Genomic DNA, 115,343 nt, shown 5'->3' with positions numbered 1-115,343 from the left:
CGGTGTAGAAATCGGCCAGTGCCGGTTTCGCCTCATACAGGTGTCCGACATTGTGCTCGGCCGGGTATTCGGCACCACGCTGATTGAGCAATGCCAGCATCTTCGCCTTGATGGCCGCGGCATTCGCCCCTTTGCGCACGATATAGTCCTGATGGAATACGTGGCAGAAGAAGTGACCGTAATAGAGTTTGGAGACGATCTGTTCATCGATGTCTTTCGGCAACGTCTCGATCCAGTCGGTATCGTTTCGTCGCAGAGCGATATCCAGCGCAATGATATCCTCCACTTCCTCGCCATGGGTTGCCTGATAACGTACCGCCGCACCAGCGGCTGCAAAACGATGCAGCATGGCTTTCTTGCCCTCTCTGGCATCGCACTCGAACCAGCCGTCAGCCCCCAGAACCTCATTGAGCAATGCTTCAGTGTCATCCGCGATCGAGGCACCGACCTTCAGGATCAGGTGATGCTCGAAACGATCACGGTAATCGAGCATGCGCTTCGGCAAGGCTTCCGGTAACAGACGACTGAAGAACTGCAGAACCCTGTCACTGAAATGGTCCGGTACAAAGGACAAGCGTTTGGCGCGCGCATCCACCTGGCCTTTCAGCGAGAAGAAGTGTGGCAGGAAATCCGTGCCCAGCCAGTGGATCATCAACAAGGTGTCCTTGCCATAGGTACGGGCGATATCAAAACAATCCCGATGAAGGTATTCACCACTGATGGGCAATTCAGGCAATTCGGCCAGGGCACGTCGGCGCAAGGTCGTCAGCTCCGTCGGATCGTTGGTGCCCAGGTAATACACTCGGTCACCGGTATTGGCCGGGAACGTATCCAGGCGCACGGCAAACACGGCCAGCTTTCCGGCACAACCGGCGCATTCGTGCAGATGCGACGGATCGGCATTGAAGCGCGCCGGTGTTGCAGCATCAACCTCACGAACGCGTGACTGATAGACACTGGTTGATGCCTTGCCGGCATCGGGGTTCACGTCCTTGTCGTCGAACTGCCCTTTTTCCAGCCGTTCCAGCATTTCTTCGGGCGTATTTCCCAGCTCGATACCCAGATGGTTTACCAGCGTCAGTGTGCCATCGGCCTGCCGCTGGGCGAACAGTGACAACTCGGTATACACCGGCCCACGCTGCACCAGTGACCCGCCCGAATTGTTGCACACACCGCCGACGATCGAGGCACCCAGACAGGATGAACCGATGACCGAATGCGGTTCTCGCTTCAAGGGCTTGAGCAGCTTTTCCAGCTTGTACAAGGTGCCTCCGGGATGACTGACGACCTGCTTGCCCTGATCCAGCAGATGGATCTTGTCGAGCCTGAGCGTGTTGATGATGACCACATCCCGATCGTAACTGCCATTGGGCGTCGAGCCTTCTGTCAGCCCCGTATTGGCAGCCTGCATGATCACGATCTTGTTCGCCTCGACTGCCGCTTTCAGCACTTGCCACAATTCCAGCAAGGTGCCTGGCAATACCACGGCCAGTGCCTCTCCTTCACCAGACCGAAAGCCCTTGCGAAAACGCTCCGACTTGCGGGCGTCCGTATGCACGTGTCGCCGGCCGGCAATGGCGTGGAATCGGCTGATCAGATCGTTGTTATTCATGGTTGAGCGGCAATTCGGTTATCCGGTTTTGATCAGTGACATGAGCGCATCACTCACGCCCAGACTGTAAAAGGCAAGCATTCCAAGAATACCGGCAAACAGGAAGTAATAGAGAGTGGGAATGATGGTCATGCGCAAGGTCGCACCTTCACGGCCCAGCATTCCCACGGTTGCCGATGCTGCGACCACATTGTGTATGGCGATCATGTTGCCGGCCGCCGCACCAACGGCCTGCAAAGCCACCATCATTGCAGTGGACAGCCCCAGATTGGCAGCTACATTGAACTGGAAATCGGACAGCATCAGATTGGATACGGTATTGGAACCGGCAATGAAAGCGCCAAGGCCACCAATGGCAGGGGCAAACAGCGGATAGACCTCGCCCACACTGTTGGCCACGAACTGTGCCATGACCACTGGCATTGACAGAATGTCTGCTGCATTGACACCTGAATTGATGAGTATGCGAACCATGGGAATGGTGAATATCAGAACAAAGCCTGCGCCCAGAAGAGTGCGCGTGGATTCAGCAACCGCCTTGCCAAGGTCTGCCGCTTTCATCCGGTGCAGAAACGCGGTGATGATCACGACCATCAGCAGGATTCCCCCGGGCAGATAAAGCGGCTGAATGCTGCCCGAAACACCTTGTTCGCCAAGAATGTCGGCCCAACCAACACTGATCGATGTCAGTGAATCATTGAATGAACCGATCGCTCGAGAGGCAACCAGTATCACGGCCAGCAGCACATAGGGAACCCAGCCCATCAGCGTGGATATGCTTCGCCGCGAAGGATCGTCATCGAGTCGAATTTCCATCGTGCCGTTCCAATCGGCAGGCCACAGGTTTGACGGAGCAAAATCCCATTGGTCAGACGGAATCAGGAAGCCCCTGCGTGCTGCGGGAACGACAATGGCAAGGCCCACCATGGCACCGATCATCGATGGGAATTCAGGCCCCAGAAACACACCGGCCAGCGTATACGGCACAACAAAGCAAAGCCCGGCGAACAAGGCAAAGGGCGCAATCGACAGGCCTTCAGTCCAGGAACGACGTTCGCCGAAGAAGCGCACCATGATGATGACCAGCAACAGTGGCATGAACAGACCGACGATGCCATGGATGATGGCAACTTCGGAGACCACGGTATTGAAATAGTCTGCCCACCCCAGGCTCGAGCCACCGAGTTGCTCGGAAATGGCCGTCTTGTTCAAACCACCGGTGACACCGACAACCAGTGGCGTACCAACCGCCCCGAAGGACACCGGCGTGGACTGGATCATCATGCCGACCACGACTGCCCCCAACGCCGGAAAGCCCAACGCCACCATGAGTGGTGCAGCGACCGCTGCCGGTGTTCCGAACCCTGAAGCACCTTCGATGAAGCAGCCGAACAGCCAGGCGACGATGATGGCCTGCACCCGCCTGTCCGGACTGACGCCGGAAAAGCCATTGCGGATTGCCTTGATACCACCCGAATACTTGAGCGTATTGAGCAGCAGTATGGCGCCGAAAATGATCCACAGAATTGCCACGGTAAGAATCAGGCCTTGCAGGGTCGAAGCCAGCACACGATTGAAGCTCATCTGCCAGGCGAACAGTGCGATCAGCGCGGTGACCAGATAAACGATGGGCATCGCCGATCGGGCAGGCAAGCGCATCCCTATCAGTAGAATGCCAGCGAGAATGATCGGAGCGAAGGCCAGTAGTGCCAGTAGAGTCAGGTTCATTGCTTGTCGATGGATCGTGGACGGGTGGTTCCCGGGCAAGTCGGCTATTGTCTCTGCTTTGACCGGTTTTTCACAAGTCACAGCAGTTGACCTTGATCAAGGAAAGTGTACCGTCAATGCAACTCCCGTTACCAGGTCGGCAGCCCTCCGCAAGACCATGACTCATGAGCAAGAGGCATCAACGGACAAACGCCTGCCATTCAATCAGCTTGCTGATTCGTGCCAGACCACGAACCGGTAGCGCCATGCCGGAGAAGCAACGGGCTTTGTTGGCAAGAACATGGTCATCGATATACCCATGAAGCCAATGTCCCAATGGATCCGCACCACCTGAGTACAGTCAATTTCCATTGGTGCCCCGCGGCACGTATCAATCCCGATGGCTCCCTTGAAATGGGTACCGTCACAGCAACAGTTTCATTTCGTTTCGCCAATGGCGAGCCGGTTCCCCTTTCTCTACATTCTCGAGCCGAACAATACGTGCTGACGGTACTGCTCGGAACAGCTGAGCATGGGACTCTGGCGAGCATTGCCGGGAAAGGCATCTCTGACCTTTTTCAGGAATTCATCGTGGGTCATCTTGCCAATGCCCTGCTGTTGCAAGACACCCAGGGCATTCCGCGTGAAGTCTCCCTGGTCATTGCTCTCCCAGGCAAGTTGACTGGAAAGGCAGGCGGCGAAGGATATCTCCTGCTGCTCTTCCGCCGAGCGCTGACTTATCGTACGCGACCCGGACTGCGCGGACTGAGTACGTAGATGTACCGCAACCATCTCCGCATCGGCTTGTAGAAAACGAGGTCGTGCATCGGCAAGGGCATGCGACATCGGACTGTTGAACATGGCGCGTGAATTTGTCCCGGAGTGACAACAGTCCATGATGAGCGTCACATTCGCACCAGCCGGAATGCCATTGCATATGTCTCCGATATCATCATCAAGGATGAACCCGCTTCGGTGATGATCGACCGGCACCAATGCTTCATCAAGACCTGGCGTATCACCAGAAGCCTCGTCACCATTCAGATCCGGCAACTGCGTACCATGCCCGGAATACTGAATGGCGATCACATCTCCTGCCACACAACTGGATACCAGCCGCCTGATTGCCTCGAGAATGCCTTCACGCGTCGCTGCCGCATCGGTCAATACCGGTTCAGTCAGAAACCCATTATCCTGAAACCAGTCATGCCAACGCCCGGCATCGTTGACACAGCCGCGTAACGGGCTGACCGGATAGGTGTTGATGCCGATACATAGTGCGCGGCGAGAGCCGGCTCTCTGTGGCTCTGTCGGGACTTCCTTGTCCGGAGACGATTCGATCAATGGCGAGCCCTGCAATGACTCTTCATCACCCCCTCCCGATCCTGTCGTGGAGTTCGTCTCGCTCGATTCATCCAGCTCTGGAGACCCCTTGAAACCGGAGAGGTCTTCGGCCGGTTGATCCTCTTCCATGAGCGGAGACCCCTGTGGAAGTTCTGACAGCTTGTCCTGTTCGTTCTCCGCGACCATCGGGCTTGGCGTATTCCTGTTCATTCGACTATCTCCAGAGCCAGGTTGTAAATCCACAACGGTAAAACACATGCTTTCTGTCGCACCGTCCCTGGCACGGCGAGAGCCGAAGTCCGTTCGTGAGCGGGGGTCTAGATACGCGTGATCATCCAATGCTGACCACTATAGTTTCCGGTATTACCCATGAATGGTGCGTTGTTGGCATTGCTGTAAGTGTCCAGCGAACGGCCGATTCCCAGAAAGCTGTTGGTCAATCGGTGATAACCACCGCCAGTGGGAAGAAATTTCCACATCTGGCCACTGTAGTTACCGGTCTGTCCCATGAATGGCACATTGTTGCCATTGCTGTATGTGTCCAGTGACCGCTCCTCGCCAAGAAAGTAATTGGTCAAACGATAGTATCCAGGCCTCCCCTGCAGCGGCGTGATCTTCCAATACTGGCCACTGTATCTGCCCGAAGTTCCCATGAATGGCGAGTTGTTGGCGTTGCTGTAGGTATCCAGTGCACGCCCTGTATCAAGGAACCGGTTGGTAAATCGATACCATCCGGATTCGAATGGTCCGGGATCCGGAAACGGATAAGCCTGGTTGATGAACGATCTGTCCTTGTCGGACATGCTCTTGTTCGACCCGACCTCGTAGTTCCCGTATGTCAACTCGTTCGGTATGCTGTAGCACATGATCGAGTTTCGGTCGAATTGAGTGAACTGGGTTGAGTCCACACTGTGTTTGCGGAAAATATTGAGGTCTACTTTGGCGCGATCCCAGGGAGGATTCTGGGTTCTTGCGTAGTATCGATACACGGCCGGCTTGTTCCATGGAATATCCACTGACGGATTCTGGTGTTCATGAATGCAGCCCAGCGCATGCCCGAACTCGTGAACGGTCGTACGATAGAAATCCTCATCTGAAGTCTGTTCATCAAACCAGCCGAAATTCATGGTTTCTTTGTTCTGAGCTACCAAAAGAGCGTCTGTGCCAACGTTGGAGTAGGATCCTCCCTTGTTGAAGGAAATGCGAATTTCCGCATTCTGACTGTCGTTGAAATCAAGCTTGATGTTTGCATAGTATGTCCATTCTCTGGCAAACCTCTTGACCTTCTCCTGTACGAAGCGGCTCCCATTGAGAAAGCGAATATTCAGCGTGCGTCCGACCTGCCACTTCTTGCCGTGAGTCAAGGCAAGGCGTGCCTGCTCGTCTCTCGACAGAGCCTTGTCTCCGTTATCCAGTGACGAAACCATCGGTGATGGGGCGGGCGTTTCCTCGTCAGCATCATTCGACAAACCACTGGCAGAAACCGGCCTCGCATTATCGGGGTTCTCTGCAATTGCAAGACGCCTGGCCTCTTCAAGTTGATCATCACTCACCAGCAACTCAGTGCAAAATCTTATGTCACCGCTCATATCAATTCCTCTGTAATGGATCAATGATCTCGCCGGAATATTGACTCACCCTTTTGGTATGGAAGATTGTCGAAAGTCTTTCTCAAGATCGACTGTTTACCGAACTACAACTCCAAGCTTATCAAAGATATATCACACTACAAGCATGATACCTTCCTGTCCAAATGGACAGGCCCTGAAATATACAACTCGTCACCCTTCACGGTTGCTGCATTCCAGCATGATTGATCAATGAATTTCGAGAGCGCCCAGGCAGATCAACATGCTACTGCCTCGCAGAGCACGCCTGTCATGAAAAACGCAGCGAAGATACTGAAAATCCCATGAATCCCTGTACTCGCGCTCAACACATAAACAGTACCAGAGCCGTCATCCTCGACCGTCAACATACTGGCTTCATGCCTGTGTTGGCTACCAGCGATCACGTTTCGCTATAATCGGCCCATGAACACTCAGATAACCGACATGAATATCAACGGCTTTGCTCTGGCAGGAGTGCCCGCCGCCGAGGCCGGTCAGGTCGACCGCTTGCTCAGCGCACTGGCGGTGCAACTGTCCGAACGCGGCATCAGACTGGCTGGCGCTGTGCAGAGTGACGTCGAACGACACGACCGTAGCCGATGCGACATGACCCTGCGCATTCTGGGCTCGAACAATCAATACTCCATCTCCGCCGACCTCGGACCACTATCGAAAGGCTGCCGACTGGATACCGGCGCACTGGAGATGGCGGCCTGGGAGGTCGAGAATCTGCTGCGTACGTCCAGCGACGAGGCATTAGCTCAATTATTGATCGTCAACAAATTCAGCAAGAGCGAGGCTCAGGGTAAGGGCTTCGCGAGTGTCATTGCTCTGGCCATGGAACGTGGCGTGCCGGTTTTATGCGGGATAGGTCAATTGAGCTCAGCGGACTTCCGGGACTTTACTGACGAGCAAGCGGAACTGCTGGAAGCCAGCGAGCAGGCCATTGAACAATGGGTGAACTCTCGAGTACTGGCATCATGATCATGCTCGCCTGGCTCAGCATGGCTTCACCCGAGCAGCGAAAATTGAGTGCGATCCAGACAATACGCTGAGCGTATCCAGCACGGCCTGGCTTCGACCATGCACCAATCGACAACTACAACTGCCAGCACCCGAAAATGAACAACGCCTGAGCGATCTGCTGATTCAGTATTGCGCCGCGAGACTCACGGTTGCTCCTGAACCGTTGTCAGAATCCTGAACGGTTCAGCGTATCCCTTTACCATCTCTTCGGCCACCTGAACCGTTGCTTGCTTCAATTGGCTGGCAAAATCCTCGGAAAGCAGGATGGGCTGGTTGATTTTCCTGCACAGACTCTCCATGCGCGCCGTGGTGTTGACCGCCTGCCCCATGACCGTAAAGTCGATTCTGGTGCTGGATCCGATATTGCCGTAATACACCTCGCCGAAATGAATGCCGATGCCGAAATCCAGCCCCAATGCAGGTTCCGAATGGCGTGCGACTCTGACAGCCTGTTGTGCAGCCAGTAGTGCCTTTTCGCAGACGTCCGCAGCCTGACAGGAATCTCCTTCGAGCGGGAATATCGCCAGAATGCTGTCGCCGATGAATTTCAGCAACTCGCCACCATTGTGCTCGACAGCGTCCGCCAGAATCTCGAAATAGCGATTTACCAACGCCAGGGCTTCATCACCGGGAAGGCGAATGTTGATGCCCGTCCAGTCACGAACGTCGCTGATCATGATTGCCGCGTTGATCTTCTCGATATTGCCTCGAGTAATCTGTCCGCTCAATACGCGCTGTCCGGTTCTTCGGCCAAGGTAGGCGTTCGCTACCGCACAGGAGACCTTCTTTTCGCTGAACACTTCCGCAATGGGCGCCAATACCGCGGCAATCTTTTCCATTTGCAGAAGATCCGTATCACTGAACCCACCCGGTCTATCGGTAGAACAGGCCATGATGGCCATGGCGCCTTCGGTGAATTCCAGTGGCAGCCCGAAGTAATCGGTTCCGCCTCTGGCCTTGATCTCGTGAAGCACCGTATGTTCGGCTTCGCTCAACGGTCCCTCCAGTCGACGCCGAAAACTCGACCGGCTTCGGGCAATGGCCTCGAAGGGGCTGCCGATGTATTCAGAACGCAATTCAACACCATGGCCGGTCTCGACCGGCGGGATGAATTTCTCGTCCCTTTCCCAGATGCAGGTGGAGGCGGCGACCAGTGGGTGCAGCGTACGCATGGAAACACGAAAGCGCCAGAGCGGCGCACCAGCCGCCAGCAACTGATGCCCCAGCTGATGGGTGAGCTTATCAATGCTGCCCAGCAGCCTGCCCTTTTTCAGCAACCATTCGATCGTGGTGCTACTGTCCCATGCAACCGAGACCTGTGGGCCATTCTCAACCATGCTGCTGATGCCGATTCGACCCCGATCTGGATAAATGACGGCGCCAGCCCGGCACGACTTCGATATTCGCCCGTGCTGACGCCTCCAGACTCACGACACGCGTTCGATCGCCAGTGCAATGCCTTGTCCGCCACCGATACACATGGTGATGAGCGCGTAGCGGCCTCCGCTTCGTTCCAGCTCATACATGGCCTTGATGGTGATTATGGCGCCGGTGGCACCGACCGGGTGGCCCAATGCAATGGCTCCACCATTGGGATTGACCTTGGCCGTATCCAACCCGAGAACCTTGTTGACTGCACAGGCTTGTGCTGCGAATGCTTCGTTGGACTCGATCAGATCGAATTGATCGTGCGTCATGCCCAACTTGTCGAGCAGATTCTGTACAGCCGGTACCGGACCGATTCCCATGATGTCCGGACGAACACCGGCATGTGCATAACCGAGCAGGCGTGCTCGAGGCTTGAGCCCGTGCTTTTCCACTGCCGAGCCAGTCGCCAGTACCATCGCGGCCGCACCATCATTGATACCCGATGCATTACCTGCAGTGACAGTACCTTCTTTCTGAAACGCGGCCCGCAGCCCGGCCAGGCTTTCTGCCGTCGTGCCAGGCTTGGGATGTTCATCGGTCTCGAAGGAAACCGTTTCACGTCGTGACTTGATCTCGACCGGCACGATCTGCTCCTTGAACACACCGGCCTCGATCGCTGCCAGTGCCCGGCGTTGACTTTCCGCGGCAAAACTGTCCTGAGCTTCACGGCTGATGTCGTTTTCAGCCGCCACGTTCTCTGCAGTCACCCCCATATGACCGGCGCCGAACGGGTCGGACAGGGCTCCCAGCATCATGTCGATCATGGCCGCATTGCCCATCTTCTGACCGAAGCGCGCCGCCTGCAGCATGTAAGGAGAACGAGACATGACTTCGCTACCGCCGGCAATGGCAAGCTCGGCATCACCCAGCATGAGATGCTGGGCTGCGGATACCACGGCCTGTGCTCCGGAGCCACACAGACGGTTGACCGTCAGTGCCGGTGCTTCCTGATGGATACCGGCGTCGATCGCCGCTACTCGAGACAGATACATGTCACGCGGCTCGGTATTGATCACATGACCGAAGACAACATGGCCGATGTGGCCGGGATCGACCTTGCTGCGACTCATTGCTTCCCTTGTGACAAGACTGGCAAGTGCGGTCGGAGCCTGACCGGCAAGCGAGCCACCGAACGTGCCGATTGCCGTACGTGCGCCATCGATGATGAAGACTTCATTATTCATGCGTTGATACCTTGTCGTTTGCGGAAACACAGGAGTCACCTGTACGGAATTCTCGCCTGTTTGCGTACCGGGTGCAACTCAGAACGCCGGACAACGCCAGCGTCCTTCAGCCGATGCACAAGCGTTTCCGTGCAAAGTCAGCTTCGGTGGCGTACCGTTACAACAGTTGCCGTGCAGCCAGATTCCGCATCAGATGGCTGATTCCGAACGTCCACTCGGTGCATTCGGTCGACAGCTTGACCGTATTGGCCAATGCGCCCAGAGCCGGGGTCGCAATGGTCACGACATCTCCTGTCTTGTGAGTGAATCCCTCGCCCGGTACGTCGCGATCCTGAGTCGGTGCAAACAGGGTTCCCAGAAAGAGAAGAAAGCCATCGGGATACTGATGGTGACGGCCAATGGTCTGCATAACGAGATCCGCCGGATCACGACTGATCTGATTCATTGAAGAGGCTCCATCCATGACAAAGCCGTCGACGCCTTCGACACGCAGGTCAAGCTCCGCGGAACGGACATCATCGAGCGTATAGTCGGCATCGAACAGTCGAATCAGAGGGCCAATGGCACAGGATGCATTGTTATCCTTGGCCTTGCCCAGCAACAGCGCAGAACGGCCTTCGACATCCCGCAGATTGACATCATTTCCAAGGGTGGCCCCTACGATCCTGCCTTGGGAAGATACCGCCAGAACAATCTCCGGTTCGGGATTGTTCCAGCTCGAGACCGGATGCAGACCGACATCAGCTCCCGTACCCACCGATGACAGAACCTGAGCCTTGGAAAAGACCTCGGCATCCGGACCGATACCCACTTCCAGGTACTGGCTCCACATGCCTTCGGCTATCAGAGCATTCTTTATCTGCTCGGCTTCCTCCGACCCGGCACGGATGTTACTCAGACTATCGCCAATGACAGCCTGCACCCGCAAGCGGATTCCTTCAGCCTTCTTCGGATCACCTGCGGCCTGTTCCTCGATCACCCGTTCGACCATCGAATTGGCAAAGGTGACACCACAGGCCTTGACCGCTTGCAGATCACAGGGGGCAAGAAGATGCGTCTGCCCCTGATCGCCTACCGTGGCGGACAGGATCTGCTCAACCGAACCCAGCACCGGTCCGTCTGCCTGAAGCACATACCCGACCGGGTCATCCATTTCACAGATGTCCCGCGTCGTCGGTGCGGTTCGATTCGTGATGTCAATGAACTGCCCGTTCCGGACGGTAACCACCGACGGGCCTTGAGCAGCGCTGTTCCAGACTCGGCCCACCAGGCAGCCATCAGGGATCAGGGAATTCATGAGGTACTCCGACAAGGTTGAAAAGCGTCAATGATAGACTGTTTCAGAGCGATCACGGCGCCTTGCCTTGCTGCTGCACCAGCTCGGCAATGCATTGACGCCAGAAGCGACTACGCGCAGCGTTGTGCTGTCTTGCATGCCATAGCACTCCCAGATTGGCAACTGGTGGTTCCCAGGGCAATGTCGTTGTCCGGAAATCACGAAAGACAGCACGATTGAAGACTTCCGGCAAGGTGACGATGATGTTGGTGTGACGTACCAGGTTTGCCAGTGTCTCGAAGTCGGGCACGCTGAGCACCACCCGCCGGCGTCTACCCAGGCTCTCCAGTTTCTCGTCAATGGCGGAGTACCTGTCAGGCCCCAGAGAGACCAGTGCATGCTCGCAATCGCAAAAGCTGTCCAGGTCATGCGGTGGTCTTTCCATGGCCGGATCGTGAAAGATCACGTACGGGCTTTTCAGCAGAACCCGCTGCATGATGCCATCAGCACGACTGAGATCGGTCGGGAAAAAGGCAAAATCGCTACGTCCGTGCTGCAGATCATCGATGACCTGATAGCCCGAACCGGTTTTCATCAGCTGCAGCGAAAGTAGCGGCGCCTGTTCACGCATCTGTCGGTACAGAGGCTCGATGAACAGATCCCGCTCGAGGGCGTTGCCGGCGATGCGCAGGATGCCGTTGTCCTCCGAGGGCTCATAGACATCGGGCTCTACCAGGGTGTTCAGGGCATTCAGCAGATCTCTTGCCTGTGGCATCAGACGCTCGGCTCTGGCCGTGGCAACCACTCCCGAGCCTGACCGAGTGAACAGCGGGTCATCGAACTTTCGGCGCAGCTGCTCCAGCCAGTAACTCACGGTCGACTGGTTCATGTCCAGACGTTGTGCCGCCCGCGTCAGGGAGCCCGACTCATGAATGGCCAGCAGCAATCGAAGCTGCCGCCCATCAATGTCCAGATAATCAGTTTTTTCCATGGCTCTTATCGAATCAGCCAGCTTTACCAATAGTCAGTGTATCGCCATCATCACCATTCTCATAGCCCATTCGAACCGAGTCCCCTCCCATGAATCACAAGACCCTCACGACCGCTGCCGCAATCATTACCACGACGCTCTCCCCCACAGCATTTGCCAGTGATGACAACAAGGCACTGGTCGCAGATACGCTCCAGGCGATGTTCACCGATTTCGATACCGATGCAACCCGCAAGCTGCTGGCCGAGGATTACATCCAGCACAACCCCGCAGTGCCTACCGGAGCTGCCCCCATCATCGAGCTGCTGCCACTGCTCAAGGATAGTGGTATCACGTCAACCACATTTCGGATGATTGCCGAAGGGGATCTTGTCGTGGCCCATGGCCTGTATCAGGATGCACAGCTCTTCGGTGCCGAATCCCTGGTGGCCTTCGACGTCTTTCGGGTCGAGGGCGGTCAGGTGGTCGAACACTGGGATAACCTGCAGCCACTCGTGACTGACACGGTATCAGGCAATTCCATGCTGGATGGCGCAAGGGATATCATCGATCTGGACAAGACTGCCGCCAACAAGCTGCTCGTGACGAAATTCGTCAATGATGTATTGCACGGCGATGCTCCGGAGAAGATCACGGACTACCTGTCCACAGAAACCTATATCCAGCACAACCCGCACATCGGCAATGGTCTGGACGGACTGGGGGCGGCCTTCGACGCCATGAAAGAGGCCGACATCACCATGAGCTATTCATCCACACCCTTGATCGTTGCCGAAGGCAACTTCGTCTTCACGGCATCTGCCGGCGAGCAAGGCGGCACCCCGACTGCATTTTTCGATCTCTTTCGTGTGGCAGACGGGAAGATCGTTGAACACTGGGATGTGGTCTCGGAGATTCCAGACGAGATGGCCCACGACAACGGCAAGCTCTGACAAGTCGGGAAGTACCGATCTGTCTTGTGTGCGCCATTGTCGTGTGTTCAGACAATGGCTGCCACAGAGGCTCGCGATCACACCGAATGGTCGACTCTGCTGGTGGTTCCGTTGCAACCGTTCCAATGGAACCATTATCCTGTGCATCCTGTTATTGATGGCAATACCGCAGACATCGCTGTCCCTGCCGAAGGCCATGTTCTGACTATCGATGGATGACTGATGAGTCGATTTTTTTCCAGCAAGAACCGGCCACCGCACCTGGGTCCTTACCCGGTTGAACTTCTGGCACGATCCGGCGATTGCGCTGTGCACGTCGACGTGCCTGCGATGCAACCGCTCAGCTTCGAACGAGCCGAACAGCCCCATTCCATTGTCAACGCCATGCGAGAGCATCAGGCCATGCTCGATGCCATCCGCAGCGGTCTGGTGAACAATGCCATGGCCGAGACCCCCAGCGATCCGCAGGAACGAAGCAATCACCTGAAATCCTTCGGCTATTTCGCTGATGCTGCGGTGGTAGGCATCTGCCAGTTGCCGCAATCAGCCCGGTTGGACAGTCCTGTCGCCAATGCCGATGTCGAGCGTCTCGCCCATGATCTGCAAACCACGCAGACCAAGACCCTGGCTTCCGGCATCGACATGATCATGGCTGATCTCAAGGAATCGATGGAGGCGGAGCTACCCGGCATCGACAACCACACACACGCTCTGGTACTGCTCTACGAAAACCCGAGAGAGATCCTTCCCGGTGAACCGGGTACTGGATGGATACACGACGCACACGCGCATCGGGCGGGATTGCTCGCGGCGGAAACTGCCGTGGTTCTTGCCAACTACTTGCGTCTTCTGGGTCACGATGCACGTGCTCATACCGTTACCAGTAGTGATGTGGACCTGAACAGACTGGCAGTGAGCGCAGGACTGGCAACTGTCGAGAACGATGTTCTGACCCATCCGTACATCGGCACACGGTTCGGCCTGTCGGCCGTGACCACCACCTTCAGCATGGCGGCTGATCAACCGCTGCTGCCACTGTCCGAGCAACCAGCATCGGCATTTGGCCTGGCCTGGAAACTGGGCACTCGCTCGAACAAGCGTGCTGCCAATGCCGTTCCCTATGCCGGGCGACGCTTCATCGATGGCGCCCACCCCTTCGAAAGACTCAAACGCGTTGACGAACCGACGACTTACATTGACGAACCTCGAGTGGCACGTGTTCCCAAACGCACCGACATGTTCGCCCGAGCCCAGTTCGGCGATATGGGGAAGAAGTTGCAGGACGCTGCCAAGGGGGGACACTACGTGCGCAAGGCCGCTCCATCAATGGCCCAGCGGCGTGCCCTGGGAGCCTTCGTACTGTTGCAGGACGGCACGCCTTCACCGGACAAGGTTCGCATGGACCCGGCCGAGGCCGCCGAACTGGTCAAGGCAAGCAGCTATTTTCTGGGTATCGATGCCGTCGGCATTTCCCGTTGCCCGGACTGGGCCTGGTACAGCCATGATGCCCGTGGTGAGGTTCTAGACCCTCCGCACGACCAGGCCATCAGCATGGTCATCGACCAGGGCTATGAGACCATGGAAGGCTCTTCCGGCGACGACTGGATCGCCGTTGCGCAATCCATGCGCGCCTATCTGCGTTTTTCCCTGCTTGGCGGTGTGATGGCAAGACAGATCCGCAATCTTGGCTATAGCGCCAAGGCTCATACCGTCATGGATGGTGAAGTACTGCAACCCCCGTTGCTGTTGTTGTCGGGTCTTGGCGAAGTCAGCCGCATCGGCGAAGTCATTCTCAACCCCTACCTGGGGCCTCGACTGAAATCAGGAACGGTAACGACCGATCTGCCGATGCAGCACGACAAGCCGATTGACTTCGGTCTGCAGACGTTCTGCGAAAGCTGCAACAAATGTGCGCGTGAATGTCCCTCGGGAGCCATCACCGCCGGACCCAAGCGCATGTTCAATGGTTACGAGATCTGGAAATCTGACAGCCAGAAATGCACCACCTACCGCATCACAACACCCGGTGGCGCCATGTGCGGTCGCTGCATGAAAACCTGCCCATGGAATCTGGAGGGAATCTTCAAGGAGACACCGTTTCGCTGGGCGGCCATGAACATGCCCTCGACTGCCCCTGTGCTGAGCAAGCTGGATGATGTCGTCGGCAATGGCAGCCTCAACCCGGTGAAGAAGTGGTGGTGGGATCTCGAGATACAGGAAGATGGTGGTTATCGTCCCACCAGTACACCGGTCAACCAACGAGATCTGCAAAAAGACCTGGAGGTGAAATTCGAGGATCAGACACTCGCCGTGTATCCTGCACCGCTCGCTCCCCATCCCTATCCCTACCCGTTTCCGATGGATCGTGAAGCAGGCATCAAGGCCTATCAGTCGATGATCTCGGCTCGGCAGTACAAGTCCCGGCTGGATGAAGGCGATGACGCCATGATCCATCGCTACATGGCCGAAGGAGACAGTCCGGTCATTCAGGTGGAAATCACGCTTGCCGAGAAGATGGCCGATGGCATATCGAAATACGAGTTCAAATCGGTGAACGGCGACGAGTTGCCCCAGTGGCAAGCCGGCGCTCACCTGGATCTGGTCGTTGCTCCGGAATATCTGCGCCAGTATTCCATGTCAGGCAATCCGGCCGATCGCAAGAGCTACCAGATCGGTGTCCTGCGAGAGGAAAGTGGTCGCGGAGGTTCGGCGCTACTTCATCGCATATTCACCCCGGGTCGAAAACTGTTCGTATCGCAGCCGATCAATCATTTTCCCTTGTCTCCCGATGCCAGCATGTCATTTCTCATGGGAGGCGGCATCGGTATCACCCCCATGATCGCCATGGCGCATGAGCTGCATGCGCAGGGTCGTGAATTCATCCTGCACTACTCCGGACGCTCACGTTCCAGCATGGCTTATCTCGATGACCTGTCTCGCTTTGCCTGGAACGACAAGGTATGCCTGCATATCAGTGATGAAGGCAGTCGCCTGGACCTTGACCAGGCCCTGAGCGGCTATACGAATGGCTGGCACATCTACACCTGTGGTGCCGGTCGATACATGGACAGTGTCATGCTGGCTGCCGAAAAAGCCGGCTTCCCGGAAGAGGCACGCCATCTGGAGTATTTCTCCGTGCCCGAGCAACCCGAGTATGTAAATCATGAATTCACACTGAAGTTGTCGCGCAGTGGTCAACAGTTCACCGTACCCGCAGACAAGAGTGCTGCCGATGTACTGAATGACAACGGTTTCGCGATCGACGTCAAATGCAGCGACGGAATCTGTGGCGTCTGCAAATGCAAGCTGAGTTCTGGCGAGGTGGAACATCGAGATTTCGTCCTGTCCGCAAAGCAGCGACAATCCTCGATGATTCTGTGCCAATCCCGCGCCATGAAGAAGAACGGATTGGTGGAAATCGATCTATAGTGGCGCAGTGATGGTCAGTTGCGGTCAGTTGCGGTCAATTACGGTCGGATGCAACCGGGCGGTCAAGCGAACAAGCGATCAAGCGATCACTATGCCATGCGCTCCATGGGTAGCCACCGATTCAGTACCTCACGCGAGTCGATGGAGAACCGGAAAAAATTTCCTCCACCTCCTGCCCCCTGATCCAGATCCCTGCTGATCGGTACACTCAGCAGATGACACAGCAGCAGGGTTCCAACGCCCCCGTGGCCTACAAACAATACATCCCCCGAAGCGGGTTGATCCAGACAGTATTCGACTTCCGAGACGATTCTGCCTTGTGCCTGCCGGGCCGTTTCCCACCCTCTGACACTGACAGCCGGCTCGGCAAAGAACTGATCGGCAACAGCCTCGAACTCCTGCGGCGGCAGGAAACCTGTTGAAGAGCGATCATTTTCGTGCATGAGCTGCCTGATCTCGAGCTCACAGCCGAGTCTGTTCGCCAGTGGTTCGGCAGTTTCAATGGCCTTGGTCTCTGCGCTGGAGACCACGCGATTCGTCCCCCTCAGTACGCCTGATTCCACCAGTGCAGCCACCCTTGATTTTCCCGTGTCATTCAACGACCAGGACATGACATCGCTGTCGGGATCGATAATGACCTGCGGATGTGATAGATAACGCGCAATGGCAGCCAGCTTGATTCTCCCGATTCTTGCTCAGTCGATTTTCGATAGCGGCATACAGTCTCAGTCGCGCCACTCTTCTCGCCGTGCCAGCGCATTGCGCCTCAGAAGTGCAGCGTCCGTGTCGACTGCAATGAATACAGCTCCGGCATCGGCCACTTCTCGCAGGAAACTCTGATCCAGGGTCAGGATACCTGCAGGCAAGCCTGCCTTGCCGATACGACGAGTGCCATCGAGAACCGCAGCCTTGACCTCTGGATGCGAGGGCTCGCCAGCGTGGCCCATCGAAGCGGCCAGATCTGCAGGTCCGATGAAGATACCATCCACTCCATCAACCGCTGCGATCTGCTCGATGTTTGCCATCGCCTCTTTCGTCTCTACCTGCACCAGCAGACAGATTTGCTCATGGGCCCGTTTGGCATAATCCTGGATGGCGCCGTAGCGACTGCCTCGGGTCATGCCGGCGACCCCACGAATACCTGCCGGTGGATATCGCACGGCAGCAACGGCCTGTTCAGCTTCCTCTGCGTTCTGCACATAGGGGATCAACAGGCTCTGAGCGCCACAATCGAGCAGCTTCTTGATCTCTACTGGATTGTTCCAGCCGGGCCGGACAATGGTGGTGACATCGTAGGGCGCGGCGGCCTGCATCAATGGCATGGTTTCCACTGCCCCCATGGCCGAATGTTCAGTATCCAGCAACAGCCAGTCATAGCCACAACCAGCCAGCATTTCCACCGCTCCCGAATCCGGGAACGAACACCATAACCCAATCTGTCGACGCCCTTCCTTCAATGCGGCCTTGAAGTGGTTGAGTGGCAAATCCATGCTTGTCTTTTTCTCAGTATTGCAGGCGGGCAAGCTTGCGAAGCTCATCCGGCTTGGTGGTAGGCAGGCCGAAAAATTCAAGATAGGCCGGTATTTGTTCGTATAGCATATCAGTCCCGATCTGTGTACGACAGCCCTGTTCTCGGGCCGCTGCGAGAAAGGCTGTTTCCTCCTGCTTCATGACGACTTCGCCAACAAAGGTATCCGGCAACAGACGACTGACATCGATGGGCATGGGATCGCCTGAGGACATCCCCAGCGGGGTCGCATTGATGACGATGTCCCAACCGACCGGATCATTGGATCCGCAGCTTGTCACGATGCACGGATAGTGTCTCTGCAGTTTTTCAGCCAATTGCAATGCGGCATCGGTATCGGTGTCGAACAGTCCAAGACGGCTCACACCCTCTTCAGCCAATGATGCCGCGATGGAGGACCCAACACCGCCCGCGCCCACCACCAGTGCTGACACACCACGCATCATGTAGCCCTGTCTGGACACACCACGGGTAAATCCCTGGCCATCGAACATGTCACCAATCAACTTGCCATGCTCATTGCGCCTTACCGCATTGCAGGCACCGCAAATCTGTACAGCAGTACTGGCTTCGTCCAGCAACGCGACTGTCGTCTTCTTGAACGGCATGGTGACCAATGCCCCGACAAAATTGCGCTGCCGCGCCAGCAATGGCAGAAACGTCACGTAATCCTCGGGTTCGCAGCCCATGGGCAAGACGACCACATCAATGCCATGGGCGTCGAAATACGGGTTGTAGATCATCGGCGCACGAAAGCTCTCGGTGGGCACACCCAAGTGAGCGATGAACCGAGTGTGACCGGTAATGAGCTGCGTCATTGAAGGATTCTTCCGCTGGTGACAGACTTCAGTTCAGTCCAGTGACTATAACCCCATCGCCTGCCGATGATCCTGTGGCCCTGTGATTCATGCAAAGGCACTCCTGGCACCACTGCTCTGCTGTACCTTGAATATCGATGAGCTATCCGGTGGCGGAGGCAAAGGCATCCGGATCGGCACATCGGCCAGCCTCGGTTGCAAGGGTTGTTCACCACAGATCGTGCGCTCGTTGAGTGCCTGCCAGAACCCGGTCTGACTCATACCGGTGAACGCACTGACACTGCCTGCAATCGGCCATGCATCAGCAGCACCACATTCGTACAGCAACAACAGGCGAGCCTTGTTCGACAGATTGGGCGCAGAGCCGTGCAGGGTACGCACATGATGAACACTCATGCTACCGGCCTTGCCGGTCAAGGCCACCGCCTTGCTGACATCGAACGCCGGGTCATCCGGATCGATGGCACCGCTGAACACGCCATTGTTCATGTGGCTGAGCACAGGCCCACGATGGCTGCCGGGTATGACCAGCAAGGGACCATTGTCCATTTCCACATCACCGAGCATGATGCCCACAGCCAGCAGATCATCATTGGTATGCGGGTAGAACGCCCAGTCCTGATGCCATTCAACGGCAGCGCCTCCGCCGGGTGCCTTGGTATTCAGCTTGCTGGTATGCAGCCGAATGTCCGGTCCGACCAGGGGTTTCAGCATCGAGGTGATCCGCTCGCTCCGCAGCACATCCCAGAATGCCGGATGTTGCTGGTGCGGCAACTTGATACGTGTCAGCCTGGGCTCTGCAGCACTGTGGCCCTGATCAAGATCGTAGATATCGTTGCTCTGGCTCACTTCTCGTGACGCTTCGATCATCGTCTGCGTGACGGACTGCAACAGATGAAGCTGTTCGTCACTCAAGGCATCTTCGATCATCAGATAGCCGTTTTCCTGATAGAAGTCGATTTGTTCCTTGCTCAACATACTGAATCTCCCCATGACAAGAATTCTGTTAGCGGTAACATCCTTACGGATTGCTGCGAGGGCAAACTCATCAACCGTCGCGGTCATGTCCGTAGGCTCACACTGTAGAAATCCGCCGAATTCTCGGCAGATCATGCAATCGAGTCGCAGATATTATGGTTGCACAAATCTGTTACCGGTATCATATAGACAAAGTCTATCTGACGCAAACCGAACAAACCATGGGCAAGAGCAAGTCGAAGACGTTGCCTGCGATCGCGAACACCGGTCTTCGCATGCAGGACATCGCGGATGCTGCAGGTGTGTCCAAGATGACGGTGTCGCGAGCCCTGCGCAATGACGAATACGTGTCTGCCAGAACCCGCGCCAGAATCCAGGCCGTTATCGACAGAATGGGTTATGTGCCGGATCAGAACGCCGCCGGATTTGCCACTGGCCGTTCAGGCTTTGTGGCAACGCTGATTCCCTCCATCGAACATTCCATTTTCGCCAGCACCCTGCGGGGAATCACCGACATACTTGGCGAACAGGGACTGCTACCACTTCTGGGTGATACGGATTACCGACTTGACCGTGAGGAGTTGTTGATCGAGACCCTGCTGAAACGCAGACCCGAAGGCATGATCGTTACCGGTGGGAAACACACGGAGCGAGCCCGCAAGCTGTTGCAACACGCGGGTATTCCGGTGGTCGAAATGTGGGACGTACCGGAGCAACCCATCGCAGACTCAGTCGGTTTTTCGAATCATGAGGCCGGGCGTACAATGGCCCGACACCTGAAGGATCGGGGCTACCGGAATCTGGCTTTCATCGGCGCTGCCGCCGGTGACGATACACGCGGCGCGGCACGGCGTCAGGGATTTCTCGATGCCGTCATCGAACTCGGACTGAATCCTGCCAGAGTCGTGACCTTCGACAAGCCACCGATCACGACAGAGCAAGGTGGTCAGGCCATGACGCAACTGTTGAATCAATCACCTGAAGTCGATGCGGTGTTCTGTGTATCAGACCCGTCCGCCGTGGGGGCCATCATGCAGTGCCATCGCCTGGGTTTGCGTGTACCGGACGACATCGCCATTGCAGGCTTCGGCGATTTCGAGATCGCTCGCGCCAGCTTTCCGAGCATCACGACGATCAGCTGTGACTGGCGAGCCCTCGGTGAAGCTGCAGCCCGCCAGATCATCGAGCGATTGAAGGCCGGGGACAAGACGCTTTCGGTGTCAACCACCTTGATGACTTTTTCTCTTGTTCACCGTGAAAGCACATGATCACCAGCCTGCAACCTGCCAACCGCTCAGGAAAACACGCGTTTGACTGCGGGAATTCGCGACAGCAGCAGATAATCCAGAGCCATGACCGTCAACAGGGTCACCCCGGCCATGGGGAAGAACAGGGAAATGGCCAGACCGCACAAGGTAGCACCACGCCATTGCGGCATGTCTGCTGGCAAGGGTGGTGCGACCAATCGCCCCGCCGCTGACGGTCGACGCTTCCACCACATGACAACTCCACTGACGCACAGAAAGATAACGGCCAGACAGAAAACCGTGTTGAGAGCGATGTTCCACGAACCCAGGGTACCCATGTGAAAACCGACACCGGCAGCCATGGCTTGTCCATAGATGGAGTAGTCCTGGAAGGTGATATCAGCCAGCACCTTGCCACTGTACTGATCGACATGAACGGTACGGTCGGTGGTGGCATCCGTGCTGTCCGAACTCATCGAGTCACGTGAGATGGTCCAGACCGCGGTGTCATCTTGCGGGATGTTCAGCTGGAAGCGCTGCTCGAAGCCGAGTGTTCGCGCAAAACTCGCCAGGCTGTCGATATCAATCGGCTGCTCCGCCACCTGCTCGCCCGCCCCCGCATCGGAACCCGATGCCGGCATGGGTGTCTGTTCCAGCGCCCACGGTACCTGCTTGATTCCACCATGATTCATGCTGGCATGCAGCGAATCGGATTGGGGCGCACCGTACTTCTCGGCAGGAAATGTGTTCCAGGCCTGCACCAGTTTTTCGCCCCAGATACCCGTCCAGGAAAGCCCTGTCAGCAGGAAGACAAACAACAGTATGGATACCCATGCACCAACGCTGACATGCAGCGATTTCCACAAGACGCGACCTCTGGCCCGCACGTTCGGGATCAGCGCCGCAAGCAGCCCCGACTTCCTTGGCCACCACAGGTACAAGCCGGTTGCAATGAGCACGACCGTCAGAGAGGCCGCGATTTCGATCAGCCGGTCTCCGGTGGTCCCCAGCAGCAGACTGCCGTGAATATTGTCGAACAGACTGTACCAACCGTTCTCGCGCGATGACTCGCCCAGCACTTCCGCCGTATAGGGATTGACCGCGATGACCAGAGTGTCATCCGCTGTTTTCACACCGAAAATGGCTGCCTGTTCCGAAGACAGGGGCGCAATGTACTGGACCAGATTACCGTCCGGCACGGCTTCCATGGCGGCCGCAGCCTGACGGGAAACGGCCATGGCCTGACCTTCGGCCACTACCGTGATGCGCTCTCCGTCACGGCCCGCCAGGGTATTGGTCCACAGCATGGCCATACCTGTAATAGCCAGTATCAGCAGAAAGGGAATGACGTAGAGGCCGGCATAGAAATGCCATCGCCAGGCAGCAAGGTACAGCTTGCTGTGGTGGGTGTCGGTACGACCGGTGTTGTCGGCCTCGGTTCGAGTAAAGGATGGGTTGATCGTGTTCATGGGTTTCTGTTGGCAGGCGTATAGGACATGAGCACGCGCCACCGTGCGCGCTATCGTGACGGCACATGGAACCCATGCACAGCACGACCGCGACGCGCGGCAAGGCGGTCGGCTCATTGGCTGAATCGAATGAGGGGAATGGCACCGAACGACCGGATCAGGGGTCGTGGCGCTGCGATTTCAGCCCAGGGGTGGCCCGCGGCTCGAGACAACCTGCCGGTACCACTGAGGCACGGCAATGACGACATGAACAGGCCCGCGTACTTCGCGATCGAACTGCGGGTAGTCTGTCAGTTCCCAGGCACGTTGCAGGACAAGGACATCGTGATCAAGAAGAACACAATGGGGTAGAACCCATTCTTCTCCGGCATCGTTGACAATCTCGCCGTCAGCATCCACGGTGACGCGCAGTAACTGCGTGCCACTGCAGACAACCACCGAGCGATAACCATCGCCCAGCAGCAAGGTAGCCGTCAGAGCAATCTTGGGCGTCAGCAGTGACAAGACGAGCAACAACAACCCGGCCAGCCTGATGGCTGCACGGACTGGGCGTTGCTGAAGTTGACGGCTGATCATGCGCCCGAGTATATCTCAATACCCTGCTCGGAAGCAGAGCCAGCTGTTCACCGGCTCAATCAGTGGGCCCGTACAAGCGAAGCGCATTCTCATGGAAAATCGCCCTTCGTTGCGCATCACTCAGGGATTGCAGCAGAATCTGCAGGTCTTCCTGCCAGGTGGCCGGACTTGTAATGGCTGTCATGACGGGCCAGTTGCTGGCATAGAGCAGTCGCGCCGTACCAAAATGTTCCAGCAAGGCATCCACATGGGCTGCCATGATGATTCGATCTTGCGGGTTGCCACCGCGAACCGGTAGCCCGGACACCTTGACCCGGGTATTCGCGCACTGAGCCAGTTGTTGCATGGCGTCGGACCAGAAGTCGAAGTCACCATCGATCTCCGGCAGACCGAAGTGCGCGATGACAACATCCGTGTCCGGGGCCTGCTCACACAGATCGCTGACCGCCCAGAGCAGCTCCGGTGGCGCCAACACCTCCAGAACCAGCCCGAGACGCCCTGACTCGATGGCCAATGCCCTTACGCCATCCGAGCACAGGTAATCCTGCGGATCATCGTCCAGCATGGGCGTCAGCCTGATACCTCGAAAGTCCGGATTGTCACGGTAGCTCCTCAGCGCCGCTACAGGATCGGAGCCGCGAGCATCAACCCAGCCTATGACTGACAGAATGGACTCGTGACGCCTGGCCAGCGACAGACAGAATTCGGTGTGAGCCTGCGTCGCCGGTCCGTGCACCAGGACCGCTGATGTCGCGCCCGTATCCTGCAGCATCTGCTCCATGTCGGCAGGCAGGAATTCACATCCGGTCAGTTGTGGAAACTGCTGCAGTGCAATCAGGGTTTCCCCGCGTGACAGATCCCAGATATGGACATGGGCGTCTATCATGCTACTGGCTCCTTCAATGGATTCTCGACACCGATGTCGTCCAGAGCATCCCAGAGCGCATACGGTATGAGCGATTGCAGATCCTGCTGGTTCGACATCAGCTGCGCAGGTTCTGCCAGGCCCAGTATCAACCGATGCACGGCGGGATGACGGGCACAGTAATGCAAGGCAGCCTGTTTCAGCGAAACACCATGCTGCTGGCAAACGTCGGCAATCTGCCGTACACGCTCGCGAACGGTCGCGGGGGCCACCGCGTAATCATAGCGTGCCAGCGGATCATCCGGTCCGGTAGCGAGAATTCCGGAATTGAAAGGTGCTGCCAGCTCCACCTCTGTGCCCAATGCCATGCACCGGGGCAGCAGACGGCGAGCCGCACTGTGCTGTAACAGGCTGTAGCAATTGGCAACCATCAGTGTATCGAGAGGCACACGTTCCAGTAGCCGTTCGTGGGTGGTCGATACATTGCTGCCACAGCCTATGCGCCCGACGACACCCTGCTCTTTCATCTGCTTGAGCGCACGCCAGGCGCCCGATACTGCTTCGTCCACATGATCATCGCAATCATGTATGAAGACGATATCGAGTCGGTCAGTCCCCAGACGTTCAAGACTCTTCTCGATCGACCTGCATGTGGCATCAAACGAATAGTCGTAGCTGTCTCCATGGTTGTCCTTGGGATTGCTTACCCTGGCTGCGTAGGGTCGAAAGCGACCAACCTTGGTCGACAGCACATAGCTGTCCCTCTCCACTCCTTGCAGCAATCGCCCGAGACGCTCCTCCGACAGACCACCCCCGTACAGGGGGGCTGTATCGAACCTGTTGATGCCGAGCGACCGAGCGCAACGGAATATCTCCTGCGCTGACTCGTCCGACACCGGTGCTGTATTGCTCGTGCCGAGCAGGCCGAATCCCAGCCCAAGACTTGCCGCCGACTTCATCGTACCCTGCCTCCGCTGTCACAGCTGAAGAAGAATGCCTGCTCTGTATCGAACGCCATTTCCACCGAATCACCGGCCTGAATGACCGCACGGCCATCTGCCTTGCCGATGACAGGGACCGAGTCGAGCTTGAAATGCACCAGTTTCTCGGTACCCAGCTGTTCAACCAGTTCCACGACCACTCTGGAGCGAACGCCGGGCACGGTCGATCCGTCACACAGTCGAATATCATCCGGGCGCATACCGAAGCGCAGACTATCGCCTTCTGCCACGCCCGACGGTGTCCGGCAGGCAAGCGTTCGCTCACCGAGGCGAACGGCGTCACGCTCGACAACAGCATCCGCGATGTTCATCGGAGGGCTACCCATGAAACCTGCCACGAATTCATTCGCCGGATCGTGGAAGATTTCATCAGGGGTACCCTGTTGCTCGATGATGCCACCACGCATGACAACGATCTGATCGGCCAGGGTCATGGCTTCCACCTGATCATGGGTGACATACACGATGGTGTTCTTCAATCGCTGATGCAGAAGCTTTATCTCCGCCCGCATCTGTCCCCGCAACTTGGCATCCAGGTTCGACAATGGCTCGTCGAACAGGAAGACTTCCGGGTTTCTCACGATGGCCCTGCCCATGGCCACACGCTGACGTTGACCGCCGGACAGGGCACCAGGCTTGCGCTCCAGCAACTCATGCAGTTCCAGGATATCGGCCACATCCCGCACCCGCTGATCGATTTCATCGGCTGGTACGCGTGCCAGCTTCAATGAGAAAGCCATGTTCTGATAGACCGTCTTGGCCGGATACAGCGCATAATTCTGGAACACCATCGCAATGCCTCGATCCTTTGGCCGCAGATCGTTGACGACACGATCGCCAATGACAATCTCTCCCGAGCTGACGGATTCCAGCCCGGCTATCATGCGCAGCGTGGTGGACTTGCCACAGCCGGAAGGACCCACAAGGACCGTGAACTGCCCCGGCTGCATTTCGATATCGATGCCGTGCAATACCTGAATCGCGCCATAGCGCTTGACCAGATTACGAATAGCTATGTTTGACATACTGTTTGATGCTCAGGCTACTGGATTGTTCACGCTCGGTTACGTGATTCATTGATCAGATACAACATGGTGAAGATGGCGGAAATCCCCAATATCGTGACCGCAGCCGTGGAGGCACGGCTGAACTGGAAATCGACGAAGGCCAGACGATAGGTCAACGTTGACAATACTTCCGTGGAGCGTCCGGGTCCGCCACCGGTGGTCAGCCAGACCAGTGGAAACAGCTGAAAGGTCCAGATCAGGTCGAGCAATGCGACACCATAGATGACCGGTTTGAGCTGCGGCACGGTCACATGCCAGAACTTGTGGAAAAAATTTGCACCATCGATATCTGCAGCTTCGTACAATTCGCTGGGAATGGACTGCAGGCCACTGAGGAAACTCACCATGATGAAGGGGTAACCTCGCCAGGTGGAAATGATCAGCAGAGACCACATGGCCAGATCGGGATCACCCAGCCAGTCCAGGGGTTCATTGACCAGACCGATTGACTGCAAGGCGTAGTTGACAACGCCAAACGGGTTGAGCAGCAATTGCCAGTTCAAGGCGACGACAACGGCTGTGAAGATCCACGGCAGAATCAGCAGGGAACGAAAGATGGTACGAGCCCTTGGGTGGATATCGGCATTGACCAGCATGGCGAGAATGGTGCCGACAAGCAGATGCCCCAGAACCGATCCGATGGTGAAGACCGCCGTGTTGAACAAGGCACTCCAGTAGCCGCTGTCACCCAGCATGTCCGAATAGTTCTGCAGCCCGACGAACGTCGGGTCCGGTTCGATGATGACATTGTCATACAGGCTGTACTCGATGACCTTGTACAAGGGCACGGACAGCAGGGTTCCCAGGATGAACAGCCCCGGCAACAGAAACCAGTAGGGCGTTGCCTGACGTAACAATTTCAGTATCACGCTATGTATTCACTCGGTGTACGGTTACGGAATGCACGACCTGCTGGAGAGAGCACGGAGCTGCCTCTCTCCAGACAGTCGCCGACGATTACTTCAGCAATTCGAGCCATCGAGCCTGAACTCGACTTGCCGTTTCCTGAGGTGTCTGATTTCCAGCCAGCATCGACTGCATTTCTTCGGTCATGACAGACCAGCTGGCAACGGTCTTGGGTGCCTGCCTCAACTCTTCCACGGACTCGTCGTCCTCGAGAATGGAGCGTTGCGCCGTGAAGATCGGGTCTTCGCCCGTGTCCTCACCCAGTGCATCGAGGTTCCCCGGCAGAGCGCTGGCAGCGGCCGCCATGCGTCCATTGACATCGGTTGACATCAGAAACGAGATGAACTTCCACGCTTCCTCCTTGTGCCTTGAATCCGCTGCCAAACCCAATTCCCAACCATGTACCCGGTAAGCCTCGGTGCTCAGCACGGGAACACGAACCAGCTCGTAATCGAGTTTCGGATTGCGAGCCACAATGGCGCGAGCGTGCACTGCCGGTGATATCAGGAAGCCGGTGCGCCCGGCAATGAATTCTTCCAGGTCCACGCCACCGGTTCGAGAAGCCGCTCCGGGTGCCAGGGCTCCGCTGTCATTGAGCTCTTGCAGGAAAGTCAGTGTCTTGACGACTTCCGGGTTGTCGAAATCGGGGCTGGTACCATCAACGATTCTGCCGCCAGCTGTGTACAGCAAGGGCAGAAAGGTCAGGATGGGGCCATTGGCGGGCGGCTGTGATGAAAACGGCATGCCCAGGCCTGACAACCCCTCTTCCAGCGCGGATATCGCCGTGGCCATGCTCATCAGCTCCTCCCAGTTTCCCGGTGCCTTGTCGAACCCGGCCCGTTGCAGCAGCCCACGGTTGACATGCATGACAAATGGAAACGCATTGAGTGGCACCATCCAGGTACTACCATCGATCTTCCCGATCGGTGCCTGTACCAGTCGCTCGACCTCGAAGTCATTGTCGTCACGCGCCAGATAGTCATCCAGAGGTTCGAGAATGTTCATGTCCAGAAACTCCGACGTCCAGGGCATGTTCAGACCCAGCACATCCGACCCCACGCCGATGGCCCTGTTGGTGACGATACTCTCTCGAACCTTACCGAACGGCTGCGTCACCAGTTTTACCTTGATATCCGGATTTTCCGCCTCGAATTCTTCCACGATGGCGTCATAGAAATCCGCATTCTGCTCAGCGGCAAACCATTGCAGCCATTCGATCTGCGTTGCTGCATGTGCCTGACTGCCCAGTGCCAGCAGCACAGAGGCGACAATGCCTTTCATCTTCGGTTTCATCTAGTGTTCTCCTCGAGTGGTATTACCTGGTGTGGAATTCAACCCTTCACGCCGCCAGCCGACAGGCCTGATACGACGTAGCGTTGAACGAACATGAACAACAGCAAGACTGGCACGGAGCCGATGACCGAGAAGGCCATCATCTCGTCCCATTTCAGACCGAACTCACCAACCAGCATCGAAATGCCGACGGGCACCGTTCGTATTTCCGTGCTGCGCGTCAATGCAAGGGCAAACAGAAACTCGTTCCACGACAGCAGAAAGGTGTATACGGCTGTGGAAATGAGCCCTGGCGTGGCCATGGGAAGCAGTACGCTGAACAGGACTCTGAATGGCGAACATCCATCGATGATCGCCGCCTCATCGAAGTCCTTCGGAATCGTGTTCAGATACGCATTCATCATGATGATCGCGTACGGCAGGCCGAAGGTCAGATAGGTGACTATCAACCCCAGATGCGTGTCATACAGTCGTAGCCAGACAATCACACCGAAGAACGGGATCAACAGTGTGATGGTAGGAACCATCTGGGTTGCAATGACGAACAGTTTGGCAGCCTGATCACCGAAAAAGCGGTATCGCGAAAATGCAAAGGCGGCCAGGGTACCGATGATCAACGACAGGAATGTCACCGCCAGACCTATCAGGTAACTATTGACGATGAAGGTGCGGAATGTCTCGTTCTGCAGCACCTTGATATAACCGTCAATCCGGAAGTTTTCCGGAATCAGCTGCGGCGGCAGGGAAAAGGTGTCTGTTGTCGGTTTGAACGAGACAGACAGCATCCACAACACGGGAAAGGTGACAACGATTACCGCCAGCGTCAGAGCCAGATACAGACTCAGTCGAATGAGTCGCACTCGGGTGGCTTCCCGCAACCAGGGTTTTGACCTGGTCATGGCACGTCGAGTCTGCTCGCTCATGAATAGACCTTCAAGGTGCAGTTCTCGATGAAATCCCAATCCAGATCGATGCCCAGACCCGGCGCCTGCGGCAGGTAGGCCACGCCATCCCTGACATCGATAGGCTCCTTCAGACCGATCGCAAACAGATCTTCCGGCACCAGCACCTCGAACATCTCGGTATTCTTCATGGCAGCAGCACAATGCAGATTGACCAGCTCCAACGGGTGGTAGATTGCCGTATGTATTTCGCAGTTCATGGCAAAGGCTTCTGCCAGATGGGCCGTCTTCATCAGCCCGGTCACCCCGCCAGACCAGGAAGCATCCGCCCGGACGATATCCACAGCCCGGGTGGCTATCATTTCGGCGACCCCTCCAGGATGGTTCTCCGCTGTCTCTCCACCAACGATCGGAATATCCAGCGTGCGTGCCAGTTCTCTGATGGAGCCGATGTTCTCGTCGTAATGCGCCTCTTCCAGCCAGTAGTAATCCAGTTCCTCGAGCATGCGTCCGAATGCCAGATTGTCATGAAAGCTCAGAGAACCGACGGGGTCACTCATCAATCGAAAATCAGGACCTACCGCTTCCCGGCAGGCTCGATGTGCCGCAAAATTGATTTCACGGTCGGCTGGTGGGTGCAGTTTGTAACCAGCCCAGTTTCGATTTTTCAGCGCCAGTGCTTCAGCGGCATAATCCTCGGCGCTGTTCAGAGTCAATGAGCTGCCATAGATCGGCAAACTGTCCCGATAGGCTCCCAGGTATCGGTACAAGGGCAGGCCCGCGGCGGTTGAGGCCAGCAACCAGGTGGCAATGTCGAACGGTGCCAGTGAGTACCCGGGCGCAAAGTTCCAGGCGCGGTTGAGTTTGCGGAACTCATGCCAGTTGCGCTCCCGATAGTCGGGGTCCTTGCCAAGAAAGAATGGCTTGATCATCTCCTCGGCAACTGCGCCCATGGCTATGGAGCTGCGTCCGGCAAAACCGAACGTATCGACACTGATGCCTTCATCGGTCTCGACGTGCAAAGCCAGAAACTCGAAGGACAACGGCTGACCGTCCTTCAGTTTGTACTCGGTTTCCGGTGCATGACGACAGGCACGTATGGATATATCGGTAATCTTCACAGCTTGACTCCTCTTCAGTAACCAGCCACATAGGCTGAATGTTCGGATGTATAGAAATCCAGCGTACTGGCGCCGACCGAGCCGATACCCAGACCTGAATCTCGTATACCGACAAAGGGCATGTTGTCGTCAGGCACGGTGCCATGGTTGATGTGAATCATGCCGGACTGCGCTTCTGACAACGCGCGGTTGACAAACTGCACCCGATCGGAAAACACGGCACTGGTGAGCCCGAACCGGGAATTGTTGAGCAAGGCAAGCGCCTCATCATCGCTATCACAGGGTTGTAGTGTCAGCACAGGCCCGAATATCTCTTCCTGTACTGCCACGTTCGATGGGTCTTCGCACAACAGCAATGTCGGTGCGAAAAAACGACCCGTCGGAGCCTCGTCGGGCGACAGACGATGGCCGCCCAGCAGGCATGCAGCGCCGCCTTCGATCGCTTCATTGACCAGACGTTCTATCTTGTCCAGCTGTTCCGGGGTGGTAATGGGTCCGAGCGTGGTACCGGCCTGACGGCCAGGGCCGGCAACCAGCTTGTCCAGCCGATGACGAAATCCGCCAACCACCTCATCCAGTCGGTGTCGCCTGAATATCACGCGACTGATGGAGGTACATCGCTGCCCCGAACACTGGAAGGCGGCGCCGACGATCGCGTCCATTGCCGCCCCCGGATCCGCCACCTCATCCAGAATGGCGGCATTCTTGCCGCCCAGTTCAAGCGACACCGGTTTCAGCCCAGCCGCTGCCGCCACGGCCACCTTGCGTCCGGTATCCACTGAACCGGTGAACGACACCGCTCTGATTCGATCCTCTGCCACCAGCCGCGCTGCTACCGCGCCCTTGCCGTTTACCAGTGACAAGGCCCCTTCAGGGATGATCCCCTCAGCGAGTGTCACGAGAGCGATTGCTGCCGCCGGACTGTACTCACTGGGCTTCAGGACGACCGTATTGCCGGTGACAAGCGCAGGTACCAGTTTCCGCAGCGGTGTCAGAATCGGGAAATTCCATGGCGCAATCGCCAACACGATACCGTGTGGTCGACGCATGATGATATTCCGGAAGCCGCGACTTCGCCCTGGCAAGGTGCATCCGGCATGACTTGAGGCAAAGCCGAGCATCTGTCGGGCCTCGCGCAGAGCCTTGCCGATCTCGGCACACGACTCGCTGAGTGGTTTGCCCTGTTCGGCAGTCATGCACAGCGCTATATCATCCGTACTCGCCTCGATTCGTTCCAACCACCGGCCAATGGCATTGACACGTTGCGTACCGGTCAATGCAGACCACTCCTGAAATGCCGATTGTGCTCGATCCAGCACCTCATCTGTCTGTGCCTCGCTGGCAATACAATAGCTGGCAACGACTTCCTCGGGACAAGCCGGATCATGGCTCTGGAACACCTCTGCGTTGTCAGGGCGCTCGGTAACGGGCAAGGTTGCAGACAATGGCTGTTGGCCCAGGTTGAGAAGCATGGGGAGTTTCATGGCTATTACCCGTTATCCGTTTCCAGTTGACTGACGATGGCGGAGGCACCAGCGCGCAGGAACGCCTGATCGGATCCGCCGGGTGCCAGTTGCATGCCCCGTGCATGCAATGCGGCAGAATCGCTTCCGGCATACGGCAGACACCCCAGTGCCTTGCCCTTGCGCCTTGCGGTGCTTTCGATATCCGACATCGCTCTTGTGAATTCGGGGTCTTCGAATCGACGAAAGACACCCAGAGAGGCGGACAGGTCATTGGGCCCCACGAAGAAGCCATCGACGCGATCCATCGACATCAGCCGCTCGAGGTTCTCCAGCGACTCTGGCGACTCGATCTGGAACACCACTGTGGTGGCCTCGTTTGCATGGGCGAAGTACTCGAGTGGCAGATACCCCTGGTCGGCGGCGGGGATAGCTCCAACCGCGACCCCACGATTCCCCTCCGGAGCAAACAGAGCCGCAGACAGAATGGCCGAAGCCTGTGCAGGTGTGTCGACGACTGGCGCCATGATGATATTGGCTCCGGCATCCAGCACACGCTTGATCGCTCCCTCGGAGTGATCAGGCAAACGCACCATCACCGCCGTGTCATAGACCAGCAATGCCTGAACCTGCGCAGCCAGCCCCGCCACTCCTCCCTGGCCATGCTCCAGGTCGATCAGTACATAGTCCAATCCGGCACGAGCCATCAGCGCAGTCGCCTGAGCCAGGCCCAGGGTGGACCAGGCACCCGACAGGTTCTGTCCGGATTTCAGTTTCTGCCGAAACAAACGTCCCTTTTCCAGGCAGCGCGGTAGAGAAGCACTCATGCTCGTTGACTCTTTAGGTTATGTATATGAACCCAGTCTCCACGCTTGATGGGATGACTGGCCATGCCGATGACGTACCCGTCCCGGACTATCTGCTCACCGACACCCAGATCGGCAAGTGCAATCTTGTGAAACTTCCTGATGTTCTGCCTGGCTTGCAAGCTGTCATTTGCAGGCACTACCGCAACTGCTTGGGAATCTGGCGAACTCGAAGACTCTCTACTTGTATTATCGTGACTGTCCGCGGAACGAACGAACACCGTATCGCCTGCAACTACGGTGTCGAGAACGTTGGCGACATGGTCGCCATCGACCAACCGTATGGCTTGTCTACTCATCTCGGTACGATGGTTGTCAATCCTGTGGAGCTGGTTCACAGCGACTCTCCGAATCGAGAGATACTCTCGCCACCTTCCCCAACGACTTCTCCCCAGGTCAATGTTCCTGATGCAATGTCCAGCAGACTCTGCAGCGACATGTCGACAGAGGCCTTCATGGTGGATGTACCGGCGATCAGAGAAGAGCAGTCCAGATCGATCTGCTGCGGCAACTGACTGACCGTATCTTCGTTGGCGGACAGCTTCAGTGTCGGTGCCAAGGCGCTCACATAGCTGTTGCCGATGCCCGTGGAAAACAACAGCAACTGCGCCCCGGCCGCCACGAAACCGGTCAGGGATTCAGGCGTATAGGCTGGTGCGTCCATCAGGTACAGCCCCCTGCCTGCAGGCGCTTCACTGTACTGCAGGACTCCCTGCACCGGGGAGGTGCCACTCTTGGCAACCGAACCACTCGCCTTCTCTTCGATGGTTGACAAGCCGGCTTCGATATTGGCGCGATTGGGATTGATATCGATCAGCGAGATACCCGCCTCGCGCGCCATGGCTTCACGTCTCAGTACGGCTGCACTGACCGCCTCGCTTGTCTGTTGGTCAACACCGCGGCGTGCCAGCTCCACCTCGGTACCCAGCCACTCGAGTGTCTCTCCCACGATCACGGAAGCCCCCTGCTCCACGAGACGATCGCTGATACGACCGATCAACGGGTTGGCAGCAATACCGGATGTCGGATCGGACAATCCGCATTCCATGCCGACGACCAGCTCCGACAGGGGTTGTGGGGTACGACGCTGCCGTGAGATGCCTTGCAGCAGCGCAGCGCCTCGTCGAAAGGCCTCATCGGTCATGCGCAGCGCATCATGTGCCACATCCTGATAGCTGACTGCCTCGACTTCCTTGCCGCACGAACGCAGAGCCGTCACCAAGGACTCGGTACGCAAGCGATCCGCACTCAAGAGCAGTACTGCTCCGACATTCGGATTACTGGCCAGTCCGATCAGAGTCTGTAACTGCCGCTGCGCATCGAAGCCGATCAAGCCCATTCCGTAGGAGGTGGACGCCAGTACTGCACCGGGCAACATGCCTTGCAGCCGACGTGCTGTCGGTTCGGTCAAACCGGTGGCATTGAGAATGAGCAAATGATTGCGCACACCAGGCCGACCAGTCTTCCGGGAATAGCCCATGAATCGGGATTCTGTTGCTTCTGACATGGAATCTTTCCTGACATCTCATCTGAGCGCTCAGTTGAGTATGTCAATCGATCCCGTTTGTGTCAACATGTATCGACACGTTGTCAACGACGATTGCAGCCAGGAGTGATGAACATGCCGGCAGTGGAGAACACGCCACGCGACACTAAAGTGCAGGATGAGCAGAACGATGCCGAGGACCATGTTGCTGATGCTGGCGAGATCGAATCTGTGGCGGACACCGGTGAATCATTGGTGACCTTGCGGGAGACGGCCTACAAGCAATTCATGAATGCCTTGCTACGGCGCGAGTTCCGTCCGGGGCGTTTGATCAGTCAGCGCGAGATTGCACGCGTCACGGGGAACTCACTGGCATCGGTACGCGAAGCACTCAAACGCCTGGAGGGTGAACGCATCGTCGAGCTGCTGCCGAAGAGAGGCATACTGATACGCGAAGTGCGACAGAAGGACATCGCCGAGGCCTACGATGCGCGAATACTCATCGAGAATCACGCCATTGGCAGTTACGCAAAGAGCTGCTCGACCGAGGAAATCGATCGATTCCTGCGAGAAACCGAGGCCGTGGTCAGTGCCAAGCCAACGTCCAGTGAAGATCAACTGGCACAGCTGGACCTGCGCATCCGGCTGGATCGGGAACTTCATCGAGCCATCGTCGCCGCACTCGACAACACGCCCCTGGCGGACGCTCATGCCAAGATAGAAACAACGATGCTGCTGGCGAGACTGAATCTGCCGCCATTGTTCCATAGCCGCGGCCCGGCATTCAAGGAACATCTGGTGTTGCTGCAGGCACTGCGTGAAGGTCAGGTCAAGGAGGCTCGAACAGCACTGCGCCAACATCTGCTGCAAGCCCGTGAACGTGCCATGCAATCAACCGAATGGTAGAAAAATGATCGGCCCCCACAACAGCAAGGAGCGTGGCTCCGCGTCCAGGGCTCATTGGATCGGCCCACTTCCCGGCCGGGCCAGGCGGCAGATGAGCAGACCGACAATCCGTCGGCCTGCTTCAGTGCAGCTTACACGAGCTCGCAGATCTCACAGATCGCATGCATGTACATTCGCACGCAATCCAGAAACTGGGTCTTTCTGACCCGTTCATCGGGCATGGTGTTGAATTCGCCACCGGGTCCGCAAACGATCCCCTGCATGCCCGCCGCGGCCAGATGTGCTGCATCGGTTCCGAAGAATGCCGGCGGCATGATGGCTCCGGTGGGCTGTGGTGTCGAGTGAACATGTGCATAGGCCCGGTTCATGACCTGTACGATACGGGCATCGCGTGACACTTCGAAAGGCGGCATCTGCGGCTTGTCCTTGCGCAGATCGTGAGAGGCAACGCTGCTGACAAGACCGGGGAACTCCAGCTCCAGTGCATCCAGCATCTGGCGTATATCGGCCAGCACACTGTCCACGCTCTGGCTTGGCGCATAACGGCAGGTACCCAGCAACTTTGCACGATCAGCCACCTGAGGTGGACGCCATTCATGAAATTCGTCTCCCAGCCCTGCCCGAATGACACCGACATGCCCGCGATTGACCAATCGATGCTGAGGATCGGTGACACCCGAAAAGGTCATGCCATTGATACGTGGCACCAGGGCAGCTGCTGCCGCCGCTGCATCGCAGGCTTCGTGCCGTTTGGAGACATGCCGTGTGGAACCCTGCAGCTGAATCTCATAGGAGAAGGCCCCTGCATGCAGCGTCAGCGCCTGTAGATCTGTCGGTTCACTGTTGATGAAGTAGTCCGCGCGAACACCCTGCTCGATCATGCGGACCGTACCGATCCCACCCTGCAGTTCTCCAACAACGAACGAGAGTATGACATCCCCCTTGAATCGGGCTCCAGCCTTGAGTAGCGTTTCCACAGCGCACAGATAGGCAGCATCGCCGGCCTTCATGTTGGACACACCAATGCCATAGATGAACTCGTCATCAACGACTCCGCCCCAGGGATCCACAGTCCAGCCCGAGGTTGCTGGATTGGTGTCCAGATGACCATTGAACAGCAGGCTACTGCCCCCGCCCTGCCCCTTGAGTGTTGCTATGGTGTTGACGCGAGAGCCTTCCACCGGCTGTAGTTCACTCTGCAGTCCCAGTGAGCTGGCGATGTCATGTACATGTACTGCCAGCGCTCGCTCCTCGTCGGTTTCCGTATAGCTCTTGTGCTGTACCAGATCGACCAATCTGTCCAGACAGGCCTGCTCATCGATCTGAGCAACCAACTCCTGAGGTGTCATTTTCATGTTTTACTTGGATTTTCCATGTCACGCCAGACCGGCGTATGGGAAGACAATTGCTGCATACTGATATGGCACTGAATTTCATGGCCGCCGGGACCTGACTGCCTCGGAGGACGCTCGGTTGCACATTGTTCGCCCAATCGATGAGGACAGCGACTTTCGAAGACACAGCCGCTGATCCGCTCCGTACGCTTCGGCAGAGTACCGTGCAAACGGATACGACGGGTCGCTGTCAACGGGTCGATCGACGGAGAAGAGGACAACAGGGCTTCGGTGTAAGGATGGTAGGGAGGCTTGTCCAGCTCATCGATATCCATCAGCTCGATCAGCTCACCGAGGTACATCACGGCCACACGATGCGCCAGGTGGCGCAGGATGGCCAGATCGTGCGTGATGAAGATCAAGGCAGTGCCACTGTCGAGCTGGATATCTCTGAGCAACTGTGTGATGGAGGCCTGCACACTGGCATCGAGCCCGGAGGTGACTTCATCACAGATGATGACTTCGGGTTCCGCGGCCAGAGCGCGGGCAATGGCCACGCGCTGCTTTTCGCCACCCGAGAGTTGATGCGGGTATCTGTCGGCATAGTGCTCCGGCAGTTGTACTCGCCGCAACAGATTGCCCACTTCCTGCTTTCGTTCCCGGGAGTTCAGTGACTTCCGATACAGTACCAGGGGGCGCTCCAGTATCGTACCGATGGCATGCCGAGGATTCAACGAGCTGTCCGGGTTCTGGAAAACGATCTGCACACGCGCACGATAGTCCTGATCCATGGCGTGCACCGGAACGCCCGAACGCAGCAATTCGCCTTCGAACGACACCAGCCCCGCCAGCGTCTTCGCCAGCGTCGACTTGCCACAGCCGCTTTCTCCGACCAGAGCGAGTGTCTCGCCACGTGACAATGCAAGGCTGACATCATTGACCGCATGAACGGCGGATCTGCGTCCACGCAAGGCTGCCAGCAGACTGGTCTTGCCATACGTCACCGAAAAGCCATTCATGGCCAGCACCGGGGTGTCGTCACCGGTCACGGAAGCCGCGTCAGCGTCAGACCTGGCATGAAAGCGATCCTGCCGATCCATGACGTCCGCCGACTTGACGCAGGCAACGGCATGCTCGACGTTCAGAGGCAGCCGTACCACTTGACGATCACACAGTGATGGCTCATGCCAGGCACAACTACCGGCGTAGATGCAGGGCGGTGCCGGCCCGATCCTGGGAGCGCTCTTGTTGCCCGCCGTGGCCAGCTGTCTGCCCGTACGTGTGTCCGACGGTCTTGGCAGGCTCGCCAGCAAGGAACGCGTATAGGGATGCCGAGGCTCTCTGAACAGTTCGTCCGTTGCAGCATGCTCGACGATACGTCCGCCATAGATCACGGCTACCGAGTTCGCAATCGACGAGACCACGCCCAGATCATGGCTGATGAACAGTGCAGACACTCCGGTGCGATGCTGCAAGGCGATGAACAGATCCAGCAAGGTCGCAGCGGTTGTGGCATCCAGCGCAGAAGTCGGCTCATCAAACAGTATCAGTTCGGGGTCGCAGGCAAAGGCCATGGCCAGTACGACGCGCTGTTTTTCGCCTCCGGACACTTCGTGAGCATAGCGCTTCATCATGGCTATTGGATCCGGCAATCCGACCATGTCCAGAAAATCCCGCGCCAGCGACTGTATACCTTCCGCATTCCTGCGTCCATGTTCCTGCAGAGTCTCGATGATGTGGTCGCCGATGGTCATCGTCGGATTCAAGGCTGTACTGGCGTTCTGCAGCACGATGGCAATACGGTTACCACGGATCTCCTGCATGGAGGCCTCACTACGCCCCACCAGCGATGTTCCCGATAACAGGATCTTGCCGCTTTCGCTGGCGACCTTGCCGGTCAGATCTCGCATGATGGCATTGGCCAGAGACGACTTGGCTGATCCACTTTCGCCCACCAGTCCGAGCACTTCGCCGCGCCTGATCTGCAGATTGATGTCATCCAGAATGCGCACCTCCCCAGCCTTGCTGGCATAGGAAAGCGAATAATCCTCGATCTTCAGTATGGTGTCCGAATCGCTCATGAGCTGGCCTGTGGGTTCAGTGCGTCACGCAGTCCGTCGCCGAGCAGATTGAATGAGATGGCAACCAGTGCTATTGCAACTCCCGGCACCAGAATGGGCCATGGACTGCGAAACATGTGGTCACGCCCTTCGGCAATCATCAACCCCCATTCCGGCGAAGGTGGTTGCGCCCCGAGGCCCAGAAACGACAGAGTTGCCAGAGTCATCACGGCAAATGCGACACGAATGGTTGCTTCCACGATGACAGGTGATATGACATTGGGTAACAGCTCGGCCAGGATGATCCAGACCGTCCCCTCACCTCGCGCCCTGGCGGCGGACACGTAATCGAACTCCCGTGCTTGCAACGTCACGGATCGCGCGATTCGTGCCATGCCGGGTGTAAAGGCGATACCGATGGCTACCACGGCATTGAAGGAGGACGAGCCGAGTACGGAAAGAATCAGCAGGGCGAACAGCAGACTGGGGATCGCCATCAGGGCATCGTTCAATCGCATGATGATCTCGTCGGTACGACCGCCGAGAAATCCGGATACGATGCCGATGGCGGCACCGGCCACGGTACCGATGACCGTTGCCAGCAAGGCCAACAGAATCGTGGAACGCGAGCCTGCCAACACTCGACTCAGGAGATCACGTCCATACCAGTCGGTACCCAGAGGGAACTCGGCAGAAGGCGCTGCAAAGCGGTCAGTGAAATGGAACTGTTCGGGATCGCGAGGTGCCAGTTCGGGTCCGAACAGGGTCAGTACCAACAGCAATAGACAGAGCAGCAGACCGACAGCACCCTGCGGTGTGCGGATCAGTGCAGAGAAGGTGCGACGAAAACCGTTCATTCGAATTGTATCCGCTTGTCGAGTACCGCATAAGCCAGATCGGCCAGCAGATTGGCCACGGCATAGGTGACCGCCATCAGCAATGCGCCAGCCTGCAGCATGGGAAGATCTCTGTTCTGGATGGCCAGAATCAGTTGCCGCCCGACACCGGGAAACGAGAAAACCTCTTCGACCACGATCACGCCACCGATCAGATAACCGATATCCAGAGCGATGACCGTGATGGCGGGCAGGAGCGAATTGGGTAATGCGTGCCGGTACAGCACGCGCTTGCGACTCAGACCACGAAGCCTTGCCGCTCGCACGAAATCACTCTCCAGGGTGTCCACCATCTCGGAGCGCACCATGCGACTGACGTGGGCGGTCAGAACGATGGTCAGTGTCAGCACCGGCAAGGCAATGTGATGCAGCGCTCGCAGAGGGTCCTCACTGAAGGGGACATAACCGGATGCCGGGAACAGTGCAATGGCAGGACTGGCAAGCCAGGCCAGCAGCAACGTTGCCAGCACGAACTCGGGCAGCGATACGCCGAGGTAGCTCAACAACGACACCCCGAGGTCGGCCGGCTTCCCGCGTCGGGCGGCCGCCAGCACGCCCAGCGGGATTGACACGAGAGAGACCAGAACCAACGCGAAGACTGCAAGGATGGCCGAATTGCCAAAGGCCGACAGAATGGTCTGGCCCACGGGCTGTCCGGTTCTCAGAGAGATACCGAAGTCCCCCTGCACGACACCCGAGAACCAGTGCCAGTATTGCACCCAGGCAGGCTGATCCAGACCCAGCCTGGCATTGAGCGCTGCCAGAGCATCCTCGGTTGCGTATTCCCCCAGAATCATCGTCGCGGCATTTGCCGGTAACAACTGGGTGATGCCGAACACGATTACCGAGACTATCAGTGCTGTCACCACCAGTGATGACAAGCGCTTGAGGAGGAATCCGAGAGACATGATTCAGCAGCTATCAGCGCGTTGGCGCGTTGTCGGCCAGCGATACCTTGTGCAGCGCATAGTTGGCGCCGCGCGGATGCTGTTCATAGCCCTCCACATACTCGGCCTTGGCCGCCAGCAGATCGAAGAAGCACGGTACGATGGCCGGAACGTCCTCTCGCATCAGACGCTGCGCTTCGGCATACAACTCGGCGCGTCGCGCCGTATCGGTCGTACGGTCGGCCTCGCTGATCAGAGCATCGAAGGACTCGTTGTTCCATCTGGTTTCGTTCCAGGAGGCACCCGAGGTGAACAGCAGATTGAAGATGGTGCCTTCAGTGGGTTGCATGTTGTAGAAACCCACATAAAACTGGCCCTTTTTCCAGACCTGATCCAGATAAGTCGGATGATCCATGGTCTTGATGGAAATATCAAAACCGCTGGCACGCGCCATCTCGCGTACTACCACGGCCAGTGAGGAGCGATACCCGGGTTTGACCGATGCCACCAGTTCCAGCTGCAAGCCGTCCGGATACCCGGCGTCGGCCAGCAGGGCGCGGGCACGCTCCGGGTCGAAACTCTTCAGCGGCGCTTCATCGTGATAGCGATACGCACTGTTGACTGGCGAATCGTTACCCGGCTTGCCGAAACCCTCTGCAACCAGCTCGACAATCGCCTCGCGATCGAGTGACAGGGAGAGTGCTTCACGCACGCGTTTGTCATTGAACGGCGGCCTTGAATTGTCCATGACGATATCCAGAAAACGCCCGGATGGCGTCAGCAGACCCTCGATGCCAGGCGCATCGGCAACCCGCTGGTAATCGGTTGGCTGAATCTCGTTGAGCAGGTCGATCTCACCGGCCAGCATGGCTGCAGCCGCACTGGCAGCATCGGGGAATGTTCGAACTTCCACACTATCGAGGTAGGGTTCCCCGGCAATGAAATAATCGGGGTTTTTCTCCAGTACAGCCACCTGATCCGGCTTGAACTCGGCCAGTCGGAAGGGACCGGATCCCACCGGTGTCTGATCGAATCCGGCGAAATCCGACTCGATGAGTCCGGCCGGAAGAACCTTTGCTGTCGGATAGGTCAGGCCGACCGGCAGATCGCCAAACGGGGTTTCCGTGCTGATGACAACCGCGTGATCACCGTCGGCGGTCACACGACTGATGGGCCCCAGATTACGCCGTCCGGGTGCCGAGGTTTCCGGGTCGAGCAGTTTGTTGAACGAGGCAACCACATCCGCCGACGTCAGCTTCTGCCCATTGGAGAACACGACATTCTCCCGCAAGGTGAAACGCCACTCGGTCGCATCCTCATTGGATGTCCATGCCGTTGCCAGATCGGGCTGTGCAGACATGTCATGGCCAAGCGTGGTCAGCCCCGAATACAGCATCTCGGCAAGCATGTATTCCGAGTTCAAGCGGGTGAGCATCGGATTGAGCTTGTTGGGCGTGATGTTCAACCCGATGCGCAGAGTGCCACCGGCACTGGCTCCGAAGGCAGGTAGAGAAGACAGACCCAGACTGCCGACACCCAGCGCAGCGCTGCTCAGCAGGAATTGTCGACGACTGAATGTAGGACCGTTCATAGCATGTTCTCCCGGGAGATCAGGGGTTGTTGTCAGTGATGGATGACGAAGATGTATCGGGTAAGTGGAAACTGGCAGAAAGAAAATTCTCGATGGATTTCGACAGGTAGATCAGGTCGTCCGTGGTGGTGTGCTCATCCGGGCCATGAACGTTACGCTCCGGCCGGGACAGCCCACCGAGCAGCATGTGCTGAATGCCTGCCCGTTGCACCCAACCGAAATCGGATGAGGTGGACGAGCCGTAACGAGTGAAATCGCTCATGGGTATACCGGCTGCCGCAGCCCGGGCTGCTGTCCAGCGCTCCGTGCCCGGGCCATCCGGGTTCTTGACCGGCGGCAGATGTCCCGTCTGAGTCATGGACCAGCCGGACAGGCGACTCGCCGCCAACGCAGCTGTCAGCACACTCATCAATTCGTCATGTACCTGAGATTCTTCCTCTTCGGGCAGATAACGCCGGTTGATGATGATGCGACATTCACCCGGAATTGCGGAGCCCATGTCCCCGGCCTTGATGGAAGTCAGCGTCAGCCGGGCCCGCAGGGGCTCCGATGCCCAGGGTCTGGCGGGCATGTCACTCTCTCGCTGCTCGACCTTTTCCTTGAGTTTCATCAGAGCCAGAACGGCAGGCAACGACTCCTCGACAGCATTGACACCCATTTCCGGAGTTCCCGAATGAGCCGTCTTGCCGGTGAAAACCAGCTCATAGGTCAGCGAGCCGAAGCAGCCTGCCCAGATCCTGTTATCGGCAGAACCATTGAGGTTCAGCAGTATCGGTGGCAGCTCCCGGGTTTCAGCCAGATAGCGGATGCCCGGATACTTGCCGCCTTCCTCATCGGTACAGAATGCCAGTACAGGACGATATTTCAGTACGGTACCCGCCTGCCGCAGTCGCCGCAAGGCATCCAGCACCGCAACGACAGCCCCTTTCATGTCGGCTGTTCCCCGACCGTACACCCGGTTCTGTTCCACGGTGAGGCCGAAGGCGGGACGGGTCCAGCCATGACCTTCCGGTGCCGTATCCATGTGGAAGTAAATGAGCACTTCGGGCAGATCGTCGGTGAGGGCCATCGCCGGTCTGGACAACAGATTGATTCGGGGGCCACTGACTTCGTCCGATCGATACAACTCTTCAGGCACGGTCACTATCTCGTGGCTTGCGTCCAATTCCTGACAGAAACTTGTCACAATCTCCATGACTGAGGCGTAGTTGTCGCCCGGAGGGAAGCAGGTATTGCACTCGACCAGAGATGAAAGCCTCGAAAGCATCCATTTCACGTCAGGAACAGGTAGAATCTCATTTCTCATAACTATATAGAAATATAAATTCGCACAATAAGCAAGGAATTTTTTATCGGTGGCTAATAAACAGAAGGTGCAGGAACTGGGTGCAAGTCTTGTCGCGGCACCGTTACATGAACAGGTCAAGGAAAGAATTGTCGAGCGGATCACGTCCGGAGCCTGGGCTGCCGGCGATGTCCTGCCGGCCGAAATCGATCTGGCGACCATGTTGGGTGTGTCCTATGGAACCATCCGGCGAGCCATGGGGGACCTGACAAACGAGGGTATCGTCATGCGGCGCCGGCGTACCGGCACGGTCGTCACCGGTCGCATGCCCAATCACACCTTGTCGCGGTTCTACAAGTACTTTCGCTTGCAGACGCAGGATGGTCGTCTGATCACGACCATCACCCGTACCCTGAATGTGGACTGCAGAGAGGCGTCTGATGAAGAACGGGATCGATTGAAGCTCGATGCCGAGCACACGACGGTGTCAGACATGGTGCGAATCCGGGAGGCGGACGGAAGTCCTGTCATGGTGGACAACTTCATCGTTCCGATGGCGCGCGTTCCGGACTTCCCTCAGCAGGCGGAGGACGTGCCCGAGCTGGTGTTCAACTGGTTGCTGGAGCAGCACCAGATCCAGTTGGGAGCCGTACATGAAAAAGTGACCGCCAGACTGGCATCGGAGCGGGAAAAACAGTTACTGGGCAAGACGGACGAAGTTGCTCTGGCCTTGCTGGATATCGATGCGCTGGCACTGGACACCCTCAACGAGCCCCTGCTGATCATGCGCCATGCCGCATTGACTGAAGCCCACTGTTATGTCAACGAGATGCGTTGACGCACGGCGATCAGGCAGAACGTCGTAGCGGTACGGAGGCCCGGAGATCCGTACCGCAGCTTCGACCCTGACTGTCGGCGATGCGCTATGACAGCACGCCATCGAGCAACAGGTATCCTGGCAACCAACCGGTCAGAATGCCTTCCACGGCAGCGACTGAACCGGTGAACCGGGCAATCGGCTTCTTCATGGCCAGCAACAGGAAAAACAGGAACCACAGAAACGCCCACGCTGCCCAGCACAGACCGAACCATATCTGCCAGACCGATGTCGCGTTGAACAGCGTATCGATGGCAACCGGAATGGCGGTGATCGCAACAAACAGGCTGAACCAGCCCAGTCCTCGACCATCCGACCCATTGAAACGATTGATACATACCCAGAAGTAGGTGAAGGCAAAAAGCAACGTCAGCGCCGCGGCCTTGATGGAGCCAGCATCGGCATTGGCACCGAATGCCAGCTTGAACGACACCAGGCAGGTGACGACACCCGAAAAGATATTGATGACCCAGATTTCATTGTCACCGATTCGGCCGTGCAGCCAGATGCCGTTGAGCACCAGTACGGCACCAACGTAGAGCAAAGCGAGACCAAGAAGCATGTGAGTTCTCCGAGAAGCGAATGATTGGCACTGCCTGACAGCGTCAGCGCACCGATATGGCAAGTCGTGCAAGGGAGATCTCCTGCACGACCTGCCTGGCCTGCCAACCGTCAGGGTCTTGAACCGAGTCGGAACGGGAACTGCCTAGTGACTGATCATCCACGGCCTTTTGGTCGGAAAGGACTTGGCACCATTGGCGGCGGTAACGGTCGTTCCCGACTTGCCAGTCGAGCAGCAACCACAACCCGGAGGATGTGCTCCTCTGGCCGAATCCATGTCCCGGGACATGCGAGGTTCATGGGAAGAGCGTTCGTTGGTGCTCATGGCATTGCGCAAGGAAGATGAGACAAGCGCTTGTCGAGGCGCTGCCAACCAGACCCTTCTCAGCAGCGTTTCGCAATCATTGCAACACAGGGGCTTGTCCCGATCCTCATAGGCTCGATGAAGCTCCCGAGGCCCGCACTCGTCGCACAGATAGTCATAGACCGGCATGGCGAATCACCTCAGTTCTTGTCAGGTGATATCGGCATGGAAACGCCGCCGAAGTCCTGAATGACCGGACCCGCCGCTGACGGGTTGATATCGAAGTCGAATATCCCGGTAGGCAACCAGAGTGTTGCACAGGAATTGGGAATATCCACGACCCCGCTGATATGTCCCTGCACGGGTGCCGTTCCCAGAATCGAATAGGCCTGCGCGCCGCTGTAACCGAACTTCTTCATGTATTCGATCGCATTCAGGCAGGCCTGCCGATAGGCGACATTGACATCGAGATAGTGCTGCTTGCCGGATTCATCCACGGATATCCCTTCAAAGATGATGTAATCGTCGTAGTGGGGGGTAATCGGACTGGGTTTGAACAGCGGGTTCTTGACCCCATAGGTCTTCATGCCACCCTTGATCACGGATACCTTCATGTGAACCCAGCCGGCCATCTCGATGGCGCCGCAGAAGGTAATCTCACCGTCACCCTGGCTGAAGTGCAGATCTCCCACGGACAATCCCGCTCCGTCCACATAGACCGGAAAATAGATCTTCGAGCCACGTGACAGATCCTTGATATCGCAGTTCCCGCCGTGCTCGCGGGGCGGCACCGTCCGCGCACCTTCGGATGCTGCCTTGTCTCTTGCGTCCCCGGTCATCTTTCCCATGTGAGCCGTGTCTGCAAATGGCGGATTGGCCAGCGGTGGCACCCTGTCGGGATCGGTCTCAATGAGCCCGACTTCCCTTTCATTCCAGTCGGCAAGCAGTGCCGGATCCGGCAGACAGCCGATCAGGCCGGGATGAATGAGTCCGGCATAACGAACCCCCGGGACATGCCTTGACTTGGTGAACATGCCTTCGAAGTCCCAGATGGATTTCTGCGCAGCCGGATAGTGATCGGTCAGAAAACCACCGCCATTGGTTTTGGAAAAGAAGCCATTGAAGCCCCACATGCTCTCCTCCTTGGCGCCGATGTCCAGCAACTCGACCACCAGCAGGTCACCGGCTTCGGCGCCTTTCACACCAACCGGGCCACTGAGGAAATGCACCGTGGACAGGTCGACGTCACGAACATCATCGGCACTGTCATCGTTCTTGATGAAACCGCCCGTCCAGTCATACGTCTCCAGTATGAAGTCATCTCCCGGCTCGACCCAGGTCGCCATCGGAATGTCCGGGTGCCATCGATTGTGAACGTTCTCGTTTTCGTAAGGAGAGCTGTTCAAGTCAACCTTGATCAGTGTATCGGCCATGGCATACCTCTTCTGGTTTCTGAGTGTGGTGAGAGTCGAAACAGACAGGTCGCAGCGACAATTCATGCGTGACGGGCAAATTGCCCGGAGTCGCGGCCTGGCGCATTGACTGGCTGTTTCGCTATCGAGTATTGCCAATGCCGGTACGGTGACACAATACGTCAATCTACGTACACTCGATACGCAGCTCTTGCCTGGCATACAGTCAGTGGAGACAATCCAGAACCCAGTCATGTGTCGGTAATGAACATTTCATCCATGAGCCTTCATCGCGTACCCCGGGTAGCATCATGACTATCCAACGTGTCCCCCAGCAGATTTTCCCCATCAGGCGAAAATACAACGGCTGGGTGGCAGACGAGTCCATGGAAGACTATGCGCTTCGCTACACGGCACGTAGCGTACGGAAGTTCTCGATATGGCGCGTTGGCAACACGGCATTCGGTGCCGCCTCGTTTCTTGCGCTGGAAGCCATCGGCGCGGCCATGGTACTCGGTTACGGGTTCGTGAATACCGTTTGGGCCATCGCGGTTGTTGCCATCATCATATTCCTGACCGGGCTGCCGATCAGCTATTACGCAGCGCGTCATGGCCTGGATATGGATCTGCTGACTCGCGGCGCCGGATTCGGCTACCTGGGTTCCACCATCAGCTCACTCGTCTACGCCTCCTTCACCATCATCTTTTTCGCCTTCGAGGCCGCCATTCTCGCCACGGCACTGCAGATGTTGATACCCTTGCCGCTGTGGCTCTGGTACGTGATCAGTTCCCTGATCATCGTACCGCTGGTAGCACGCGGCATCAGCCTCATCTCACGTATACAACTGTGGTCCCAGATACCGTGGCTCTTGCTGCTGGTTCTTCCCTACCTGATCATCCTGTTGACGGAACCACAGCACTACAGCGCCTTCACTCGATTCAGCGGCGCCGAATCGGACAGTGGCGGGTTTGAACCCTTGCAGTTCGCAGCCGCCGCCGCGATCGCCTTTGCCCTGATCGTACAGATTGGCGAACAGGTCGACTTCCTCAGATTCCTTCCTGAAAAGACGGAATCCAACAGCGGCCGCTGGTGGGCCGCCGTCATACTCGCCGGCCCCGGATGGATCATTCCAGGTGCCCTGAAGATTCTCGGCGGAGCGTTTCTGGCATTCATGCTGCTGGAGGCCGGCGGCTCGATCGAGGAGGCAATGGAACCGACACGTCTGTACCTTGCAGCATTCTCGCATGTCTTCAGCAACACCGACCTCGTCCTGTTGGCAACGCTGACCTTCGTGGTCGTGTCCCAGATCAAGATCAATATCGTCAACGCCTACGCCGGCTCTCTGGCCTGGTCGAATTTCTTTGCACGCCTCACCTACAGCCATCCCGGGAGAGTCGTGTGGCTGGTCTTCAACTGCCTGATTGCGGTGCTGATCATCACGCTTGGCATATTCGAATCCCTCGAACACGTGCTGAGCCTGTACAGCATCATCGCCGTTGCCTGGATCGGGACCCTGGTGGCCGATCTGGTCATCAACAAGCCGCTGGGCCTGAGCCCGTCAGGCATCGAATTCAAACGAGCCCACTTGCATGATTTCAATCCGGTGGGGATCGGTTCGATGATCATTTCAGCCATCATTGCTGCAGTAGCACAACTGGGCATATGGGGCGACGTGGCGCAGGCCTTTGCGCCTTTCATTGCACTGGGCAGTACCTTTGTCATGACGCCGCTATTGGCCCTGCTCACGCACAGTCGTTTCTATATTGCCCGCCAGGAAGAGGCAGTGGTACCACGTGGGGCAATTCTGCACTGCTCGGTCTGCGATAACAGCTTCGAATCCGACGACATGGTGCAATGTCCCGCCTATGGCTCATGGATCTGCTCGCTGTGCTGCACACTGGAATCACGTTGCCATGACATGTGCAAGTCGCATCCACCCCCCTCACGCTGGGTGCAGCGCATGTTCGGCGTCCTCTTGCCCAACACGTCTGCCAATCTGGTTCACCGCCGTGTGGGTAGCTACCTGGTTGTCCTTCTGTCGCAATGCACCATATTCGGCGCGGTACTCGGCCTGGTCTATCTTCAGGCAGAGTCGAGACCTCTCACCTCGGATCAACATGTCCTGATCTCGGGCCTGTTTGTCGAAATGGCCGTATTGTTGTTGATCGTTGCCGCCATATCCAGCTGGTGGACCGTGCTGGGCAAGGAAGGTCGTCGCATGGCGCAGTACGAGCTGAACCGGCAGAACGAACTGCTGACCCAGGAAAGCGAAGCACACCGTCTGACGGATGCCGCCTTGCAGCGTGCCAAGGAGAGGGCCGAACAGGCCAATGAGGCGAAAACCCGCTATGTTGCAGGCATTTCTCACGAATTGCGTTCCCCCTTGAATGGAATTCTGGGCTACTCACAGATTCTGTTGCACGATTCCAGCCTGGGAGAATCCCAGCGCCAGGCGGTGGACACGATACGCAAGAGCGGTGAGCACCAGCTCGACCTGATCAATGAATTACTGGATCTGGCCCGTATCGAAGCGGACAGAGTGAGACTCGAACCCGCATCACTGCATCTACCGGTATTCTTCGAAGAAATATTGCAGATGATACGTCCCCTGGCCCAGGAGAAGAATCTGAGACTGGAGCATCTGGACTCCACGGAAACGCCGGACTTCATTCTGGCCGACGCGAAACGATTGCGGCAGATTCTGATCAATCTACTGACCAATGCGGTCAGGTTCACGGATACCGGCACCGTCACACTTGACACGGGAACCAGAGATGACAGACTGGTCCTCCGTGTCATCGATTCCGGTATCGGCATCTCGCAACACGATCAGGAGCGCATCTTCCAGCCATTCGAACGCGGCGCTGCTGGCCGAATACTCGGCGAACCGGGTGCCGGACTTGGCTTGGCCATCACCGAAAAGCTGATTCATCTCATGGATGGACAACTGCACCTGAGCAGTGAACTGAAAGGCGGGAGTGTGTTCGAGGTCTGTCTACCACTGGTGTTGAGCGATACCTGTACGACCGAAGAGGAGTCCGAGCCGGAGATCATGGCTTACAGTGGCCCTGCACGCACCTTGCTGATCGTCGATGATCAGGCTGTACAGAGACAGATGCTGACGGCCCTGCTCAGTCCACTGGGATTCACGATCAAGGAAGCGGCCGGGGGGCAGGAATGTCTGGATCAACTGCAAGAGCCCTTGCCGGATGCCATCCTGCTGGATCTGAGCATGGGGGAACCGGACGGCTGGGAGACTGCTCGGCAGATTCGTGAACGGGGTTTCAACACATTGCCCATCATCATCGTATCGGCCGACGTACTCGGTGATCACGAGGCCAGGATGGCAAGCATTGACGCCAGTGCATTCGTGGCCAAGCCTGTTTTGGAATCCGAACTGCGTGCCGCCTTGAAAAGCGAGATCGGCCTCGAATGGATCCATCGCTCGGCGCCGCTGACACCAACAGTCGGAAGGACACCCCCCGGTACAACACATGACTTCACCTTCGATGACAGGGCCAGACAGGCTCTGCTGCATCAGGCGCGGGCTGGCAACGTCAGAGCTCTGCAACACCTGCTTGATGAACTGGAAGATGAGGATTCGACACTGACGCCGTCGTGCAACACCGCGCGCCGGTGGCTGCAGAATTTCGAACTCGATCGCCTCGAAGACGCACTCATGAGAGCGGACAATGAACTCGAATAGGCAGGATTCACAGACTCGCGACGCAGTGGTGCTGATTGTCGACGATGAGCCCGGCAGTCTGCGGCTGCTTTACGACACGCTGGAGAAAGCGGGATACACCGTACTGGTTGCGCGCGACGGTGCCAGCGCCATCCTTCGCCTGCAACACACAAGCCCGGATGCGATCCTGCTGGATGCCATCATGCCGGGACTATCAGGCTTTGATACCTGCAGACGGATCAAGACCAACCCCCTCTGGGCACATATTCCCATCCTGTTCATGACGGGTCTGTCAGACACGTCCGACGTGCTGCAGGGCTTCGATGCGGGGGGTGTCGATTACGTCATCAAGCCCATCCGGGAAGTCGAGATTCTGGCCAGGCTGCGGGCACACATTGTCAGCGCAAGAGAGATCAGGCTGGCTCACACCGCCATCGACAAGGCGGGTCTGGCCATTGTACGGCTGGATGTACACAGTCAATCGGTCTGGTGCTCACCTGGCGTCGAACCGATACTGCAAAGGCTCGAGATCGGTACGGACAACATGAATGATTCCACATGGTGGGCGAACCTGCTCAAGGAAAACACCACGAATCTGTGCATCAGAGCATTGGGGGATACCACCAATGGCGAAACGCTGCTGTTGATCCGGCCACAGACTGCCAGCAGCAAAGCCAGGGACAGAGTATCCAGAGCAGCGCTGACGCCACGAGAAACCGAGGTATTGTCCTGGATAGCCAAGGGCAAGACTGACCGGGAAATTGCCGATATTCTCGGGATCAGTCCACGCACCGTGAACAAGCACCTGGAGCATACCTTCACCAAGCTGGGGGTGGAGACACGCACCGCCGCCGCCGCGCTGGCCAATCAGAATTTCATCTCGACGCAGGACTGACTTTCCGCCCGCAGAGCCGACCGATAACCCCGTCGCAAGCAGATGTGCACGCGAACTCCCTGCGCAGTATACTCATTGCATGGCGCATGACATACTCATTGTCGAGGACGAACGCAACATCGCCCTCTCTCTGGAATTCCTGATGAAGCAGGCGGGTCATTCCGTACGCTCCGTAGGGGATGGACAGGATGCTCTGGATGCCGTAGCCGAACAACTACCCGACCTGATTCTGCTTGATGTGAACCTGCCATCGCTCGATGGCTACACTGTCTGTTCGACGCTTCGTGCCAACGAGAAAACCTGCGGAGTTCTCGTGCTCATGCTCACGGCCAGAGGGCGGGAGATCGAACGCGAGAAAGGCATGGCCGCCGGGGCCAACGATTACCTGACCAAACCGTTCTCCACCCGGGAACTGGTCCAGCGGGTCGAATCGTTACTTGGTGACGCGTGAGACCGGCCTGGGAGTCGGGTGCAGGTTTCAGTGCTCTGGCCATCATCGGGCTTCTCGCCCTGAATTACCCTCTGCTCTCATTGTTCGATCGAGATGCCATGGTGTTCGGCATTCCCCTGCCTTTCCTGCATGTCCTCGTTGTCTGGGCGCTACTGATCGCAGGATTGGCTGCGCTGGTCGAGCGCCGCAGTCAACCTGGCGTTCGCCGAAACGCGCCGAACAGTGCCTTTGCAGGTCGCTCCGCAAGAACGCGGCAAGATCATACAGGCAATGACGATAGCGTTGACACCGACTCGGCCAGCGATATCGAGACACCGGCAACTGGCCAGCGTCACCCGATGGACGATTGATGCTGTCCGGTAGCCTCATCCTGTTCGCCTCACTGGGCTATCTGGGCGTGCTGTTCGTGATTGCACATCTTGGCGAACGAACAGCCGCGGCCGACCGAAGCCTCATTGCCAATCCCTATGTGTATACCTTGTCTCTTGCCGTGTATTGCACGGCCTGGACCTACTACGGCAGCGTCGGCCGCGCCGCCAATACAGGCATGGGTTTTCTGCCCATCTATCTGGGACCGACCCTGATGGCGGCCACCTGGTGGTTCGTGCTCCGCAAGATCATTCGCATTTCCCACCTGCAACGACTGAACTCCATTGCAGACTTCATCGCCTCGCGCTATGGCAAGAGCGCGCTGCTTGGCGGACTCGTTACCGTCGTTGCCGTCATCGGCATCCTGCCCTACATATCGCTGCAACTGAAGGCGATTTCAACCAGCTATGTCGTCCTGCGCGATTATCCCGAACTGGGCAACATGACTGCGACTGTTCGTGAGCTACCCTGGCAGGACACCGCCTTCTGGATCGCGCTGGCGCTGGCCGCTTTCACCATCCTGTTCGGTGCGCGCAATGTGGATATCACGCAACGCCATGAAGGCATGGTCGCAGCCGTTGCCTTCGAGTCGCTGTTCAAGCTTGTCGCTTTCCTCGCCGTCGGACTCTGGGTAAGCTTCAGCCTCTTCGATGGCCCGGGGGACGTGTTCCGGCAGGCCATGAACGATCCACAACTGCATGCCCTGACGAGAACCGAAAGCCTGCCGGGGGGGTACACCAGCTGGTTGTCATTGACCCTGCTATCGATGGTGGCCGTCATGTTCCTGCCACGGCAATTTCACATGGCCGTGATCGAGAACGTTGATGAAAACCATGTGCGCCGTGCCATGTGGATGTTCCCGCTGTACCTGCTGATCATCAACCTGTTTGTGCTACCACTTGCCTTTGCCGGGGAAATGCGCTTCCCGACCGGCAGCGTCGATCCCGACTTCTATGTACTGACACTACCACTGGCCGAGCAGCACAGCATGCTGGCACTGTTTGTCTTTCTCGGCGGACTCTCGGCGGCAACCGGCATGGTCATTGTCGCCACCATCGCCCTCACCACCATGGTCTCGAACGATCTGCTCATGCCTGTATTACTACGGACACGAGGTCGATCGTTCACGACCCGGCTCGATGCCGGACGAACACTGATGCGCATACGGCGGGTGACGATTCTCGTCATTCTGCTGCTCGGCTATCTGCACTTCTACCTGATCGGGGAGTCCTATGCCCTGGTGACCATCGGTCTGGTGTCCTTCTGCGCCGTGGCACAGTTTGCGCCTGCCGTGCTGTTCGGACTCTACTGGAAGGCTGCCAGTCGAGTGGGCGCCATTGCCGGGATCAGTGCCGGCTTCGCCGTCTGGCTCTATACCCTGCTATTGCCGGAATTCGCGCAGGCAGGCTGGCTGCCGAAGAGCTTCGTTACCGACGGGCCATTCGGTATCGCTCTGCTCCACCCCTATCACCTGTTCGGCCTGACAGGACTCGACGCCATCACCCATTCACTGTTCTGGAGCATGCTGGCCAATGCGGGGTTGCTGGTCGTTCTGTCCCTGTTCGGAACCCGCTCGGTGATCGAGCGCGTTCAGGCAGAACGTTTCGTCGGTGTCTTCGCCGATGGTGGCCGACGGCTTGATGCCGACTCGTTGCCAGGGCATGCATCGGTGGGTGATCTGGAGACTCTGGTTGCCCGTTTTCTGGGAAATGCACGCACCGAAAGAGCGTTTGCCTCGGCATTGAATACCCGGGACGAAGGCGGATCGGTCAACATCGAGGCGCATCGCAAGGAGACTGCCTCTCCGGTGCTGGTCGAGCACAGTGAACGTCTGCTGGCCGGAGCCATCGGCGCATCATCGGCTCGCGTCATGATCGATTCTGTCGCAGGCGGTACCGCACCGACTATCGAAAGCGTGCTCAGCATTCTGGAAGAAAGCTCGAAGGTGCGCAGCCACAGCCGCCGACTCGAACGCCAGTCGCGTGAACTCGAGGCAGCCACACGGGAATTGCGATCGGCCAATGAACGCTTGCAGGAACTTGATCGACTCAAGGACGAATTCGTGGCCACGGTCAGTCATGAATTGCGCACACCGCTGACATCCATCCGTGCCTTCTCCGAAATCCTGCTTGCCAATCCGGCAATGGAGAATACGCAACGCGAGGAGTTTCTCGATATCATCGTCAAGGAATCCGAACGCCTGACGCGACTCGTTGACCAGGTTCTCGATCTGGCCAAGATCGAATCGGGACGGATGGAATGGCGGCATGACACTGTCGATCTGCGTGACATCGTCAACGATTCTCTGGCCACGGTCAGTCAGCTCATGCGCGAGCGCAACATCACGATGGTGAAGTCACTGCCCGAGAAGGTCGTGACTGTCGATGCAGATGGCGACAGGCTCATGCAGCTGCTCGTCAATCTGCTGTCGAATGCGGTGAAATTCTGCAATGCCGACGCCGGTCGCATCGAGCTACGCCTGCAGAGCTGCGGTGATCATTGCCGGGTGGAGGTGGAAGACAATGGCGCCGGCATTGCCCCGGAGGATGTCGATCATGTCTTCGAGAAGTTTCATCAGGCGAATCGGGCGAATGCCGGCGAATCGCTGGGCACCGGCCTCGGGTTACCCATATCCAGATATATCGCCGAGCATCATGGTGGTCATCTGCGTGTAGCACAGACCGGCCAGGGCCGCACCGTCTTCGCGCTCGAGCTACCGTGCCAGACGGATGATGACAGGCATGACCCCACCACAGGGAATGCTTCCGATACGCAATCAGGTCATTGACATGGATATCGAAGAACTGGAAATACGCGATTTCATCGCTGCACAGCGCCCATTCGATCAACTGCCTGCCGAGGAACTGGTAACGACCGTCGAAGCGGTGACCGTGCGCTATGTACGCCGTGAATCGGAAATTGCCGAAGCCGAACAGGGAGAGCCCGCGCTGAGCCTGGTTCGCAGTGGCGCCGTGGAGCTGCGCGCAGAGTCCGGCGAGCTGCTTGCACGTCTGGGCGAAGGTGATCTGCTCGGCTATCGCGCATCGGCCCACGAGCTTGCGCAAGGCCATCACTATGTTGCGCTTGAGGACAGTTTGCTCTATCGACTGCCGGCCAGTATCGTCGACCGTCTTTGCGACGAGCACAGTCAGATTGCCTGGTTTCTGGCGCCCACCGGTGCGGGGCGCCTGCGAGATGCGGTGCGTCACCATGAGCAATCCAGCGACTCTCCACTGAACCTGACCGATACGCGACTGGGCGACCTGCTGTCACGTGAACCCATTCACCTGCCACCAACAGCCTCCATTCGCCAGGCTGCCGAGGTGATGAGCGAGCAGAAGGTCTCGTCTATGCTGGTCGTCGAGGACGGCATGCTCTTCGGCGTGCTCACCGATCGCGACTTGCGGCTACGTGTCATCGCGGCAGGGCTCGACTACGAATCTGCCTTGAGTGATGTCATGACCCTGGCACCCGTCACGGCCAGTGTCGACACCAACGCCTATGATGCCCTGCTGACCATGGCTCGACACCGCATCCACCACCTGCCTGTCGTGGAAGAGAACCGGGTAGCGGGTGTCGTCACGGCCTCGGATTTCATCGAGCGTCATACGACATCGTCGGTCTACCTTGCCGCTGACATCCATCGTCAGGACACGGTGGACACACTTGCGGACATTGCCGGGCGACTGCCATTGCTGGTACGAAATCTGGCGGCGGCAGGTGCTTCGGCCGAGCGTACCCAGCGAATTGTCACGGGCATCGCTGATGCGCTGGCCATCCGCCTGCTGGAACTTGCCGAGCTGACACTCGGTGCTCCGCCGGTGGATTATGCCTGGGTAGTAGCAGGATCTCAGGCTCGCGGTGAATTCACCATCGCCTCTGATCAGGACAATGCACTGATACTGGACGACGCCTATGACCCCGACCAGCACGGTGCCTATTTCGAAGCACTGGCACATTTCGTCTGCGACGGCCTCGCCCGCTGCGGTCAACCTCACTGCCCCGGCGATGTCATGGCCACCAATCCTGAATGGCGTGAACCCTTGTCGAACTGGCAGTCCCGATTCGTCCATTGGATCGACAACCCTGACCCCACAGCCCTGATGCACGGTTGCACGTTCTTCGACTTGCGACACCTCTATGGTGATGCTGCTCTGAGCGCCGCACTGCGCAGCTCGTTGCTGGAACGTACCCGTGGCAATTCGATCTTTCTGTCACACCTCACAGGCAATGCTCTTACACGACAGCCGCCGCTCGGTTTTTTCCGCAACTTCGTACTGAGTGGCGGACGCGACGAAGCCGGTGTGCTCGACCTGAAGCATGCAGGCGTTGTGCCGATAGTGGAACTGGCCCGGGTGTATGCTCTGGCGGGCGGAATCGATGAGGTCAATACCCGGGAACGACTCAAGGCTGCCGCCAACACCGATGAGCTCAGCGACAGTGGCGCGCGAGATCTTGGCGACGCATTGACCTTTCTCGCCGATACGCGCTTTCGGCATCAGGCGCGCCAACTCGAGGCCGGCATCGAACCGGACAGCCTCGTGGCTCCTGACACATTGTCACGCTTCGAGCGTGGACATCTGAAGGATGCCTTTGCCATCGTGCGCACGATGCAACGTTCGCTGGCTCAACGGTTCGGACGCTGATCCTGATGCTCGAACGCACCATGAGCAGTTTCGTCTGTCGCCGGCTGTTCTCGCTGGAGCGTCAAAGGCTCTGGTGGCTGAAGCGAGCGCCTGCCGGGCCGTTACGCGATTACTATGCCGTGCCGTTCGTGAATCCGGCAACCCCATCGGTCTCGACCGATTATCTGGCGCTGGACATCGAAACGACGGGGCTTGTGCCACAACGAGACGAACTGCTGAGTATCGGATTCGTGACGATATCCGGTCATGGTCTGCATCTGGATGGAGCCCGTCACTATCTGGTCAGGCCGCAGCGTGCCATTCCTGAATCGTCTGCCGTGGTACACGGTATTCTCGATGACCGTGCCGGGGAAGGACTGCCGATTGCCGAAGCCTTGCCGCCCTTGTTGCAGGCCCTTGCAGGACGAGTCCTGGTTGCTCACAGCGCGCGCATCGAGCATGACTTTCTGGACATTGTCTGCCGGCGCCTCTACGGCTGCCCCTTCGTGGCGCCGCTCGTTGACACTCTCGAACTGGAACAGCGCAAGCTCATTCGCTCCGGTTCGCCCATCGCCCCCGGATCATTACGCCTGGACGCATTGCGTAAGCAATATGGACTGCCCAGGTATCGTGCACATGACGCCCTCAGCGATGCCATTGGCGCAGGCGAACTGCTGCTGGCACAGATTGCCTACCGCACCACGACACGCCCGCTGCGTCTCGAGGATCTGACTCGCAGCTACTGAGCGGCAGCCCCATGTAACGAGAAGGCGATGCTTTGTTTCAGACGGCGTTGCAGGGGGACGCCGTTGAACCTACGCAATCCGAAGCCTTGCCTTATTGGCAGCTTGTTTCCAGCAGACGATTCGACGCATCCAGTGTTTTCCAGTCCAGATTGACGGGCAGACCCTGTGCATCGAATTCCGGTTCGGCGGTCAGATCGGCACGCCTCGCATTGCGGCAATCCACCAGTTGCCGTACCTTGGCGACCGGACTGAATCTCTGCATCAACAGCAGATCGACCATGGCGTAATTGGCGTGATCGGGGTTGCGTCGTATCGTTGCCGTGTCCACCAGCATCAGTCGATCGTTACGCGGAAACAGATAGGACCAGGGAGAGAACACCGATGTGCCGACGTAACTGTCTGCCAGGACGATGGACTCGGGCATCTTGTCCAGTGTTCGCTCTTCCCAGGTATATTCGCTGTAAATGCCGTAACCGATGGCCGTTGACCCGATGATCAGCGGGATCAAGGTGCGAGGCATCGGTCTCTTCAAGGTGCGAAAGAGTGCCCAGGCCATGAGGAGCAAGGCAACAGACAGGATAACGACGGTAATGAGCTGGACGATCATGTATTGAAGGTGTCTTGAATTTGAGTTAGCGACCGAGAACCGCGACACGATTGTTCATCGCCGCCTGTATCTCCTTGACTGATTGCAGGGCACGGCGCAGCCGATCCCGTTCAGAGGCCGGCAGCAAGGCCGGATCGACGAAGTTGTCCGGCTTTTGCCCCTGCTTGATCTGCCTGACCTGATGTCGCAGTCGGATCATCAGGATAACTTCATGCGCATCCTTGAGAGTCAGTGCTCCCGACTGGCTCAGTACCGGCGAGTCCACACCTGCCCCCAGACGCTCCGTGGTATTCACCACCGGAATGCCCGCAGACAATGCATAGACACGCGCCAGGTCCACGATCGGTACCACGCCACCATGCTTCAGGTCGATCTTGCCTCGATGTTCACCGGATGACTCCTTCCGGAATCGACCAAACCAGCCCAGTGGCGGGCGATGGGTCAGACTGTTACTGCTCATGTGTGCCACAAAGAGGCTGTTCTTGCGGGCCTTGGCCAGAACGGCATCGCGCAAGGGCTCATACAGACAGGCGGCACCGTGAATGGGCCGCAGGTCGAACATGACACTTGCCAGCATCTGCGCCATTGGCCCGGGCCGTTCGATCCATTCATCGAAATAACCACGCCAGACAGACAGGGGCTGCCGCCATTTCGGGTTGCTTGCCATCATGTCACCAGGACAATACACATAACCGGATTCATTCAGCCCGTCGCAAACGAACTCCGCCAGACGTGTGAAATAGTCACCATGGATGTCCGGATCGTAGCTGTCATCCAGCATCAGACAATTGTCCTGATCGGTCGCGCCGGTCTGTTCCTGCCGACCTTGAGAACCACAGGCCAGCCAGACATAGGCAACCGGCGCAGGGCCGAACCGCTGCTTCGCCAGCTCCAGCAGCCTGCGTGTCACGGCACCGGTGATGGAGCTCATGATACGTCCGGTCTCGAAGGCGCTACTACCGTTACCAACCAGCGAACACAGCAATCTGGGCAGTTGCTGCACGATCTCCGCAATGGCTGCGCTCGATTTCATGCGGCTGATGTCCCCGACCATGAACACCGATGATGCAACCTGATGGCGAACAAGATCAGTCTGGGTCACGATACCCACCAGTTGTCCTTCGATGCACACCGGCATATGCGCGATACGATGTCGGGTCATCAGAGTCAGTACATCGAGCACGCTGTGCTCGGGGCTGACATGCAGTGGCTGTGAGGTCATTACCGAACTGACGGCCTGATCCACGGACACGGCAGTGGCCACCACACGCCCCACGAAATCCGCCTCCGTGACCAGCCCGACCAGGACATCGTCACGCACCACGGGCAGGCAGGAAATGCGATGTTCCAGCATGCGCTGCGCACCCAGCCGGATGGAATCCGTCTGCTCGATGGTATGCGGATCGACACTCATCAACTCACTGACCTTCACACTCGACAGACGCTCGGAGCCGGCCTCGGCATAGACCGACGGCGACATGCTGCGTGCCGCCGTGGCGGCCGCGGGCAATTGCCCAACAGGGCTCTGCGACGGGGCGGTTGGCGATTCTTCCGGGTTATCAGGCATGCCGATCATCTACTCTGGTCATCACGACAATATACGCCATCGGCGCAGGGGCTCTTTGAGCACCGTCAACAGCTGACAGCACCGAGCAGATCGAAACCAACTTGACGAGAGCGCACATCAGCTCGACAAGTGGCTGAAAAAAAAGGCCTGCATTTGCATGCAAGCCTTTCTCATCGATATCAAAAAGACTGAAACCGAACCGACAATTGCCTGCCGGTCCGGTTTTCAGACCTTAGTGATCCGTTGCCGCACCAGCACCACGTGGTACGCGGATACTCTCGACCAGCTCCTGGATTTCCTTCGGCGGCTCATCCGTTGCATTGGATACCGTGAAGGCGACCGCAAAGTTGATCATCGCACCAACGGCACCAATCGACAGTGGCGAGATACCGAACATCCAGCCATCAGGCGTATCCGACAACTGGTTGGTTCCCGGAATGAAGAACCAGCCCTTGTACAGGAAGATGTAGATGATGGTGAAGAACAAGCCTGTCAACATGCCTGCTACCGCGCCCTTGTTGTTCACACGAGCCGAGAAGATACCCATCATCAACGCCGGGAAGATCGTCGCTGCCGCAAGTCCGAACGCCAGGGCAACCGTTTGCGCAGCAAATCCCGGTGGATTCAAGCCCAGCCAGGTTGCCACACCGATGGCTACCGCCATGGACACTCGAGCCGTCAGCAACTCTCCCTTCTCCGAGATGTTCGGCGCAAGCGTGCCCTTGACCACGTCATGACTCACAGCCGACGATATGGCCAGCAGCAATCCGGCCGCTGTCGACAAGGCCGCTGCCAGACCACCGGCCGCAACCAGTGCGATGACCCAGCCTGGCAGAGCCGCGATTTCCGGGTTCGCCAGCACGATGATGTCACGGTTGACATCCAGCTCGGAGCCCTGCCATCCATTGGCTTCGGCGGTGGCTGCAAACTCTTCGGAAGCATCATTGTAGAGCTGAATGCGTCCATCGCCGTTCTTGTCTTCGAACTTCAGCAAACCGGTGACTTCCCAGTTCTTCATCCAGTCAGGACGTTCGTCGTAGTTCAGCGATTCAGCCTGAGCACCCTGAGGATAGATGGTATCCATGAGATTCATGCGTGCCATGGCGCCAACAGCCGGAGCAGTCAGATACAGCAGCGCGATGAATACCAGGGCCCAACCCGCTGACCAGCGAGCATCAGACACCTTGGGAACGGTGAAGAAGCGGATGATGACGTGCGGCAGACCTGCCGTACCGATCATCAGTGACAAGGTGAACAGCACCATGTTGAGCGTGTTGGTGTGGTGTTCGGTGTAGGACTGGAAGCCCAGTTCGGTGACGATCTGGTTCAGTTTGGTCAGCAATGGGACACCGGAAGCTGCATGATCGGCGAACAGACCGATGGGAGGCAGTGCCACGCCTGTCAACTGAAACGAGATGAAGATGGCAGGTACCGTGTAGGCAAGAATCAGCACGCAGTACTGAGCCACCTGGGTATAGGTGACGCCTTTCATGCCGCCGAGAACCGCGTAGAAGAATACGATGGCGGCACCAATGAACAGCCCGGCATCGTTGCTGACTTCCAGGAAGCGGGAAAACGCAACACCGACACCTGTCATCTGACCGATGACGTAGGTTATCGAGGCAATGATCAGACAGGCAACTGCCACCATGCGGGCCGTTGTGCTGTAGAAACGATCGCCGATGAATTCCGGTACCGTGAATTTACCGAACTTTCGCAGATACGGTGCCAGCAACAGGGCAAGCAGCACGTAGCCACCTGTCCATCCCATCAGATAGGAGGAGCTGTCATAGCCGGAGAAGGCAATGAGACCTGCCATCGAAATGAACGATGCTGCCGACATCCAGTCTGCGGCTGTCGCCATTCCGTTCAGGACAGGATGAACCCCGCGACCGGCTGCATAGAATTCCGACGTCGAGCCAGCGCGTGCCCAGACAGCGATGCCGATGTAGAGAAGGAAGGTTCCTCCTACAAACAGCAGATTGAGTGTGTACTGTTCCATGTGTTGAGTCCTATTCCTCGTCGACGCCGAATTTCTTGTCCAGCGCGTTCATTCGCCACGCATAGAAAAAAATCAGAATCAGAAAGACAATGATGGATCCCTGTTGTGCGAACCAGAAACCGAGATCGGTGCCACCAACGGTGATACCCGAGAGCAATGGGCGCAAGATGATTCCGAACCCGAAAGAGACGATTGCCCAGATGACCAGGCAGAATTTGACCAAGCGTATATTGGCCGCCCAATATTCGTTGTTGGAAGAGTTTTCAGACACGCGACAGTACCTCCTGAAGCTGATGCTTCTGGTTTAAGTGGTGGAACATTCATGGGTCCGGTTGGTGCCAGAGAAGCATGCACACCTCGTGATGCTCTCTGGCCATGACCGGATTTACTTCAAGACAGCGTCAGGCCCGGGTCAGGCATTGGCGCGGTTTTCGATCAGCTCGTCCACAACGCTCGGATCTGCCAGCGTCGAGGTATCGCCGAGTGCGGCGTAGTCGTTCTCCGCAATCTTGCGAAGAATGCGGCGCATGATCTTGCCCGAACGGGTTTTCGGCAGACCGGGTGCCCACTGGATGAGATCCGGTGATGCAATGGGTCCGATTTCCTGTCTTACCCAGGAAACAAGCTCCTTGCGAAGCTCTTCGGTCGGCGTTTCACCTTCCATCAGAGTGACGTAGGCGTATATGCCCTGCCCCTTGATGTCATGCGGGAATCCGACGACCGCGGCCTCGGATACCTTGGCGTGAGCCACCAGGGCCGACTCGACTTCGGCCGTACCCATGCGATGGCCCGATACATTGATGACATCATCCACTCGGCCAGTGATCCAGTAGTAGCCGTCTGCATCTCGTCGACAGCCGTCACCGGTGAAGTAGTAGCCCTTGAAAGTTTCGAAATAGGTGGACACGAAGCGCTCGTGATCACCGTAGACCGTGCGCATCTGCCCGGGCCAGCTATCACGGATGCAAAGCACACCTTCGGTTTCGGTCTCGGTCAGTTCGTTGCCTTCAGCGTCCAGAATGACAGGCTGCACCCCGAAGAACGGACGAGTGGCCGATCCGGGTTTCGTGGCAGTTGCACCCGGTAGCGGGGTAATGAGGATGCCGCCGGTTTCCGTCTGCCACCAGGTATCGACAATCGGGCAACGACCCTTGCCGACAACTTCGTCATACCATTTCCAGGCTTCCGGATTGATGGGTTCGCCCACCGATCCGAGCACTCGCAGGGTAGACAGATCGGCCTTGCTGACATGTTCCTCACCGGCCCCCATCAGGGCGCGAATGGCTGTGGGTGCCGTATAGAAGATATTCACCTTGTGCTTCTCGCACACATCCCAGAATCTGGATGGGCTGGGATAGGTGGGCACGCCTTCGAACATCAGAGTGGTAGCACCATTGGCCAGTGGACCGTAGACGATATAGCTGTGTCCGGTAACCCAGCCTACATCGGCCGTACACCAGTAGATGTCGCCATCGTGATAATCGAACACGTATTCATGGGTCATGGACGCATAGACGAGATAGCCGCCGGTGGTATGTACCACGCCCTTGGGCATGCCCGTGGATCCCGAGGTGTACAGGATGAACAGCGGATCCTCGGCATTCATTCGCTCGGGCTCACAGTCGGTCGACGCCGCCTCGGTCTTCTCGTGATACCAGTGATCCAGACCATCTCGCATGTTGATCTGACCGCCGGTACGCTGTACCACAACCATGTTGACCTCATGGGCAACCTTTTCCAGCGCCTTGTCGGCATTGGCCTTGAGTGGCACGCTACGTCCACCGCGCAGCCCCTCGTCAGCGGTTACTACAAGCTTGGCATTCGACCCGGTAATGCGGTCGGCCAGCGCGTCCGCACTGAACCCACCGAACACGATCGAATGAATGGCACCGATACGTGCGCAGGCCAACATGGCGTAGGCGGCTTCGGGAATCATGGGCATGTACAGAATGACACGATCTCCCTTGCCTACGCCGAGTGACTTGTAGACGTTGGCCAGACGGCAGACGTGTTCATGCAGTTCCTTGTAGGTAACCTTCTTGTCGTCGGAAGGATCATCACCTTCCCAGATGATCGCAACCTGATCGCCGCGAGATGCCAGGTGTCTGTCAATGCAGTTCACGCTGACATTGAGTTCACCATCTTCGTACCATTTGATGGATACGTTCGGGTACTCGTAGGTAGTGTTCTTGACCTTGGTGTAAGGGGTCATCCAGTCGAGGCGCTTGCCCTGCTCTCCCCAGAAGGATTCCGGATCTTCCACCGACTGCGCATACATTGCCTGATACTTCGCATCATCAGCCAATGCATTGGCAGCGAATTCAGCCGGTACTGGCCGTAAGTCATTACTCATGAGTTCTGCTCCTTTTTCCCGTTCAGTACGCTGACCCGAATGCTTCATCACACAACATGACTGCACCATCTGGGTGCTTGCAGCCAAGGATCACGACAGCGTAGAAACCTGTTTCCCGACTAACCTGTTGCAAAATTGTAGTGAATTTGAGGATTGAATCCAGAGCTATTTATTCTCCTTTGAATTCAACAACTTGAAGAACCTCCAATCAAAAGTCGAATATTTGACGGCATTTTTCAACACACTTGTTACCAAAAGTAACAACAAACTGCCTGACAGTCACCTGTTAACTTTCAGTTGCTCAGCGAACTCGTGCAGAAGTGGCGATTCCTTGATTCAGGACAATTTTGGCGCCTGCACTAGCCGGTGCACGCGATGCAAGCCAACGAGTAACGACAATGTCATACGGAAGCTCCAGGTAACACCTTGCACCATTTCGATTCAGTCGAAGTGCCGTTATACCGCCAAGCCGCCAGGCATCTGATCCGGTACGGATGCGTCGGCAACGTGACCTTTCACCGCTGACAGATCACGGCTGGCGAACCACCATCGAGACCGGGCAATCAGGACTCACCAGGCCCCAGGGTTGTATTGAGCCGGAAAAGCGCATTATATGTCCGCAAACCGTGGAAATGCAGGTCTTCAACGCCTGTTTCAACGATCGAGAACCCGCTGTTCAGTGACCATATATAACTACAAGTGTGACTCCCGACACTAAGTCGATTGACCAATCCTGTCGTACCATACGCACGGGATACACATGAGGCGCCATTGGCGACAACCTCTTTCGATACGGAGAAACAACCGTAGGGACACATGAAAATGAATGACAATCGAAGCCGGCTGCTCGAGATAGCCGAAGGATCTGTGCAACGTACCGGACTGAAAGCGTTGAGTTTCCGGACATTGGCCGATGAAGTCGGCATCAAGTCCTCCAGCGTGCATTACCATTTTCCGGAAAAGGCGGATCTTGCCCGGACCCTGATCGAACAATACCGAGACAGACTGTTTCTGGAACTGGAGTCCATAGCTGCCAGCGATGCGCCGCTCAGGAACCGGATTCTGGCCTTTGTCGATGTATTTGCCAGGGTTGCCCAGGAGGATCGCATCTGCCTGCTGTGCATGATGGCGTCCGAGTTTGCCGTATTGAATGCTGATAACCAGGCGCTGCTGGCCAACGTGTTCACCAATCTGGAGAACTGGCTGGCGCAATTGCTGGAGAACAATCGTGCCTCACTGACGACCGAGCTCTCCTCACTCGAGATCGCCAGACTCGCGATAACCGGCCTCGAAGGTGCCCTTCTGGTGGACCGGGTCATGCGCAATTCCGATCGCCTGAACGCCCAGAAGACGGCACTGTTGCAACTCGTGAAGTTGCCGCTGACAGAAGCAACCGTATGCTGAGAAGGGCCGCTCGCTCAGGAACCTGACCGCTCGTCCAGACGGCGTCGCAGACAGGCGATGTGCTCCGGCCCAACCTCACAGCAACCTCCAACCATGGATGCCCCCTGAGTTACCCAGCGCATCGCGAAGTCCGCGTAGTGCTCGGGGGGCAGATCGTTTCTCGCCTGCAGGGAGCTGACGGTTCCTCCCGGTTGCAGAGCATCGATTGCCGTGAACCCGTTTGCATAGGCACCGACAGGGAATTCGGTCCCTGCAATCAGCGTCTGCCACGCAGCTTCGATGGTCTCGGGCCTCGAGCAATTGAGCAACAGACCCTGCAGTGGCAGTTCACGCAGCGCAGCCAGAACATCGCTCAAGTCATCACCGCCACGCAGTTTCTGCGGATTGCGGTCATCCAGTGTCAAGGCAAGCCAGGTTGGTAATCCGGTTTCACAGGCAGCGCCTGCGGCCGTCACCGCCTCGGCTTGTGAGGCCATGGTTTCACACAGGAAAAGATCAACGTGGCGTGCCTGCATGTCGCAGATCTGTCGGTACAGCTGCAGAGACCGCTCCGTGCCCGGGGCCAGATCCGGACGATAGCTGGCAACCAGTGGCGGCAGACAGCCCGCTATGCGCACCTTGTCGTTACCCGCCTTGTCCCGCGCACGCTGCGCCACTTCACAGGCGCCGGTCTGCAGCGCATCGAACAGACTGACATCGGCATCCCGGGCGAGTCTTTCAGGTGTACTCGAATAGGCGTTGATGGTAATGACCTCTGCGCCGGCCTGAATGAAGTCGACATGGAGCGCCTCGACCAGTTCCGGCTGTTCCAGCATTACCGTGGCCGACCAGAGCGGTGTTGGTGCCTTCCCCGAGCGACGAATCAACTCCTGACCCATGCCGCCATCCATCAGTACGACTTCGTGCATTGTTCTTTCTTTTCCGTTGACTTTGATCAAGCCGCCAATGAGGCGGGTTTGCCTGCCATGTAGCATTTACAAGAGACTGGTTGCACCTGCACACTGGGCGATCATCACCACCATCAAAAAGCACTGAACGGGTCAGTTGCTTGGAGCCAGCAGTCTATGACAATCCAGGACACCGATCTTGATGACACAGCGACCAGAACACCCGGTGTTCAGGACGTCATCACTGTCTTGCTGGAACGCGCATTGGCGACGGCGGATGTTACCACCGCCACACTGAAACTGGCGATAGCCGAGGCCAGATTGGCGATGAGCAGCGCGGGGTTGCTGGTCGCCCTGCTGGTGATCCTTGTGGTGATGATCCCCATTACCTGGCTGGTCGCCCTGGCGACGGCCTACGCCGCCCTGCTGAGCGCAGGACTCGGCTCCCTGTCGTCTTTTGCAATCCTGCTGGGTCTGCAGATTGTTATCTGTACGGCGCTCGTGCTGATCATGCTGAAACTCAGCCGTCTCATGGCCTTTCGGCGTACCCGGCAGGCCCTGCAGACCAGTCTGGGCAAGACCGGCGACAACAGAATTCAACCAACGGAAGCAGAAAATCATGTCACAAACAGTCACCAAGCCTGAAGAACTGAAGCAAGCGGCCAGAGACGCCATCGATACGGCAGAGGAAAAGGCCTTCGATACGTTGGAGAAGGCGCGTGAGAAAGCCGAGGATGTGGTCGACAGGGCGCATGAACTGGAGGCCGAGTTGCAAGACTCCGTCGCTGAGTTGAGTGGTACGGTCACCCGATACATCAACGAAAAGCCCGTGCAGGCAGCGGGCATTGCCTTTGCAGCAGGCGTACTTGCCACCTTGCTGATCAAACGACGATAGGCGCAGGAGAGCCGCGACGTGTTGCTCGACAGCAAGAGAATTGCGGTGGAACAGGCCTGGCTGAGGCAGTGCGAAGCTCAGGCGACACTGGACCACATCGCTCACGAATGCAAGGAAGAGTGCAACGATTATTTCTCGCGACCGGCGGCGCTGCTGTGGCCGTTTGCCGCGGGCGTGCTGCTCACTCGATTCAGGCGTGCGGCTCCGGCAACGCTTGAGGTAACCAGTCTGGCATTGTCGGCGATCAAGGTCGCCGGCAAGGCCTCCCCTCTGATCAAGCGCTTCCTGACATGAACCGTCGAAACGATCTACTGAATGCCTGGGATTCACGCTGTGAGTCGTTGGATGAGCAGCAATTCTCATCGGATTCGCGTGAAGAGATCGCCTCCATCTTTCTGAAGATCGCGAATCACCACGCAGGCCCGCAGGCTGGGCGGCCATCGAAGTCACTCATGAGCGAATGGTCTACCAGACTGGGAACACTGGCAGACTCGGACGACCTGCCCGCACCCGCCGTCCATGCCGAGTTGCGTAGTTGTCAGATTTCACTGCTGCAGCGTCTGCTGCTCAGTTCCCCGGATGACGACCGGAAAACGGCCATGACAACGGAGCTCTCGCACACCATGCAGACCATCGACCAGCTGATAGAAGAGGGCGTCCGTCAGCTCAAGAGCTCCGAAGCTACGCCGGATGAGCCGTCTTCTCGTGAACCGAAGGGCAAGGTCAAGACCTTGCAGCATGAAATTCGCACTCCGCTTCAGGGAGCCCTTCTGACAACCGAGTTGATGCTGGAGGATGCCCAACAGGGTGATGCCGTGCAGTCCGACGATATCCTTGCGGTACGCCGTTCCATCGAGACTGCCGTACAGGTGCTGAACGAGTTCGCAGAGAAACCGGGGTGAGTCCGGACTGAACATGGGGTGGCATCGCTCGCTACATGCCTACATGACAGGTTACATTTTTCGGTCCGGAGTGAGTATCATTCCGGACCTGGTCAGCAGAACAAGCTTATAACAGACTCATGACCGCCCGTTCCTTGCCTTGCGCCGTTTGCTCCCTGTGCGGCGCGTACAGTTATGACAAGCAAACCGCGACCGGCGTCTGTGGCAGGAGCGTGTCGGGCGCCTCCCCTTGCGAGGGCCATTGGCTCAAACGGGATCGCTTTACCGATTGGCTCAGTTGTCAGACCTGTAAAGGCGCAGGCTACCTCGATGCAAGACGCTGCCCGACCTGCAGGGCCAGCGGATGGGTACCTGCCAGGCAGGATCGCAAGACCAGCTAGCGAGTCTGACAACCATCAAGTCTCCCTCCCCTTCATTGACCACTGGATCTGTACTGGGCCATCTGGCAAGACTATCCATTCCTGCGTCCATGGGAATGATATTCAACACCCTGTACAACCTGACGGACTTCTGGTTCGCCGGACGCATCTCCGATGATGCACTGGCAGGCGTCTCCATCGCCGGCAGTGTGTTCTTCCTGTTATTGGCTGTGGGCATAGGCATTCAGACAGGGGCCTCGGCGGTCATTGCACCAGAGTCAGGCCGCGGGCAACGAGACCGTGTCGCCTTCTGGGTGGATCAGGCGTTCGGACTGGCATTGTTCTTCAGTGTGCTGGTCACACTGTGCGGCTGGTTTCTGGCCGAGCCCCTGATCCGGTTTCTGGGTGCTGAACCCCATGTTGCACCACTGTCCATGGAGTACATCGCAACCACCCTGTGGGGTTCCTTCACCTTCATTCTGACCTTCGCCGCCGCCGGTGCCCTGATGGCAATCGGCGACACACGCTCCAATCGTAATGCTCTGGCCATGGGCTTTCTGGCCAATCTGCTTCTCAACCCCTTGCTGACATTCGGTCTGCAACTGGGTGTGACAGGGCTGGCTCTGGCCACGGTCCTCATCAAGGGGGCGTCAGCACTGTACCTCTATCATGTGCTGACCAGAGAACTGGGGCGTAGAAGTGTTCCTCGTTGTCAGTGGGAAAGCTGGCTGACACTGCTGCGTCAGGTATTGCCTGCCAGTTTCAACATGCTCACGATCATCGTGGGAGGTTTCATCACTCTGTCGTTGATTGGCCGCTTCGGCAGCGAACACGTAGCCGGCTACTCGGTCGGTCTCAGACTTGAACAGGTTTTGCTGTTGCCCGCTCTGGGCCTGAATACCGCGGTCATGGCCATAGCCGGTCAGAATCTGGGCGCGGGCCAGCCGCAACGGGTCAGGGAAACCTACATCAAGGGTCTGCAGATCGGCCTGGCCATGGCAGCTGTATCGATACCGGTCATGGTGTATCTGTCGCCTGCCATGATGAGCTTCTTTTCGAGTGATCCGGCCATTCAGGCCACCGGTGCAACTTACCTGCGAATCGATGCGATCGCCTTTTACGCCTACGTCGTTCTGTTCCTCAGCACAGCCACATTGCAGGCCATGAAGCGCCCCCTGTTTCCGATGTACATGGGAATTGCACGTCAGCTGGTCATCCCCGTGAGCATCAACTACTGGCTCATTGTTCACCAAGGCTTCCCGATGATGTCGATCTTCTACACGATCATCAGTGTCGTCGTGATCGCATCACTGGTAGCGCATTGGTACACCTTGCGCCAACTGCTCAGGCTGGCAGGCGGCAAACCGGAAACGGAATCAGACCAACGCCCGACCAGAACACCCCTCCAGTAACGAAAGAAGCCCCATTCGCCTGTCGAGGCAAACGGGGCTTCTGGAGTCGACCTTGCGGAATCTGCTCGACCTGCAGGTCGAACCGATCCGAGCAGAGGGGGAGCCTTGTACGCTCCCCCCAACATATCTGGCCTAGGGCTGCTTCTGCCAGGCCTTGATGTAGTCGATTTCGAACTCGGCAGGCACCGACTCCGCGGAAGGCTCACCAATCCAGCTGCTGCCCACCACCAGATGCGCGATGATGTTCATTGGCTCATCGGAGACACGAGGACCTGTCAGACGACGCACTTCCTGACCATCGAGATACCAGACAACCAGACCTGGCTCCCACAGCACACTGTACTTGTGGAAACCCGCGCTGAGGTCTTCACCCGTAGCCGTTTCCATCGTGGGTGATGAATGCTTCTCACCACTGTTGGAGCGCGCACGATTGCTGTCGTAATAGTGATAGGTCTGGTAGACCTTGTCAGGGCGTGAACCGATGTATTCGGCAATGTCGATTTCCGGCTTGTTCTTGTAATAATCCTGATTGAACAGGTAGAACGTCGACAGCAGACCGTCACCACCAGCCACCTTGGCACTCATTTCCACGTAGCCGTAGGTCATTTCGAAGTAGTCGGCCGTGGTAATGACACCCGACAGATAAGGCTTGTTGTTGACTGCTGGCAGCAATTCCGCTGGCGTTTCCTGTCCGGTGATGATCAGTGTTTCGCCAGTGAATTCGAACGGCGTGTAATCGATGGGGTCTGACGCAAAGATGTTCACGAAGTACTGCATCTCACCGTTGATGGTGGTATCAGGCCCCCACGGCAATGCGGCTTTCCACAGGCTTCTATCCAGATCGGTTCCATCGAATTCTTCATCGAACACCTGCACATAACCGTCAAGGTCAGGGGTAGTGCCCTGCAGTTCCTCGAAGGTGAAGACAGCAGGTTCTGACAGCTCGGAACGCATGCCTTCGTTGTCAACGGCCGCCACGGCGTAGCTGTAGCTGGCACCCGGCACCGGCTCTCGGGACGGGCAATCGGTGTAACGAGTGAAGTTGCAGTCGATGAACGACGTGCTCAACCAGCTGCGGATGTCGTGCTCGTATTCGGTATTGCTGACTGTCGCAATCAGACTGCCATCGCGATAGATTTCGTAGGCCTTGACAGCCTGGTCATCCGTGGAAGGTGCCCAGGTGAACTCGATCCATTTCTCGGCGGCCAGCAACAGCGTCAGGTCCGTGGGTACTGACGGTGGTCCAGCGCTGCGGGATTCATCCTTGATGGAAGGACCAACCAGGGAGGCCGTCTCTGCGGCGGTCGGGCTGTCATCATCTCCGCCGGAAAGGTCATTGCCACCGGAGACCGGAGGAGCCAGCGCCCCATCGTCATCAGGCGTGTTACCTGGCAATCCCACCGTTGCACCGGTATCAGTGCCATTATCGGTTCCGGTGTCAGTGCCAGTATCGGTTCCGGCATCAGTACCTGCACCGGTATCAGTGCCAGCATCGGTTCCGGCATCAGTACCCGCATCGGTATCGGTTCCGGTATCAGTGCCAGCGTCCGTATCGGTTCCGCCAGTGGTCTGATCACCGGTAGTGCCACCGTCGACAGGACTACCGTCATTCAGAGGCGTCGACGACGAGGAGTCGCTGCATCCGGAAATAACCAGCAAGCTGGCCATAAAAAAACCGGCCATGCCGGTCCGTGAGAAAATCATCATGATCAAGGAGTGTCAGAGCAGTTATTTGCAACCGTGAATTCTGGTTGTACTGGCTCATCAGGTCAATGCCAAATGAATTGCGAACCCGCAAGCAGAGGCAGGTATTTGCTGTTCCTCGGTGTCCAAGATGCCCATTTTCACTGGTTTTCAGGCTGAACTGTGAACTATTGTGTGTTTCGTCGTCTCATGGCTGCAGGAGACTTTCCAACGGGTCATGTTCCGCCACGAAGTGATCCGGATAACGTTCATCCAGAGCCGGTACATAGTCCGGCGGCAGTGATGAGCGCCTCGACGGCAGAAACCGCAGGCGTGCGCCTGTCTCCATCGGTGACGCCAACTCCCCCTGCAGCTTGATGCGGCTTCTGGCACGCTCCAGTTGCGGATCCGGCACCGGCACGGCAGACACCAGTTGACGCGTGTAGGGGTGCTGTGGACGAGCGAACAGGTCATCACGCGATGCCAGCTCGACCACCGAGCCGAGGTACATCACCAGAATCCGACTGGATACCTCCCATACCACCGACAGGTCATGGGAGATGAAGATTAGTGACAATCCGAACTCCTGCTGGAGATCTTTCAGCAAGGCCAGAATCTGCGCCTGTATCGAGACATCAAGTGCGGATACCGCCTCATCACAGATCAGCAATTTCGGGCGGCTCATCATGGCCCTGGCAATGCCGACCCGTTGATTCTGCCCACCAGACAGTTCGTGAGGATACCGGTTGATCAAGGCATGCGAAAGCCCGACTCGCTCCATCATGTCCGCCACGCGCCGGGTACGCTGCTGTCGGTCCAGTCCCGGCTCGAACACTTTCAGCGGCTCCGCCATGCTGTCGCCAATGGTCATGGACGGGTCAAGGCTGGCCAGTGGATCCTGAAACACGATCTGCGCATCCTGCCTGAATGCCTGAAGATCCTGTCGCGTGGAGACTGTCAGCTCTTGTCCCTGCCAGTTGACCTGACCGGAAGTCGGCTCGATCAACTGCAGAATGGCCCGCGCCAGCGTGGACTTGCCACTGCCGGATTCTCCAACGATACCCAGCGTCTCCCCGGCGGCCAGATCGAATCCAATGCCATCCACGGCTCGAAGTTCACGCCTTTTGCTGAACCAGCCGGACTGTACGGGAAAGGTGACACGCAGATTGCGAACACGAAGCAGTGTTCCCGTTGGATCATCGCTGCCCCTGATCGAAGGGTTCTGCGCGGCCGCCGAGGATTCCGGTGTTTCCGGTGTTTCCGAGGTTTCCGGCGTTTCCAGCACCTCGTTCTGATGCGGATTTGTCATTCCGCCCTCCTCGGGCCTGCCCCCGTCAAGTGTCGAGGCTTCGCCATCAACCCGGATGCGCGGCACCGATTCAAGCAGCATTCTGGTGTAAGGGTGCCGTGCGCCATAGAAGACGTCCTCGCAACTGCCCTGCTCCACGTATTCTCCCTGACGCATGACCTGTACACGATCACACATGCGAGCAACGACCCCCATGTCGTGGGTGATCAGTACAACGGCGGTACCGTGGTCGCGCCGCAACTCATCCATCAGATCCAGAATCTCGGCCTGAATGGTGACATCCAGTGCCGTGGTGGGCTCATCGGCGATCAGCAACTCCGGCTCACACAACATGGCCATGGCGATCATGACGCGTTGTCGCATGCCGCCGGACAACTCGTGGGGATACTGCGACAGTCGATGACGCGCCTCCGGAATGCGCACGTTCTGCAACCACTGCAGACAACATTGCCGTGCATCATGATCGCTCATGCGTTGATGGGTCTGCAGCACTTCGCGCATCTGCACCCCGATACGCAGATGCGGGGTCAGCGCCGTCAACGGGTCCTGAAAGATCATGGAAATGCGCCGACCACGAATGCGATTGAGTTCGCGCAATGTCAGGTCCAGCAGATTCTGACCATGAAACTCCACACGCCCGGTCACCGTGGCATTACTGGCCAGCAGGCCCATGGCCGCCAGAAAGGTCTGACTCTTGCCCGAGCCGGATTCACCGACAACGCCGAGGCATTCGCCAGCCGCGACTTGCACATCGACACCACGGACCGCCTCCACGATTCCGTCGTTGGTCTGAAACCGTACTTGCAGGTCACTGATATTCAGTACCGGGTTCTCGATGGTCTGCATCATCGGTCCCTCGCATCAAAGGCATCACGCAAGCCATCACCGATGAACAGCAGGCTCAGCAGCAGAACCACCAGAAAGGCTGCCGGAAACCACAGCAGCCAGGGGAGAACTTCCAGCACGTCGGCCCCTTCGGCAATGAGTGTGCCCAGCGATGTCAGCGGTTCCTGGATACCGAACCCCAGATAGGACAGAAAACTCTCGACCACCACGATTTCGGGAATGGTCAGGGTTGCATAGATGACCACCGAACCCACCAGGTTCGGCACGATGTGCCTGAAGATGATGGCCGTGGTCCCCAGTCCGGAGGCGCGTGCCGCTTCGATGTATTCACGCTGCTTGATCGACAGGGTCTGCCCGCGGACAATCCGCGCCATGGTCAGCCATTCCAGCGCCCCGATGGCCGCAAACAGCAGGAACACATTGCGCCCGAAAATCACCATCAACAGGATCACGAACAGGATATAGGGCAAGGCATACATGATATCGACAAAGCGCATCATGGCCTGATCGACACGACCTCCCACATACCCGGCTATGGCACCGTAACTGACGCCGATGACAACCGACACCACTGTGGCAATCAGGGCCACCAGCAGCGATACCCGAGTGCCGAACAGCGTTCTGGCCAGCAGATCACGTCCATTCTGATCGGTGCCGAACCAGTGCCCGCCTTCCAGCGACGGTGGCGCTCTGAACGCTGCCCAGTCCGGGTCTTCGTAGTTGTGGGGAATGAACCAGGGACCGGCGATCGCGAACACGACCAGCAGTATCAGCATGAGCAACGAGACTACCGCCGCCTTGTTGCGACGTAGCCGTGCCACGGCATCCTGAAACTGACTGCGACCGGGTGTCAGTTCCGCCCCATCATCCAGAGCTGCCTCGAGAATGGCGAGTTTGGCTTTTCGAAAAATCATCGTGAGCGTACTCGCGGGTCAAGCCAGGCATAGAGAATATCGACGATCAGGTTCAGCACGACGATCAGTATCATGTAGAACACGACCGTGCCCAGCACCATGCCATAGTCCCGGTTCAGCGCTGCATTGATGAAATAGCGGCCAATGCCCGGCAGCCCGAAGATGGTCTCCACCACCAGCGAACCGGTCAGCAGATAGCTGGCGGCGGGCCCCAGATAGGACACCACGGGCGTCAGAGTCGGTTTGAGGGCATGGCGCCAGACGATGCTGCCCCCTCCCAGTCCTTTCGATCTGGCGGTTCGAATGAAATTGCTGTGCATGACCTCGATCATCGCACCTCGCGTCAGGCGGGAAATTCGGGCGACATGAGGCAGAGCCAGCACGACCACGGGCAGCACGATATGCGACAGAGCACCACCGCCCCAGCCACCGACCGGCAACCATTCCAGCTTGAGTCCGAAGAACAGCTGCAGAATCGGTGCGACCAGGAAATTGGGCAACACCAGTCCGGTCAGGATGATCATACCGATCAGATAATCCGGCAGACGATTGCGGTAGACCGACCCGAGAATACCCGCCGTGATACCCAGCAGGATAGACAGAAAGAAAGCCAGACCACCGATTATCAGTGTGTAGGGCAGTCCAACCAGCAACTGCTCCGAGACAGTGAAATCCTGATTGATGAAGGACGGCCCCAGGTCACCCTGCAGCAGCTTGCCCAGATAAATGAGGTACTGCTCGAAGAGTGATTTATCCAGATTGTAGTGGGCGGCCAGATTCTGCTTGATGGCTTCCGGCAAGGGTCTTTCGCCATCGAACGGACCGCCGGGAGCGAGTCTCAGGACAAAGAAGCAGGCGGTTATCGCTATCCACAGTACGGGAATGGTCGATAACAGACGCCGGAACGCGTAATTGAGCATCGGGTAATCAGCCAGGCTGGCAAATCGGAATACCCACCGGAGCCCTCAGTCGGCCCGGTGGGTACACATCGGCAAATCGAAACCGAGATCGTCTAGTCGACGAGTTCCAGCCAGCGAGTGCGATGTATGTCAAACGCGTTGTTCACATAGCCCTTGACTCTGGGAGACACCACATTGCGCGCCAGATAATAGTAGATGGGGATAGCGGCTGATTCATCCAGAGCCAGCTTTTCGGCCTCGTGCAGCAGCGCCGCCCGCTCTGCCGTATCGCCCGTTGCATTGGCCTTGTCCACCAGTGCATCGTATTCCGGATTGTTGTACCGGCCATAATTGTGCTCGACCGTGGATTTCAGCAGATTCAGGAAATTGTCGGCATCATTGTAGTCAGCCAACCAACCGGCACGAGCAACATCCAGAACACCACGTTGCAATTCATCGTAGTGCACCTTGGTTTCGGTATTGTACAGCTCGACATCGACGCCCAATGGCTTCCACATGGCGGCAATGGCCACCGCGATGCGCTTGTGGTTCTCGTTGGTGTTGTAGCGCAACTGCAACTTCAGAGGATTGTCCGCGCCATAACCGGCTTCGGCCAGCAGGCGCCCGGCCTCGGCCACCTTGTCCCCGTAAGGCATGTCCTTCCAGTCCACTGTATAAGGTTCGTCGTAATTGGCCATGCCCGGTGGTACCCAGGAGTAGGCTGGCAACTCGCCGGTTCCCAGTATCTGCGGGCCGATGACTTCGCGGTTGATGCTCATGGACAGCGCCTTGCGCACATCAGCATTGTCAAACGGTGGCTTGTTGTGATTGACAACGTAGTAATACAAGCCTGCATATGGGGCAACCTGCGCCTGTCCCGGCAGATTCTCCTCCATCCAGGCGTACTGGTCGGTGGGAAACTCGGTAAGGATATCGAACTCCCCGGCGCGATAGCGCTTGAGTGCCGCTGATTCATCTTCCAGCACAAAGAATTTTGCACCCTCGATGCTGACGTCATCTGCTGCGTAATAGCCTTCATTCTTGACAGTTGTCACGTGTGAGCCGGGCACCCAGTCAACCGGCTTGTATGGACCATTGGTCACGATGTTCTCGATCTTGACCCAGTCATCACCGACTTTCTCCAGCAGGTGTTCCGGAATCGGATAAGCCGTGTAATGCGTCAAAGCCCCGATGAAATAAGGGGTGGGACGCTCCAGCGTGATCTCCAGGGTCTTGTCATCAAGAGCCTTGACACCCAGTTCATCAAGCTCGGTAATCTCACCGGTGTTGATCGCTTCCGCATTCTTGATGCTGTACTGCAAGTACGCATAGACCGCGGCAGTCTCGGGATTCATCAGACGCTGAAACGCGTAGACGAAATCACCGGCTGTCACCGCGGTGCCGTCACTCCATTGCACACCATCGCGCAGGGTAAAGGTATACACCAGGCCATCATCCGAGACTGTCCATTCGGATGCCTGTCCGGGTATCGGTTCTGCTTTCGGATCTTCGGTGACCAAGCCTTCAAAGATGTCACCGGCAATGCGGTTCTCCCAATCCCCCGACAGCTTGTGCGGATCCAGCGAAGTCGGATCACCACCGTTGTGGATATTGATGGTAGCGGCAGAGGCCAGACCTCCCATCAGTGCCAGCAATCCGGCACCCAGCAAATTTCGCAGACTGCATGTTTTCATGTATCAACTCTCGTGTACGATCAACGTCACACTGTATCGTTGAGGAGTGTATTCTTGCAAGCTTTGAACGGAACGCGAATTTACAAAAGGACGTTTGGCATCAGCCGGTCGGTTGTTCTGTCCCTGGCTGTCGGTCTGACGGTCACGATCTCGGCATGTTCGGACAGTGATGATGACCCGGCTGACGAACAGAGTGCAGTGATCAACATCGATTCTCTCGGCGCGGTATCCAGTGAACGACATGAGGGAGATGACGATGGTCTGCTGGGCGGCTTCGGCTTGAGCGGTCTGCTCGACCCACCCGACTTCTACAACGATCCCGATTCCCCCACCGCCGCTGAATTGCGCCGTGCCACCTTGCATGCCAATTACACGGCACTGGTGGATACCCGCGCCGAGGGAGGCTTTGGCACGCTCTATGGCCCCCTGGACGACACGCGTTTTCCCGGCACTGAATACCGGGCCTTCGTCGGAGATGGCATCAATCGAGCGACGCTGATGCTGCAACTGCCAGACAGCTTCGATCCCGATGACCCCTGCCTGGTTGCCGCCCCGTCATCGGGTTCTCGCAATGCCTATGGTGCAGTGGGAACCACGGGTGAGTGGGCTCTGGCCAAGGGCTGCGCCGTGACCTATACCGACGCCAACAAGGGCACGGGAGCCGTTGAGCTGACGCAGAACATCGGCTTTGACCTTGCCTTGCAAGCCATCGATCTGAATGACAGTGATGCAGCAGAGGCCAGCTTCCAGGTACCCACTCAGGAACGTGTTCCCGAGCCGGGCACCGACTATGCAGGTGTGGTGCTGCCCACCAATGCCGAATTGGCAGCCTATGTCGAGGCCAACCCTGATCGTTATGCCTTCAAGCATGCGCATTCCCAGAAGAATGTCGAGAAGGACTGGGGACTGCATACCTTGCAATCGATACAGTTTGCGCTGAACACACTGAGCACCGAATTCGAGCAGAGTTTCACCCCTGACAATACTCTGATCATCGGGGCCAGCGCGTCCAACGGGGGCTCGGCCATACTGCGTGCAGCCGAGCAATCCGATGGCAGTGTCTTCGATGGCATTGTTGTTGGTGAACCCAATATCAGCCCTATGCCGGCCGCTACCGCATTCACGATCAACATGGATGGACGTGGCCCTGTTACCGAACACTCTGTCCCTTTCTACGATTACATGCTGGTGTCCGAGGTGTATGCCGGCTGCGCAAGCAAGGCGCCAGTCAATGCCGGTGCCATGTTTGCCGAATCGCGCGGCGACACGACGGCCCGTTGCAACGCGCTGGTAGCCGCAGGGCTACTCGAACCGGGTGACATTTCCTCATTGGGTGAACAGTCCAACCAGAAACTGCTGGATGCAGGATACCTTCAGGAATCCACCAGAATCCTGGTGGGCTACTCGGGGATCGATCTGTTCCAGTCTCTGATTACTACCTATGGAAATGCGTACACACGCAGCTCGGTTGTCGACTCCCTGTGTCAGATCAGCATGGCTCATGTAGTGGCTGGAACGACAGCTCCAGCACCTTATTCGCGACTGGCAACCTTGTCGGCAGACAGTAATGGTGTACCCAGAACCGCCGGAGTCTACCTGATCAAGGACGATGCACCAGGTGGTGCTGCCATCCAGATTGCAGCAGCCTCCAACTCCGGTGAGCTGGACTACAATCTGGAAGGTGCCCTGTGCTGGCAGGATCTGCGCGACAACGAAGCCAATCCGCTGCATGAGCGACTCAACCGTGGAATCGAGGAGATACGCGCTGATGGCGATCTGCACGGCGTGCCTACGATCATGGTGCACGGACGTGCCGACGGTCTGATTCCCGTCAACCACTCCTCCCGCCCCTACTACGCGTTGAATCAGCAGGTAGAAGGTGACGCCAGTGCCTTGAAATACTATGAGGTACCGCATGCGCAGCACTTGGATTTTCTGCTCGGCAGCTATGCGCTGGCTGGCATGGAATTTCTGCCGATCGATTACTACTTCAAACAGTCACTGGACCTGATGCATGACCACCTCACGCAGGGAAGCGCCTTGCCGGAGAGTCAGGTCGTTGCAACATCAGCCCCCTCGGGCGGAGTGGTCACTCCCGAGAACCTGGGAGAGATTGCCATGGACGTCGCCACGGACCGACTCATCAAGTACGAGGATTCGGTACTGAGCATTCCGCAGTAGGATCCGGGGACAGCGCAGCCCCTGCCCGAACGGATTGATTTCCGCTCAGGCAGGGGCTTGCAACAACTGCAGCCCTGGCGCCGCCTGGAGACCGCTTTTCTCTGCGCCAATGCTCTGACTGAATACCGTGTTTCCGCTGCCAGTCCGACGCCGCCTGTTAACCACTCGTGTTTCCGCTGTCAGTCCGATGCCGCCTGGAAACCACTCTTGTTTCCGCTGCCAGTCTGATGCCGCCTGGAAACCACTCGTGTTTCCGCTGTCAGTCCGATGCCGCCTAGAAACCACTCTCTTCTGCCATCTTGACCACTCCCACGGTCAGGATCAGATTGGCAAAGCGACGCTGCTCGCCCGTCTGGATGATCAATGTCGTCGCCGGCTCTCTGATCTTGTCGTAAAAGGCCCAACGCTCCAGTTCATCCCACGTGACATCACCCAGCAAGGCCTTGTAGGCATCGTGAATCTCCGCGTTGGCGTCAGCCGGCTTTTCCATGACAATCGCACCTTGCACGGGACAGATGTCCAGCACTCCCTCGAGCACGGTCAGGGCGTCCAGCAGTCCCGGCCGAAAATTCAGGTGCACAGTAGTCGAGTTGGGTCCGTTCAGGGCACCGACAGCCAGATTGCCGTCAGCGATGACAATCTGCGAATAATGACCCGAGCGAGCAATGGCTTCCATGATCGTCGGATGAATGATCGGTGTTTTCAGCACGGAGTGTTTCCCGGTAAGCAGACAAGAGGCTGACAGCTGACGGTCCATTGCCGCCATTGTCGGATCAGAGCAATGCCCCACGGCAACACTCCGGGGGCAACGCTTCATGCTCGGTGACGGAGCACGCTACATGTTGTAGACACCGCCATTGATGTCCAGCGTGGCACCAGTGATGAAGCCATCGTATTCGGATGCCAGATATACCACGGCACGCGCCACATCCGCGGCATTACCGGCGCGCTGGATGGGAATGCCTGCGGTCGTCGCATCCGCCGATTCCTTGGTCGTGTGCGTATTGTGAAACGAGGTACCCAGAATGAGCCCCGGTGCAACGGCGTTGACACGGATGCCCTGAGGCCCCAGTTCTGCAGAGAGGGCGCGTGTCAGTGTGAGGATTGCGCCCTTGCTGGTCGAGTAGGCCAGTGAACCCGGATGCCCTCCCTTGCGCCCTGCCAGTGATGCCAGATTGACGATACTGCTGTTGTCATTCGCGGCAAGATGCGCAGACGCCGCTCGGGTCACGAACATCATGGAGGTCAGGTTGATGTCCATGACCTTGTTCCAGAATTCCGTGTCCATCTCGCTCAGCATCCGGCGTGCAACCAGCGACCCTGCGTTGTTGATCAGTATGTCCAGACCACCCAGGGCATCGACCGACTTCTCGACCAATGCCGTCGCGTCCTCTTCTCTGGTCAGATCACCACTGATGGCAACCGCCTTCTGTCCCTTGCCGATTGCGTATTCGACCAGCTCATCAGCAACGTCGGCGCTGGAAAAATAATGAATGGCAACATTGGCACCGCCGTCGATGAAATGCCTGGTGATCGATTCACCGATTCCCTGGGCACCGGCGGTGATCAGCACGTTCTTGCCAGCGATCTTGTTCGTGTTTGTCATGATTTTCCTGAAGCAGATAAAGTGGATGAAGGCGAGGCTTCACGAGGCCGCCAAAGAACGAAAAAGGCCCGTCACGGCAATGACGGGCCCTGGCAACGACAGTCATGCCGCGATGCCGATAACGGCCATTCCGTGCCGCAATGACCTCACGCGATGTATCACTGGCCCGGTACGCCAGCAGAGGCGCACCGGGTTCAGCTAGCCGGCCAGAACGCCCGGCAGCCAGAGTGACACTGCCGGTATGTAGGCCACCAGCAGCAATGCAGCCAGCATGGCGAGATAGAAAGGCCAGATGGTGCGAATGGCTTCTTCGATGGGTACCTGACCGACCGCACAGCCGACGAACAGACAGACGCCGACAGGGGGCGTGCACAGTCCCAGTCCGAGATTCATCAACAACATGATGCCGAACTGGATGGGGTCCATGCCCAGACCGGCGGCAATCGGCAGGAAAATGGGAGTGCAGATCAGGATCAACGCCGCCATGTCCATGATCATTCCCAGTGCCAGCAGAATGATGTTGATCATCAGGATGATGATCAGCGGGTTGTCGGAGATGGCAGTCAGAGCCGAGGCCAGCAGTTCCGGCACGTTGTACAAGGCCAGCAGATAACCGAATGCATTGGCACAGCCGATCAGTATCATGACCATGGCCGTGGTGCGAACCGATGTGACAACGGCAATCTTGAAACTCTGCCAGCTCAATGAGCGATACACCAAAGCTGTGAGTACCAGGGCATAGATAGCACCAAACGCACCGGATTCGGTCACGGTGAACACGCCGGACAGGACACCGCCCACGATGATGACGGCAGTGATGAAGCCTGGCAATGCAGCGGCCGCCGACAGCGCCACTTCCTTCATTCCCGGGAACGGCTCGGAGGCGTAGTTGTGCTTGACCGCGATGATGTACGCCGCAATGGCCAGGCAGACACACATCAGAAAACCCGGCACCACACCTGCCAGAAACAGCGATGAAATGGACAGTCCACCACCGGCGGCTACCGAGTAGATGATCATGTTGTGACTGGGAGGAATGACGACACCGGCGATCGACGAGGTGACCGTCACGTTGACTGCGTAGTCACCGCGATAGCCCTTTTCCTTCATCACAGGAATCATCAGCGAGCCCAGCGCGGAGATATCGGCAACGGCCGAACCGGATATACCACCGAACAGCATGCTCGAGAAGATGTTGACAGATGCCAGGCCACCTCTGACATGGCCGACCAGGGTCGAGGCAAAGCGGACCAGGCGTTTGGCTATGCCGCCATGCAACATCAGCTCACCGGCAAAGATGAAGAACGGAATCGCCAGCAGCGAGAAGATGCTGACGCCCGACGTGATTCTCTGGAACGCGATCAACAACGGAAAACCTTCGTACATGAACGCGGCGATGGCCGATATGGCCATGGCAAAGGCAACCGGTATGCCGATCAGTACACCACCAAAAAAAAGACCAAGCAGCAGGGCAAGTCCCATGAGTTACGCGCTCCGTTCGTCGGAAATGGGTACAACAGGTTCCTCAGGTGAGACACCACCCAGGATCATCCGAACAGCGCGTTCGGTAGCGAAAAGGAAAATCAGACCGCCAGCGATGGCCGCCGGCAGGGTACGTATACCCTCGGGAATATTCAGCATTGGCAGTTTGGTCGACCAGCCGAACTGAACAAGTTCGGTACAGGCAACGAGCATGACCAGCCCGAATATTGCCATGGTCACTTCACAGACGATCCGCAATACATGGCGAATGGTCGGCGGCATCGCCTCGCGAATGAAACTCACGCCCAGATGAGTGTCGTCGTGAACACCGGCACCGGCGCCCAGAAACGTGATCCATACAACCAGCACCAGGGCCAATTGCTCAACCCAGGTCGGGGTCTGGTTCAGCACGTACCGGCCGAACACCAACCACGCAAAGGTAAGAATGAGTACAACCAGCGAGATGCTGCTGATGAACACGCATAGATCGCGCAGCTTCTGCAACACCTTCACTATCAGCGACGTGTTTTCAATCATCGAGGGCTATTTCCTGCGTTATCGGAAAATGGACTGGTCAACGCAACTCCCGGCGTGCAGGCACGCCGGAAATTGCGTCATTCGCATCAATGAATTCAGTCAGCCGAACGCATCATGTCAACCAGCTCGACCAGATCCGGGTTGTCTGCCAGAAACTGATCATAGACCGGCGCCATGGCTTCCTGGAACGGTCCCTTGTCTTCGACAGTGTTGACGACAACGCCTGCGGCTTGCACCTTTTCCAGACTTTCGGTCTCACGCTTTTTCCACAGTTCGCGCTGAGTTTCGGCACTGGCCTTGCCAGCCGCCTTCACGATGTCCTTCTGCTCATCGGACAGTCGGTCCCAGGAGACCTTGCTCATGCACAGGCATTCGGGAATGATCAGGTGCTCGGTCAGTGAGTAGAACTGGGCAACCTCGAAATGGTTGACCGAATCATAGGACGGTGGGTTGTTTTCAGCACCGTCCACCACGCCGGTCTTCAGGGACTGATAGACCTCGGCGAAGGCCATGGGCGTGGCATTGCCACCCATTGACTCCACCATGCCGACAAACAGGTCATTGTTCATGACCCGGATCTTCAGGCCTTCGACATCCGCCGGGGTGTTGATCGGCCGCTGCGAATTATAGAAGGAGCGAGCACCGGCATCGTACCAACCAAGGGCCACGATTCCCTTTTTCTCCATTCCGGCGCCGATGGCGTCACCGACTTCGCCATCCATCAGTTCGTACATCTGCGGAATGCTTTTGAAGATGAACGGTAGCGATACCACATTGGTCTCTGGGATCGACTGCCCCATCGGGCCGAGGCTGAACTGTCCGAAGTCGATGGCACCCAGACGAATCTGTTCGATGGCATCGGGCTGTGAACCGAGTACACCACCGTGATAGACCTTTATCTTCAGCTCCCCACCGGTGTTTTCTTCCACTTCTGCGGCGAACTGATCGATGGCATCCGAATTTGGATAGCCGGCCGGATGGATATTCCAGGCACGCATATCGGCAGCCTGTGCCGTTCCGGCGACGAGCGCTGCTGCTGTCAGCGCCAACGCTGGCAATGCGCCAGCCGCTTTTCTAACCGTCTTGGTCATTGAACTCATGGGTATAACTTCTCCAGTGGTATTCCGGCCGCGACATCACGGCCGAGGGGTGGGCTTGACTGTCCAACCGATCGGTTCACCGGTAGTCTGTCGACATCTACCGGATTCACCGTTCGGCTACTGACTCACATGGCAAATATTCATGAAGCAGATACGGCCACGCTTCACTCGTTCCTTTCAACAGCCTGAGTACCTGCACGCGCGCTGACACCGATGGCGAACATCTCCAGAAGGTCGACGTTCACCGACCACAAGGGCAGCGTCAAACGTGAAGGTGTGTCCAGACGCATTTGCATGCTCCTGTGAAGGTGCTGCAATGGTAGGCTGATTCACCGGACACAATCAAGTCTACCATACCAGTTTTTTTCAAAACTGATGATCTGCCCGAATCATTGTCGATTCGCCCTCTGAGCAGCCACTCACTCCTTCAAGGGTGCTTCCAGGTGCGGAATCAGTCCCGGGTCGATCTGCATGGCCGCAGCCAGCTCATCCAGATAGGCTCGCTCAGCCTGACTTTCCATGTCCACGACCAGGGCCGAGGCAATATACAGCTCCGCTGCAGTCTCCGGCGTATCGGCGAGAGCGGCGATGGCATCGACACTGACCGGCTTGTTCAGCTCGCTCAGCAGAAACGATGTCACATCTCTTTCCAGCTCGAAACTGGCGATCTGACGTGTGATCAGAGCCATCTCATCATCGTCGACATGCCCGTCGGCGCGTGCCGCACTGATCATGGCCTGGATGATGGACTCGCAGCGTGCAGTGGCTTCGTCATCAACCAGATCGGACACTGGCGTTCCCATCTGCTCGAACTGATCCAGATCCAACGTGCCGGAAAAGGGCTGCGCTGACGCACCCGTACCAGCTGTCGACACGTCAGGTCGTCCTGTATTGCCAGCCCCACCCTGCGCTGCCTGTTGCGCCTGCCATTCGGTGTAGGCCTTGTACGCCAGCCCGCCGATGGCCGCCGTACCGCCCAGCTTTGCAGCCTTGCCGGCAAACTTTCGTGTTCCCTTGCTGCCGAACAGCAAGGCGATGGCACCCGCAGCCAGTGCACCGGTACCCACCCCCTTCAGCATCGCGTTGCGTTCGTTACCAGCCGGTGGAATGAGTGATCGTTCCTCCGCCATGTTCATGCCGGCCTGCGTGGCGCGTTGTGTCCTGTCCAGCAGCCCATCCAGAATTGCCTTTGCATCCATGATAGTTACCTTGTGTAGAGTTCAATCAGTGTGAATGGCTCCAGAGCGTCAGCATCGGCTGACATTTTCATCTGTGCACCGGCGAGTCGAGCATCACGAGTCCGCTGTCTGTCCGGGCCAATCCTGCAGGGCACGCATCGCCAACTCGTGCCCATAACGATTGACCTTGGCATGATCCGGCATCCAGCCCAGCAGAAATCGCTGAAAGTCGGTCCACGCAACAGCGTACAGGGATCGCCATTCCTGCTCCAGCTGCTGCCCCATACCGGACGTCCAGGTGAACGATGCCTGCTGCTCACCCGAGGCTGACGGAGCTGCCCCGTCAGCACGACGTTGCAAGGCCGCATGCAGTTGCCTGAAATAGCTCGACAGACAATATTCCTCGTGTTCCCGGCAGTCATTCTCTGACAGGCAGCTGCCCAGATAATAGACCACATCGCTCATGCCACAACCTCTGCCCACATACTGGAAATCCACCGCCGATGCCCGTGTCATGTCATGACTGAAACAGAAGTTCGCCAATTTGGCATCACCGTGAACCAGTGTCTGAAAGCGTGCCTGTTGCAGTCGCTCATCCAGCCAGCTCGCCGCCATCTTGACCGGACCATCACTCATCGCCTGCCATTCATCGGGCCGGGTATCGAGATGCCAGTAGCATCCGCGCGGCCACAGACCGGTTGCCTGTTCGTGCATGAACCAGGCATGAAACTCAGCCAGCCAATGCAGACCGGGCAGCACCTCGATGATATTCAGGCGATCACGCAGACGTGGATACGCTGGTGTCAGATCCTCCAGCAACAGCAGATTGCACTGCTCATCCCGATGGATTCCCAGCAGCCGTGGCACCTTGCACCGGGCATGGCAGCGCACTGCATAATGCTCGTACCAATGGCATTCGATGGCATAGGATCGCGCCTTGCGTGCAAACGATTGCTGCGTGTTCCAGCCTCTCGGATGAGAGGCATCTCGATCGGGAGCAATGTACTTGACGATGAGCGATTCATGCCCCGGAACATCGGTGCTCCAGCGCAGCAGACTTCCCTGGCCGCCCCACAGGGTCTGCAAGTGATTGCTCGGTGCGGCGTGACGCGCGCCGACAGCCCCACGGATGAACGCAGCAATGGCGGATTCGAGCAGGGTTTCAGCCGCCGCATCGACCTGCCTGTCAGACGCGCTCATCGACCTGCCTGCGAGACGACACCGCCGCACATGGCCTGGCTGACACCTGTGGTCGACGGAAAGCTGATCGGCAAGCCTCGCACGGTTCGCATGGCCAGGTAGGCAAAGCATTCTGCCTCGATGGCATCTCCTCGCCAGCCCTGTACTTCCGCCGGTTCGCACACCGGTGCTGCACGTTGCGCAAGCGCCCGCATCAGTGTCGGATTGTGTCGCCCCCCACCACAGACAATCAGCTTCGACGGTCGCTGTGGCAACAGATCCAGGGCCTTGCCCACCGCCGCGGCGGTGAAGGCTGTCAACAGGGCAGCTCCATCTGCAGCACTCAGCCCTTCAGCCATGCTCGCGGTGAAATCATTGCGATCCAGCGATTTGGGCCAGGCCTGCGTCAGATACGGGTGTTGCAGCAACTGCTCCAAACGCGATTCATCCACCGTCCCGGCTGCAGCCAGCTGACCATCGTGGTCCATCTCTCCCAGGCCCAGTCGGCTGATGAAATCATTCAGTGGTGCATTGGCAGGACCGGTATCGAAGGCGATCAGTGATTCGGCATGATCGGTCCAGGTCAGGTTTGCCACGCCGCCCAGGTTCAGCACGGCTGTGGACGAGTCCGCCCCCGAGCGCGTCAGCAGAGCCTGATGATAGATGGCCGACAAGGGGGCGCCCTGTCCACCGGCGCGCACGTCTGCACTGCGAAAATCGTGCACCACCGTGCAACCGAGGGTCCTGGCCATCAAGGCGCCGTCACCCAGTTGCCGGGTCGCACCCCGAGTCTCTGCCGTGGGTGCCCGGTGCAGGACCGTCTGCCCATGGAAACCGACCACGTCGATATCCATCATGCTCAGGCCCGCCTCACTCACCAGCTGTTGCACAGCGGCAGCCTGTGCCAGCGTCAGCCGCTCCTCGGCCTCGGCGAAAACGCTCGGTTCCTCGGCGGCAAACTGCCAGTGGCGAGCCTGTGCCAGTGCCTCGATCAGTAGCTGGCGTGTGGTCCGATCATAAGGCTTGAGCGCGTATCGGCCGAAGCTCTCGATATCGACACCATCGGTGCGCAACAGTGCCACATCGATATTGCCATCCAGTACGGTTCCGGTCATCAGGCCAACGGCCCATCGGGCTTGCATGCTACAGATCTCCGGTAGCGGTAAGTGCATCGGACACATCCCTGCGCAAGGAAACGATACCGCTGTCCGCATGACGCGTGGGATGGATGCGATTGCTGAGCAAGGTCCAGGCACACCCTGCGTCGAAATCTATCCACAAGCCTGTCCCCGTGAAACCGGTATGCCCGATGGTCCCGGCAGAACAGAATTTCCCACCCGACCACCCCGTATGGGCACGCTCCCAGCCCAGCGTCCGTGTGTCCGACACCGGTGTGCGCATGGCATCGATGACCGCCGGCGAGGCGGCCGTGCCCTGCAGCAGACCCTGCGCATGATCGAGCACGGCACCGGCCGTACCGAACAACCCCGCATGTCCGGCGCCCTGCAGGGCGTTGCAATTGTCATCGTGCACCTCGCCGCAGATCAGCCGCTGGCGCCAGGTACAGAATTCGGTGGCTGCGCAATGTTCGGCGGGCGCCTCGAATGCAAAGCCCGGCCCCGCAGGCATGGACCGGATGCGGACCCCGTGATACCTCTCCAGCGCCAGTCCCAGCAGAATGAAGTTGATATCCGAATAGACCGGTGGCGCACTGCGTTGCCGCCACTCGCGTTGCAGGACAAAGGCGCGCAACAGTTCGGCATCCCTGCCATAGGTGTATATGGGTTCAACCGCCGGGAACGCGCTCTGGTGACCCAGGCATTGGGCAAAGCTGACCTTGCGCTCCCAGGCATCGTTGTCATACTGGCGAAGATCCGGAAGCAGGCGCGTCAGTGGCTCATCCAGATCGATTGCTTCATCGCGCAGCAGCTGCAGAATGCGCGGCGCGGTAAAGATGACTTTGGTCAGGGAGGCCAGATCGAACCAGGTGTCGTCCTGCATGGCTCGCCGCTCAGGCGATACCTGCGCCAGGCCACGGCTGTACAGGCGACGCTGCCCCCCGATGTCGACGGTGCCCAGCACAGCGCCGGGGATGCGGCCGGCATCGATCTGTTCATCCAGCAGGGAGACCGCGCGTTTGAACGCACCCTCCGATATACCGCCAGTATCAGGCCTCATGGTGTTGTTTCATTCAAGTGGCAGGCACTCAGATGAGTGGCCTGCAGGTTTCTGTTATCGGTTATCGCGACCACGGCCTTGAGCTCGGGTCGTTGTCGCAGGCATTGTTCATGCACTTGCGGACAGCGCGTCTGGAAACTGCACCCTGCGGGTGGATCGGTCGGGTCAGGCAGTTCGCCCTGCAGGACGATGCGCTGCGCGTGTTTCGTGCTCAGAGACGGTATTGCGGATATCAGCGCCCGCGTGTAGGGATGCTGCGGCTGGTTCATCACGGCACGCGCCTCTCCGATTTCGACGATACGCCCCAGATACATCACCGCGATGCGGTCGCTGACGTGACGTATGACAGACAGGTCATGACTGATGAACAACAGCGACAAGCCCAACTCTGCCTGCAGCTCGGTAATGAGATTGATGATCTGGCTCTGCACCGACACATCCAGCGCAGATACCGCCTCATCGGCCACCAGTAGTTCGGGTTGCAATGCCAGAGCACGGGCAATGGCGATACGCTGGCGCTGCCCGCCGGAGAACTCGTGCGCATGCCGTGTCTGAACGTCACCGGACAGCCCCACCCGTTCCAGCAATTCGACAACCCGCAACTGTTGTTCGTGAGCCGAACCGACTCCGTGCACTTGCAGAGGTTCCCGGATGATCTTGCCGATGGTATGTCTGGGGTTCAGTGATCCGAAGGGATCCTGAAACACGATCTGCATGCGTTGCCGCGCACGCTGCAGCTCTGCCTTGCTCATGCGCATCACATCCTGGCCGTGAAAGCGCACCGAACCCCGCTCGACCCCGATCAGCCGCAACACGCTCTTGGCCAATGTCGATTTGCCGCAGCCGGACTCGCCGACAATCCCCAGAACCTCGCCTTTGGCCAGATTGAAGGACACCGCATTCAGCGCGCGCAGGGTCTTGCCCTCGCGAGTCCTGAAGGAGCTGGTCAGGTCTTGCACCTGCAGCAGCATCATGAGGCCGGGTTCCAGCAGCGCACCGTCCTGTTACCCGATTCGAGCTCTGGCATGCGTTGCGCGCAATCCTTGATCGCGTAGGCACAACGTGGCTCATAGGCACAGCCCGGCGGCCAGTGCCCGGGCGCAGGAACTCGACCCTCGATGGCCGGCAGGCGGCTACCCGGTGAGTTCAACGCAGGTACCGATTGCAGCAGGGCATTGGTATAACGATGAGCGGGTCGCTCGAAAACCGCGTCACACGACCCCACTTCCACCAGCTGACCACAATACATGACCGCCACCTGGTCACAGTACTGACGCACCAGCCCCAGATCATGAGTGATCAGCAATACCGCCATGCCCGTGTCCCGGCGCAGCTGGTCCAGCAGCTCCAGAATCTGTGCCTGCACCGTGACATCCAGTGCCGTGGTGGGCTCATCGGCAATCAGCAGCTGGGGCTCACAGGCCAGCGCCATGGCAATCATGACCCGTTGTCTCTGCCCGCCCGAGAGCTGGTGCGGGTAGCGTCTGATCATGCTCTCCGGCGATGCCATGCCAACCCGTTCCAGCAGGGCGACGGCCGCCTGTCTACCCTGTTGCCGCGTGCTGCCGCGGTGAATCTGCAACACTTCGGCTATCTGGTCGCCGATCCGGAAAACCGGATTGAGCGAGGTCATGGGCTCCTGGAAGATCATGGCGATGCGATTGCCACGCAGACGCTGTAGAGCAGGCGCATCCAGTGCTCGCAGATCCTGCCCCTGAAAGCGCACCGCGCCGGCACTGATGGTCAGTGGCGAGTCTTCCAGCAGATCCAGTACCGACAGCGCGGTCACCGATTTGCCACAACCGGATTCACCGACGAGTCCCAGCATGTCTCCGGCATCGAGCCGCAGGCTCAGATCCCGCACCACGGCGGCGTGCCGCAGAGTCACGCTCAGCCCTTCGATGGCCAGCAATGGCTCCGTCGGCATGTTGATCAAACGCCCTGTGTTGTCACTGGTGGCACATTATCATAAGCTCGATCAACATTTCGCCAACGCCTGCAGGCCATTGCCCATGAAAAAACCCGCTATCACACCGGTCCCTGCGTTGCTTCTCGGCGTCGGCTCACTGTTTCTGGGTGCCGTCAATGCCGCCACCCTGGATATTGCCATCGACTCCTCGCCAGCCGGACTGGATCCTCACCTGATCACGGCTTTCAATTCGGTTGTCATCGTGCAGAGTACCGTCTACGAAGGACTGACACGCATCGACAAGGACCTGTCCGTGGTGCCCGGCCTGGCCAGTAGCTGGACCGTCAGTGACGATGGAAAGCGCTATGAATTCACGCTGCCCGAAGGCGTCACCTTCCACGACGGTTCGGACTTCGATGCAGAAGATGTCGCCGCATCGATACGCCGCGTCCAGAGCGAGCAGATCGCATCCCCACTGGCCAGTCGGGTCACACCGATCACCAGCATGGAGGTACTTGACGACTTCACCATCGCTCTGAACCTGGATGAACCCTTCGCCGCCATCCTGTCCTCGCTCTCCGGCATCGCCATCGTACCGGCGGAGCTTGAGCTGGACAAACAGGCCCTGCAACAGATACCGGTGGGCACCGGACCGTTCAAGTTCGACAACTGGCAGCCCAACAGTCACATCAGCCTGACGAAATTCGATGATTACCGGGTCGACGGCTTGCCGAAGATCGATGAAGTCAAGGTGCACTTCGTGCCCGAGTCCGCCACTCGCCAGGTAGGCATCGGCAGCGGCGAATACGACCTGCTACCCGCCATCGACCCGGCAACCGCCCTGCAATTGCAGGCCAGCCCGGCAGTGACACTGCAGACCACTCGTGATGTGGCCTATACCCTGCTGGGCATGAATACCAGTCGCCCGCCACTGGATCAGGCGCCGGTCAGACGGGCCATCAACCATTTGCTGAATCGACAGGACATCATCAACGGTGCGCTGTTCGGCGCAGGCGTACCGGCCGGCCCGCTGTCCCCGGCACTGGCCACCTGGGCAGTGGATACGCAGGAGTTCGGGTGCTACCAGACCGACGTGGACAAGGCCACTGCCCTGTTCGAAGAGGCCAGTATCGACACACCGGTGAAACTGAGTCTGCTGGTACTGCCACGTCAGGATGCCCGCGATATCGCTCAGGTCATCCAGCAACAGCTGGCCGCCGGTGGCTTCGAGATCGAGCTGCTGAACAAGGAGATCGGTGAATTCGTGCAGGACTGGCGCAATTCGGACTTCGATCTGTTTGTCTCTGCCAACGGTGGCAGCCCGGACCCGGACGAATACTTCTACCGTACCTTTCGCAGCGGCGGATCAACCAATGTCTTCCAGTATGCCGACGCCGAGATCGATGCCTGGCTGGACGACGGGCGCAGACTGGTTGATCCGGATCAGCGCAAATCGGTCTACGACAAGGTGCAGACCAAGCTGGCCTGCGAAGGCCCCGTGGCCCATCTGGCCTACAGTGACATGACGACAGCGGTCGGCAACAAGGTCAGCGGCTTCGAGATACTCTCGACCGGCCGTCTGGCCAGCCTGCTCGATGCCAGCGTCGAGGACTGATGATCGGGTGAGCGTGACCAGGGCGGCCATCACACCGGAATACGCTGGATGACGATTCGCCAGTTCGTCACGCGCCTGCTCGAACTGCTGACAGTGCTGTTGGGTGTGTCGATCATCGTGTTCCTGATGATCCGCCTGATACCCGGTGATGCGGTGGCCATCATGCTGGGCGCCAACACCGAAATCACCCCCGAACGACTGCTGGAACTGCGTGCCAGGCTCGGGCTGGACCAGCCCCTGCCCCTGCAGTACCTGCAGTGGATAGGCGCTGCTCTGCAGGGAGACTTCGGCACCTCCATCTGGACGGGGCGCCCCATCACCAGCGAGATAGCCGCCAATATCTGGCCGACCCTGGAGTTGACGTTTCTGTCCATTCTGGTGGGCGCCAGTCTGTCTGTGCCCCTGGGTTGCTTCATGGCATCGGCCCGGGGCCGTGTCAGCGAACTGGCCGTTCGCATGGGAGCGATTGCCGGTCTGACCATCCCTTCCTTCTGGCTCGGTATCGTCATGATCTTTCTGGCTGCCAGCTGGTTTCCCGGCGTTTCGACCATCGGCCATGTGCCGTTTCTGGAAGACCCGCTGGCCAATCTGCAGCGCATGGCCCTGCCGGTCATTGCACTGAGCCTGCCGATGCTGGCCAATCTGTCGCGACTGGTCCGTTCTGCCATGCTCGATGCCTTGAGTCAGGACTACATCCGCACGGCACGCGCCAAGGGTGTCAGCCCACGAGGCATTGTCTATCGTCACGCGCTGCGCAACGCCCTGATTCCCTTTGTCACCAGCGTCGGCGTCTCCACCGGCTATCTGCTGGGAGGCTCGATCGTGATCGAACAGGTCTTTGCCATACCCGGGCTGGGCAGACTGGTTCTGGGGGCAATCGCCGAGCGCAACTATCCACTGGTGCAGGCAACGATTCTGGTGATGACCTTCGCGTTCGTCATGGTCAATTTCATCGTCGATCTGCTGTACCTGCTCATCGACCCACGCGTCAGTCATCGATGAAAGCCGTCGTGTTGCTGCAGCTTCTACGGCGAAACCCCTTGCTGGGCTTTGCCCTGCTGCTGGTGCTGCTCCAGGTGCTGCTGGCCTTGCTGGCACCGTTTCTGGGTTTTCAGGACCCCTATCATCAGGTCATGGTGCAGCGCATGAAACCACCGGGTGAACTGAACCTGCTGGGTACAGACCATCTGGGCCGGGATGTGCTGTCACGCATCGTGCATGGCTATCGCAGCTCCCTGCTGACCTGCTCGATGGCAGTGCTGCTGGCACTGCTGACAGGCGGCACGCTGGGACTGCTGGCAGGCTTCTATCGCGGCTGGTTCGATCGCGTCGTCATGCGTATCATGGATATCTTCTTCGCCTTTCCCATCATGCTGCTGGCCATCGGCGTCATTGCCATTCTCGGGCCCGGTCTGTGGGGTGCCGCGCTTGCCATCGGCATCGTCTATACGCCCATTTTCGCCCGTCTGCTGCGTGCGCCGGCACTGATCGTCAGCGAAAGCGAATACGTGATGAGTGCTCGTGCCATCGGCGCATCCGATGCTCGCATCCTGTTCCACCACATATTACCGAACCTCAGCTCACTGATTCTCGTGCAAACCAGCCTGCTGCTGTCGGCAGCGGTACTGGTGGAGGCCTCCCTGTCCTTTCTCGGTCTCGGCGCACAGCCGCCGGTACCGTCGCTCGGGCTGGCACTGTCGGAGGGGCGCAATTTTCTGATGCTCTCACCCTGGCCAGCCGTTTTCTCCGGGCTGGCCATCCTGTTTCTGTCGTTCGGTTTCAATCTGCTGGGCGATGCCTTGCGAGATACCCTCGATCCACGATTACGTGGCAATGAGTAGTAAACTGCCCACTTCACTCCATCAACCCACCAGACAAGACATCCATCACATGAGTCTCTTTGCAAACAAGCCGGCAGTTGGTCAGCCACTGCCAGAGCTGGACATCAAGCTGGTCGACGGCACATCGCTGACCGTTGGAACACCCAGCGACAAATACACCCTGCTGGTCGTCTACCGCGGCAAGCACTGCCCACGCTGCAAACGCTATCTGAACAAGCTGGAATCCATGTTGCCGGACTGGCAGGCCGCTGGCATGCGTGTCATCAGCCTGTCTGCAGACACACAGGAGCGAGCGGCAGCCGACGTCGAGGAATTCGGCTGGACGTTTCCGGTTGGCTACGACCTGTCCGAGGAGGACATGCGGCGCCTGGGCCTGTACATCACCGAACCGCTGAGCCCTGATGAAGCTCCCCGTCGCTTTGCCGAGCCGGGCATCTTCTGCCTGCGTCCCGATGGCGCTATCCAGATCGTCTGCCTGTCCAACGGACCCGCTGCACGACCAGACCTGGAAGAGCTGCTGGACGGCATGAATTTCAATATCAAGAACGATCGTCCGACTCGTGGAACCGTCGAATAGATGACTCAACACCAGAGACAGGAAGCGCCGTACGGTACCTGGGCATCGCCGATCACGGCCGAGATGCTGATCAGTGGTGGTTCCAGCATCACCGAAGTGGTGCCCGACGGTGACAGTGTCTGGTGGGCCGAGTCGCGCCCCTCTGAAGGGGGGCGCATTGCCATCATGCGCTGGCAGGATGATGTCACGCGGGAAGTCACGCCCGTGGAGACCAATGTTCGCACTCTGATGCACGAGTACGGCGGTGGCGCCTGGTGGGCCGGCAACGGCACCCTGTGGTACGTCGATTACGCCGACCAGCGACTCAGATCGCTCGAACCGGGACAATCTCCACGACTTCTTTCGCCTGCCCCCGCCCGGGAACGTGCCTTGCGCTATGCGGACATGCGACCCACACCCGATGGTCACTGGCTGATAGCGGTTGTCGAACGACATGACAGTGCCGGCGATGACGAAGCAGTGATGCCGGAGAACCTGATCATGGCCATTGCCACCGACGGTTCCGGAAACTGTATCGAGCTGGCTACCGGCAGCGATTTCTACGGTTCACCCTGCATTGCGCCCGATGGCCGATCACTCGCGTGGGTGGAATGGCAACACCCGAACATGCCCTGGGACGACAGTTGCCTGAAGCTGGCCCAACTGGAGTCATCGGCTGAAGGCATTGCCATCAGTGATACCCGTGAGGTCGCCGGTGGTCAGAACGAGTCCATCGTCGAACCTTCCTGGTCTCCGGATGGCACCCTGCACTACCTGTCCGATCGCTCGGATCTGTGGCAGCTGTATGCACTCGGTCAGGCAGAACCGGTGCTGCAGGTCGATGGCGAAATCGGTTACCCACCCTGGGTCCACGGACTCATGCGCTATGGCTTCGATACCCGAGGCAAGGCGCTGGCGGCCTGTTTCAAGGGAGGCATCGACCATCTACCCGGTTTTCCGGAAGGCACCAGTTTCCACTCGGTACGCTTCTCGGGAGACAGACTTGCGTTTTCATGTGCGTCCTGGACGCAGGAGTCCGCCGTGTATTTCGACGGGCAATGGGTCAGCACCCCCAGGCGGCTACCCTTTTCAGACGACTTTCTGCCCGCACCGGAGGTCATCAGTTTTCCGACCGGCGGCAATGCGGACGACACAGCTCATGCATTGTATTATGCACCGGCCCATCCGGACTATCAGGCGCCTGCCGGCACCCGACCACCACTGATCGTGCTGGCACATGGCGGACCGACATCAGCAGCCCGTTCCCAGGTGTCGCTGGCTCAGCGCTTCTGGACCAGCCGTGGATTTGCCGTCGTCGATGTCAACTATCGGGGCAGCAGCGGTTTCGGGCGAGCCTACCGCAAGAAACTCGAGGGTGAATGGGGAATCGCCGATGTACAGGATTGTGTGGCTGTCGCCAATTACCTGGTGGCTCGCGGCGATGTCGATGCCGACAGACTCATCATTCGAGGTGGCAGCGCTGGTGGATTTACCGTGCTCTCGGCACTGGCCTTTCACGACACCTTCACCGCCGGCACCAGCCTGTACGGTGTGGCCGACCTGGAAGCACTGGCCAACGATACGCACAAGTTCGAATCACGTTATCTGGACAGCCTGATCGGCGCCTGGCCGCAGGATGCCGAGGTCTACGCCGAACGCTCGCCAATCAACCACCTGGAAGGATTCAGCGCTCCGATGATCGTCATGCAGGGTTCGGATGACAGGATCGTGCCACCCAACCAGTCACGCATGATCGTCGATGCACTCGACGCCCGCAAACTGCCGGTAGCCTACCTCGAATTCGACGGCGAGCAACATGGTTTTCGACAAGCCTCGACCATCATGACGGCCATCCGATCGGAACTGAGCTTCTACGGGCAGGTGTTCGGGTTCGAACCATCGGGAGAAACGGTACCGGTTGATATCCGCAATCTGTCACCGGAATGCTGAGGATACACCTCGTGTGTAGGGTCTGTGCGGTGGAGAATGCCAGGGTCTACACCGCAACTTTCTCATGCACCGGGAGTCGAATCGACAAGTGGTCCGTGATGTGACAGGCAATGCACGTAGATCCTGGCATTCACGGTATGACAACATGGATCCATCCAAGAGGCCGATACGGATAATCTACACACCAGGCACTCTCGACAGGAACGTTGCCCTGCTTTGCTGTACCTTTCAGAGTAGCGCCCGTTTCTGCCGCCTCGGCGGTCCATCCACGAATCAGGAGTACTGTCCTTGATCGTACGTATTCTAGCCGTCATCGTTCTGTGTACCAGCATTCCTGCGCTGCATGCGCAGGAGGCAGCCTACACCACAGGTATCGCCAGACAGACGATTCCGAGCCTGATCGACTGCGGTCCGGAATTTCGCAACAGCGCCGTGGGTGAAATCAAATCCAACGAAAGCCGTGTACGCACAGTACCGGCGGCAACGAACTTCGAATCGGCCCCGAAGGCATCGGATCTGTTCAACGAGTGTGGTGGTTCCGAACTCTCGTCAAGCTCGCAACTCGATTTGCAGGACATTCCCTTGCTGGATGCTGGCGGCAGTGAGGAATTCGTGATGTACCTGCTCGCAGACAATTATTTCGAACTGCATGTCAACGGCAAGCTGCTGGCGGTGGATCCCGTGCCGTATACACCGCTGAATTCCAGCGTCGTGCGATTCAAGGCCGACCGGCCACTCACGATTGCCGTCATGGCGGTCGACTGGGAGGAGAACCTGGGACTGGGCTCGGAGAACCACAGTGGTCTGGCTTTCAATCCGGGTAAGGGTGGCTTCATCGCTCATCTGCAGGATGCCTCCGGGAACTCCGTGGCGATCACCAACAGACGCTGGCGTGCACAGACCTTCTATACCTCACCGCTGAAGAATCGCAACTGCCTGGTCGCCTCTCGCCAGATTCGGCGCAGCACACCGTGTGATACACGCGGAGAGAATTATGCAGGGGGATTTTCCGGGGCTCACTGGAACCTGCCAACCGACTGGATGAGCCCCGCATTCAATGACAGCATCTGGCCTTCGGCCTCCATCCACTCCAACGCCAGTGTTGATGTCAGCAACTCTCCGGCCTATACCCGTTTCAGGGATATCTTCGACGCCGAGGGCGCGGATGCCAACTTCATCTGGACATCCAACCTGATGCTCGACAATCTGGTCATCTTGCGTACCACGGTCAATTGAATCCGGCGGTGGGCCGGCAACCGACGTGTTGCAGCACTAGTCAATCCGCCGCTGCTGCACGCGCTGCCCTGCCGACAGATCGGACGACGGATACAGAACCACCTGATCATCCTCGTCCAGCCCCTCCAGTACCTGGGCCTGTACACCATTGTTTCTACCTGCCTGAATGCTCTGCAACACGGTTCTCCCCTCATCAACACGGAAGACCGCCCACTCGCCGCGCTCGCGAAACAGCGCACTGGCCGGCACGATCAGACTGTCGTCCGATTCCCAGACAACGATTCGGGTCTCGATCCGAAATCCATGACCCAGCCCACGGTAGGACTCCGCATCACTGATCAGACGGATAACGGTGTTGACACGCTGCTCCTCAACGCCCAGTGCCGAGAATCTGGTAAAGGCGAAGGGATCGACCCGCAGCACCTCGCCATCGATGAGCCCCTCGCCACCCCAATCGTCCATGAACACTCGCTGGCCTGCCGATACCTGAACGGCATCGGTGGACAGCAGATCAACCACCACTTCCAGATTGCCATTGATATCCCCGATTTCCATGATGGGAGTTCCTGCAGGCAGGGTGGTTTCACTCTGCTGCAGGATGCGCAGAACCGAACCTGATGCCGGTGCGAGAATGGGAATATCGCCCTCTCCGGAAGCAGTCGCTGCATTCATCCCCTGATCATCGAAACCGATCAACTGCGCTTGCGCATTGGCCAGTTCAGCCTGACGCATGGCAATGGCCGCCTCGGCCGTATCCACATGGGCCTGCGCCACACGTGCTTCCTGCCGTGTGCGATCCACCGCGGCCTCGGTGGTCATGCCCTGTCTCGCCAGTTGACCGGTGCGATCCTGCTCCGAGCGCGCCAGATCCCGGTTGGCAATGGCCGCATTGAGATCCGCCCTGGCCACACGCAAGGAGGCATCGGCCGCAGCCACCAGCGCGCGGGCCTGCTCGCGCGTGCGCACATCCAGTGCTGCCGGGTTGCTCGGCCTCATGTAAGCGATAACCGTATCCCCCTTGTGCACTGTGGCCCCGGGATCGAGCTGCACCCGCAGCAACCTGCCTGCGACGGGTGTCGAGACCATGTAGGCGTCGCGTACTCGGGTCCGCCCTTCGTCATCGATGGTCAGGCGCATCGGCCCACGGTTCACCTCACCGATATCGATCAACGTAGGGCGAGGCCAGAATGCCACCAGGAGCGCAACGGCCAGAAGCAACAATGCCAGGAGGCTCAGATAGACACGTGAACGCTTTCTACTGTCCCACATGGCGCTCTACTCCTTCGTTTTCAATGCCGACACCATGTCGATGCGGTCGATATCCCGCTTCACCAGCCAGCCGGATGTGACGGCCGCAGTGATCACGACAAGGATTGCAAAACCATGACTGCCCGGATCCACGACAACAGGTATCTGGTAGAGATCCGTGGAAAAACCGGCTGCAATGCCGAATGACAGGTAAAAGCCCAGTATGGCACCCAGCGGCAGCGCTGCCAGCGTCACTACAAGCAGCTCACCCAGAAGAACGAAAGCGACTTCCGCGCGAGTGAAGCCGAGAACACGCAGGCTGGCCAGATCGTGGGCTCGTTCGGCGTGGGCGATGCGTGCCGTGTTGTACACGATGCCGAAGGTGATGACAAAGGCGATGGCCCCCATCACATAACGAATGGCACCTGCCCCCGAGTCCATCAGTTTCCTGAAGGCCAGACTGGCGTCCGCCTGACGACTGACACCGGCAACCGAGGGCAGATCACGCAAGGCTCGGTAAATCGATGCAGCTGCCATGGCATCGATGCTCAGATAGGCACCGGAGACTCGATGCGGCTCACGCAGGGCTCGATTCAGGGCATTCAGATCCATATACGCCGGCGAACCCAACAGACTCTCTGCTATTCCCGTCACAGGCAGTTGCAACACAGCTTGGTGAGCATCTCGCACCTCAACCGTCAGGGTGTCACCGGGGGCAACATGAAGCCAATCAGCCAGTGAACGGGACAGGGTGATGCCACCAGGCTGCATGATGATACCTGCAAGATTGCTATCGACCGCCCGGTACAGGCTGGCCTCTGCCGGAATACCCTCGATGGCACCACGATAGCTGTACAGACCATGTCGCAAGGTGGCAGACACGGTCCTCATCGCCTGAACCTGCAGCACGCCTGGCAGACGTTGCAGTTCGTGAAGCGAGGTGTCGGACAACGGGTGAATGAAAGTGACCGTGATATCGCTACGGTCCACCACGCCGAAAGCCAGCTGAATGGTACGATCGAATCCTGCAAGCATCGTCAGCATGGACAGGGAAAGGGCCATACCGCAGGCAATGCCCAAAACCGCCCCTGCCATACGACCCGGTTGTCGACTGACACGACGCCAGACCATTCGAGTGGGTTGGTCGAGCAGGCGGTTCAATGTCCCGCCAAAGCGCCCTGCTCGACTGAAATCCTGCGGTGCAGCCGCCTGCATGGCACTGGCTGGCGTCAGAGCGAATACCTGACGCAGAACCAGCAGCCCGCCACTGACAGCGGCCGCCAATGCAACACCGATGCCGGCAACAAAAGAAGACGGTTCAAGCTGAAAGACCAGAAACGGAAACTGGTAATAGGCCGCGTACACCTGAATCATCGCGCGCCCGGCGACAATACCCAGAATACAGCCCAGCAATGCGCCACCCGAAGCGATGAGCATGACCATCTTCAGATAATGCAAGGCGACTTCTGTGTTGCTGTAGCCGAATGCCTTCATCAGGCCGATCTCTGTTCGCTCGGCATGTACCATTCTGCTGATGACGATATAAAGCAGAAAGGCGGCAACCGCCATGAAGATCGGTGGTACGCCCACGGCTGCCGCAGACAGACCTTCGATCTCCTCCGTGATGAAGCGATTCGACACCTGATCGGCGAGCGGATAGGCCCCCGAGCCGCCATGAGGCGCCAGCATGCGATCCACCGCCGCCAGCACGGCTGCTTGCTTCGCTCCCCGTGACAACGCCAGGAGCACCTCGTTGATGGCTCCCTGCATGTCGAAGGTGGCAGCCATTGCTGCATGGCTCATCCAGATAACAGCGAATCGGGCATCATCAGGCACCAGCTCACTCGGGGCCGGGGTGTAGAGAAACTCGGGAGATTCTGCAAGCCCGGCAATACGCAGAGTACGCCGAAGACCATTCAGGGTGACTGACAGCTGATCACCCGGACGCAAGCCCCATGCCTGCGCAAAGTTGCGCAACAGCAGGATTTCGTCGCGTCGGTGACTGTCCTGACGCCGCCCGTCAGTCAGGTAGATGTCGTTGAGTCCGGGGTCACCAGAGTCCGGAAGCGACACTGCGCGTACCTGCACCGGCAGGTCCGAGCCCTCAGGATTGACCAGACCAGCACCAATGACCCTGCCTTCGACCGAGGCCACGCCATCAATCGATGCAAGCCTTGCCAGTATTGCCTCAGGTGCCCGGGTGACAGGCGCAAAGATGTCCGCCAGACGGTAGCGCTCGTAATAGGCTGCTCGCGTCTCGGTCAACGAGGAGACAAGGCCACTCATCATGACCAGCATCATCACCCCCATGGCGATGACCATGCCGATGGCCAGAACCTGACCTCGCATGCGCCGCAGATCACGCAGCAGCTTGCGATCAAGCGGGTTCACCACTCGATCTGATCGGGCGAGGACCTGTCTGCATTCAGAATGATTTCACGGACACCTCCATCGGAAAAATGGATCACCCGATCGGCCATTGCTGCCTGCGAAGCGGCGTGAGTGACGATGAGAACGGTAGTTCCCAGTGATTCGTTGACCTCCTGCAACACCTGCAGTACCGCCCTCCCGGTCTTGCTGTCCAGAGCACCGGTCGGTTCATCACAGAACAGTACTGCCGGTTGCTTGGCAACGGCGCGGGCAATGGCAACTCGTTGTTGTTCACCGCCAGAGAGCTGTGAGGGGAAATGATCGACTCGTGCTTCAAGACCGACCATGGCCAGGGCCTCATCAGGATCCATGGGATCACGAGCGATTTCGGTAACCAGCTCGACATTCTCTCTGGCCGTCAGGCTGGGCATCAGGTTGTAAAACTGAAAGACGAAGCCGATATGCTCGCGCCGGTACCGCGTCAGCTGAGCATCGGTCATATCGCTCAGATTCCGATCGTGAAAATGAACGCTGCCCTGGCTTGGCCGATCCAGTCCGCCGATGATGTTGAGTAGCGTTGATTTGCCACTGCCTGAAGGCCCCAGCAGCACGACAATCTCGCCCTGGGGGATATCCAGATCGACACCACGCAAGGCATGCACCACCGAGCGACCCTCACCATAGGTCTTGCTCAGGCCCGATACCCGATAGATCAGCGAATGCCGTGCATGTCCTGCTGCCTGCATGTCGGCACTCCCGGGGTTGTGGCGGGATGCCGTTGCCTGGCTGGCACTGTCGTCAGCGTTCACCAACCCGGATTGATGTCCCCTGCACAGAGTCATTGTCGTCCTCCGGTTCTCGAGGATCATTGGACGCGGGCAACACTCTGGAGGAGGCTGCACTTGCCAACAGTTTTCTCAGCATATCGGGTTCGCAGGGTTTGTGCAGCATCGGGTAACCGAGCAGCTTGATGTCCTTCAATCGCTCGGGGGCAATATCCCCGGTCAGGATGATGGCTGGAATCTCGGTCTGAAGATGCTCGCGGATGCGCCGGATGACATCGCCACCGGTCTCTCCCTGCCGCAGGCGGTAGTCACTGATGACAACGTCCGGCATCTCACCGATTTCATCCAGTTGCTGCAAGGCAGCGTCACCGGAAACGGCGGTCATGACAATGCATCCCCAGGTCTCGAGCAAGCCCTCTATCGCCAGGCAGACTTCCTCTTCATCATCGATGACCAGAACGAACAGGGAATCTACCTGCTCGCCAGGCGTTTCCACAAAGCCGACAGGCAGATATTGACACTTCGAGCGATCACCCAGAGGCATGCCGACCAGAAATCGTGCGCCGCCTCCGTCTGTGGATTCCGTGCGGATTTCCACGCTCAACAGAGCGGCCAGTCGCTTGACGATCGACAAGCCCAGGCCGATACCCTGGTTCCTGTCCCGCTCGACATTGCCCAATTGCACGAATTCCTCGAAAATCCGCTTTCTGTCTGCCTCCGGAATGCCAACCCCGGTATCCTCGATGGACAACCAGACACGACCTCTTTCCACCCGGGTGCTCAGCACCACCCCGCCTTCCTCGGTATAGCGTATGGCGTTACTGGCCAGGTTGCGGATCAGGCGTTCCAGCAACAATGCATCCGTGAAGATCACATGGTCAGCCAGCTCCACATCGAAAAACAGCTGCTTCTCCGCAGCAAGCGGCTTGAATTCCCCTTCGATCTGCGCAAGCAGACTGTCAAGATAGATATCCTTCTTTTCGACAGACAAGGTGCCGGCATCGAGTTTGGAGATATCCAGCAAGGCATTGAACAGATCTTCCAGAGATTTCACCGATGAATCGATCTGCGATACCAGCGTCTTGTGCTGCGTATCGCGGGTCTGCAATTCCAGTGTGGCCGTGAACAGACGCAGCGAGTGCAGTGGCTGGCGCAGATCATGGCTTGCGGCGGCCAGAAATTTCGATTTGGCGTGATTGGCCTGCTCTGCCAGCTCCAGCGCAGCCTCTGCCCGCTGCTTCTGTTCACGCAGACTTTCCAGCAGGTTCTGGTTCTCGTATCGCATGTTGATCGACTGCACGATCGATCCGCGGATACTGCGAGAGATACCCAGCGTGATGAAGAGATAGAGCAGAATCAGACCGGCAATCCAGTGGTATCCAACCTGTTCGAACCCGGAAAAGCGATACGCCACCGGCAGCATGATGGGAAAGATGTACATGACGTACATCGGCAACAGATGAACCACCGCCGCGGTTGCACTGGCCACCAGCCCGGTAACCATCATGACGACCAGCAGATTTCCCAGAGGGTCGTTCTCGGAGACAGCAAAGAACGAGATGACACCGAAACAGCAGGCAAAGGAGAACGACAACAAGGTGGCAAGCACAATGCGTCCCTTGACATTCTCCGCCGTGGTGCTTGTCTGGTTCCAGTGTCGCAGACACCTGAACCTCACGGCGCTGATCGTCAGAACCACGATCAGCCAGGTCAGCCGGAAGTGCAGGGGCAACTGATCATGCAAGGCCACGAACAGCGCCAGCGCTGCCAGCACCGACCCGGAGATGATCCAGACAAGGTTGCTGCACAGCAAGATGAACTTGTCGATCTGGGTGCCCTGCTCCCGCTGTTGCCATACTGGCAAGGGCCTCCCGACAAGCTCGCTCTGAGCGTCAACCGTCGGCATCGGTAACGACTCGATACAGGCGGCCATCGAAGTGAATGCGGTCGTTGTTCACGATCTTGCGACGCCGACGGAATTCGTCTTCGCCATTGACCTGCACCAGTCCCTCGTCAATCAGCAGCTTGGCTTCGGCCCCACTTGCCGCAAGCCCTTCGAACTTGAGGATCTTGTACAGCTCCACCGGCTCGCTACGCAGGAATACCGTGGAGCAGCTTTCTGCTTCGTCGTTGGATGGAGCCGGAGTCTGTACAGACATGTCTGAGTATCTACTTGCGTTTCAGCGCTCAGAGTACACCGAGCGCACCGAGCGGGGAAACCGCTAACCTAAACTTAATAACAGCCTGAAAGGTAAAAGCAAGTGACGTTTCTGTGTCGAATTGTAACAAGCGGGTACGATCGGGACCGCAACACCGCTGGCGATCAATGACTCTGTGTTCCGTGAGTCGCTACCCGCACGCCGAAACCTGTTTCACCGTGGAAACAGGCTACACCGTGCACCAAGATCAACTGGCTTTTGCCAGATCCATTTCATTGGCATTGATGGTGGTTATCAGCTCCTGCAACACCTCATCGGCCTTGTCATTGTCGATCTGACAGGTACCGGCAGCAGCATGCCCGCCACCGCCATACCGCAGCATCAACTCGCCGACATGTGTCTTGCAACTACGATCGAAGATCGATTTGCCGGTGGCGAAGACCGTGTTCTGCTGGCGGAAACCCCACAGTTGGTGAATGGAGATATTGCATTGTGGAAACAGTGCGTAGATGCTGAATCGACTGCCCGGATGAATGGTCTCTTCATTGCGCAGATCCAGCACGACCAGATTGCCGTGAACCGTACTGCAACGCAGAATCTGCTCCTTGAATGCGGCCTGGTGCTCTTCGTACAGTTCTATGCGTTCGCGTACGTCGGGCAGAGCGAGGATCTCGTCGATGGTGGATTCCTTGCAGTAATCGATCAGGGACATCATCAGCGCGTAGTTGGAAATGCGGAACTCGCGAAAGCGGCCCAGACCCGTACGTGAATCCATCAGCATGTTGAGCAGTTCCCAACCCGTGGGTTCCAGCACTTCCTGCATGCTGAACTGCGCGGAGTCGGCCTTGTCAACCGCTTCCATCATTTCGTCCCAGCTCTCGGGAAAGGTGGCATGCCCCCCGAAATGCTTCCAGACGACACGCGCCGCCGACGGAGCCTCGGCGTCGATGACATAGTTGTCGACACTGGTGTCATTCCGACGGGTTTCCGATTCATGGTGATCGAACACCATGTGCGCGCCCGCCACATACGGCAGATTGGTGGTGATATCACGCGGACCGATCTCGATCTTGCCGTCCTGCATGTCCTTGGGATGGACAAACTCGATATCATCGATCATGTCCAGATGCTTCAGCAAGACAGCGCAGACTAGTCCATCAAAGTCACTGCGTGTCACAAGTCGATAGAAATCGGTCATCAGAAGGTTTCAATCATCAGCAATTGTCTGTGAACTGGAATCGGCGACTTCACTGACGGGTTGAGCCGACTCGGGAAAACTGCGACTTTGCTGACTCCGGAGTGCAATCCAGTTCACAGAATAACAGGCCTGGCAGGATCTGCAGCCAGGCCCGTTCGCAACGCCGATGCCTTGCGCGGAAGACTATTTGCTGCCTTCCAGAGCTGCCTTCAGAGACAGGGCAAGTGCCGAAGGTTGTTCGCTGTTGCCGCTGAACGAATTGCCGGCCCCCTTCTGACGTCCCTGAGAAGAACCGCCGTTAAGGCGATCACGCGAGTCCGGGCGCTGCCCGGATCGACTGCCTCGCGGGTTCCGTTCACCGGAGCGGGCCCCTGAATCACGTGCAGCGGGCCGTCCACCGGCGCTCTCCGCATCATCACTCAGGCGCATGGAGAGCCCGATACGCTGTCGTTCGACATCGACGGCCATGACCTTGACCTTGACGATATCCCCGGCCTTGACCACATCCCGAGGATCCTTGACGTAGGTCTCGCTGAGTGCCGAAATATGGACCAGGCCATCCTGATGCACACCGACATCGACGAAGGCACCGAAGGCAGTCACATTGGTCACCTTGCCTTCCAGTACCTGATTGGGAACCAGATCGCTGACCTTCTCGACACCCTCGGCAAATTGCACTGCCCGGAATTCCGGCCGGGGATCGCGACCCGGTTTCTCCAGTTCCTTGAGAATATCCTGCACGGTCGGCAGACCGAATTGCTCATCGGTGTACTTTGCCGCATCGAGCGACTTCAGATAAGCAGTGTCGCCAATCAGTTGTTCCAGCGATTTGCCGGTGTCCTTGATGATGCGTTCAACCACCGGGTAGGCTTCAGGGTGTACTCCGGACGCATCCAGGGGGTCGCGACCATTGGGAATGCGCAGGAAGCCCGCCGCCTGCTCGAAGGCCTTGGGCCCGAGACGCGGAACCTTCTTCAATTCCTTGCGACTGGAAAACTTGCCCATCTCATCACGATAGGCCACGATGTTGCTGGCCAGTGTGGGGGTGAGGCCTGCCACACGCGACAGCAAGGCTGCCGAGGCCGTGTCCAGATCCACCCCAACCGAGTTCACGCAATCTTCCACGGTGGCATCCAGGCTTTTGGCCAGTGCGGTCTGCGAGACATCGTGCTGGTACTGACCGACGCCGATGGCCTTCGGATCGATCTTGACCAGTTCCGCCAGAGGATCCTGCAGACGCCTGGCAATCGAGATGGCTCCGCGAATGGTCACGTCCAGATCCGGAAACTCATCCTCGGCCTGTTTCGATGCGGAATAGACGGAGGCGCCGGCCTCGGACACGACCACCTTCGTCATCAGTCGAGATTGCCCGGCAGCCCCCTTGCGCATGCCGGCAATGAGCTCATCGGCCAGCTTCTCGGTTTCACGACTGGCGGTGCCGTTACCGATCGCAATGAGCTCCACCGAGTGTCTGGTACACAGGGCGCCCAGTGTCGCCATCGATTGCGCCCACTGCTGTTGCGGCTTGTGTGGATAGATGGCGGTGTGATCGACCACCTTGCCGGTAGCATCAATGACGGTCACCTTGACGCCGGATCGATAACCCGGATCCAGTCCCAGTGTCGGCCGAGGTCCGGCAGGTGCTGCGAGCAACAGGTCCTGCAGATTGGCGGCAAACACGCTGATGGCCTCTGCATCGGCCCGGGCACGCAATGCGCCGAGCAACTCGGTTTCCAGATGCAGTGACAACTTGATCTTCCAGGTCCATGCCACCACCTGCTGGCGCCAGTCATCCGCCGGGCGTCCCTCATGACGAAAGCCCAGATGCGACCCCACCAGGTTGACACAACCATCATCACCGAATTCATCGCCCTGTTTCAGTTGCAGACTCAGCGACAAGGCCCCTTCGGTGCGCCCTCGAAACATGGCAAGGGCGCGATGGCCGGGGACCCGTGCCAGCGCCTCCTGATGATCGAAATAGTCACGAAAATTGGCACCTTCCTGCTCCTGCCCCTTGACCAGAGACGCACACAGAAACCCCTGGTTCTGCAGCAATTCGCGCAGTCGTGCAATCAGGGAAGCATCTTCGGCAAAACGCTCCATCAGAATGGCGCGAGCGCCATCCAGTGCTGCCTTGGCATCTCTGATGGCTTCCTTGTCATCGGCCTCCGGTGAGGGGGTCAGATACTTTTCCGCTTCGCTGGCGGGGTCCACCATGGGCTCTTGCCAGAGCAATTCCGCCAGCGGCAGCAATCCGGCCTCGATGGCAATCTGCCCCTTGGTCCTGCGCTTCTTCTTGTACGGCAGGTAGAGATCTTCCAGCTCGGCCTTGGTGGCGGCGTCATGAATCTTCTGCCGCAGTGCGGCATCGAGTTTGCCCTGCTCGTCAATGGACGCCATGATGGTCGCGCGCCGATCATCAAGCTCACGCAGATACCCCAGGCGCTCTTCCAGTGTTCTGAGCTGGTTATCCGTGAGGCCACCGGTGAGCTCCTTGCGATAACGAGAGATGAAGGGCACCGTGGCACCACCATCCAGCAGTTCGATGGCCGCGCGTACCTGATGTTCACCGGCCTCTACTGCCTGTGCGATCTGGGAGGTAATACGATTGCTTGCGAGGCTTGCAATATCGCTCATGTCAATTTCGTGATTGTGTGTTTGTCGTGCCTGTCGTTGGAAGACAGGTATGCAGGAGATCGAAGTGTAGAAGTATATTGGCAGGAACTCGACAACGCACCCGCCATGGGGCGTCTGACGTGCCAGTTGCCGTCAGCTGGCGCTTGCGAGAGTGTTATCAGCCCAGTGAATGTCTGACCTGAATCAGCTCGGCCATGATCGAGATGGCAATCTCGGCAGATGTGCGACTGCCGATGGACAGCCCGATCGGGCCTCGCAGGCGAGCTATCGCATCGGCAGGCACATCCAGACCTGCCAGACGTTTGACACGCTTTTCGTAATTTCGCACCGAGCCCAGTGCACCGACATAGAACGCCTTGCCCGGCAAGGCTTCCAGCAAGGCCAGATCGTCGATATTGGGATCATGTGTCAGTGCCAGCACCGCACTGTGCGGATCATTGGCAAATTGCAGAACCGCATCATCCGGGCTGTCTGACAGAATGGCAACGGAGGGGACGTTCCAGGCTTCCCGGAAATGTTCCCGGGGTTCCACCACCAGCACTTCGAAATCGATGGCCTGTCCGAACTCCGCCGCAAAACGCGACAGCTGCCCGGCACCGACGATCAGCAATCGCCAGGAGGGGCCAAAAATCTGTCGCATGAGCTGTCCGTCCCAGCCGAATCGATCACTGCGACTTGCCGGTGCCAGGGTCGCCTCACTGTTACCGATGCTGACTTCGCGTCGTACCCGCTCTCGCCTGCCGAGCCGTTCCAGCAGATCCAGCAGCGCAGCAGCACTGTCCAGTGTTTCGAAAACCAGCTCCAGTTCACCACCGCAGGCCAGCCCGAATCGCCGGGCTTCCTCATCATCCACCTTGTGGGTGTGAGCACGGGACGCCGCCTGCCCGCGAAAGCTCTCCGACAACTGCTTTTCGACACAACCGCCCGAGACCGAGCCCACCAGTACACCGTCATCACGTACGGCCGCAATCGAACCGACCGGACGTGGCGATGATCCCCAGGTGCGAACCACCGTGACAAGTTCCACTCCATGACCCGCCTGCAACCAGACCAGTGCCTGTTCCAGTACCTCGAGGGCACCGTTCTTCATACCGAGACTCGTGCTCATCGGCAGGCGCAACCCGCAGCATGGATCCCGACCACCGCGGATGCGGCAAACGGCGCAGCCGGACATCCCGGTTCAGTGGCCACACCGCAAACCTTCGTCTTGATTGCATCGAACTGGAGCATGCCGTCATCAGTGTCCATGAATTCTCGTCTGACAGATTACCACTGCACTCTGTCGCTGGGGTAGAGCCGACTGATCACGCTCCGCGCAGCCATCAGGCATCGCCGTGTCCCCGTCAGACATGTTTGCGACCTTCCCGGGATACCTGACCCCTGTCAATTCAGTCATTCTGACGGCACTGTCACCGCCAAGAGGATCACCACACCCATGACGCATCTGACCGACATCGAGATTGCACGCGCCGCAACCAGTCAACCGATTCAGGAAATCGGCGAGAAGCTGGGTATCGATAGTGAACATCTGCTTCCCTACGGCCACGACAAGGCCAAGGTGTCGGCCGAATTCATCGCATCACTGAAGGACAGGCCCGATGGCAAGTTGATTCTGGTGACTGCCATCAACCCCACGCCTGCCGGTGAGGGCAAGACCACCACCACCGTGGGCCTGGGCGATGGCTTGAATGCCATCGGCAAGAAGACGGCCATCTGCATTCGCGAAGCATCGCTGGGACCGTGCTTCGGCATGAAGGGAGGTGCCGCCGGAGGCGGCTATGCGCAGGTCATACCGATGGAAGACATGAACCTGCATTTCACCGGCGACTTTCATGCCATCACCTCGGCACACAACCTGTTGTCGGCCATGATCGACAATCATATCTACTGGGGCAACAGTCTGGAGATCGATTCACGGCGAGTCGTCTGGCGCCGCGTTGTCGACATGAATGATCGCGCGCTGCGACAGATCACAACCAGCCTGGGAGGGGCTACCAACGGTTTTCCGCGCGAAGCCGGTTTCGATATCACGGTGGCATCCGAAGTCATGGCGATCCTCTGTCTGGCAAGCAGTCTGGAAGATCTGGAGCAACGTCTGGGCGATATCATCATCGCCTATCGCCGAGATCTGAGCCCAGTGTACTGCCGGGATCTCAAGGCCGATGGGGCCATGACGGTATTGCTCAAGGATGCCATGCAACCCAATCTGGTACAGACGCTGGAGAACAATCCGGCCTTCGTCCACGGCGGCCCCTTTGCCAACATTGCGCACGGTTGCAATTCGGTGGTAGCCACACAAACGGCATTGAAGCTTGCCGACTACGTGGTCACCGAGGCCGGTTTCGGTGCCGACCTGGGTGCCGAGAAATTCATGAACATCAAATGCCGCAAGGCAGGCCTGTCACCCGATGCCGTGGTGGTCGTGGCCACGGTAAGGGCCATGAAGATGAATGGCGGCGTGGCGCGCGAGGATCTCGGTGAAGAGAATATCCAGGCCGTGAAACAAGGCTGTGCCAATCTGGGTCGGCATGTGGAAAATGTCAAATCCTTCGGTGTGCCGGTGGTTGTCGCCATCAATCATTTCGTCACCGACACCGAGTCTGAAATCGATGCGATCAGACAATTCGTCCGTACACTCGGTTCAGAGGCCATTGTCTGCAAGCACTGGGCGCAGGGCTCGGAGGGAACGCGGGAGCTGGCGACACGCATCGCCGCCATAGCCGATTCCGGTTCCTCCCAGTTCAGTCCGCTCTATCCTGATGACATGCCGTTGTTCGAAAAGATCGAAACCATTGCCAAGCGCATATACCGCGCCGATGATGTACTGGCGGACAAGAAGGTGCGTGAGCAGCTTCGCCAATGGGAAAATGCCGGGTACGGACATCTGCCGATCTGCATGGCAAAGACGCAATACAGCTTCTCGACTGATCAGAACCTGCGTGGTGCACCGACGGGGCATTCGGTGCCGATCAGAGAGGTACGCCTCTCGGCTGGAGCCGGGTTTGTTGTCGTGGTCTGTGGCGAGATCATGACGATGCCCGGATTGCCCAAAGTGCCGTCAGCCGAAGTCATCCGGCTCAATGATTCAGGACAGATCGAAGGACTGTTCTGAACACCTGCTGGCGGCTGCACGCCTCACGCGAGGGCATGAATGTGTCAAGATATGGCAGGGCTCCTTCCGGCCCTGCCATTGCTTCCATTGTCCAGCATGTCATACGAATCAGATGACGCCATAGGCGATCTGCAGTTTCCAGCCGATTTCCTGTTCGGCGTCGCAACAGCCGCCTATCAGATAGAAGGGGCGGTTCTGGAAGATGGGCGCGGTGCCTCCATCTGGGATACGTTTTCACATACGCCCGGGCGGGTTCACAACGGCGATACCGGCGATGTCGCCTGCGATCATTATCATCGCTGGGCTTCGGATCTCGATCTGACGGCCTCTCTGGGTGTCGACGCCTACCGCTTCTCGATAGCCTGGCCCCGCCTGTTTCCGCGTGGTAGCGGACAGCTCAACGATCGCGGACTCGCCTTCTATGACCGACTGATAGACGGCTGTCTGGAACGCGGATTGAAGGCCTATCCCACGCTCTACCACTGGGATCTGCCGCAAGCGCTTGCCGACAAGGGCGGCTGGAAAAACCGCGCCACCGCCGATGCCTTCGCACACTACGCCGCAACGGTCATGGATCATTTCGGTGACCGGATCAGTGCGGTATCCACCTTCAATGAGCCCTGGTGTTCGTCCATCCTCAGTCATCTGTACGGCATACATGCACCTGGGGAAAAGAACCTCGACTCCGCCCTGGCCGTGCTGCATGGCCAGCATGTCGCTCACGGTCTGTCCGTTCAGGCGATGCGCGCCAGTCGTGACACGGTGCCACTGGGCATCGTTCTGAACCTGCAGTCTCTGTACCCGGCCACCGATCGGGACCGTGACATCGAGGCCTGCAGACGGCATGGCACGTTTCACAACGGCCTGTTTCTCGACCCCTTGTTCAAGGGCGAGTACCCGGCCGAAGCCATCGAGCATCTGGGTGATCGCCTGCCAGAGGGCTGGCAGGATGAGATGAGAACCATTGCGCAGCCACTGGATTACTGGGGTCTGAACTACTACACCCCGTTCCACATCGCCGATGCCAACAACTCGCAAGCGGATTACCCGGCCAGCATTCAGATCGACAATCCGGATGTTGTCCGGACGGATATCGGTTGGGAAGTCGACGGACGCAGCTTCCACGACCTTCTGGTGGATATCAACGATCGCTACACCCTGCCTCCGTGTTACATCACCGAAAACGGCGCGGCGTACAACCATGGCGTACAGAACGGCAAGGTTGAAGACCAGCCACGCATCGATTACATGCAGCAACACCTGGCAGCTGTTCGCGACGCCATGCAGGCTGGTGTCGACGTGCGAGGTTATTTCGCCTGGAGTCTGATGGACAATTTCGAGTGGGCCGAAGGCTACAACATGCGTTTCGGTCTGATACATGTCGACTATGAAACCCAGAAACGCACGCTCAAGCAAAGTGCGCACTGGTATCAGGCGCTGATCGAAGAAAACCGCTGACCTTCAACGTGCACTCTCCCTCGGGGATGAGCCTGTGCCCCAGGCTTCGCCCTTGCGGCCATGATCGAGCATGACACTCGGCTCTGTTGCGGCGCTGGTCGAGAAACCAGGGCACAGGGTTATGCTCGATGCGATCTTGGCAGAGAACTTGTAGGAGTTTGCCCCACAAGCCGGAGGCACTGCTTGCGCTGATTGTTATCTGAGTCATTGCTTGCCGAGCTTATTGCCGGCTGTGTCTGGCACCCCACATGGAGGCTCGAGTGCAAGAATGAGCAATATTCTGATCGTAGACAGTGACACCAATGCCGGGCAGGAAGCCTGCCAGGCGCTGGCCGCCGAACGTCCCGACTGGACCGTCGAGCACGCGGATTCCGGCAGCAAGACACTGCAACTCATTGCCGCAGCCGTTGGCAGCAAAGCCATTGACGTCATCGTTTGCGAGGCCAATCTGAAGGACATGGCCAGTTTCGACCTGCTCGAACAGATTCGTGTGGAAAACGAACAGACCATCCGGCTGACTCTGACAGCCAATGCCGATACCGAAGCCGTCCTTGGCAACGCACGGGCCAACCAGAGGTTTCTGCTGAAACCTTTCTGCGCCGCTCATCTGGCCACAACCATCGAACGCTCCATGCGACTTCGCCAGTCGATGCAAGCCGACAATCTGAAGAAATACATGAGCTCGGTATCCTCGATACCGGCCATACCGGCCATTTACGATCAGATGATGCAGGAGTTGTCCTCCCCTCACAGCTCCTTGCTGAAGGTCGGCGAGATCGTCGAAAGCGACACGGGACTGACTCTCACGGTACTGAAAGTCGTCAATTCGGCGTTTTACGGTATCAACAAACGCGTTGAGTCGGTTGGCCAGGCGGTAACACTGCTCGGTGTGCACCTGATCAAGAACATCACTCTCACCACCAAGGTGTTTGCCCGTTTCGATGGCAGCACACTCAGTGCAAGCCGTCTGTCCCAGCTCAACAGCGAAGCAATGCGCATCGGCGCGCTGTGCAACCAGTTCGCCCGCTACGCCAGACTGCCCAGAAGCTCGGTTGATCACTGCCAGATCGCCGGCATGATGTCCAATGTGGGTGAACTGGTCACCGCCGTACAGAAACAGAATGCCGTACTCGATGGTTCCTTGAGTCCGGAGCTGGTTGGCGCCAGCATACTGCATGGCTGGTTCATGCCCGACGCCGTCGTGGAGGCCGTTGCCTTGCAGAACGAATCACCACCACGCAGTGTGGATATCATCACACCGCTGATGGTTCTGCACAGCATCCGCTATCTGCAAGCGAACTTCACACAGACCAGTGACGCCCAGCAGGAACAGGCATGCAGGGATTATCTGCACGAATTCATACCGGAAAAAGTGGTCGACTCCTGGCTGGATGCCTACAAGGCCATCGAACAACTGACAGCGGATACATCCTCACGCGCTGCCTGAAAGCACACCAGATACACGCATGGAGTGTGTATCGAGGTCATCAACTGCCCTGTAGCAACGCTGCAGAGTGTGCAATGATACCGGGGTAGACTCCCGCTCCAGCGACGTCCCGGTAAAGCGCATACGCTCCGCATGTACACTCTCACCCCCGCACAGATTTCCCGGCTGACCGCCTTGCGCCATGACTTCCATCGGCAACCGGAGATCTCTGGTCATGAAGAGCAGACGGCAGCGCGAATCGTTCAGGAACTGAGCACCATGGGTGCCGATCTCATCTGGAAGAATCTGGGCGGTCACGGGGTTGCTGCCGAATTCCGCGGCAAGGAGGACGGACCAACAGTCATGATCCGCTGCGAACTGGACGCCTTACCCATCGTCGAACAGTCCACCCTTCCCTATCGTTCTGAAATTCCGGGCAAGGCACACCTCTGCGGTCATGACGGCCACATGTGCATTGTTCTGGGTGTGGGACTTGGACTGATGCAGCGACCCAGCCGAGGTCGCGTGGTCTTGCTGTTCCAGCCGGCAGAGGAGACCGGCGTTGGCGCTCAAGCCGTTATCGAGGATCCTCGCTGGCCACAGATTCGGCCAGACTATGCATTCTCCTACCATAATGTACCGGGCCGACCATTGGCCGAGATCGGCCTCCGCCAGGGTCCCGCCAACTGCGCGTCGCGAGGAATGCAGATCCGCTTTCACGGAAAGACATCCCACGCCGCAGCACCTGAAGATGGCATCTCGCCCGGCCAGGCAATGGCCAGCCTTGTCCAGCAGTTTTCAACCCTGAGTACCGGCAGTATTTCAGATAGCGATTATGCCTTGTGCACATTGACGCATGTGCGACTGGGCGAGCCGACGTTCGGAGTTGCTCCAGGTGAAGGTGAGATGCGTCTGACTCTGCGCTGCATGACCGACACAGGCATGGCCGAATTGATCGGTCAGGTAGAAACGATGCTGGACGCCATTAGCGAACCTCTGGACATCAGCATTACCTGGCATGACATTTTTCCGAGCTCGGAGAATGATGTCGAAGCCACGGATATCGCCCGTCAGGCTGCACGGGTTCGGGGGCTCGACATTCATGAAATGGATCAGCCGATGCGCTGGTCCGAGGATTTCGGACGCTTTGCCCTGCAAGGTGTCAAGTCAACGATGATGTTTCTGGGAGCTGGCGAATCTCAGCCACAGCTGCACAATCCCGACTATGACTTCCCCGATGCCCTGATACCGACTGGCACCGAGCTTCTGCTCGACACCATCCACCGGGTTCTCGATTGCTCGAGGCCATGACGATTCTGCCCGCACCTTGTCCGAACTTCCCCACAATCCGCCTGCTCCCTGCCCGTAATCTGTCTGCACCCTGTCCGTAGCCTTGTCAGTAGTCACTTGTGAATCCATCTGGCCAGTACGCGGCAGCAGGTGCTGACACTGCGCATGCAGAGTGCTGATCGTTCGAGTGTGTCAATGGTCATCGTTAGCGGCTTCAGTTAGGCTGACCCTCTGCCCTTGGTGACCATTGCCAGGTCCGTCAGGTGTTCATTATTGACACGATGTCAGGCCTGCGAGAATTGACGCCCAGCACTGCAATGGTGGTATATTATTGCCGGACTTTGCAATGGTGGTATATTCTCTGACCCG

At 57.9% G+C, this 115,343-nt stretch carries 94 protein-coding genes (1 of these 94 running past the window's edge); 30 read left to right on the top strand and 64 right to left on the bottom strand.

What is annotated here, in order from left to right; all coding sequences use genetic code 11:
• The 4 genes from dld to ACUNV4_RS09440 form a co-directional block, all read right to left on the bottom strand.
• Positions 1-1,612 carry the 5' portion of a D-lactate dehydrogenase gene (gene dld / locus ACUNV4_RS09455; protein WP_430878270.1) on the bottom strand. It extends 95 nt beyond the left edge of the window, so 1,612 of the gene's 1,707 nt are visible here — the first part of the coding sequence; it begins with the start codon at positions 1,610-1,612; the stop codon falls past the left edge of the window.
• 18 nt (positions 1,613-1,630) lie between these two features.
• The gene (locus ACUNV4_RS09450; protein WP_430878269.1) at positions 1,631-3,340 is read right to left on the bottom strand and encodes an L-lactate permease; all 1,710 of its coding nucleotides are present in this window, start codon (positions 3,338-3,340) and stop codon (positions 1,631-1,633) included.
• A gap of 456 nt (positions 3,341-3,796) precedes the next feature.
• Positions 3,797-4,873, bottom strand: a complete 1,077-nt coding sequence (locus tag ACUNV4_RS09445) for a caspase family protein (protein WP_430878268.1) — start codon at positions 4,871-4,873, stop codon at positions 3,797-3,799.
• A gap of 107 nt (positions 4,874-4,980) precedes the next feature.
• Positions 4,981-6,252: a M12 family metallopeptidase gene (locus tag ACUNV4_RS09440; RefSeq protein WP_430878267.1), complete on the bottom strand. Its 1,272-nt coding sequence runs from the start codon at positions 6,250-6,252 to the stop codon at positions 4,981-4,983.
• Positions 6,253-6,696: 444 nt separating this feature from the next.
• Here ACUNV4_RS09440 and ACUNV4_RS09435 point away from each other — a divergent pair, with 444 nt between their 5' ends.
• Positions 6,697-7,257, top strand: a complete 561-nt coding sequence (locus tag ACUNV4_RS09435; RefSeq protein WP_430878266.1) for a DUF2478 domain-containing protein — start codon at positions 6,697-6,699, stop codon at positions 7,255-7,257.
• A 185-nt stretch (positions 7,258-7,442) separates the two neighbouring features.
• Here ACUNV4_RS09435 and ACUNV4_RS09430 read toward each other — a convergent pair whose 3' ends face one another.
• The 4 genes from ACUNV4_RS09430 to ACUNV4_RS09415 form a co-directional block, all read right to left on the bottom strand.
• Entirely contained in the window at positions 7,443-8,636 is a 1,194-nt protein-coding gene (locus ACUNV4_RS09430) for an adenylate/guanylate cyclase domain-containing protein (protein WP_430878265.1), read from the bottom strand.
• Between the two features lie 90 nt (positions 8,637-8,726).
• Entirely contained in the window at positions 8,727-9,911 is a 1,185-nt protein-coding gene (locus ACUNV4_RS09425) for an acetyl-CoA C-acyltransferase family protein (RefSeq protein ID WP_430878264.1), read from the bottom strand.
• Between the two features lie 157 nt (positions 9,912-10,068).
• A complete protein-coding gene (locus ACUNV4_RS09420) occupies positions 10,069-11,208 on the bottom strand; it encodes a fumarylacetoacetate hydrolase family protein (RefSeq protein WP_430878263.1) in 1,140 nt (379 codons plus the stop codon).
• 52 nt (positions 11,209-11,260) lie between these two features.
• Positions 11,261-12,178, bottom strand: a complete 918-nt coding sequence (locus tag ACUNV4_RS09415; RefSeq protein WP_430878262.1) for a LysR family transcriptional regulator — start codon at positions 12,176-12,178, stop codon at positions 11,261-11,263.
• Positions 12,179-12,267: 89 nt separating this feature from the next.
• On the opposite strand from ACUNV4_RS09415, the gene ACUNV4_RS09410 reads away from it, so the two are divergent.
• On the top strand, positions 12,268-13,110 hold the full coding sequence (locus tag ACUNV4_RS09410; protein ID WP_430878261.1) for a nuclear transport factor 2 family protein: 843 nt from the start codon (positions 12,268-12,270) through the stop codon (positions 13,108-13,110).
• Positions 13,111-13,332: 222 nt separating this feature from the next.
• The gene (locus tag ACUNV4_RS09405) at positions 13,333-16,539 is read left to right on the top strand and encodes a reductive dehalogenase (RefSeq protein ID WP_430878260.1); all 3,207 of its coding nucleotides are present in this window, start codon (positions 13,333-13,335) and stop codon (positions 16,537-16,539) included.
• Positions 16,540-16,628: 89 nt separating this feature from the next.
• Here the strand turns inward: ACUNV4_RS09405 and ACUNV4_RS09400 are convergent, their stop codons facing one another.
• From ACUNV4_RS09400 to ACUNV4_RS09385, 4 genes are all read right to left on the bottom strand, one after another.
• On the bottom strand, positions 16,629-17,150 hold the full coding sequence (locus ACUNV4_RS09400) for a histidine phosphatase family protein (RefSeq protein WP_430878259.1): 522 nt from the start codon (positions 17,148-17,150) through the stop codon (positions 16,629-16,631).
• 114 nt (positions 17,151-17,264) lie between these two features.
• Positions 17,265-18,029, bottom strand: coding sequence for an aldolase/citrate lyase family protein (locus ACUNV4_RS09395; RefSeq protein ID WP_430878258.1), 765 nt, complete (start codon positions 18,027-18,029; stop codon positions 17,265-17,267).
• Between the two features lie 13 nt (positions 18,030-18,042).
• Positions 18,043-18,885 (bottom strand): shikimate dehydrogenase family protein, encoded by an 843-nt coding sequence (locus ACUNV4_RS09390; RefSeq protein ID WP_430878257.1) that lies wholly within the window; start codon positions 18,883-18,885, stop codon positions 18,043-18,045.
• Positions 18,886-18,972: 87 nt separating this feature from the next.
• Positions 18,973-19,860 (bottom strand): phytanoyl-CoA dioxygenase family protein, encoded by an 888-nt coding sequence (locus ACUNV4_RS09385; RefSeq protein WP_430878256.1) that lies wholly within the window; start codon positions 19,858-19,860, stop codon positions 18,973-18,975.
• A gap of 224 nt (positions 19,861-20,084) precedes the next feature.
• Between ACUNV4_RS09385 and ACUNV4_RS09380 the strand changes: the two genes are divergently transcribed.
• Complete coding sequence (locus ACUNV4_RS09380; protein WP_430878255.1) at positions 20,085-21,131, top strand: LacI family DNA-binding transcriptional regulator; 1,047 nt, start codon at positions 20,085-20,087, stop codon at positions 21,129-21,131.
• Positions 21,132-21,157: 26 nt separating this feature from the next.
• Here the strand turns inward: ACUNV4_RS09380 and ACUNV4_RS09375 are convergent, their stop codons facing one another.
• The 12 genes from ACUNV4_RS09375 to ACUNV4_RS09320 all read right to left on the bottom strand — a co-directional run bounded on the left by ACUNV4_RS09375 (position 21,158) and on the right by ACUNV4_RS09320 (position 34,146).
• The gene (locus ACUNV4_RS09375; protein ID WP_430878254.1) at positions 21,158-22,579 is read right to left on the bottom strand and encodes a PepSY-associated TM helix domain-containing protein; all 1,422 of its coding nucleotides are present in this window, start codon (positions 22,577-22,579) and stop codon (positions 21,158-21,160) included.
• Between the two features lie 180 nt (positions 22,580-22,759).
• A complete protein-coding gene (locus ACUNV4_RS09370; protein WP_430878253.1) occupies positions 22,760-23,155 on the bottom strand; it encodes a hypothetical protein in 396 nt (131 codons plus the stop codon).
• 55 nt (positions 23,156-23,210) lie between these two features.
• Positions 23,211-24,041 (bottom strand): amidohydrolase family protein, encoded by an 831-nt coding sequence (locus tag ACUNV4_RS09365; RefSeq protein WP_430878252.1) that lies wholly within the window; start codon positions 24,039-24,041, stop codon positions 23,211-23,213.
• Positions 24,038-24,979 carry an aldo/keto reductase gene (locus tag ACUNV4_RS09360; RefSeq protein ID WP_430878251.1) on the bottom strand — a complete coding sequence of 314 codons (942 nt, stop codon included), beginning with the start codon at positions 24,977-24,979 and terminating at the stop codon, positions 24,038-24,040. Before ACUNV4_RS09360 ends, ACUNV4_RS09365 begins: the two co-directional genes overlap by 4 nt.
• Positions 24,976-26,046 (bottom strand): ABC transporter ATP-binding protein, encoded by a 1,071-nt coding sequence (locus ACUNV4_RS09355; protein ID WP_430878250.1) that lies wholly within the window; start codon positions 26,044-26,046, stop codon positions 24,976-24,978. The genes ACUNV4_RS09360 and ACUNV4_RS09355 overlap by 4 nt, the downstream gene beginning before the upstream one ends.
• Positions 26,047-26,075: 29 nt before the next feature.
• The gene (locus ACUNV4_RS09350) at positions 26,076-26,957 is read right to left on the bottom strand and encodes a carbohydrate ABC transporter permease (protein WP_430878249.1); all 882 of its coding nucleotides are present in this window, start codon (positions 26,955-26,957) and stop codon (positions 26,076-26,078) included.
• A gap of 88 nt (positions 26,958-27,045) precedes the next feature.
• Positions 27,046-28,287, bottom strand: coding sequence for an ABC transporter substrate-binding protein (locus tag ACUNV4_RS09345; RefSeq protein ID WP_430878248.1), 1,242 nt, complete (start codon positions 28,285-28,287; stop codon positions 27,046-27,048).
• Positions 28,288-28,325: 38 nt separating this feature from the next.
• Positions 28,326-29,210: a carbohydrate ABC transporter permease gene (locus ACUNV4_RS09340; protein WP_430878247.1), complete on the bottom strand. Its 885-nt coding sequence runs from the start codon at positions 29,208-29,210 to the stop codon at positions 28,326-28,328.
• The gene (locus tag ACUNV4_RS09335) at positions 29,207-30,310 is read right to left on the bottom strand and encodes an enolase C-terminal domain-like protein (RefSeq protein WP_430878246.1); all 1,104 of its coding nucleotides are present in this window, start codon (positions 30,308-30,310) and stop codon (positions 29,207-29,209) included. Before ACUNV4_RS09335 ends, ACUNV4_RS09340 begins: the two co-directional genes overlap by 4 nt.
• A gap of 14 nt (positions 30,311-30,324) precedes the next feature.
• The gene (locus ACUNV4_RS09330; RefSeq protein ID WP_430878245.1) at positions 30,325-31,794 is read right to left on the bottom strand and encodes an aldehyde dehydrogenase family protein; all 1,470 of its coding nucleotides are present in this window, start codon (positions 31,792-31,794) and stop codon (positions 30,325-30,327) included.
• Positions 31,795-31,799: 5 nt separating this feature from the next.
• On the bottom strand, positions 31,800-32,600 hold the full coding sequence (locus tag ACUNV4_RS09325; RefSeq protein ID WP_430878244.1) for an HpcH/HpaI aldolase family protein: 801 nt from the start codon (positions 32,598-32,600) through the stop codon (positions 31,800-31,802).
• A gap of 373 nt (positions 32,601-32,973) precedes the next feature.
• Entirely contained in the window at positions 32,974-34,146 is a 1,173-nt protein-coding gene (locus tag ACUNV4_RS09320; RefSeq protein WP_430878243.1) for a UxaA family hydrolase, read from the bottom strand.
• Between the two features lie 108 nt (positions 34,147-34,254).
• On the opposite strand from ACUNV4_RS09320, the gene ACUNV4_RS09315 reads away from it, so the two are divergent.
• Positions 34,255-35,031 (top strand): GntR family transcriptional regulator, encoded by a 777-nt coding sequence (locus ACUNV4_RS09315; RefSeq protein WP_430878242.1) that lies wholly within the window; start codon positions 34,255-34,257, stop codon positions 35,029-35,031.
• Between the two features lie 131 nt (positions 35,032-35,162).
• Here the strand turns inward: ACUNV4_RS09315 and ACUNV4_RS09310 are convergent, their stop codons facing one another.
• From ACUNV4_RS09310 to ACUNV4_RS09285, 6 genes are read right to left on the bottom strand one after another with little or no spacing between them, the layout of a single operon-like run.
• On the bottom strand, positions 35,163-36,386 hold the full coding sequence (locus ACUNV4_RS09310; RefSeq protein ID WP_430878241.1) for a M20 family metallopeptidase: 1,224 nt from the start codon (positions 36,384-36,386) through the stop codon (positions 35,163-35,165).
• On the bottom strand, positions 36,383-38,446 hold the full coding sequence (locus ACUNV4_RS09305; RefSeq protein WP_430878240.1) for a dipeptide ABC transporter ATP-binding protein: 2,064 nt from the start codon (positions 38,444-38,446) through the stop codon (positions 36,383-36,385). The genes ACUNV4_RS09310 and ACUNV4_RS09305 overlap by 4 nt, the downstream gene beginning before the upstream one ends.
• A complete protein-coding gene (locus tag ACUNV4_RS09300; protein WP_430878239.1) occupies positions 38,443-39,282 on the bottom strand; it encodes an ABC transporter permease in 840 nt (279 codons plus the stop codon). Before ACUNV4_RS09300 ends, ACUNV4_RS09305 begins: the two co-directional genes overlap by 4 nt.
• Positions 39,279-40,229 carry an ABC transporter permease gene (locus ACUNV4_RS09295; protein ID WP_430878238.1) on the bottom strand — a complete coding sequence of 317 codons (951 nt, stop codon included), beginning with the start codon at positions 40,227-40,229 and terminating at the stop codon, positions 39,279-39,281. Before ACUNV4_RS09295 ends, ACUNV4_RS09300 begins: the two co-directional genes overlap by 4 nt.
• A gap of 13 nt (positions 40,230-40,242) precedes the next feature.
• Complete coding sequence (locus ACUNV4_RS09290) at positions 40,243-41,799, bottom strand: ABC transporter substrate-binding protein (protein WP_430878237.1); 1,557 nt, start codon at positions 41,797-41,799, stop codon at positions 40,243-40,245.
• A 19-nt stretch (positions 41,800-41,818) separates the two neighbouring features.
• Positions 41,819-42,994 (bottom strand): M20 family metallopeptidase, encoded by a 1,176-nt coding sequence (locus ACUNV4_RS09285; protein ID WP_430878236.1) that lies wholly within the window; start codon positions 42,992-42,994, stop codon positions 41,819-41,821.
• Positions 42,995-43,154: 160 nt separating this feature from the next.
• On the opposite strand from ACUNV4_RS09285, the gene ACUNV4_RS09280 reads away from it, so the two are divergent.
• On the top strand, positions 43,155-43,922 hold the full coding sequence (locus tag ACUNV4_RS09280; protein WP_430878235.1) for a GntR family transcriptional regulator: 768 nt from the start codon (positions 43,155-43,157) through the stop codon (positions 43,920-43,922).
• Between the two features lie 85 nt (positions 43,923-44,007).
• Here ACUNV4_RS09280 and ACUNV4_RS09275 read toward each other — a convergent pair whose 3' ends face one another.
• The 3 genes from ACUNV4_RS09275 to fmdA all read right to left on the bottom strand — a co-directional run bounded on the left by ACUNV4_RS09275 (position 44,008) and on the right by fmdA (position 46,259).
• A complete protein-coding gene (locus ACUNV4_RS09275) occupies positions 44,008-44,523 on the bottom strand; it encodes an AmiS/UreI family transporter (RefSeq protein ID WP_430878234.1) in 516 nt (171 codons plus the stop codon).
• A gap of 144 nt (positions 44,524-44,667) precedes the next feature.
• Entirely contained in the window at positions 44,668-45,015 is a 348-nt protein-coding gene (locus ACUNV4_RS09270) for a zinc ribbon domain-containing protein (protein WP_430878233.1), read from the bottom strand.
• A gap of 11 nt (positions 45,016-45,026) precedes the next feature.
• Entirely contained in the window at positions 45,027-46,259 is a 1,233-nt protein-coding gene (gene fmdA, locus ACUNV4_RS09265; protein WP_430878232.1) for a formamidase, read from the bottom strand.
• 290 nt (positions 46,260-46,549) lie between these two features.
• Here fmdA and ACUNV4_RS09260 point away from each other — a divergent pair, with 290 nt between their 5' ends.
• From ACUNV4_RS09260 to ACUNV4_RS09230, 7 genes are all read left to right on the top strand, one after another.
• Positions 46,550-49,945, top strand: a complete 3,396-nt coding sequence (locus tag ACUNV4_RS09260; protein ID WP_430878231.1) for a hybrid sensor histidine kinase/response regulator — start codon at positions 46,550-46,552, stop codon at positions 49,943-49,945.
• Positions 49,932-50,819 (top strand): response regulator, encoded by an 888-nt coding sequence (locus ACUNV4_RS09255; protein WP_430878230.1) that lies wholly within the window; start codon positions 49,932-49,934, stop codon positions 50,817-50,819. The genes ACUNV4_RS09260 and ACUNV4_RS09255 overlap by 14 nt, the downstream gene beginning before the upstream one ends.
• A gap of 79 nt (positions 50,820-50,898) precedes the next feature.
• Complete coding sequence (locus ACUNV4_RS09250) at positions 50,899-51,270, top strand: response regulator transcription factor (protein WP_430878229.1); 372 nt, start codon at positions 50,899-50,901, stop codon at positions 51,268-51,270.
• The gene (locus ACUNV4_RS09245) at positions 51,267-51,620 is read left to right on the top strand and encodes a hypothetical protein (RefSeq protein ID WP_430878228.1); all 354 of its coding nucleotides are present in this window, start codon (positions 51,267-51,269) and stop codon (positions 51,618-51,620) included. The genes ACUNV4_RS09250 and ACUNV4_RS09245 overlap by 4 nt, the downstream gene beginning before the upstream one ends.
• Positions 51,620-54,427: an ATP-binding protein gene (locus tag ACUNV4_RS09240; protein WP_430878227.1), complete on the top strand. Its 2,808-nt coding sequence runs from the start codon at positions 51,620-51,622 to the stop codon at positions 54,425-54,427. The genes ACUNV4_RS09245 and ACUNV4_RS09240 overlap by 1 nt, the downstream gene beginning before the upstream one ends.
• A complete protein-coding gene (locus tag ACUNV4_RS09235) occupies positions 54,381-56,285 on the top strand; it encodes a DUF294 nucleotidyltransferase-like domain-containing protein (protein ID WP_430878226.1) in 1,905 nt (634 codons plus the stop codon). The genes ACUNV4_RS09240 and ACUNV4_RS09235 overlap by 47 nt, the downstream gene beginning before the upstream one ends.
• Before the next feature lie 5 nt (positions 56,286-56,290).
• A complete protein-coding gene (locus ACUNV4_RS09230) occupies positions 56,291-57,010 on the top strand; it encodes an exonuclease domain-containing protein (RefSeq protein ID WP_430878225.1) in 720 nt (239 codons plus the stop codon).
• 91 nt (positions 57,011-57,101) lie between these two features.
• Here the strand turns inward: ACUNV4_RS09230 and ACUNV4_RS09225 are convergent, their stop codons facing one another.
• The 5 genes from ACUNV4_RS09225 to acs form a co-directional block, all read right to left on the bottom strand.
• Positions 57,102-57,617, bottom strand: a complete 516-nt coding sequence (locus ACUNV4_RS09225) for a hypothetical protein (protein WP_430878224.1) — start codon at positions 57,615-57,617, stop codon at positions 57,102-57,104.
• Positions 57,618-57,642: 25 nt separating this feature from the next.
• Entirely contained in the window at positions 57,643-59,184 is a 1,542-nt protein-coding gene (locus tag ACUNV4_RS09220; RefSeq protein WP_430878223.1) for a putative nucleotidyltransferase substrate binding domain-containing protein, read from the bottom strand.
• A 232-nt stretch (positions 59,185-59,416) separates the two neighbouring features.
• Positions 59,417-61,186, bottom strand: coding sequence for a sodium:solute symporter family protein (locus ACUNV4_RS09215; protein ID WP_430878222.1), 1,770 nt, complete (start codon positions 61,184-61,186; stop codon positions 59,417-59,419).
• A gap of 10 nt (positions 61,187-61,196) precedes the next feature.
• Positions 61,197-61,457 (bottom strand): DUF4212 domain-containing protein, encoded by a 261-nt coding sequence (locus ACUNV4_RS09210; RefSeq protein WP_430878221.1) that lies wholly within the window; start codon positions 61,455-61,457, stop codon positions 61,197-61,199.
• Positions 61,458-61,598: 141 nt separating this feature from the next.
• The gene (acs, locus tag ACUNV4_RS09205) at positions 61,599-63,539 is read right to left on the bottom strand and encodes an acetate--CoA ligase (protein WP_430878220.1); all 1,941 of its coding nucleotides are present in this window, start codon (positions 63,537-63,539) and stop codon (positions 61,599-61,601) included.
• An 822-nt stretch (positions 63,540-64,361) separates the two neighbouring features.
• Between acs and ACUNV4_RS09200 the strand changes: the two genes are divergently transcribed.
• Complete coding sequence (locus tag ACUNV4_RS09200; protein ID WP_430878219.1) at positions 64,362-64,943, top strand: TetR/AcrR family transcriptional regulator; 582 nt, start codon at positions 64,362-64,364, stop codon at positions 64,941-64,943.
• A gap of 14 nt (positions 64,944-64,957) precedes the next feature.
• On the opposite strand, the gene ACUNV4_RS09195 is transcribed toward ACUNV4_RS09200, so the two are convergent.
• Positions 64,958-65,851: a homocysteine S-methyltransferase family protein gene (locus ACUNV4_RS09195; RefSeq protein ID WP_430878218.1), complete on the bottom strand. Its 894-nt coding sequence runs from the start codon at positions 65,849-65,851 to the stop codon at positions 64,958-64,960.
• Positions 65,852-66,007: 156 nt separating this feature from the next.
• Between ACUNV4_RS09195 and ACUNV4_RS09190 the strand changes: the two genes are divergently transcribed.
• The 5 genes from ACUNV4_RS09190 to ACUNV4_RS09170 all read left to right on the top strand — a co-directional run bounded on the left by ACUNV4_RS09190 (position 66,008) and on the right by ACUNV4_RS09170 (position 69,398).
• On the top strand, positions 66,008-66,475 hold the full coding sequence (locus ACUNV4_RS09190) for a hypothetical protein (RefSeq protein ID WP_430878217.1): 468 nt from the start codon (positions 66,008-66,010) through the stop codon (positions 66,473-66,475).
• The gene (locus tag ACUNV4_RS09185) at positions 66,450-66,725 is read left to right on the top strand and encodes a DUF883 family protein (protein ID WP_430878216.1); all 276 of its coding nucleotides are present in this window, start codon (positions 66,450-66,452) and stop codon (positions 66,723-66,725) included. The genes ACUNV4_RS09190 and ACUNV4_RS09185 overlap by 26 nt, the downstream gene beginning before the upstream one ends.
• Before the next feature lie 18 nt (positions 66,726-66,743).
• Positions 66,744-67,019: a hypothetical protein gene (locus ACUNV4_RS09180; protein ID WP_430878215.1), complete on the top strand. Its 276-nt coding sequence runs from the start codon at positions 66,744-66,746 to the stop codon at positions 67,017-67,019.
• Positions 67,016-67,627 (top strand): histidine kinase dimerization/phospho-acceptor domain-containing protein, encoded by a 612-nt coding sequence (locus ACUNV4_RS09175; RefSeq protein ID WP_430878214.1) that lies wholly within the window; start codon positions 67,016-67,018, stop codon positions 67,625-67,627. Before ACUNV4_RS09180 ends, ACUNV4_RS09175 begins: the two co-directional genes overlap by 4 nt.
• A 415-nt stretch (positions 67,628-68,042) precedes the next feature.
• Positions 68,043-69,398: an MATE family efflux transporter gene (locus tag ACUNV4_RS09170; protein WP_430878213.1), complete on the top strand. Its 1,356-nt coding sequence runs from the start codon at positions 68,043-68,045 to the stop codon at positions 69,396-69,398.
• Between the two features lie 132 nt (positions 69,399-69,530).
• Here ACUNV4_RS09170 and ACUNV4_RS09165 read toward each other — a convergent pair whose 3' ends face one another.
• The 5 genes from ACUNV4_RS09165 to ACUNV4_RS09145 all read right to left on the bottom strand — a co-directional run bounded on the left by ACUNV4_RS09165 (position 69,531) and on the right by ACUNV4_RS09145 (position 76,743).
• Complete coding sequence (locus ACUNV4_RS09165; protein WP_430878212.1) at positions 69,531-71,081, bottom strand: glycoside hydrolase family 16 protein; 1,551 nt, start codon at positions 71,079-71,081, stop codon at positions 69,531-69,533.
• Positions 71,082-71,289: 208 nt separating this feature from the next.
• Positions 71,290-73,239: an ABC transporter ATP-binding protein gene (locus ACUNV4_RS09160; RefSeq protein WP_430878211.1), complete on the bottom strand. Its 1,950-nt coding sequence runs from the start codon at positions 73,237-73,239 to the stop codon at positions 71,290-71,292.
• On the bottom strand, positions 73,236-74,150 hold the full coding sequence (locus ACUNV4_RS09155; RefSeq protein ID WP_430878210.1) for an ABC transporter permease: 915 nt from the start codon (positions 74,148-74,150) through the stop codon (positions 73,236-73,238). Before ACUNV4_RS09155 ends, ACUNV4_RS09160 begins: the two co-directional genes overlap by 4 nt.
• Entirely contained in the window at positions 74,147-75,070 is a 924-nt protein-coding gene (locus ACUNV4_RS09150) for an ABC transporter permease (RefSeq protein ID WP_430878209.1), read from the bottom strand. Before ACUNV4_RS09150 ends, ACUNV4_RS09155 begins: the two co-directional genes overlap by 4 nt.
• 92 nt (positions 75,071-75,162) lie before the next feature.
• Complete coding sequence (locus ACUNV4_RS09145) at positions 75,163-76,743, bottom strand: peptide ABC transporter substrate-binding protein (RefSeq protein ID WP_430878208.1); 1,581 nt, start codon at positions 76,741-76,743, stop codon at positions 75,163-75,165.
• 54 nt (positions 76,744-76,797) lie between these two features.
• Between ACUNV4_RS09145 and ACUNV4_RS09140 the strand changes: the two genes are divergently transcribed.
• The gene (locus ACUNV4_RS09140; RefSeq protein WP_430878207.1) at positions 76,798-78,924 is read left to right on the top strand and encodes a 3-hydroxybutyrate oligomer hydrolase family protein; all 2,127 of its coding nucleotides are present in this window, start codon (positions 76,798-76,800) and stop codon (positions 78,922-78,924) included.
• Positions 78,925-79,198: 274 nt separating this feature from the next.
• On the opposite strand, the gene ACUNV4_RS09135 is transcribed toward ACUNV4_RS09140, so the two are convergent.
• The 12 genes from ACUNV4_RS09135 to ACUNV4_RS09080 form a co-directional block, all read right to left on the bottom strand.
• Complete coding sequence (locus ACUNV4_RS09135) at positions 79,199-79,633, bottom strand: RbsD/FucU domain-containing protein (RefSeq protein WP_430878206.1); 435 nt, start codon at positions 79,631-79,633, stop codon at positions 79,199-79,201.
• 126 nt (positions 79,634-79,759) lie between these two features.
• Positions 79,760-80,530, bottom strand: coding sequence for an SDR family NAD(P)-dependent oxidoreductase (locus ACUNV4_RS09130; RefSeq protein ID WP_430878205.1), 771 nt, complete (start codon positions 80,528-80,530; stop codon positions 79,760-79,762).
• Between the two features lie 198 nt (positions 80,531-80,728).
• The gene (locus ACUNV4_RS09125; protein ID WP_430878204.1) at positions 80,729-82,012 is read right to left on the bottom strand and encodes a TRAP transporter large permease; all 1,284 of its coding nucleotides are present in this window, start codon (positions 82,010-82,012) and stop codon (positions 80,729-80,731) included.
• 3 nt (positions 82,013-82,015) lie between these two features.
• Positions 82,016-82,549, bottom strand: a complete 534-nt coding sequence (locus ACUNV4_RS09120; protein ID WP_430878203.1) for a TRAP transporter small permease — start codon at positions 82,547-82,549, stop codon at positions 82,016-82,018.
• A 95-nt stretch (positions 82,550-82,644) separates the two neighbouring features.
• Positions 82,645-83,649 (bottom strand): TRAP transporter substrate-binding protein, encoded by a 1,005-nt coding sequence (locus tag ACUNV4_RS09115; RefSeq protein WP_430878202.1) that lies wholly within the window; start codon positions 83,647-83,649, stop codon positions 82,645-82,647.
• Positions 83,650-83,813: 164 nt separating this feature from the next.
• Complete coding sequence (locus tag ACUNV4_RS09110) at positions 83,814-83,939, bottom strand: hypothetical protein (protein WP_430878201.1); 126 nt, start codon at positions 83,937-83,939, stop codon at positions 83,814-83,816.
• Between the two features lie 129 nt (positions 83,940-84,068).
• The gene (locus ACUNV4_RS09105; RefSeq protein WP_430878200.1) at positions 84,069-84,848 is read right to left on the bottom strand and encodes a tellurite resistance TerB family protein; all 780 of its coding nucleotides are present in this window, start codon (positions 84,846-84,848) and stop codon (positions 84,069-84,071) included.
• A gap of 93 nt (positions 84,849-84,941) precedes the next feature.
• Entirely contained in the window at positions 84,942-86,027 is a 1,086-nt protein-coding gene (locus tag ACUNV4_RS09100; RefSeq protein ID WP_430878199.1) for an oxidoreductase family protein, read from the bottom strand.
• Positions 86,024-87,148 (bottom strand): anhydro-N-acetylmuramic acid kinase, encoded by a 1,125-nt coding sequence (locus ACUNV4_RS09095; protein ID WP_430878198.1) that lies wholly within the window; start codon positions 87,146-87,148, stop codon positions 86,024-86,026. Before ACUNV4_RS09095 ends, ACUNV4_RS09100 begins: the two co-directional genes overlap by 4 nt.
• Position 87,149: 1 nt before the next feature.
• Positions 87,150-88,184 carry a serine hydrolase domain-containing protein gene (locus tag ACUNV4_RS09090; RefSeq protein ID WP_430878197.1) on the bottom strand — a complete coding sequence of 345 codons (1,035 nt, stop codon included), beginning with the start codon at positions 88,182-88,184 and terminating at the stop codon, positions 87,150-87,152.
• Entirely contained in the window at positions 88,181-89,158 is a 978-nt protein-coding gene (locus ACUNV4_RS09085) for an ABC transporter ATP-binding protein (RefSeq protein WP_430878196.1), read from the bottom strand. Before ACUNV4_RS09085 ends, ACUNV4_RS09090 begins: the two co-directional genes overlap by 4 nt.
• Positions 89,155-90,111: an ABC transporter ATP-binding protein gene (locus ACUNV4_RS09080; RefSeq protein WP_430878195.1), complete on the bottom strand. Its 957-nt coding sequence runs from the start codon at positions 90,109-90,111 to the stop codon at positions 89,155-89,157. Before ACUNV4_RS09080 ends, ACUNV4_RS09085 begins: the two co-directional genes overlap by 4 nt.
• Before the next feature lie 85 nt (positions 90,112-90,196).
• On the opposite strand from ACUNV4_RS09080, the gene ACUNV4_RS09075 reads away from it, so the two are divergent.
• From ACUNV4_RS09075 to ACUNV4_RS09050, 6 genes are all read left to right on the top strand, one after another.
• Positions 90,197-91,708: an ABC transporter substrate-binding protein gene (locus ACUNV4_RS09075; RefSeq protein WP_430878194.1), complete on the top strand. Its 1,512-nt coding sequence runs from the start codon at positions 90,197-90,199 to the stop codon at positions 91,706-91,708.
• 48 nt (positions 91,709-91,756) lie between these two features.
• A complete protein-coding gene (locus ACUNV4_RS09070; RefSeq protein WP_430878193.1) occupies positions 91,757-92,710 on the top strand; it encodes an ABC transporter permease in 954 nt (317 codons plus the stop codon).
• On the top strand, positions 92,707-93,549 hold the full coding sequence (locus ACUNV4_RS09065; protein ID WP_430878192.1) for an ABC transporter permease: 843 nt from the start codon (positions 92,707-92,709) through the stop codon (positions 93,547-93,549). Before ACUNV4_RS09070 ends, ACUNV4_RS09065 begins: the two co-directional genes overlap by 4 nt.
• Positions 93,550-93,598: 49 nt before the next feature.
• Positions 93,599-94,126 (top strand): redoxin domain-containing protein, encoded by a 528-nt coding sequence (locus ACUNV4_RS09060; protein WP_430878191.1) that lies wholly within the window; start codon positions 93,599-93,601, stop codon positions 94,124-94,126.
• Positions 94,127-96,055: a S9 family peptidase gene (locus ACUNV4_RS09055; protein WP_430878190.1), complete on the top strand. Its 1,929-nt coding sequence runs from the start codon at positions 94,127-94,129 to the stop codon at positions 96,053-96,055.
• Between the two features lie 288 nt (positions 96,056-96,343).
• Positions 96,344-97,291: a hypothetical protein gene (locus tag ACUNV4_RS09050; RefSeq protein WP_430878189.1), complete on the top strand. Its 948-nt coding sequence runs from the start codon at positions 96,344-96,346 to the stop codon at positions 97,289-97,291.
• 36 nt (positions 97,292-97,327) lie between these two features.
• Here ACUNV4_RS09050 and ACUNV4_RS09045 read toward each other — a convergent pair whose 3' ends face one another.
• The 8 genes from ACUNV4_RS09045 to ACUNV4_RS09010 form a co-directional block, all read right to left on the bottom strand.
• On the bottom strand, positions 97,328-98,560 hold the full coding sequence (locus ACUNV4_RS09045; RefSeq protein ID WP_430878188.1) for an efflux RND transporter periplasmic adaptor subunit: 1,233 nt from the start codon (positions 98,558-98,560) through the stop codon (positions 97,328-97,330).
• 6 nt (positions 98,561-98,566) lie between these two features.
• Positions 98,567-100,930, bottom strand: a complete 2,364-nt coding sequence (locus ACUNV4_RS09040; protein WP_430878187.1) for an ABC transporter permease — start codon at positions 100,928-100,930, stop codon at positions 98,567-98,569.
• Positions 100,927-101,655, bottom strand: coding sequence for an ABC transporter ATP-binding protein (locus tag ACUNV4_RS09035; protein ID WP_430878303.1), 729 nt, complete (start codon positions 101,653-101,655; stop codon positions 100,927-100,929). The genes ACUNV4_RS09040 and ACUNV4_RS09035 overlap by 4 nt, the downstream gene beginning before the upstream one ends.
• Before the next feature lie 52 nt (positions 101,656-101,707).
• On the bottom strand, positions 101,708-103,558 hold the full coding sequence (locus ACUNV4_RS09030) for an ATP-binding response regulator (protein WP_430878186.1): 1,851 nt from the start codon (positions 103,556-103,558) through the stop codon (positions 101,708-101,710).
• Between the two features lie 28 nt (positions 103,559-103,586).
• Positions 103,587-103,853, bottom strand: a complete 267-nt coding sequence (locus ACUNV4_RS09025) for an RNA-binding S4 domain-containing protein (RefSeq protein WP_430878185.1) — start codon at positions 103,851-103,853, stop codon at positions 103,587-103,589.
• Positions 103,854-104,100: 247 nt separating this feature from the next.
• On the bottom strand, positions 104,101-105,051 hold the full coding sequence (locus ACUNV4_RS09020) for an exopolyphosphatase (protein WP_430878184.1): 951 nt from the start codon (positions 105,049-105,051) through the stop codon (positions 104,101-104,103).
• 183 nt (positions 105,052-105,234) lie between these two features.
• Complete coding sequence (locus ACUNV4_RS09015) at positions 105,235-107,688, bottom strand: Tex family protein (RefSeq protein WP_430878183.1); 2,454 nt, start codon at positions 107,686-107,688, stop codon at positions 105,235-105,237.
• Between the two features lie 157 nt (positions 107,689-107,845).
• Positions 107,846-108,778 carry an XdhC family protein gene (locus ACUNV4_RS09010; RefSeq protein ID WP_430878182.1) on the bottom strand — a complete coding sequence of 311 codons (933 nt, stop codon included), beginning with the start codon at positions 108,776-108,778 and terminating at the stop codon, positions 107,846-107,848.
• Positions 108,779-109,123: 345 nt separating this feature from the next.
• Here ACUNV4_RS09010 and ACUNV4_RS09005 point away from each other — a divergent pair, with 345 nt between their 5' ends.
• The 4 genes from ACUNV4_RS09005 (at position 109,124) to ACUNV4_RS08990 (ending at position 114,995) form a co-directional block, all read left to right on the top strand.
• Positions 109,124-110,800 carry a formate--tetrahydrofolate ligase gene (locus ACUNV4_RS09005; RefSeq protein ID WP_430878181.1) on the top strand — a complete coding sequence of 559 codons (1,677 nt, stop codon included), beginning with the start codon at positions 109,124-109,126 and terminating at the stop codon, positions 110,798-110,800.
• A gap of 96 nt (positions 110,801-110,896) precedes the next feature.
• Positions 110,897-112,258 carry a GH1 family beta-glucosidase gene (locus tag ACUNV4_RS09000; protein WP_430878180.1) on the top strand — a complete coding sequence of 454 codons (1,362 nt, stop codon included), beginning with the start codon at positions 110,897-110,899 and terminating at the stop codon, positions 112,256-112,258.
• 268 nt (positions 112,259-112,526) lie between these two features.
• Positions 112,527-113,705 (top strand): HDOD domain-containing protein, encoded by a 1,179-nt coding sequence (locus ACUNV4_RS08995; RefSeq protein WP_430878179.1) that lies wholly within the window; start codon positions 112,527-112,529, stop codon positions 113,703-113,705.
• Positions 113,706-113,837: 132 nt separating this feature from the next.
• Positions 113,838-114,995, top strand: coding sequence for an amidohydrolase (locus ACUNV4_RS08990; RefSeq protein WP_430878178.1), 1,158 nt, complete (start codon positions 113,838-113,840; stop codon positions 114,993-114,995).
• Positions 114,996-115,343 lie beyond the last annotated feature (348 nt).

This window comes from Granulosicoccus sp. 3-233 (assembly GCF_052681095.1).
The sequence above is the reverse complement of the archived record's forward strand: the minus strand, read 5'-3'. Positions and strand labels throughout refer to the sequence as shown.

Excerpts from the sequence above, each read along its gene's own strand:
- ACUNV4_RS08995 (WP_430878179.1), top strand. The coding sequence starts at position 112,527 with ATGAGCAATATTCTGATCGTAGACAGTGACACCAATGCCGGGCAGGAA.
- ACUNV4_RS09365 (WP_430878252.1), bottom strand. The coding sequence starts at position 24,041 with ATGATAGACGCCCATGTCCATATCTGGGATCTGTCACGCGGGGAAACC.
- ACUNV4_RS09325 (WP_430878244.1), bottom strand. The coding sequence starts at position 32,600 with ATGAGTGCTTCTCTACCGCGCTGCCTGGAAAAGGGACGTTTGTTTCGG.
- ACUNV4_RS09425 (WP_430878264.1), bottom strand. The coding sequence starts at position 9,911 with ATGAATAATGAAGTCTTCATCATCGATGGCGCACGTACGGCAATCGGC.
- ACUNV4_RS09330 (WP_430878245.1), bottom strand. The coding sequence starts at position 31,794 with ATGAAACTCCCCATGCTTCTCAACCTGGGCCAACAGCCATTGTCTGCA.
- ACUNV4_RS09020 (WP_430878184.1), bottom strand. The coding sequence starts at position 105,051 with ATGACCGATTTCTATCGACTTGTGACACGCAGTGACTTTGATGGACTA.
- ACUNV4_RS09340 (WP_430878247.1), bottom strand. The coding sequence starts at position 29,210 with ATGAGCGAGCAGACTCGACGTGCCATGACCAGGTCAAAACCCTGGTTG.
- ACUNV4_RS09105 (WP_430878200.1), bottom strand. The coding sequence starts at position 84,848 with ATGGATGCAAAGGCAATTCTGGATGGGCTGCTGGACAGGACACAACGC.
- ACUNV4_RS09115 (WP_430878202.1), bottom strand. The coding sequence starts at position 83,649 with ATGAGTTCAATGACCAAGACGGTTAGAAAAGCGGCTGGCGCATTGCCA.
- ACUNV4_RS09195 (WP_430878218.1), bottom strand. The coding sequence starts at position 65,851 with ATGCACGAAGTCGTACTGATGGATGGCGGCATGGGTCAGGAGTTGATT.
- ACUNV4_RS09295 (WP_430878238.1), bottom strand. The coding sequence starts at position 40,229 with ATGTCTCTCGGATTCCTCCTCAAGCGCTTGTCATCACTGGTGGTGACA.
- ACUNV4_RS09395 (WP_430878258.1), bottom strand. The coding sequence starts at position 18,029 with ATGGATTTGCCACTCAACCACTTCAAGGCCGCATTGAAGGAAGGGCGT.
- ACUNV4_RS09130 (WP_430878205.1), bottom strand. The coding sequence starts at position 80,530 with ATGACAAACACGAACAAGATCGCTGGCAAGAACGTGCTGATCACCGCC.
- ACUNV4_RS09005 (WP_430878181.1), top strand. The coding sequence starts at position 109,124 with ATGACGCATCTGACCGACATCGAGATTGCACGCGCCGCAACCAGTCAA.
- ACUNV4_RS09150 (WP_430878209.1), bottom strand. The coding sequence starts at position 75,070 with ATGCTCAATTACGCGTTCCGGCGTCTGTTATCGACCATTCCCGTACTG.
- ACUNV4_RS09315 (WP_430878242.1), top strand. The coding sequence starts at position 34,255 with ATGAACATGCCGGCAGTGGAGAACACGCCACGCGACACTAAAGTGCAG.
- ACUNV4_RS09290 (WP_430878237.1), bottom strand. The coding sequence starts at position 41,799 with ATGAACGGTCCTACATTCAGTCGTCGACAATTCCTGCTGAGCAGCGCT.
- ACUNV4_RS09230 (WP_430878225.1), top strand. The coding sequence starts at position 56,291 with ATGCTCGAACGCACCATGAGCAGTTTCGTCTGTCGCCGGCTGTTCTCG.
- ACUNV4_RS09165 (WP_430878212.1), bottom strand. The coding sequence starts at position 71,081 with ATGGCCGGTTTTTTTATGGCCAGCTTGCTGGTTATTTCCGGATGCAGC.
- ACUNV4_RS09085 (WP_430878196.1), bottom strand. The coding sequence starts at position 89,158 with ATGATGCTGCTGCAGGTGCAAGACCTGACCAGCTCCTTCAGGACTCGC.
- ACUNV4_RS09260 (WP_430878231.1), top strand. The coding sequence starts at position 46,550 with ATGACTATCCAACGTGTCCCCCAGCAGATTTTCCCCATCAGGCGAAAA.
- ACUNV4_RS09440 (WP_430878267.1), bottom strand. The coding sequence starts at position 6,252 with ATGAGCGGTGACATAAGATTTTGCACTGAGTTGCTGGTGAGTGATGAT.
- ACUNV4_RS09120 (WP_430878203.1), bottom strand. The coding sequence starts at position 82,549 with ATGATTGAAAACACGTCGCTGATAGTGAAGGTGTTGCAGAAGCTGCGC.
- ACUNV4_RS09380 (WP_430878255.1), top strand. The coding sequence starts at position 20,085 with ATGGGCAAGAGCAAGTCGAAGACGTTGCCTGCGATCGCGAACACCGGT.
- ACUNV4_RS09400 (WP_430878259.1), bottom strand. The coding sequence starts at position 17,150 with ATGTCCTGGTCGTTGAATGACACGGGAAAATCAAGGGTGGCTGCACTG.
- ACUNV4_RS09000 (WP_430878180.1), top strand. The coding sequence starts at position 110,897 with ATGTCATACGAATCAGATGACGCCATAGGCGATCTGCAGTTTCCAGCC.
- ACUNV4_RS09450 (WP_430878269.1), bottom strand. The coding sequence starts at position 3,340 with ATGAACCTGACTCTACTGGCACTACTGGCCTTCGCTCCGATCATTCTC.
- ACUNV4_RS09310 (WP_430878241.1), bottom strand. The coding sequence starts at position 36,386 with ATGAAAATGACACCTCAGGAGTTGGTTGCTCAGATCGATGAGCAGGCC.
- ACUNV4_RS09095 (WP_430878198.1), bottom strand. The coding sequence starts at position 87,148 with ATGCAAGCCCGATGGGCCGTTGGCCTGATGACCGGAACCGTACTGGAT.
- ACUNV4_RS09070 (WP_430878193.1), top strand. The coding sequence starts at position 91,757 with ATGACGATTCGCCAGTTCGTCACGCGCCTGCTCGAACTGCTGACAGTG.
- ACUNV4_RS09110 (WP_430878201.1), bottom strand. The coding sequence starts at position 83,939 with ATGCGTCTGGACACACCTTCACGTTTGACGCTGCCCTTGTGGTCGGTG.
- ACUNV4_RS09015 (WP_430878183.1), bottom strand. The coding sequence starts at position 107,688 with ATGAGCGATATTGCAAGCCTCGCAAGCAATCGTATTACCTCCCAGATC.
- ACUNV4_RS09215 (WP_430878222.1), bottom strand. The coding sequence starts at position 61,186 with ATGGAACAGTACACACTCAATCTGCTGTTTGTAGGAGGAACCTTCCTT.
- acs (WP_430878220.1), bottom strand. The coding sequence starts at position 63,539 with ATGAGTAATGACTTACGGCCAGTACCGGCTGAATTCGCTGCCAATGCA.
- ACUNV4_RS09155 (WP_430878210.1), bottom strand. The coding sequence starts at position 74,150 with ATGATTTTTCGAAAAGCCAAACTCGCCATTCTCGAGGCAGCTCTGGAT.
- ACUNV4_RS09410 (WP_430878261.1), top strand. The coding sequence starts at position 12,268 with ATGAATCACAAGACCCTCACGACCGCTGCCGCAATCATTACCACGACG.
- ACUNV4_RS09250 (WP_430878229.1), top strand. The coding sequence starts at position 50,899 with ATGGCGCATGACATACTCATTGTCGAGGACGAACGCAACATCGCCCTC.
- ACUNV4_RS09010 (WP_430878182.1), bottom strand. The coding sequence starts at position 108,778 with ATGAAGAACGGTGCCCTCGAGGTACTGGAACAGGCACTGGTCTGGTTG.
- ACUNV4_RS09200 (WP_430878219.1), top strand. The coding sequence starts at position 64,362 with ATGAATGACAATCGAAGCCGGCTGCTCGAGATAGCCGAAGGATCTGTG.
- ACUNV4_RS09300 (WP_430878239.1), bottom strand. The coding sequence starts at position 39,282 with ATGAACGGTTTTCGTCGCACCTTCTCTGCACTGATCCGCACACCGCAG.
- ACUNV4_RS09220 (WP_430878223.1), bottom strand. The coding sequence starts at position 59,184 with ATGCCTGATAACCCGGAAGAATCGCCAACCGCCCCGTCGCAGAGCCCT.
- ACUNV4_RS09025 (WP_430878185.1), bottom strand. The coding sequence starts at position 103,853 with ATGTCTGTACAGACTCCGGCTCCATCCAACGACGAAGCAGAAAGCTGC.
- ACUNV4_RS09035 (WP_430878303.1), bottom strand. The coding sequence starts at position 101,655 with ATGCAGGCAGCAGGACATGCACGGCATTCGCTGATCTATCGGGTATCG.
- ACUNV4_RS09275 (WP_430878234.1), bottom strand. The coding sequence starts at position 44,523 with ATGCTTCTTGGTCTCGCTTTGCTCTACGTTGGTGCCGTACTGGTGCTC.
- ACUNV4_RS09435 (WP_430878266.1), top strand. The coding sequence starts at position 6,697 with ATGAACACTCAGATAACCGACATGAATATCAACGGCTTTGCTCTGGCA.
- ACUNV4_RS08990 (WP_430878178.1), top strand. The coding sequence starts at position 113,838 with ATGTACACTCTCACCCCCGCACAGATTTCCCGGCTGACCGCCTTGCGC.
- ACUNV4_RS09075 (WP_430878194.1), top strand. The coding sequence starts at position 90,197 with ATGAAAAAACCCGCTATCACACCGGTCCCTGCGTTGCTTCTCGGCGTC.
- ACUNV4_RS09090 (WP_430878197.1), bottom strand. The coding sequence starts at position 88,184 with ATGAGGCCTGATACTGGCGGTATATCGGAGGGTGCGTTCAAACGCGCG.
- ACUNV4_RS09045 (WP_430878188.1), bottom strand. The coding sequence starts at position 98,560 with ATGTGGGACAGTAGAAAGCGTTCACGTGTCTATCTGAGCCTCCTGGCA.
- ACUNV4_RS09345 (WP_430878248.1), bottom strand. The coding sequence starts at position 28,287 with ATGAAACCGAAGATGAAAGGCATTGTCGCCTCTGTGCTGCTGGCACTG.
- ACUNV4_RS09065 (WP_430878192.1), top strand. The coding sequence starts at position 92,707 with ATGAAAGCCGTCGTGTTGCTGCAGCTTCTACGGCGAAACCCCTTGCTG.
- ACUNV4_RS09415 (WP_430878262.1), bottom strand. The coding sequence starts at position 12,178 with ATGGAAAAAACTGATTATCTGGACATTGATGGGCGGCAGCTTCGATTG.
- ACUNV4_RS09055 (WP_430878190.1), top strand. The coding sequence starts at position 94,127 with ATGACTCAACACCAGAGACAGGAAGCGCCGTACGGTACCTGGGCATCG.
- ACUNV4_RS09430 (WP_430878265.1), bottom strand. The coding sequence starts at position 8,636 with ATGGTTGAGAATGGCCCACAGGTCTCGGTTGCATGGGACAGTAGCACC.
- ACUNV4_RS09270 (WP_430878233.1), bottom strand. The coding sequence starts at position 45,015 with ATGCCGGTCTATGACTATCTGTGCGACGAGTGCGGGCCTCGGGAGCTT.
- fmdA (WP_430878232.1), bottom strand. The coding sequence starts at position 46,259 with ATGGCCGATACACTGATCAAGGTTGACTTGAACAGCTCTCCTTACGAA.
- ACUNV4_RS09375 (WP_430878254.1), bottom strand. The coding sequence starts at position 22,579 with ATGAACACGATCAACCCATCCTTTACTCGAACCGAGGCCGACAACACC.
- ACUNV4_RS09360 (WP_430878251.1), bottom strand. The coding sequence starts at position 24,979 with ATGAAGTCGGCGGCAAGTCTTGGGCTGGGATTCGGCCTGCTCGGCACG.
- ACUNV4_RS09240 (WP_430878227.1), top strand. The coding sequence starts at position 51,620 with ATGCTGTCCGGTAGCCTCATCCTGTTCGCCTCACTGGGCTATCTGGGC.
- ACUNV4_RS09305 (WP_430878240.1), bottom strand. The coding sequence starts at position 38,446 with ATGAGCGATTCGGACACCATACTGAAGATCGAGGATTATTCGCTTTCC.
- ACUNV4_RS09125 (WP_430878204.1), bottom strand. The coding sequence starts at position 82,012 with ATGGGACTTGCCCTGCTGCTTGGTCTTTTTTTTGGTGGTGTACTGATC.
- ACUNV4_RS09185 (WP_430878216.1), top strand. The coding sequence starts at position 66,450 with ATGTCACAAACAGTCACCAAGCCTGAAGAACTGAAGCAAGCGGCCAGA.
- ACUNV4_RS09355 (WP_430878250.1), bottom strand. The coding sequence starts at position 26,046 with ATGTCAAACATAGCTATTCGTAATCTGGTCAAGCGCTATGGCGCGATT.
- ACUNV4_RS09060 (WP_430878191.1), top strand. The coding sequence starts at position 93,599 with ATGAGTCTCTTTGCAAACAAGCCGGCAGTTGGTCAGCCACTGCCAGAG.
- ACUNV4_RS09420 (WP_430878263.1), bottom strand. The coding sequence starts at position 11,208 with ATGAATTCCCTGATCCCTGATGGCTGCCTGGTGGGCCGAGTCTGGAAC.
- ACUNV4_RS09190 (WP_430878217.1), top strand. The coding sequence starts at position 66,008 with ATGACAATCCAGGACACCGATCTTGATGACACAGCGACCAGAACACCC.
- ACUNV4_RS09175 (WP_430878214.1), top strand. The coding sequence starts at position 67,016 with ATGAACCGTCGAAACGATCTACTGAATGCCTGGGATTCACGCTGTGAG.
- ACUNV4_RS09390 (WP_430878257.1), bottom strand. The coding sequence starts at position 18,885 with ATGACGCAGCTCATTACCGGTCACACTCGGTTCATCGCTCACTTGGGT.
- ACUNV4_RS09160 (WP_430878211.1), bottom strand. The coding sequence starts at position 73,239 with ATGATGCAGACCATCGAGAACCCGGTACTGAATATCAGTGACCTGCAA.
- ACUNV4_RS09225 (WP_430878224.1), bottom strand. The coding sequence starts at position 57,617 with ATGATCGTCCAGCTCATTACCGTCGTTATCCTGTCTGTTGCCTTGCTC.
- ACUNV4_RS09445 (WP_430878268.1), bottom strand. The coding sequence starts at position 4,873 with ATGAACAGGAATACGCCAAGCCCGATGGTCGCGGAGAACGAACAGGAC.
- ACUNV4_RS09370 (WP_430878253.1), bottom strand. The coding sequence starts at position 23,155 with ATGATCAGCCGTCAACTTCAGCAACGCCCAGTCCGTGCAGCCATCAGG.
- ACUNV4_RS09255 (WP_430878230.1), top strand. The coding sequence starts at position 49,932 with ATGAACTCGAATAGGCAGGATTCACAGACTCGCGACGCAGTGGTGCTG.
- ACUNV4_RS09405 (WP_430878260.1), top strand. The coding sequence starts at position 13,333 with ATGAGTCGATTTTTTTCCAGCAAGAACCGGCCACCGCACCTGGGTCCT.
- ACUNV4_RS09145 (WP_430878208.1), bottom strand. The coding sequence starts at position 76,743 with ATGAAAACATGCAGTCTGCGAAATTTGCTGGGTGCCGGATTGCTGGCA.
- ACUNV4_RS09285 (WP_430878236.1), bottom strand. The coding sequence starts at position 42,994 with ATGGAGATTGTGACAAGTTTCTGTCAGGAATTGGACGCAAGCCACGAG.
- ACUNV4_RS09235 (WP_430878226.1), top strand. The coding sequence starts at position 54,381 with ATGACCCCACCACAGGGAATGCTTCCGATACGCAATCAGGTCATTGAC.
- ACUNV4_RS09320 (WP_430878243.1), bottom strand. The coding sequence starts at position 34,146 with ATGTCAGAAGCAACAGAATCCCGATTCATGGGCTATTCCCGGAAGACT.
- ACUNV4_RS09080 (WP_430878195.1), bottom strand. The coding sequence starts at position 90,111 with ATGCCGACGGAGCCATTGCTGGCCATCGAAGGGCTGAGCGTGACTCTG.
- ACUNV4_RS09100 (WP_430878199.1), bottom strand. The coding sequence starts at position 86,027 with ATGAGCGCGTCTGACAGGCAGGTCGATGCGGCGGCTGAAACCCTGCTC.